This is a genomic window from Candidatus Gracilibacteria bacterium (assembly GCA_028687475.1).
Taxonomy (GTDB): Bacteria; Patescibacteriota; Gracilibacteria; order BD1-5; family UBA2023; genus STC-74.
On record JAQUAB010000005.1, the window covers coordinates 1 to 106,740 of the forward strand.

At 40.0% G+C, this 106,740-nt stretch carries 83 protein-coding genes, 6 tRNA genes, 2 rRNA genes and 1 pseudogene; 69 read left to right on the forward strand and 23 right to left on the reverse strand.

The window, feature by feature from the left end:
- Positions 1-306 precede the first annotated feature (306 nt).
- From PHY14_04790 to PHY14_04805, 4 genes are all read left to right on the forward strand, one after another.
- Positions 307-3,266 (forward strand): 23S ribosomal RNA (locus tag PHY14_04790).
- Between the two features lie 157 nt (positions 3,267-3,423).
- Positions 3,424-3,538, forward strand: a 5S ribosomal RNA gene (rrf, locus tag PHY14_04795).
- Positions 3,539-3,570: 32 nt separating this feature from the next.
- Positions 3,571-3,647, forward strand: a tRNA-Val gene (locus PHY14_04800).
- 11 nt (positions 3,648-3,658) lie between these two features.
- A tRNA-Val gene (locus PHY14_04805) sits at positions 3,659-3,735 on the forward strand.
- Positions 3,736-3,874: 139 nt separating this feature from the next.
- Here the strand turns inward: PHY14_04805 and PHY14_04810 are convergent.
- Complete coding sequence (locus tag PHY14_04810) at positions 3,875-4,561, reverse strand: AfsA-related hotdog domain-containing protein (GenBank protein ID MDD2694207.1); 687 nt, start codon at positions 4,559-4,561, stop codon at positions 3,875-3,877.
- Positions 4,562-4,661: 100 nt separating this feature from the next.
- On the opposite strand from PHY14_04810, the gene PHY14_04815 reads away from it, so the two are divergent.
- The 21 genes from PHY14_04815 (at position 4,662) to PHY14_04915 (ending at position 26,072) form a co-directional block, all read left to right on the forward strand.
- The gene (locus PHY14_04815) at positions 4,662-5,591 is read left to right on the forward strand and encodes a hypothetical protein (GenBank protein ID MDD2694208.1); all 930 of its coding nucleotides are present in this window, start codon (positions 4,662-4,664) and stop codon (positions 5,589-5,591) included.
- Between the two features lie 160 nt (positions 5,592-5,751).
- Positions 5,752-5,828, forward strand: a tRNA-Asp gene (locus tag PHY14_04820).
- Positions 5,829-5,928: 100 nt separating this feature from the next.
- Positions 5,929-6,005, forward strand: a tRNA-Ala gene (locus tag PHY14_04825).
- Positions 6,006-6,099: 94 nt separating this feature from the next.
- Entirely contained in the window at positions 6,100-6,312 is a 213-nt protein-coding gene (locus PHY14_04830; GenBank protein MDD2694209.1) for a hypothetical protein, read from the forward strand.
- Positions 6,313-6,554: 242 nt separating this feature from the next.
- Complete coding sequence (gene tuf, locus PHY14_04835) at positions 6,555-7,748, forward strand: elongation factor Tu (protein ID MDD2694210.1); 1,194 nt, start codon at positions 6,555-6,557, stop codon at positions 7,746-7,748.
- Positions 7,749-7,826: 78 nt separating this feature from the next.
- Positions 7,827-8,159, forward strand: coding sequence for a 30S ribosomal protein S10 (gene rpsJ, locus PHY14_04840; protein ID MDD2694211.1), 333 nt, complete (start codon positions 7,827-7,829; stop codon positions 8,157-8,159).
- Positions 8,160-8,269: 110 nt separating this feature from the next.
- Positions 8,270-8,467, forward strand: coding sequence for a 50S ribosomal protein L28 (gene rpmB, locus PHY14_04845; protein MDD2694212.1), 198 nt, complete (start codon positions 8,270-8,272; stop codon positions 8,465-8,467).
- Positions 8,468-8,535: 68 nt separating this feature from the next.
- The gene (rpsP, locus tag PHY14_04850; protein ID MDD2694213.1) at positions 8,536-8,766 is read left to right on the forward strand and encodes a 30S ribosomal protein S16; all 231 of its coding nucleotides are present in this window, start codon (positions 8,536-8,538) and stop codon (positions 8,764-8,766) included.
- Positions 8,767-8,817: 51 nt separating this feature from the next.
- Positions 8,818-9,069 (forward strand): KH domain-containing protein, encoded by a 252-nt coding sequence (locus PHY14_04855; protein MDD2694214.1) that lies wholly within the window; start codon positions 8,818-8,820, stop codon positions 9,067-9,069.
- Positions 9,070-9,152: 83 nt separating this feature from the next.
- Positions 9,153-9,545: a hypothetical protein gene (locus PHY14_04860; GenBank protein MDD2694215.1), complete on the forward strand. Its 393-nt coding sequence runs from the start codon at positions 9,153-9,155 to the stop codon at positions 9,543-9,545.
- A gap of 9 nt (positions 9,546-9,554) precedes the next feature.
- Positions 9,555-9,998, forward strand: coding sequence for a hypothetical protein (locus tag PHY14_04865; GenBank protein ID MDD2694216.1), 444 nt, complete (start codon positions 9,555-9,557; stop codon positions 9,996-9,998).
- Positions 9,999-10,357: 359 nt separating this feature from the next.
- Positions 10,358-12,934, forward strand: a complete 2,577-nt coding sequence (gene gyrA / locus PHY14_04870; protein MDD2694217.1) for a DNA gyrase subunit A — start codon at positions 10,358-10,360, stop codon at positions 12,932-12,934.
- Positions 12,935-12,980: 46 nt separating this feature from the next.
- Positions 12,981-14,717: a trypsin-like peptidase domain-containing protein gene (locus tag PHY14_04875; GenBank protein MDD2694218.1), complete on the forward strand. Its 1,737-nt coding sequence runs from the start codon at positions 12,981-12,983 to the stop codon at positions 14,715-14,717.
- 9 nt (positions 14,718-14,726) lie between these two features.
- The gene (locus PHY14_04880; protein ID MDD2694219.1) at positions 14,727-16,430 is read left to right on the forward strand and encodes a CAP domain-containing protein; all 1,704 of its coding nucleotides are present in this window, start codon (positions 14,727-14,729) and stop codon (positions 16,428-16,430) included.
- Positions 16,431-16,534: 104 nt separating this feature from the next.
- Positions 16,535-18,760 carry a beta-propeller domain-containing protein gene (locus PHY14_04885; GenBank protein MDD2694220.1) on the forward strand — a complete coding sequence of 742 codons (2,226 nt, stop codon included), beginning with the start codon at positions 16,535-16,537 and terminating at the stop codon, positions 18,758-18,760.
- A 378-nt stretch (positions 18,761-19,138) separates the two neighbouring features.
- Positions 19,139-19,651, forward strand: a complete 513-nt coding sequence (locus PHY14_04890; GenBank protein ID MDD2694221.1) for an HIT family protein — start codon at positions 19,139-19,141, stop codon at positions 19,649-19,651.
- 23 nt (positions 19,652-19,674) lie between these two features.
- Positions 19,675-21,456: an aspartate--tRNA ligase gene (gene aspS / locus PHY14_04895; protein ID MDD2694222.1), complete on the forward strand. Its 1,782-nt coding sequence runs from the start codon at positions 19,675-19,677 to the stop codon at positions 21,454-21,456.
- Positions 21,457-21,640: 184 nt separating this feature from the next.
- Complete coding sequence (locus PHY14_04900; GenBank protein ID MDD2694223.1) at positions 21,641-22,231, forward strand: hypothetical protein; 591 nt, start codon at positions 21,641-21,643, stop codon at positions 22,229-22,231.
- A 114-nt stretch (positions 22,232-22,345) separates the two neighbouring features.
- A complete protein-coding gene (locus PHY14_04905; protein MDD2694224.1) occupies positions 22,346-22,675 on the forward strand; it encodes a hypothetical protein in 330 nt (109 codons plus the stop codon).
- Between the two features lie 282 nt (positions 22,676-22,957).
- Positions 22,958-23,872, forward strand: coding sequence for an EamA family transporter (locus PHY14_04910; GenBank protein ID MDD2694225.1), 915 nt, complete (start codon positions 22,958-22,960; stop codon positions 23,870-23,872).
- An 88-nt stretch (positions 23,873-23,960) separates the two neighbouring features.
- Positions 23,961-26,072: an AAA family ATPase gene (locus tag PHY14_04915; GenBank protein MDD2694226.1), complete on the forward strand. Its 2,112-nt coding sequence runs from the start codon at positions 23,961-23,963 to the stop codon at positions 26,070-26,072.
- On the opposite strand, the gene PHY14_04920 is transcribed toward PHY14_04915, so the two are convergent.
- The 6 genes from PHY14_04920 to PHY14_04945 form a co-directional block, all read right to left on the reverse strand.
- Positions 26,069-26,323, reverse strand: coding sequence for a GIY-YIG nuclease family protein (locus PHY14_04920; protein ID MDD2694227.1), 255 nt, complete (start codon positions 26,321-26,323; stop codon positions 26,069-26,071). The two genes, PHY14_04915 and PHY14_04920, sit on opposite strands and share 4 nt — an antisense overlap.
- Before the next feature lies 1 nt (position 26,324).
- Positions 26,325-27,083 carry a hypothetical protein gene (locus tag PHY14_04925; GenBank protein MDD2694228.1) on the reverse strand — a complete coding sequence of 253 codons (759 nt, stop codon included), beginning with the start codon at positions 27,081-27,083 and terminating at the stop codon, positions 26,325-26,327.
- Between the two features lie 58 nt (positions 27,084-27,141).
- Complete coding sequence (locus tag PHY14_04930) at positions 27,142-28,641, reverse strand: ATP-binding cassette domain-containing protein (protein MDD2694229.1); 1,500 nt, start codon at positions 28,639-28,641, stop codon at positions 27,142-27,144.
- A 96-nt stretch (positions 28,642-28,737) separates the two neighbouring features.
- A tRNA-Arg gene (locus PHY14_04935) sits at positions 28,738-28,812 on the reverse strand.
- A 702-nt stretch (positions 28,813-29,514) separates the two neighbouring features.
- Positions 29,515-30,747, reverse strand: coding sequence for a DUF5906 domain-containing protein (locus tag PHY14_04940; protein ID MDD2694230.1), 1,233 nt, complete (start codon positions 30,745-30,747; stop codon positions 29,515-29,517).
- A 379-nt stretch (positions 30,748-31,126) separates the two neighbouring features.
- Positions 31,127-32,113, reverse strand: coding sequence for a hypothetical protein (locus tag PHY14_04945; protein MDD2694231.1), 987 nt, complete (start codon positions 32,111-32,113; stop codon positions 31,127-31,129).
- A 542-nt stretch (positions 32,114-32,655) separates the two neighbouring features.
- Between PHY14_04945 and PHY14_04950 the strand changes: the two genes are divergently transcribed.
- The 7 genes from PHY14_04950 to PHY14_04980 all read left to right on the forward strand — a co-directional run bounded on the left by PHY14_04950 (position 32,656) and on the right by PHY14_04980 (position 38,491).
- Positions 32,656-33,477, forward strand: a complete 822-nt coding sequence (locus PHY14_04950; protein MDD2694232.1) for a hypothetical protein — start codon at positions 32,656-32,658, stop codon at positions 33,475-33,477.
- Between the two features lie 2 nt (positions 33,478-33,479).
- Entirely contained in the window at positions 33,480-34,016 is a 537-nt protein-coding gene (locus PHY14_04955) for a hypothetical protein (GenBank protein MDD2694233.1), read from the forward strand.
- Positions 34,017-34,036: 20 nt separating this feature from the next.
- Complete coding sequence (locus tag PHY14_04960) at positions 34,037-34,861, forward strand: hypothetical protein (GenBank protein MDD2694234.1); 825 nt, start codon at positions 34,037-34,039, stop codon at positions 34,859-34,861.
- A gap of 206 nt (positions 34,862-35,067) precedes the next feature.
- A complete protein-coding gene (locus PHY14_04965) occupies positions 35,068-35,658 on the forward strand; it encodes a tyrosine-type recombinase/integrase (protein MDD2694235.1) in 591 nt (196 codons plus the stop codon).
- Between the two features lie 15 nt (positions 35,659-35,673).
- On the forward strand, positions 35,674-36,663 hold the full coding sequence (locus PHY14_04970; GenBank protein MDD2694236.1) for a DUF4209 domain-containing protein: 990 nt from the start codon (positions 35,674-35,676) through the stop codon (positions 36,661-36,663).
- Between the two features lie 11 nt (positions 36,664-36,674).
- Positions 36,675-37,856 (forward strand): hypothetical protein, encoded by a 1,182-nt coding sequence (locus PHY14_04975; protein MDD2694237.1) that lies wholly within the window; start codon positions 36,675-36,677, stop codon positions 37,854-37,856.
- Between the two features lie 11 nt (positions 37,857-37,867).
- Positions 37,868-38,491 (forward strand): hypothetical protein, encoded by a 624-nt coding sequence (locus PHY14_04980; GenBank protein ID MDD2694238.1) that lies wholly within the window; start codon positions 37,868-37,870, stop codon positions 38,489-38,491.
- Between the two features lies 1 nt (position 38,492).
- On the opposite strand, the gene PHY14_04985 is transcribed toward PHY14_04980, so the two are convergent.
- Positions 38,493-39,398, reverse strand: coding sequence for a site-specific integrase (locus PHY14_04985; protein MDD2694239.1), 906 nt, complete (start codon positions 39,396-39,398; stop codon positions 38,493-38,495).
- Between the two features lie 457 nt (positions 39,399-39,855).
- Between PHY14_04985 and PHY14_04990 the strand changes: the two genes are divergently transcribed.
- The 3 genes from PHY14_04990 to PHY14_05000 all read left to right on the forward strand — a co-directional run bounded on the left by PHY14_04990 (position 39,856) and on the right by PHY14_05000 (position 42,096).
- Complete coding sequence (locus PHY14_04990) at positions 39,856-40,419, forward strand: sigma-70 family RNA polymerase sigma factor (GenBank protein MDD2694240.1); 564 nt, start codon at positions 39,856-39,858, stop codon at positions 40,417-40,419.
- An 11-nt stretch (positions 40,420-40,430) separates the two neighbouring features.
- A complete protein-coding gene (locus PHY14_04995) occupies positions 40,431-41,141 on the forward strand; it encodes a hypothetical protein (protein MDD2694241.1) in 711 nt (236 codons plus the stop codon).
- A gap of 103 nt (positions 41,142-41,244) precedes the next feature.
- The gene (locus PHY14_05000) at positions 41,245-42,096 is read left to right on the forward strand and encodes a DUF2202 domain-containing protein (GenBank protein ID MDD2694242.1); all 852 of its coding nucleotides are present in this window, start codon (positions 41,245-41,247) and stop codon (positions 42,094-42,096) included.
- Between the two features lie 92 nt (positions 42,097-42,188).
- Here the strand turns inward: PHY14_05000 and PHY14_05005 are convergent, their stop codons facing one another.
- Complete coding sequence (locus PHY14_05005; GenBank protein ID MDD2694243.1) at positions 42,189-42,743, reverse strand: GNAT family protein; 555 nt, start codon at positions 42,741-42,743, stop codon at positions 42,189-42,191.
- Positions 42,744-42,935: 192 nt separating this feature from the next.
- Positions 42,936-43,011: transfer RNA gene (locus PHY14_05010), tRNA-Lys, on the reverse strand.
- A gap of 212 nt (positions 43,012-43,223) precedes the next feature.
- Between PHY14_05010 and PHY14_05015 the strand changes: the two genes are divergently transcribed.
- The 6 genes from PHY14_05015 to PHY14_05040 all read left to right on the forward strand — a co-directional run bounded on the left by PHY14_05015 (position 43,224) and on the right by PHY14_05040 (position 62,204).
- Positions 43,224-55,226 carry a VCBS repeat-containing protein gene (locus PHY14_05015; GenBank protein ID MDD2694244.1) on the forward strand — a complete coding sequence of 4,001 codons (12,003 nt, stop codon included), beginning with the start codon at positions 43,224-43,226 and terminating at the stop codon, positions 55,224-55,226.
- A gap of 90 nt (positions 55,227-55,316) precedes the next feature.
- Positions 55,317-56,780, forward strand: coding sequence for a ribosome biogenesis GTPase Der (gene der, locus PHY14_05020; protein ID MDD2694245.1), 1,464 nt, complete (start codon positions 55,317-55,319; stop codon positions 56,778-56,780).
- 25 nt (positions 56,781-56,805) lie between these two features.
- Complete coding sequence (locus PHY14_05025; GenBank protein ID MDD2694246.1) at positions 56,806-57,777, forward strand: hypothetical protein; 972 nt, start codon at positions 56,806-56,808, stop codon at positions 57,775-57,777.
- 102 nt (positions 57,778-57,879) lie between these two features.
- Entirely contained in the window at positions 57,880-59,853 is a 1,974-nt protein-coding gene (gene ftsH / locus PHY14_05030; protein ID MDD2694247.1) for an ATP-dependent zinc metalloprotease FtsH, read from the forward strand.
- 328 nt (positions 59,854-60,181) lie between these two features.
- The gene (locus PHY14_05035; GenBank protein MDD2694248.1) at positions 60,182-60,976 is read left to right on the forward strand and encodes a site-specific DNA-methyltransferase; all 795 of its coding nucleotides are present in this window, start codon (positions 60,182-60,184) and stop codon (positions 60,974-60,976) included.
- 4 nt (positions 60,977-60,980) lie between these two features.
- The gene (locus tag PHY14_05040; protein MDD2694249.1) at positions 60,981-62,204 is read left to right on the forward strand and encodes a hypothetical protein; all 1,224 of its coding nucleotides are present in this window, start codon (positions 60,981-60,983) and stop codon (positions 62,202-62,204) included.
- 72 nt (positions 62,205-62,276) lie between these two features.
- On the opposite strand, the gene uvrC is transcribed toward PHY14_05040, so the two are convergent.
- A complete protein-coding gene (uvrC, locus tag PHY14_05045; protein ID MDD2694250.1) occupies positions 62,277-64,220 on the reverse strand; it encodes an excinuclease ABC subunit UvrC in 1,944 nt (647 codons plus the stop codon).
- A 219-nt stretch (positions 64,221-64,439) separates the two neighbouring features.
- On the opposite strand from uvrC, the pseudogene PHY14_05050 reads away from it, so the two are divergent.
- The 4 genes and pseudogenes from PHY14_05050 (at position 64,440) to PHY14_05065 (ending at position 67,831) form a co-directional block, all read left to right on the forward strand.
- Positions 64,440-64,748: pseudogene (locus tag PHY14_05050) on the forward strand (DnaJ domain-containing protein).
- A 580-nt stretch (positions 64,749-65,328) separates the two neighbouring features.
- Entirely contained in the window at positions 65,329-65,631 is a 303-nt protein-coding gene (locus PHY14_05055) for a hypothetical protein (protein ID MDD2694251.1), read from the forward strand.
- Positions 65,632-65,722: 91 nt separating this feature from the next.
- Positions 65,723-66,094, forward strand: coding sequence for a hypothetical protein (locus PHY14_05060; protein MDD2694252.1), 372 nt, complete (start codon positions 65,723-65,725; stop codon positions 66,092-66,094).
- A 174-nt stretch (positions 66,095-66,268) separates the two neighbouring features.
- Positions 66,269-67,831 (forward strand): hypothetical protein, encoded by a 1,563-nt coding sequence (locus tag PHY14_05065; GenBank protein ID MDD2694253.1) that lies wholly within the window; start codon positions 66,269-66,271, stop codon positions 67,829-67,831.
- A gap of 9 nt (positions 67,832-67,840) precedes the next feature.
- Here the strand turns inward: PHY14_05065 and PHY14_05070 are convergent, their stop codons facing one another.
- Genes PHY14_05070 through PHY14_05080 form a run of 3 tightly spaced genes read right to left on the reverse strand, consistent with a single transcriptional unit; the run spans position 67,841 to position 75,127 of the window.
- The gene (locus PHY14_05070) at positions 67,841-68,821 is read right to left on the reverse strand and encodes a hypothetical protein (GenBank protein MDD2694254.1); all 981 of its coding nucleotides are present in this window, start codon (positions 68,819-68,821) and stop codon (positions 67,841-67,843) included.
- Positions 68,808-69,254, reverse strand: a complete 447-nt coding sequence (nrdR, locus tag PHY14_05075; protein ID MDD2694255.1) for a transcriptional regulator NrdR — start codon at positions 69,252-69,254, stop codon at positions 68,808-68,810. The genes PHY14_05070 and nrdR overlap by 14 nt, the downstream gene beginning before the upstream one ends.
- 47 nt (positions 69,255-69,301) lie before the next feature.
- On the reverse strand, positions 69,302-75,127 hold the full coding sequence (locus tag PHY14_05080) for an MG2 domain-containing protein (GenBank protein ID MDD2694256.1): 5,826 nt from the start codon (positions 75,125-75,127) through the stop codon (positions 69,302-69,304).
- A gap of 143 nt (positions 75,128-75,270) precedes the next feature.
- On the opposite strand from PHY14_05080, the gene PHY14_05085 reads away from it, so the two are divergent.
- The 4 genes from PHY14_05085 to PHY14_05100 all read left to right on the forward strand — a co-directional run bounded on the left by PHY14_05085 (position 75,271) and on the right by PHY14_05100 (position 79,027).
- Positions 75,271-76,353: a hypothetical protein gene (locus PHY14_05085; protein ID MDD2694257.1), complete on the forward strand. Its 1,083-nt coding sequence runs from the start codon at positions 75,271-75,273 to the stop codon at positions 76,351-76,353.
- A 136-nt stretch (positions 76,354-76,489) separates the two neighbouring features.
- Complete coding sequence (locus tag PHY14_05090; protein MDD2694258.1) at positions 76,490-76,960, forward strand: HIT family protein; 471 nt, start codon at positions 76,490-76,492, stop codon at positions 76,958-76,960.
- Positions 76,961-76,968: 8 nt separating this feature from the next.
- The gene (gene tsaD, locus PHY14_05095) at positions 76,969-77,952 is read left to right on the forward strand and encodes a tRNA (adenosine(37)-N6)-threonylcarbamoyltransferase complex transferase subunit TsaD (GenBank protein ID MDD2694259.1); all 984 of its coding nucleotides are present in this window, start codon (positions 76,969-76,971) and stop codon (positions 77,950-77,952) included.
- Positions 77,953-78,076: 124 nt separating this feature from the next.
- Complete coding sequence (locus PHY14_05100) at positions 78,077-79,027, forward strand: thioredoxin domain-containing protein (GenBank protein MDD2694260.1); 951 nt, start codon at positions 78,077-78,079, stop codon at positions 79,025-79,027.
- Between the two features lie 37 nt (positions 79,028-79,064).
- Here PHY14_05100 and PHY14_05105 read toward each other — a convergent pair whose 3' ends face one another.
- Together PHY14_05105 and smpB are read right to left on the reverse strand one after the other, a co-directional pair.
- Entirely contained in the window at positions 79,065-80,423 is a 1,359-nt protein-coding gene (locus PHY14_05105) for a hypothetical protein (protein ID MDD2694261.1), read from the reverse strand.
- A gap of 355 nt (positions 80,424-80,778) precedes the next feature.
- Entirely contained in the window at positions 80,779-81,231 is a 453-nt protein-coding gene (gene smpB, locus PHY14_05110; GenBank protein MDD2694262.1) for an SsrA-binding protein SmpB, read from the reverse strand.
- Between the two features lie 225 nt (positions 81,232-81,456).
- On the opposite strand from smpB, the gene PHY14_05115 reads away from it, so the two are divergent.
- Positions 81,457-81,675: a hypothetical protein gene (locus PHY14_05115; protein ID MDD2694263.1), complete on the forward strand. Its 219-nt coding sequence runs from the start codon at positions 81,457-81,459 to the stop codon at positions 81,673-81,675.
- Here the strand turns inward: PHY14_05115 and PHY14_05120 are convergent.
- The 4 genes from PHY14_05120 to PHY14_05135 form a co-directional block, all read right to left on the reverse strand.
- Entirely contained in the window at positions 81,672-81,992 is a 321-nt protein-coding gene (locus PHY14_05120; protein ID MDD2694264.1) for a hypothetical protein, read from the reverse strand. The two genes, PHY14_05115 and PHY14_05120, sit on opposite strands and share 4 nt — an antisense overlap.
- 20 nt (positions 81,993-82,012) lie before the next feature.
- Positions 82,013-82,744 carry a UPF0489 family protein gene (locus PHY14_05125; protein ID MDD2694265.1) on the reverse strand — a complete coding sequence of 244 codons (732 nt, stop codon included), beginning with the start codon at positions 82,742-82,744 and terminating at the stop codon, positions 82,013-82,015.
- Positions 82,744-83,310 (reverse strand): guanylate kinase, encoded by a 567-nt coding sequence (gene gmk, locus PHY14_05130; protein ID MDD2694266.1) that lies wholly within the window; start codon positions 83,308-83,310, stop codon positions 82,744-82,746. Before gmk ends, PHY14_05125 begins: the two co-directional genes overlap by 1 nt.
- Positions 83,311-83,373: 63 nt before the next feature.
- Complete coding sequence (locus PHY14_05135; GenBank protein ID MDD2694267.1) at positions 83,374-85,260, reverse strand: transglycosylase domain-containing protein; 1,887 nt, start codon at positions 85,258-85,260, stop codon at positions 83,374-83,376.
- 337 nt (positions 85,261-85,597) lie between these two features.
- On the opposite strand from PHY14_05135, the gene rplJ reads away from it, so the two are divergent.
- Together rplJ and rplL are read left to right on the forward strand one after the other, a co-directional pair.
- Complete coding sequence (gene rplJ, locus PHY14_05140) at positions 85,598-86,260, forward strand: 50S ribosomal protein L10 (protein MDD2694268.1); 663 nt, start codon at positions 85,598-85,600, stop codon at positions 86,258-86,260.
- 193 nt (positions 86,261-86,453) lie between these two features.
- The gene (gene rplL, locus PHY14_05145) at positions 86,454-86,834 is read left to right on the forward strand and encodes a 50S ribosomal protein L7/L12 (protein ID MDD2694269.1); all 381 of its coding nucleotides are present in this window, start codon (positions 86,454-86,456) and stop codon (positions 86,832-86,834) included.
- 125 nt (positions 86,835-86,959) lie between these two features.
- Here rplL and PHY14_05150 read toward each other — a convergent pair whose 3' ends face one another.
- Positions 86,960-87,559 carry a 3'-5' exonuclease gene (locus PHY14_05150; protein ID MDD2694270.1) on the reverse strand — a complete coding sequence of 200 codons (600 nt, stop codon included), beginning with the start codon at positions 87,557-87,559 and terminating at the stop codon, positions 86,960-86,962.
- 133 nt (positions 87,560-87,692) lie between these two features.
- Here PHY14_05150 and PHY14_05155 point away from each other — a divergent pair, with 133 nt between their 5' ends.
- The 12 genes from PHY14_05155 to PHY14_05210 all read left to right on the forward strand — a co-directional run bounded on the left by PHY14_05155 (position 87,693) and on the right by PHY14_05210 (position 99,985).
- Complete coding sequence (locus tag PHY14_05155; protein ID MDD2694271.1) at positions 87,693-88,298, forward strand: RlmE family RNA methyltransferase; 606 nt, start codon at positions 87,693-87,695, stop codon at positions 88,296-88,298.
- Positions 88,299-88,399: 101 nt separating this feature from the next.
- On the forward strand, positions 88,400-89,362 hold the full coding sequence (locus PHY14_05160) for a DUF4105 domain-containing protein (protein ID MDD2694272.1): 963 nt from the start codon (positions 88,400-88,402) through the stop codon (positions 89,360-89,362).
- Positions 89,363-89,484: 122 nt separating this feature from the next.
- On the forward strand, positions 89,485-91,347 hold the full coding sequence (locus PHY14_05165) for an alanine--tRNA ligase (GenBank protein MDD2694273.1): 1,863 nt from the start codon (positions 89,485-89,487) through the stop codon (positions 91,345-91,347).
- A 288-nt stretch (positions 91,348-91,635) separates the two neighbouring features.
- The gene (locus tag PHY14_05170) at positions 91,636-91,902 is read left to right on the forward strand and encodes a DUF1653 domain-containing protein (GenBank protein ID MDD2694274.1); all 267 of its coding nucleotides are present in this window, start codon (positions 91,636-91,638) and stop codon (positions 91,900-91,902) included.
- Between the two features lie 166 nt (positions 91,903-92,068).
- Positions 92,069-92,566 (forward strand): NlpC/P60 family protein, encoded by a 498-nt coding sequence (locus PHY14_05175; GenBank protein ID MDD2694275.1) that lies wholly within the window; start codon positions 92,069-92,071, stop codon positions 92,564-92,566.
- 61 nt (positions 92,567-92,627) lie between these two features.
- A complete protein-coding gene (locus PHY14_05180; protein MDD2694276.1) occupies positions 92,628-93,092 on the forward strand; it encodes an NUDIX hydrolase in 465 nt (154 codons plus the stop codon).
- Between the two features lie 20 nt (positions 93,093-93,112).
- Positions 93,113-95,005 carry a M3 family metallopeptidase gene (locus tag PHY14_05185; protein ID MDD2694277.1) on the forward strand — a complete coding sequence of 631 codons (1,893 nt, stop codon included), beginning with the start codon at positions 93,113-93,115 and terminating at the stop codon, positions 95,003-95,005.
- A 79-nt stretch (positions 95,006-95,084) separates the two neighbouring features.
- The gene (locus tag PHY14_05190; GenBank protein ID MDD2694278.1) at positions 95,085-95,696 is read left to right on the forward strand and encodes a LysE family transporter; all 612 of its coding nucleotides are present in this window, start codon (positions 95,085-95,087) and stop codon (positions 95,694-95,696) included.
- A gap of 86 nt (positions 95,697-95,782) precedes the next feature.
- Positions 95,783-96,688 (forward strand): hypothetical protein, encoded by a 906-nt coding sequence (locus tag PHY14_05195; protein ID MDD2694279.1) that lies wholly within the window; start codon positions 95,783-95,785, stop codon positions 96,686-96,688.
- Positions 96,689-96,694: 6 nt separating this feature from the next.
- Entirely contained in the window at positions 96,695-97,561 is an 867-nt protein-coding gene (locus PHY14_05200; protein MDD2694280.1) for a GNAT family N-acetyltransferase, read from the forward strand.
- A gap of 161 nt (positions 97,562-97,722) precedes the next feature.
- Positions 97,723-99,093, forward strand: coding sequence for a phosphomannomutase/phosphoglucomutase (locus tag PHY14_05205; protein ID MDD2694281.1), 1,371 nt, complete (start codon positions 97,723-97,725; stop codon positions 99,091-99,093).
- 127 nt (positions 99,094-99,220) lie between these two features.
- On the forward strand, positions 99,221-99,985 hold the full coding sequence (locus PHY14_05210) for a hypothetical protein (protein MDD2694282.1): 765 nt from the start codon (positions 99,221-99,223) through the stop codon (positions 99,983-99,985).
- Here PHY14_05210 and PHY14_05215 read toward each other — a convergent pair.
- A complete protein-coding gene (locus PHY14_05215) occupies positions 99,966-100,235 on the reverse strand; it encodes a hypothetical protein (protein ID MDD2694283.1) in 270 nt (89 codons plus the stop codon). The two genes, PHY14_05210 and PHY14_05215, sit on opposite strands and share 20 nt — an antisense overlap.
- Before the next feature lie 254 nt (positions 100,236-100,489).
- Here PHY14_05215 and ruvC point away from each other — a divergent pair, with 254 nt between their 5' ends.
- The 5 genes from ruvC to PHY14_05240 all read left to right on the forward strand — a co-directional run bounded on the left by ruvC (position 100,490) and on the right by PHY14_05240 (position 106,155).
- Complete coding sequence (gene ruvC / locus PHY14_05220; GenBank protein ID MDD2694284.1) at positions 100,490-100,963, forward strand: crossover junction endodeoxyribonuclease RuvC; 474 nt, start codon at positions 100,490-100,492, stop codon at positions 100,961-100,963.
- Positions 100,964-101,026: 63 nt separating this feature from the next.
- Entirely contained in the window at positions 101,027-101,809 is a 783-nt protein-coding gene (locus PHY14_05225) for a hypothetical protein (GenBank protein MDD2694285.1), read from the forward strand.
- A gap of 40 nt (positions 101,810-101,849) precedes the next feature.
- Positions 101,850-102,779: a hypothetical protein gene (locus PHY14_05230; protein MDD2694286.1), complete on the forward strand. Its 930-nt coding sequence runs from the start codon at positions 101,850-101,852 to the stop codon at positions 102,777-102,779.
- Complete coding sequence (locus tag PHY14_05235) at positions 102,733-103,779, forward strand: phospholipase D-like domain-containing protein (protein ID MDD2694287.1); 1,047 nt, start codon at positions 102,733-102,735, stop codon at positions 103,777-103,779. Before PHY14_05230 ends, PHY14_05235 begins: the two co-directional genes overlap by 47 nt.
- A gap of 24 nt (positions 103,780-103,803) precedes the next feature.
- Positions 103,804-106,155, forward strand: coding sequence for a hypothetical protein (locus tag PHY14_05240; protein ID MDD2694288.1), 2,352 nt, complete (start codon positions 103,804-103,806; stop codon positions 106,153-106,155).
- 10 nt (positions 106,156-106,165) lie between these two features.
- Here PHY14_05240 and PHY14_05245 read toward each other — a convergent pair.
- Positions 106,166-106,740, reverse strand: a 575-nt coding sequence (locus PHY14_05245) for a tRNA (guanosine(37)-N1)-methyltransferase TrmD (GenBank protein ID MDD2694289.1), incomplete at its 5' end; no start/stop codon positions are given.

The window sequence follows — 106,740 nt, forward strand, 5'->3', positions numbered from 1 at the left end:
CTATCTCTTTATCAAGAGAATCCTTGAAAGGAATTATGCTTATCTTCTGTTGAGTGAGATGTGGATCAGATATTGATCTTTAACAACTGTGATTCAAAGCAAAGCGCACAATGAGTCGAATGACTTAAAGTGTGTTAGCAAAGAATGTTATCATCTAAAAATCTTTTTTTAAAAAAAATTCTAACCACCGTTTTCAAGCAATTGAAAACAGTGTGTACAAACGGTGAACAATATTCATACCAAAATGAACGAGAACAAAAAGCATCATAAAACGGTTTATTCACATTTATGTGATAAATCTCCACGTATAAATATACGTACGGCACAAAGTGGATGCCTTGACTCATACATCCGAAGAAGGACGTACAAAGCTGCGATAAGCTTGGAGGAGCTGCTACGACGCGTTATTACTCCAAGATTTCCGAATGGGGGAACCCTACGTAGTTATCTACGTAATCCAAAAATGGAAGGACACCAGCCGAATTGAAATATCTTAGTAAGCTGGGAAAAGAAATCAATCGAGATTCCCTGAGTAGTGACGAGCGAAACGGGAACAGTCTAAACTTATAATGTGTCAAGCTGACAGGCGTTGCATTATAGGAGTTACACGATGTATCCACAGATTCTGTCAAGATCTGACACTCCACTACTCTCTACAGGAAAATGTTCTGGAAATGCCATTCATAGAAGGTAATAATCCTGTATCCGAAATAGAAGGTAGGCGGTTGCGATATATTCGTAAGTAGCATCGGACACGTGAAATCCGGTGTGAATTCGGGACGACCACGTTCCAAGACTAAAGAGTGTATGAGATCGATAGTGAACAAGTACTGTGAAGGAAAGGTTAAAAGAACCCCGGGAGGGGAGTGAAATAGAACCTGAAACTTTGTGCCTTCAAAGAGTCGGAGCACCTTCGGGTGTGACGGCGTGCCTTTTGGAGAAGGAACCAACGAGTTAGTTATATGTGGCAAGGTTAAGGAAGTTATATCCGAAGCCGAAGGGAAACCAAGTCTGAATAGGGCGACATAGTCACATATACTAAACCCGAAACCCGTGTGAGCTACTCATGCGCAGGGTGAAGGTGGGGTACAACCTACTGGAGGCCCGAACCAATTAGAGCTGCAAGTCTACTGGATGACGTGTGAGTAGGAGTGAAAAGCTAATCGAACCGGGAGATAGCTGGTTCTCCGCGAAATATATTTAGGTATAGCCCCATATTGTAATACAGAGGGGTAGGGCTCTGATAAGGCTAGCGGGCCTATCCCGGCTTAGCAAACCTTGATAAACTTCGAATACTCTGTATGTAATTTATGGGAGTCGGACAGTGACGGATAAGCGCCATTGTCAAAAGGGAAACAGCCCAGATTCCTGTCTAAGGTCCCCAAGTTATGGCTCAGGGGAAAAGGATGTGAGATTACTGAGACAACCAGGATGTTGGCTTAGAAGCAGCCACTCATTCAAAGAGTGCGTAATAGCTCACTGGTCGAGTGATCTCGCGCCGAAAATTCAGCGGGGCTAAAGCCATACACCGAAGACGGAAGTTCACATTTATTGTGAGCGGTAGCGGAGCGTTCCTTACGCCTGTGAAGCGAAACCGTGAGGTTTCGTGGAGGTATAGGAAGTGCAAATGTTGGTATGAGTAACGTAATGAAGGTGAAAACCCTTCACACCGAATGCCCAAGGTTTCCTGTCCTACGTCAGTCGTGGCAGGGTGAGTCGGTCCTAAGGGGCAGCCGAAAGGCGCTACCCGATGGATATCAGGTTAATATTCCTGAACTATTTATGAAAGGTTATCACCTATGTGGGGACGCATCATAAGTATCGGACGCGGTCATGGATATCCGCGAAGAGTTGATCTTCTGGTTACGGAGGCAAATCCCCGTAACAATACAGGAGAGATTCGATTCATGCATGGAGTGCTACTTCGGTAGTATGAAGTGTATGTCCTACGATACAAGGGTGCCGAGAAAAGCCACTCTGGGACGATCATAAATAACCGTACCGAAATCGAACACTCGTGGGCGGGTGTGAGTACACTAAGGTGGACGGGATAACTAAGCTTAAGGAACTCTGCAAAAAAGCGGTCGTAACTTCGGGATAAGACCTGCCTCACTCGTATTTTACGAGAAGGCCGCAGCTAACGAATCCAGGCGACTGTTTACCAAAAACACAGCTCTCTGCAAACGCGCAAGCGGAAGTATAGGGGGTGATGCCTGTCCGGTGCCAGAAGATTACGGGGAGGGGTGCAAGCTCTGAACTTAAGTCCTGGTGAACGACGGCCGTAACTATAACGGTCCTAAGGTAGCGAAATTCCTTGTCGGGTAAGTTCCGACCCGCACGAACGGCATAACGGTCTGGACACTGTCTCAAGCTTAGGCCCGGTGAAATTGCAATATCGGTAAAAATGCCGATTACTCGCAGCAAGACGGAAAGACCCTATGAAGCTTTACTCTAGCTTGGCACTGAGTCGTACGTATAGTTGTGCAGGATAGGTGGGAGACTGTGATGGTGGGACGCTAGTCCTATCGGAGTCGTTGTTGAGATACCACCCTTCTGTACGTATGCCTCTAACCCACTCAATGTGGGGACCGTGCTTGGTGGGGAGTTTAACTGGGGCGGTTGCCTCCTAAAACGTAACGGAGGCGCACAAAGGTAGGCTAGGTCCGGATGGAAATCGGACTGGTCGTGTATTCGCACAAGCCTGCTTGACTGAGAGACCTACAAGTCGATCAGAGACGAAAGTCGGTGAAAGTGATCCGGCACCAACATGTGGGAGTGGTGTCGCTCAACGGATAAAAGTTACTCTAGGGATAACAGGCTGATTGCGTCCAAGAGTTCACATCGACGACGCAGTTTGGCACCTCGATGTCGGCTCGTCGCATCCTGGGGGTGGAGAAGCTCCCAAGGGTATGGCTGTTCGCCATTTAAAGCGGTACGCGAGCTGGGTTCAAAACGTCGTGAGACAGTTTGGCCCCTATCTGCTGTGAGCGTTTAGATACTTGATGAGATCTGTTCCTAGTACGAGAGGACCGGAATGGACGAATCCCTGGTGGATCGGCTGTCATACAATGGCACCGCCGAGTAGCTAAATTCGGAATGGATAACCACTGAAAGCATCTAAGTGGGAAGCCAACTCAAAGATAAGGTATCTCAGGTCTGTAAGGATCATAAGTGCCCTCGGAGACTACGAGGTTGATAGGATGTAGGTCGAAGCACAGAAATGTGTGTAGCCGAGCATTACTAATAGCACGAACGGTATTTATATATGCTTTTTATTCTTACTCGAGCTTTATGCTTGTTGGTATGAATGGAAGTTTGAAGCAATATTTGTTGGAAATAGTAAAAAATGTCTCAATTTAAAATTATATGTCATATATTATGAGTGGTGAAATTACTTGATTTTCAATAATTTCTCCTCAGAGTCTTGGTGTGTATGGCGTGGAGGGTACACCTGTTCCCATTCCGAACACAGAAGTTAAGCTCCACCGCGTCGATGGTACTTCGTGGCTTCACGTGGGAGAGTAGATACATGCCAAGACCTTGAGGAGAAATTTTTCGAATAATTTCTAAGGATCATTAGCTCAGTTGGTTAGAGCGCTTGCTCGACATGCAAGAGGTCACTAGTTCGAGTCTAGTATGATCCACCAGACTGTTGTCTGGGCGATTAGCTCAGTTGGTTAGAGCATCTGTTTTACACGCAGAGGGTCATAGGTTCGAATCCTATATCGCCCACCATAAAAATCCAAAAATATCTTACGTGAGTAAGGTATTTTTTAATACTTTCTTTCTGGATATAGGATGAGAAGTTTATCCAGCGAGCGAAAGCGAGTCGGAAATCCTATATCGCACCATATAAATATCATAAATCTCTTCCTTACTCGGAGGGATTTTTTAGTTCTTCATATTTCTTTATTCTTTCCAATTGATATAGATTTATTCCTCCTTCATTCCTCCTGGTTATATCTGTTTCATAATCTGCTCGTGTATAATCTTGTATAGAGAAGTTATATGTAATGCATCAAATCACTTCAGTTCAATTTATAATGAGTACTCGATATCTTCATAAAGTCATTCACATCTTCGTTTCATATTCTATATTTCATAGTTCAAGAGATATTTTTTTCTGTCATTTGAGGATACTTTTACTTAACATAAACTTCTCCATTCCAAGTAGTTTACAGACTTTGAATAATGGCATAAACTCATCAAGCACATAGCTTCATAACTGATTACAAGCCTCTATTAGATATGTCCCTTCAATAATTGGTAATGGAGGATCCTCATATAGATTTTCTCATGATTTGTTCGTATTAAGCATTACTCTCCAATTATTTCACTGCCGAAAAGGTATTCATATAATAACATTTTCTGGTCGTGTTTTATGTACTCGAACTGGTTCCAGAGAAGTTCAATGAGTTCTACTATGATGGTCCAAAAAACTTCTATCATCTATACAAGGAATGTTATTGCTTACTCCCTTAAGTGTGCTAGCTACACGTTTAAATACTCATAATGTTGCTGTTAAACTGGGGATATGTTCCAGTGGTTCTTTTTCTGACATATATTTATTATAATACAAATAATTACTTGTCAAATTTTTCCCCTCGCTTTTTCTAGTTTTTCCATATAATCCTTCCATATTGTTCTCTAAGTTTCTTTCCATGCGCATCCTCAAGTACGCCCTCAAAAACATCATACGAAACCCATTTCTCTCGCTTTCGTCGATTTTCGTCATCGGGCTTCTTCTTTTCTTTGTGAATATCTTGATTTTTGTTCTGTTTGTATCAGAGAACTTCATCACGGATGTTCAGTCGAAAATCAAGTTCACCATCAACTATCAGAGTGGTTATGAGCTCGATAGTTTGAAATCTCAGGTTATGATCGATGGACTTCGTTCGACCTTTTCAGGGATTGTGGTGACTCCGATTTCGAAAGATGAAGCCTATGCTCGCAATAAGACACTCTATCCTGATCTTATCAGTATCATCGAGTGATCAGGCGAGAATCCATTTCCTGATTCCCTTTCTATATCGGGAATTCCGCTCGATCGCTATGATGAGTTCAATAACTATATCCTCGAACATCGGGATTTGTTTCACTATGATGAGGATATTCTCGGGAAGAAGCTTCTGGATTACAAAAGCCAATTCAAACGTATCACAACTATAGTGACATCGCTTCGTATTTTTGAATATGGTGTTTTTGCACTCCTTGGCCTTTTTGCCTTCACGGTGGCGACGATCATGTATAACGTAATTAGTAACTCTATTTTCTTCCATAGGGAAGAGATCGAGATTATCGAGCTTGTTGGTGGACGTTCTTCGTTCACGTATGGACAATTCCTACTTCAGGCGATTTTCTATGGAGTTGGAGCAGTGGCTATTGTTGCTGGTGTTTTTCTCGTTTTTCGTTCTTCTCTTGATTTTTCTGCACTGGAAGGTTCACTTTCTGTTTTTGAATCCACCGTTGTATACTTCTTTGATTCACTTTTATTTCTTTTGTCCAGTGAACTCTGAATTATACTTCTGTTGAGTATTTTTTCCGCAGCTATCGCCCTCAAAAAATACACACATAAAACTATGTTTCTTTAGATGAGAAAGCGGAGTGATATTTTTTCGAAAAAATATTTGCATTTTCGGAAAACGTATATATACTCCGCTCGCATTTCGATACAGGTTCTGTACACATTACCTATTCGAATGTGTGACACGGGGTACGAGATTTTCTCACCTCATCCAATAAACACCTTTTGGTGCTGTAGCTCAGTTGGTTAGAGCGCCGCCCTGTCACGGCGGAGGTCGCGAGTTCGAGCCTCGTCAGCACCGCCACTTCGTTTTGCTTTGCAAAACAATTAAAAATTAATAATTCAAAATTAAAGATGTTCCCGAATCATTTTTAATTCTTAATTTTTAACTTTGAATTTCTTTCGGGGCCTTAGCTCAGTTGGCTAGAGCGCCTGTTTTGCACGCAGGAGGTCAAGGGTTCGACTCCCTTAGGCTCCACCATTTCCAAAAATTCAAGATTCAAAATTCAAGATTCATAATTGAATATGATTCTTGTACAAAATTTTGAATTTTTAATTATTAATCTTGAATCACTATGTGACTCCGCAATAAACGTCCACACAACATGGTATACTCTGTTAAACGCAAGGGTGTATATTCTGGTGGAAAACTCGCTCATGCTATCAAGCATTACAAGCACCTCCAGAAGCGTATTGCTGTAGAAGGTGAAACTCTCTGGCTTCAGAATGCTATGAAAATCGTTCTTGCGAAATTCAAAAAGTATTCTATTAATGTTAATAAGATATAAACTATAAGAGATAAGATATGAGATTCCAAAATATCTCATATCTCATAACTCATATCTCATAACTCATATCTCATAACTCATAATTTTTCTCTTATGCCACGTCTCACTACTTATGCTCACAAGAAACTCAAGAAGGCAGTAACTCGTATCAATAAAAAGATGCGAAAAACTAAAAAATAAAATTTGCTTTTCCGCCGTTTTCTATACAATCTTTAGGCTTTTAATTTTTATTCTTTTTTTATATGTCTACATACGACAGATCAAAACCACATATGAATATTGGTACCATTGGTCACGTGGATCATGGTAAAACTACTTCTACTGCTGCGTTTACATTTGTTCTCGCTCAGAAGTTCGGTGGTGAAACTAAGAAATACGACGAAATCGACGGTGCTCCAGAAGAAAAGGCACGTGGTATTACTATTAATACTGCTCACGTTGAGTATCAGACTGCTAGTCGTCACTACGCACACGTTGACTGTCCTGGACATGCTGACTACGTGAAGAACATGATTACTGGTGCTGCTCAGATGGATGCTGCGATTCTCGTAGTAGCTGCTACTGACGGACCTATGGCTCAGACTCGTGAACATATCCTTCTTGCTCGCCAGGTTGGTGTTCCTTACATCGTTGTATGGATGAACAAGTGTGATATGGTTGATGATGCAGAAATGCTTGATCTCGTTGAAATGGAAATCCGCGAACTTCTTTCTAAGTACGAATTTCCTGGAGATGATCTTCCAGTTATCCGTGGTTCTGGTCTCGTTGCTCTCGAAAATCCTACTGATATGGACAAACCATACGGTGCGAAAGCTGTTGTTGAACTTTTTGAAGCTATCGAATCTTACGTTCCAGTTCCTGAGCGTGCACTCGACAAGCCATTCCTTATGCCAGTTGAAGATGTATTCTCAATCAAGGGTCGTGGTACTGTAGTTACTGGAAAAATCGAACAGGGTGTTATCAAGGTTGGTGACAATATCGAAATTCTCGGTATTAGAGATACTCAAACTACTACTGTTACTGGTATCGAAATGTTCCACAAGCTTCTTGATCAAGGTCAAGCTGGTGATAACGCAGGTCTTCTTCTCCGTGGTATCGAACGTACTGATGTTGAACGTGGACAAGTTCTCGCAAAGCCAGGATCTATCAAGCCTCATACCAAATTCGAAGCAGAGGTATACGTACTGACTAAGGATGAAGGTGGACGTCATACTCCATTCTTTCAGGGTTACAAGCCTCAGTTCTACTTCCGTACGACTGATGTAACTGGTTCTATCGAACTTCCTGCAGGAGTTGAGATGGTTATGCCTGGTGATAATATTCAGATGACTATCACTCTCGGTGCTCCAATCGCTATGGATCAAGGTCTTCGCTTCGCGATTCGTGAAGGTGGTCGTACTGTTGGTTCTGGAGTTGTTGCCAAAGTTATTGCTTAATCAAGAATCTTCATGTGCTCATAGGAAAGTAATTTCCTGTGAGTCATGAGCATTTTACTTCCTCATTCCTTAAAATCCATGACTGCCAAAAAGACTTCGAGTGCTCTCGGAAAAATTCGTATTACTGTTAAGGCCTTCGAACACAAGCTCGTTGACGAAGCTGTATCAAAGATTGTTACAACTGCAAAAGATAGCGGTGCAATCGTTGTTGGACCAGTTCCACTCCCAACAAAAATCGAAAAAATTACCCTCAACCGTTCTACATTCGTCAATAAGAATGCTCGTGAACAGTTCGAGATTCGTCGTCACAAACGTCTTATCGATGTCATGGATCCTACTCCAAAAACTCTTGAACTTCTCCAATCAGTGAATATTCCTGCCGGAGTCGGAGTAGAAATCAAGGTAATGTAGTCTTCAATAGATATAAGTTATAAGATATGAACTATAAGATGAATTACCATCAGTATAGACAATATCTCATATCTTATCTCTCATATCTTATCTCTCATAACTAAATTCTTATGTCTCGCGTCTGTCAACTTACTGGAAAAAGAACTGGAGTCGGAAACAATGTTTCTCACTCTTGCCGTCATACTAAGCGTCATTTCTATCCGAATCTCTTTTGGAGAAATATCAAAGATCCTGCAACAGGACTTACTCTTCGATTGAGACTTTCAGCGAAAGCTATCAAGACTCTGAAGAAGAAAGGAATTCTTTAATCCTTATGGAATACTCGGTATTCTTTCTCACCAAATTCTCAACAATTTAAAATTCTAAATTTAAAATTATGCTCAAGATTCGTCTTTCCCGCGTAGGTCGTAAACATGTCGCAAAATTTCGCGTTGTTCTCACAGAACACAAGCAGAGTGCGAAGCATGGATTTATCAAGGTTCTTGGTTCTTACGATCCACATACAAAGGCTCTTGAGATGGATTTTGATACTGCCAATTCTTATATCAAGAATGGTGCACAATACTCTGAGACCCTTGCGAAGATTGTCGCTTCTCAGTCAAAATAATTCTATACATTACCGCTTCGGCGGTTTTTTATTCTTTATATATTTCTTATTATGGAAGCTCAAGCATTTCTTCGTTTGATTGTCGAATCTCTGGTCGAGAAGAAAGAAGCTATCGAGATCACTGAGCAACATGACGAACTCGGAACACTCGTCACACTCAAGGTTGACCAAGCGGATATGGGTTCTATCATTGGTCGCGGAGGGAAAACTATAGATTCTATCCGCACGGTTCTTCGCGTTTTTGGCTCCAAGAAAGGAGAACGAGTGAATCTTCGTATCCTTGAGGACAAGCCAATCGAATAGTTGGCTTTTTTCTTATTTTCTTTCAAAAATACTTTACTTTTTCAGAGTTTTTTATACTATCCCTTTAGTATCCATACGTTCCTATGTTCAATCAACTATTCACATTCGAAGAAATTCTAAAGTATGCAGTAGCAGCCGTTGTAGTTGGTTCTGTTATTCTTGCTGTATTATATAGTATTTGGTGAGGAGTTCTCTTGATTACATCAGGAGGAAAAGAAGAAAAAGTGAAACCAGCCGTGAATCATATTCGTCATGCTGCCATTGGTGTCGTTATTCTTATGTTGGTTCTGTTCGTAGCTCCGCAGATTGCTCGTATTATCGGGTTAGAGTATCCGGATGTTATTCGTCCGAGTAATATTTTTGCAACGATTCAAGAAGTTTCGTCGAATATATTTGGCGGAGGCATTTCGAGTTCGAATAGTTTTGCTGATGATTCATCGAACACGTCAATTGGAAGTGATTTTACCGATTTATAATCTTTTTTTATGGCAGTTTTTTCTTTTGGTATCGAATCTGTGAATGCAGCAAATGGAACACTCGCTGATGTTGGGAGTAACTATTCTGCTGGTGAAATGATCACAACTGGTGTAGCAATCGTTGTTTTTGTAGCTGTTCTCTGTGCGGTTCTCTTTATCGTCTGGTGATGAGTGATGTTGATTCTTTCTGGTGGAAAGGATGAAAAAGTAAAGCCAGCTATTAACAGTATTCGCTATTCTGTCATTGGACTGATTGTTATCGTCATTTCTCTTTTCGTTGCACCAAAAATCGTAGAATTCATGGGACTGAGTGGTATCCAAGATTATCTTGCACCAAATCGAGTTTTTGCCAGTATGAAAAATATTGCCAATACGGTTTTCGGTGGTTCAAGTAATTCAGATTTTAGCGTTTCTTCTGATGCTTCCGTCGGTGCTGATTTTACTGATTTGTAAGCCAAATTTATTCACGAAAATTGATTGCTTTCTCCCCACTTTTTTATATACTGGTGGGGATTTCTTTTAGTTAAAAATTCAAAATTAATAATTCAAAATTATGGCAAAAAATTCAGGAAATAGAGTCCCAGAATGACCAGAAGTTGGAGTGGTAACATGACCATGATGTCCTCCTCGTATTGCTAATAGGAATGCGCATCACGTTTTTGCTACAAATGTACAGAACCTACTTCCGCCCCTAATTCCTAGAAACCAATGAGATGTTCCAGGTCTTCAGGGGTACTTCGGGGTAAAAGTTGGGATGGTGATCAAAAAATAACTTATCTAATCTTAAATACTAATCCTAAAAACTCTTTTCTATGTCAGAAACTCCAGAAAATATTGAGCTTGATTCTTCTTCGGATGAAGGAGAAAAAGTAGTAGCTCCCGCTGTTCTTCAGGGTATGAATTATGATGGAGATTCGAATCGTAATATCGTCGAAGAAATGGAGACGTGCTATCTCGACTATGCGATGAGTGTTATTGTTTCTCGTGCGCTTCCTGATATTCGTGATGGACTCAAGCCAGTGCATCGTCGCGTTCTCTATGCGATGTATGAAGGTGGTGTTCGTGCGACAGGAAAATACCGAAAATCCGCTCGTGTCGTCTGAGATGTTCTCGGTAAATATCATCCACATGGTGATTCTTCTGTGTATGAGGCTATGGTTCGTATGGCTCAGGATTTTTCTCTGCGCTATCCACTCGTAGACGGCCAAGGAAACTTCGGTTCTATGGATGGTGACGGTGCTGCTGCGATGCGTTATACGGAAGTGAAGATGGATAAGCTTGGTGAACTGATGCTTATGGATATCGAGAAAAATACGGTTGATTGGAAAGCGAACTATGATGCAAGTACTGAAGAACCTATGGTGCTTCCTGCGCGTATCCCAAATCTCCTTCTGAATGGAGTTATGGGTATTGCGGTGGGCATGGCAACCAATATTCCTCCACATAATCTCGGGGAGATTATCGATGCTCTGACATATATTCTTGGACATGAGAATCCTGAGAATATCACGATCGAAGATTTGATGAATTTCATTCATGGTCCTGATTTTCCTACTGGTGGAATTATCTACAACAAGAAAGATATTCTCGAAGCATATGCTCGTGGACGTGGTTCTATCGTCCTTCGTGGTCGTGTGAATATCGAGGAAGGGAAGAATGGTCGTGAATCTATCGTAATCACGGAAGTTCCATATCAGCTCAACAAGAAAGAATTCGTCGAAAAGATTGCCGATCTCGTTATGGAGAAGATTATTGTCGGTGTTGCGGATATTCGCGATGAGTCGAACAAGGAGGGAATTCGTGTGGTGATAGAACTCAAGCGCGATGCTTTCCCGAAGAAAATACTGAATCAACTCTACAAGCTCACATCACTTCAGACGAGCTTCTCATTCAATATGATTGCACTCACGAATCGAGGACTTCAGCCACGTCTCTTTAACTTGAAAGAAATGCTCGTGGAATTCATCGCGCATCGTGATGAAGTGGTTGTTCGTCGTACTCGTTATGATCTTGCGGTTGCTGAAGCTCGTGCTCATATTCTCGAAGGTCTCAAGATTGCTCTCGATAATATCGATGCAGTGATTCGCACTATTCGTGGATCCAAAACGAAGGAAGAAGCACATAGTGCTCTCATGGAGAATTTTGGACTCTCAGAGAAACAGGCAACGGCTATCATGGAGATGCAACTTCAGCGTCTCGCTGGTCTGGAACGAAAGAAAATCGAAGATGAACTCGCAGAGAAGATTATTCTCATCGCTGATCTGAAGGATATTCTCGCGAATCCTGTTCGTGTGAAGAAAATTATTGGAGATGAACTTCTCGAACTCAAGGAGAAATATGGAGATGCTCGTCGCACTGAAGTTCATGCTGGTGCTGTTGGGGAATTCAATCCGACTGACACAATTCCGAATGAAGAAGTGGTGGTTGCTTTTTCGAAAAATGGATACATCAAGCGTGTGAAATCATCGAGCTTCCGTGCTCAACGTCGTGGTGGGAAGGGAATTACAACCGCTGTGAAAGATGAAGATGAGATCGCAAGTATCCTCTCGACCAAGAATCATAATACACTTCTGTTCTTTACAAACACTGGTCGAGTCTTCCGTCTTCCTGCCTATGAGATTCCTGAGATGCAGCGTACTGCAAAGGGGCAACCAATTGTACAATTCCTTTCCCTCGCGAAGGATGAAAGTATTTCTGCAATTCTTGATTTCACGAACACTGTGGGGAAACATCTTTTCCTTATCAGTGCGAAATGAGTCGTAAAACGTATCGATATGAGCGAAATTGCAAATATTCGTGCGAGTGGACTTATCGTTATGAAGCCACATGATGATGATATGCTTCGTTGGGTCCGTGTCACAGATGGAACTGATAATATCCTCATGGTATCTCGTGGTGGAAAAGCTATCCAGTTTGCTGAGACTGATGTTCGTGTCATGGGTCGTGCAGCAGCAGGAGTTCGTGGTATGAAGATTGCGAACACCGATTCACTCATCGAAGGATGTGTTGCCGGAAAGGATGCAAAATATGTCTTCACAGTTTCTGAGAATGGTATGGGAAAAATTTCTTCCCTCGAAGATTATCGTGAACAAGGACGAGGAGGAAGTGGTGTGAAAGTTGGTGCAACAACAGAAAAGACAGGACAAATTATCGGAGCATTCACACTCAATGAATCTCAAAAATCAGAAGGAAGTGTAATACTCATATCGAAAGATGGACAGACGGTTCGAGTTCCTCTTGCGGATGTTCGCATTACTGGTCGTACGACTCAGGGAGTGATTCTGGCGAAACTCAAGAACTCTCATGATGCCTTCACGAGTGCTACGGTGGTCGACAAATCTGAGGGAAATGAAGATGAGGATTCCGTGGAAGTCCAAGTTGCTGAATAAATTTTCATGAATCCGAGTACATCGCTCGGATTCCTCTTTTTTTCTTATGTTTGTAAAAATCTGACGATACTTCTTTGCTTTCATTGCACTTTCGGGACTTGCCTTTTTTTCTGCTATTCCATCACTGGATGCTTCGAGTGAGAAATCACTCATGGGGCAAGTCGTAAAGCTTCAAACATATACCTATAATGAACAGTCTCAGAGCTATGTATTGGCGTATTATGGAAGCGCTGTTGTTATAGCGAAGAATCGCATCATCACAAATGCTCATGTGATTCTGGATTCAGACGGGGAAAAACCGACATGACTCTATGAGATATGTACTTCTGATGATTATCAGTCGGCTCCTAAGTGTAATAGAACGGCACGATTGCTTGCCTATGATCCTGTCGCGGATCTTGCTTTGCTTGAACCGAGCGTGGATTTCTCATCTGTGCCTGTCCATCTCGAATCAAATATACAAAAACCCATTTCTATCTGACAAACGGTTGTTATCTACGGATATCCGACTATCGGAGGTGAGACTATTACTCGAACAGAAGGAAAAATAGCAGGCTATCAGAATCCTGTATATAAGATTGATGCAAGTATTGATCATGGAAACTCTTGAGGTGGAGCATTTGACGATGAAGGGAATCTCATAGGTATTCCTTATGCAGTCAGTTCAGATAATGGTGTTATCGGCTACATGATTTCTCGCAAAGTTATCGATGAGTTTCTCACAGAAAAAACTCTTGGATACACGATAGTGCAAAAACAATCGAATTTGAATTTTGAGAGATTCCTTTCCCAAAACCATATACAAATGCAAAGGGCACAATATATCCGATGATGAGGACTCGAAATATTTAATCCCAAGAATTCTGGATTTCATCTTGCGAATACTGTTTCTGATTCAGGAAGTGGTTTATTTTCGTGGTTGTTCAATGATAATTATGGAAGAGTCTCTCTCTATATTGCTTGTACGAAAGATGCAGGAAAGCACTATGGATATGAAATAGATGCTATGACGCTCGATTCAACTCAATTGGATTCTCCTGATTATATTCTCACAGGTGCTACGGTATGAAAAAATAATGAATTCTATCATGTTCATGTGGCTCCAAAAGTACCTAGAAATGATGGTTCCCAAGAATTCACAGATACTTGGTATTACAAGAATTATGATGCGTGTTATGCACAAATATACTCTACTCATACTTCTCAGGATAATGTTCTGGTTCAGAAAGCAGAGAAAATTATACAATCTGCGAAATTCCGAAATGCATATAGCCTTCCAGTAGATCAGAGCAATCCATACTTTAGTGTTTCTGATATTCTGGATTCTGTTCGGTCAACATTCTATATAGATACGGATGGAACCAAGAAAGTAAGTCTCGAATTCTTATTGAATCCGACGCGAAGTATCGAGGCACAGATTCGTTCAGAAAAATACGATTCCCGAAATGATTATTTCACGAAACCTTTTTATACAGTCGATGCATATACAGGTAGTTTGACGTTTGATTCACTATTGCAACAATTCGCAACTAATATAGATAATACAAAAGTACAGACATTGCTTTCGAAAAACAAAAAGAAAATGATTTTTTCGTACAAGATGTCTACTGTTCCGGAAACAAAAAATACAGTGATAAATGTTTTTTATCCATATAAAATAGGTTCATCGTATTATGTGTGGAGTTGGTCAAAAACATTTCGTGACGGATCTCTCGATCATGTACAGATGATTGCTCAATTTTTCTCACAAATGAATCTTCCTGGAGAAGAAGCATTCCCATAACCTCATTTTATGAAAATACTACGAATATTTACTTTTCTCATAGCATTTGCACTTTCTTCCGCAGCTTTTGGTACGACACTTTCGAAGGATACCACATATTATTCTGATGCTTTTGAAGGAGGTTCTACTTCGAATGGAGAAATATTTACTCAATCTGGATTCACAGCAGCTACATGTGATATTCCACTCGGAAAAAGTATTTATGTTTTCTCGACGGGCACTGGTACGGTAGTTCGTGTGAATGATCGTCCGAATTGTACGCGTTACCCGAATATTCTCGATCTTACGAAGAAAGTATTTTCTCTCTTTGCACCCGTGTCTGCGGGACGAGTATCAGGAATTCAGGTAGATACACTTGATTCACTGAATTCATTTCTCTTTCGTTCTCTAGGTATTCAGTTGGATGCAGATACTCCGACTGTGTATTTTGCAGGGGATGGTGTTGAATTTTCTGGTAAGGTTCTGAACGGGAAATCGAATGTTATTGTTTTTCTCCAAAATGAAGATACAAAAGAAGAATTGACGAAACTTTTTTCTGTAGAATCAGGGAAAATATTCCGAGCGCGGCTCACACTCCCAAAAACTCCTGGAAAATATAGTCTCGTTATCGCGAGTGGAAATAGCTTCGAGACACGAAATATTGGATATATTACCCTCATTTCTCGTGATACATTCTACACGTCTGATGTTCTCCCTGAAACAAATGTTCGTCTTTTTCCTCGTGTGGAACAGATTGACGGTATTCCGAGCATCGCTCTTGCGAGCGGACTCTGGGGAAATCTCGAGATGAATCAAGATACAAAAACATACCAAACTTCTGGTACACGTTTTTTGTTTGATTCACTTCCGCAGTACCGTACTGGCAAGGCAACGGTCAAAATAGAAGGATATACAACAAGTTCTGGAGGATCTCTAGATCGAACTGCTTCTATTGCTTCACTCTTTTCTGGCACAGTTCTCCTGGATCGTACACATGAGAAGGAATGACAAAATCTCGCAAGTCTTCGCCAATATAGGCAATTTACGAATCTTCGTTTTCGAGTTCCTGCAACACCAAAAATTCGTAGTACGTATTATTTGACTCTTCCTGATGGAGATGTCCGTGAACTTGAATTTCCTGTTTCCTCGGTTGGAGAGGATGGATATCTTCTTTCTGGAAAAACTATTTCTGTGACACTTCCGACTCTGGATGAGTGAACATATCTTATCGAAACGGTGAAAGAGGATGGAATTGCCTACTTCAATCTGCCGATTACTCGATGATCTGTCTGGAATATTCTCGAACCATATACTCCAGAACGCGCTTCTATGGCACCGAAAGATACACAATCTGTAACGAATTTCATCGTGAATCAGATCAATAAGATCCGTGCAGCACTCGGAAGAAATCTGCTCGTGGTGGATGATGAATATATGCAACTGGCTCAAGCGAAGGCCCAAGATATGGTAACGCGGAATTATTATGGACATCAAGACCCAGATGGGAACTATGTGAATGCTCTTGTGGCGAAACTCGGGCTCAATATTGTCGGAGAATTTCGTGAGAATATTGCCTATGGTGAAGGGAAAATCTGGGATGTTGTTCTTCAGGATGGACTCGAGGAATCAGGCAGTCACCGTTTCGCCATGCTCGTTCCGACATATACGAAAATAGGAATTGGATATGTTCGCAATGGAGATAAGACCTATTTGGTTGAGATTATTGGAGAATAATTTTTGTCACCTTTTCTTATGAGTATCGTCATCTTGTATGGTGGTACTTTTTTCTTGCACTCGTGAGAAAAACAGTATACTTTAAGTATCTTTAAATATTTCTTATGAAACACACATATTTGCTTCTCCCAGTATTGTTGTTTTCTCTTGTTGCCTCGACTCATGCTGCACCAGAACCAAAGTTCGTCGTGCAGAAATTCGAATCTTGTTCTGCACTCGAGGATAGTCTCATAAAAGTAATGGAACGCTATCAAGATCGCTATTGGTATCCGATGTACGCTCGAGGAGGAATTATGTTTGATATAGCTAAATCTATCATTGCTCCGACTGCGAACGTTGTACAGCAGGAAACTGCGAGTGATGCGTGAGCTTCGACTGACCCATTCTCGACCACCAATATCCAAGTCGCGGGAGTCGATGAAGCGGATGTAGTGAAGACTGATGGGCAATATATTTATACCTATTCTCAGACTCGCGCTGATGTCTCTATCGTCCGTGCAAGTGACCTCACTCTCATGAAGACGATTTCTTTGCCTTCATCTTTTGCTTCGGTTGAGATGTATCTCTCGAATAACAAGCTCATACTCGTAGGACAAAAGTATACAGAGAATAGTCCATATTATTATGTGTATCGTTTTTTTGCTCCAGAAACCAAGACAATTGTTGCTGTCTATGATGTGTCATCTCCAGATGCTCCGAAGCTCGAACGATATAATCAGATAGATGGTAATTATACTGATTCTCGTCTCATTGGTTCGACTCTTTATTTTCTCTCGACGACGAATCTCCGCATACCTCCTATCTATATGACCAGTTCTGCATGAAGTTCTGTATTCGACGCAGTGAAATGAGAAATAGAGAAAAATTTTGCCCTCAATAATGTTGTTCCACAAATCAGAGAAGCTCGTGCAAATGGTCCGGTTGGACGTTTTATTCAGAGTATTCGGGCATCAGCCGCTTCGTGTAGTGATGTGACGTTTGTTCTTCCGGATGATGAGACACTTCAGAATATTGATTTCACTCCTGCATTCGTTTCCCTCTCTTCGCTCGATATCATGAGTCCTGCTACGAAGATGAAGAGTGAGATATTGTTCGGTGATGTGAGTCAGATTCATATGAGTCGCACGTCACTCTATATCACTTCCACTATTTCTCAGACGAATTCCTCTGATGCGAAATGTAGCAATAACGCGAAATGTATAGCGCCAGCATATCAATATGAGAGTTCGACACTTATTCATCGCTATGCTCTCGAGAATGGTGGAGTGAAATATGTGTATACTACGAAAGTTCCAGGAAATCCAATGAATCAGTACTCTATGGATGAAGACGCGGCTGGGAATTTCCGTCTCGTGACTCAACTGTACTCTTGGTCGAGTGGAGAAAATAAAAATAGTACTACACTTTCTGTGATAGATCCAACAGGAAAAGTAATTGGTTCACTTTCTGGAATTGCTCCAGGAGAGAACTTCCAGTCTGCTCGATTCATAGGGAATCGTCTCTATCTTGTGACTTTCCAACAGATTGATCCACTCTTTGTCATTGACCTCTCGACTCCAACCGCTCCGAAGATTCTCGGTGAGCTCAAGATGCCCGGATATTCGACCTATCTTCATCCATATGATCAGGATCGCCTCATCGGTCTTGGATATGATACTTTCACGAACAAAAACGGGGGAGTTCAAAATGGTGGGCTCAAGATCGATCTCTACAATGTCGCTGATGTGAAGAATCCGAAAAAAGAGGGTTCACTGGTTCTCGGGGATAATGGATCAAGTTCAGAAGTGCTTACGAATCCTCGAGCATTCGTTTACTACAAAGAAAAAAATCTTCTTCTGCTTCCAGCCCAGATTTCTACTAGCGCACATGATCCTGTCGACACATACCGTATGAAGTCGATATACCAAGGACTTATCGGAGTCTCTATTGTACCAAATAGTATTGTCGAGAAATTTCGCGTGAGTCATATACAAGTTCCTACAGACCTCGAAAGACAATGGAGAGATGATTGTTCGAAGTATTCTGGAAATGGATCTCAGACCTGTCGCAAGCTTCTCGACGGCACTGACTATTGTACAAGTACGTATTCCTATGTTCCTCAGTATTGTTTCGCAGATTCGACGGTTGAGAGTTATCTGGCTGCGAATATCTGGAACTACAGTGATGATTTCGTCACTCGAGCTCTCTATATTGGTGAGCACTTCTATTCACTCGCGAATAGTGGTATCAAGTCTTGGAATTTCGCCAATCCAACAAAACCGACAGCAACAATCACGTTCACTGGAAGTTCGAAGCAAGATTATCGAATTATGCCAGCGATGATGCGATAGATTCAGGAATCCTCACGAGCGTTCGTGGGGATTTTTCTTGACTTCAATGAGTCTTTCTATATTATGCATTCACGAAAAGCGATTGAGCGGCCAACACCCGCGAGCTCATGGAAGAACGAATTTGTCATTCCTGCGAATGCAGGAATCCAGAGACTCTAGATTCCGTAATAAATACGGAATGACAGATACAATTAGAACCATGCGGAGTCGAGAAGCTCCGTCATCAAAATAAAATCAAGTACAGCCTCGGTGGCACCTCTTAGATAAATTAAAAATTCAAAATTAAAAATTCAAAATATCTTGAATCATTAATCTTGAATCTTGCATTTTGAAAAGCCGAAGCACATAGAATCTTTATTTCTGTGTGTTTTTTATTTTATGGAATCAGCCTCTCCAAAATACACATCCTATACTCCTGAATGAGAGTGTATTTTTTGTAAAATTGCATCTGATATTACTCTTCAGTCAAGGGTTGTTTGGGAAGATAATGACTATATAGCATTTCTCTCAATATTTCCAAATACAGAATGATTCACGGTTGTTATCCCAAAGAAGCATTATCCAAGTGATGTCCTTGCTCTTCCTGATAATCTACTGCAAGAGTTTATTCTTGCGGCAAAGAAAGTAGCAAAAATTCTTGAAAGCTATTTTCCAGATGTTGGTAGAGTGGGGCTTATTATGGAGTGAACAGGAATCAATCATGCACATATCAAATTGGTTCCCATGCATGGAACAGAAAACTTGAAGACTTGAGAATGGAGACAATTTCTGAGTAATGAATCGCAATTCTTCGAAAAATATGATGGTCATATTAGTTCCCATGATTGACCACGTGCTAATGATAGTATACTAGATGCTCTTGCAATGGGAATCCGGAATTTCAATAAATAACTATTACTAACCCACTATTACTTATGCACCGCACACATACCGCTGGCGAGCTGAACGCAACACATATCGGACAGACTGTCACTCTCGCAGGTTGGGTAGCCAATCGTCGCGACCACGGAGGACTCATCTTCATCGATCTCCGCGACCGCTACGGTATCACCCAGACCGTCTATGATCCTACTGAGAATTCTGAGGCACATGCTGTTGCAGACACTTTCCGTTCAGAATACGTTGTGAAGCTCACAGGAACCGTACGAGCACGTCCAGAAGGTCAGACGAATGATAAGCTCTCTACGGGTGATATCGAAGTTATCATCACTCATGCTGAGGTGATATCGAAGTCAGAAGTTCCACCGTTCGAAGTCACAGAATATACTGAAGCCAATGAAGATATTCGCCTCAAGTACCGCTATCTCGACCTTCGCCGCAAGAGCACTTTCGACAAGATTGCCTTCCGCGCGGAGATGAACAAGTTCACTCGCGATTGGTTCACAGAAAATGGATTCCTCGAAGTCCAGACTCCGATCTTCACTGTATCATCTCCAGAAGGGGCTCGTGACTATCTCATCCCATCACGTCTCCACCAGGGAAAATTCTATGCACTTCCTCAGGCTCCACAGCAATACAAGCAACTTCTCATGGTCGGTGGTGTGGATAAATACTTCCAGATTGCTCCATGTTTCCGTGATGAAGACCCTCGTGCAGATCGTCACTCATGTGAGTTCTACCAGATAGATTGTGAGATGAGCTTCGTCGAACAAGAAGATATATTCGCGGTTGCTGAGCCTTTTGCGAAAAATCTCATCAACACTCTGACGGATAAAAAAATCATCAATCTTGGTGAAAATGAGAAATTTCGCCGTCTCACTCACAAGGAAGCAATCAATACCTACGGTTCCGACAAACCAGATATCCGATTCGATATGCACTTCGAGGATTTCACTGAGGAGTTTCGTGATTCTGGATTTTCTCTCTTCGCGAAAACCGTTGCTGAAGGTGGAGTCGTGAAAGCGATGAAACTCGAAGGGAAGACTCTCAGTCGTTCGGAGATTGACTCGCTCACTGAAGTAGCGAAATCTCTCGGAGCTGGAGGGCTTGCGTATATCATCTATGAAACTGACGGTCCAAAATCGCCGATCCTGAAGTTCTTCACCGGAAATGAGCTCGAAGCACTCGCGCAAAAACTCGCGCCAAAAGTCGGAGATATGATTTTCTTCGGTGCTGGTGACTACAAGGCAATATGCAAAGTCCTCGGTGGTGTTCGTATCGCTTGTCGCGATCGATTCGACCTCGTCGATGCTGGAGATATTGCCTTCTGTTGGGTGACAGACTTTCCGATGTATGAACAGAAAGATGACGGTTCCTATGACTTCGAACACAATCCGTTCTCGATGCCTCATGGTGGAGCGTCTGCATTCGATGGGAATCCAGATCCGCTCTCTATCTATGGTATGCAGTACGACCTCGCGTGTAACGGCTATGAGATCCTCTCTGGTTCTATCCGTAACCACAATATCGAAGCGCTCGTGAAGGCGTTCAATGTCGTCGGAAAGTGAGAAGCGGAAGTGAAGGAAAAGTTCGGTGCGATGTACAACGCGTTCCAATACGGTGTTCCTCCACATGGTGGATTCGCATTCGGATTCGATCGTCTCCTCATGATCCTCCGCGATGAGACGAATATTCGTGAGATCTATGCATTTCCGAAGTCAGGAAAAGCAGAAGATGCGATGATGAATGCTCCTGCAGAAGTCGATGAGATTCAACTTCGCGAGCTTCATATTAAGGTGAGGGAGGCGAGTAAATAATTTTTCTAAGTTTTTAGATAAAAATGATTAAGAAAGGAATCTTGTTGTATTATAAGGTTCCTTTTTGTCATTCTGAGAAACGAAGAATCTGCTTTGTTGGAAGTACTCCACCATGAGAAAGAAGAAATATTGACAAAGGCACATATTTTATATAATTAATTTTATTATTTATAATAAATATACTATGTCATCACCACAGTTTTCATCTTTCTTCCGAGAGTTTTGAGTCGATTTAGAAAATCCACTTTCAGGTTTTAATTACTCGGAACTCGTTCTGGAAAATCATGTCCAGACTTTCCCTTTCCAGGTAGCGCGTATATTGACTACTCCTCGCGGACCAACAGATGTTCAAGAGTGACTTATTGGGGTCATTGTTCCATATATTGTAGAAGATGATATACAACAGATTGTTTCAGTATTTAGTGATAAACCACTTTCTTCAGGATCTGTGGATATGAAAACAGGGAAACATGTTGAACATACTACTGATACTCTTGTAGTTAATCCAGAATGATTTGTGAACTCTGTTTTATTTGCATGTTATTATTACTTAAATAATGGACAACAAGAGGTTGCTTATAAGATGATGCAGTATATAAATCAAATAATTCCATATGTTGGCAGATCTCTGATTTGGACTATTACTCCTGAAAATCCAGCTAAACCATTTTCTGATATTGGAAATGTAACTACTCGTGAGCAACTTATCAATCCATATTTGTATCAAGAAGAGATATTTCCAAATACACGCCCTCCACATACACAACTTTCTTAGATTTCCTTTAGTATTTTCAATGAATAGTTGTAAAATTCCAATGTATTTCAGTGGGATTTTTCTTGCTTTTATATCATATTGATATACAATTGCCATATATCGTAAATTCAATATATGACTAATCAAATAAAACAGGAACCTGGATTGCTTCGTTCTCGCGAGTGACGGGTACCAAAGTCATCAAAAATAACCACGACTGTCCGTCTTGATTCAGACCTCAAAGCGCGTGCTGAAGAATTTGCACGAGCGAATCATATGGATTTTTCGACATTTCTCACTTTTTCGCTCCATACTACTATCCAGAATGGTGGCAAGATAGAGCCACGAATATCTGACGAAAAGCTGGCATACTATCAGAAGCTCGCGAATCGGGTGGATTCAGGTGCAATCAGTACAGAAAGTTTTGAGTCTATTGATGCCCTGAGGTCATCATATAAGAACTAAGTTATGGGAAAGAATCCAATCGAACAAACTTCTCAGTTTCGAGAATGAATGAATCTCCTTACCTCTTCTCAGCGGGAAGAGGTTTTCTTGACTCTTGAGATGTACATGATGATGCCATTTCATCAGAGCTTGCGGAATCATTCTCTTCGTGAGGAAGATTCACGTATACGATCTATTTCGATCAGTGATGATTTGAGGATTATCTTTCGAGAAAGGTGAGAATGAAACATTCTCCTTCTTGATGTTGGAAACCATGAACGAGTATATTGAAATTATTAAATTATGACTTGGATCACCCTCACCCTTATTGCATCTTTTTTCTTCGCTATCGAGAATCTCTTCGACAAGCGGATATCGGATAAAACAGAGAACACCATTAGTGCCCTGTTTTTTATGAATATCGTGAAAATCCCAGCACTCATATTGCTCGGTGTGTATTGGTTTCCTCTATTTGTCTTTGATGCGAATATTCTCTATTGGTCTCTCTTGGTGGGAATTATCTCGGCAGTGACAGGATTTCTCTATATGCAAGCATTCCAGTACGGTGATGCATCGAGTGTGATGCCAATCTATGAGCTCGGACCTCTTTGGGCTATTTTCTTTGGTTTTATTATTCTCGGAGAGCTTCCGCATTCTTGGCAATATCTTGCTCTTTTTTTGCTCGTGTGTGGAGGATTGATTTTTTCGGTGGAGAAATCTTTCATTCAGTCATTTTCACGAAAGAAGGTTCTGAATATCGCACTCTTCATAGTACTTCTGGCAAGTCTCGGCTACAATCTTCAGTACGTTCTGACCAAGTTCGTCATTATCCGTAGCAATCTGGAGACAGCATTTCTTCTCCAGCAGATTTTTTATATTGGATTTTCTTTGGTTTTTGCATTTCAGAAATCCAGAGGTGCTGTATGGAGAGATACACGCCGTATGTCGAGAAAATTTATCTTCGGATGAATCCTTGCTGAAGGCGTTGGTATCTGGGCATTTGTACTCTATACGATGGCATTTACTCAGGGGAATGTGTCACTCGTGAATGCGCTCGCAAGTACACAGACGTTGTTTGTGATTTTTCTATCCTGGGGAATGAGTGTGTTTGTTCCTTCGTTTTTTCATGAGAAATGGTCTCGGTCGGATGCTGTCCAGAAAATTATTGGCACGATTTTTATTGTTGCCTGAGTAGTGTGTATATATTTCTTTTCCTAGGAAGTGCATAAAATTATAAATTCTCTTGATTTTAGAATTAGCACGTATATAATTTGAGTGCTAATTTATTTTGTAACCAAGAAAAACTATGCAAGCACAATTCCAAGAATCAGATAATAGAAGTCCGCTCGAGAAATACACAATCAATCTCACTGCTCTTGCGAAAGAAGGGAAAATCGATCCTGTAATTGGTCGTGAGGATGAGATTTATCGCACAATTCAGATACTTTCCCGTCGGTCCAAGAATAATCCTGTCCTTGTCGGTGATCCCTGAGTGGGAAAAACTGCTATTGTCGAGGGCATCGCTCGCAAGATTGTCGCGAGAGAAGTTCCAGAGATGCTTTTTGATCGAGAAATCCGAACACTTGATCTCACATCGCTCATCGCGGGAGCGAGTTATCGAGGACAATTCGAGGAGCGACTGAAGTGAGTGATAGACGAGGTAGAGAAATCCGAAGGGAAAATCATTCTCTTCATCGATGAGCTCCATACAATCGTCGGTGCTGGTGGGGGAGAAGGTTCATCTGATGCAGGCAATCTCCTGAAGCCGTCACTCGCTCGTGGTCGAGTCAAGGTCATCGGTGCAACGACACTCGCTGAATATCGGAAGTATATCGAGAAAGATGGGGCGCTCGAACGCCGATTCCAGCCTGTTCCTGTTGAGGAACCGAATCGCGAAGATAGCCTTGCGATTCTCCGCGGACTGAAGGAACGATATGAGACATTTCATGGAATCACGATCAGCGATGATGCTATTGTGTCTGCAGTGGATCTCTCGATTCGCTATATTGGTGATCGCAAGCTTCCAGATAAGGCAATCGATCTGCTCGATGAAGCAACTTCGAGTGTGAAGATGCGTGCATATTCACGTCCAGTCGAACTCGATAAGGTCGAGAAAGAGATTCGATCTCTCGAGATTGAACGAGAAGCTATTCGAAATGAGAAGGAAAAAACGAGTCGACTTCAAGAGCTCGAGAAAGAGTTGACCGCCAAAAAAGAACAATTTTCTCTCCTGGATCAAGAATGGAAAATTGCGACACAAGAACGAGAAAGTATTTCTCACCTGCGTGATGAAATCGCTGAACTCGATAAGAAAGCAGATGATTATACCTATAGTGGAGAATATAATAAAGTAGCAGAGATTCGCTATGGATTATTACCTGTGAAGAAAAAAGAACTCGAAGATCTCGAACAGAATGTGAAAATCGATCAGACGGTTCGTTCGGATGATGTTGCATGAATCGTGGGAAAATGGACAGGAATTCCTGTCGGGAAATTGCTCGAATCGGAGATAAGTATATATACTCGACTAGAAGATATTCTCGGACAATCTGTCATCGGACAAAAGGATGCACTTCGGAAAGTAGCAGAAGCACTTCGTCGATCAAAGGTGTGACTCTCTGACGCTCATCGTCCTATTGGCTCATTTCTCTTCGTTGGGCCGACTGGTGTCGGAAAAACAGAAACCGCAAAAGCGCTCTGTAATACGCTCTGGAATGATCCGAATGCCTATATACGTCTCGATATGAGTGAATATATGGAATCCCACAGTGTCGCGCGACTCATCGGTGCACCTCCGGGTTATGTCGGATATGAAGAGGGTGGTCAGCTCACTGAAGCGGTACGACGTCATCCGTACTCGGTTATCCTACTCGATGAAGTAGAAAAAGCGCATCCTGATGTTTGGAATATTTTTCTCCAGATTCTCGATGAAGGTCAGATTACCGATGGGAAAGGACGAAAGGTGAATATGAAAAATACGATTATCATCATGACTTCAAATATTGGAAGTCAATTTATCACGGATATTCCTGATCTGACAGAGCGTGAGAAAAGAATCAAAGAGGAACTTCGAAAATACTTCCGTATAGAATTTCTCAATCGTATCGATGATATTGTGCTCTATGATTCTCTGAATGAAGAAAATATTCATCAGATTGTTCTTCTCTTGCTCGATCATGTAGCAAAACAACTTGTTCACAAAAATATCAAGGCTGTTTGGGATCAGAGTGTAGTGGATTATATTGCTCGCGTAGGCTATGATACAGAACTCGGTGCTCGTCCTCTCAAGCGTGCTATCACGGAATATATCGTGAATCCGCTTTCTGAGAAAATCCTTGTTGGAGAAATCGGAGAATGAGATGCAATCGTCGTGAAAATCGGAAATGAATGAATATTTGAATTTAACAAAAATCATTAGTCTGAAAGAGAAGTTTCTATCATATGAAGCTTCTCTTTTTTTGTCATCTGTTTGATAGCATATTCCTGTTTCGACGCTTCACTTCTGGAATCATATTGTTCCTGATAAACGAGCTTCACAGGACGTCGTATCTTCGTGTATTTTGCTCACTTGTCTGTATGGTTGTGTTCGAAAACACGCCGTTCGATATCGGTCGTGATTCCAGTATAGAGCGTATCGTCGGCGCAACGGAGAATGTAGGTGAAATACATGCTAATTATATGTCTTATGATTGGGTATATCTTCCGAAGCTGCCAGTACTTGTGGATACATTCCTAATTTTCTCTGAATAAGAGGATTAATTGGTCTCTCATTATATGGAGGGATTCACTTTTTCTCGAGAAAGTCTCTTAGATCAACAAATTTCCCTATTTTTCATTGATTTTCATTCGGTGCTTCCTCCAATGTATCGTAGTGTTGGACGATTTCGAGAAGTGAGTTTGGTTTCTTCATTTCTTGGTTATAGAAAGTCATCTCCGAAAGTATCTCATCTGGGAATAATGCCATGCAAACATAGATAAGATCTATATATTCTTGGTACAATTTTTTCTTGATTGCTGCCTCTCGAAGGAGAAAATCAATAAAAAACTTTCCGCCTTCTTGCTTCCTATTTTTTTCTTTCGACATCATATCTTCAGTGGCCTTTACTATGATACTTTTTCCCTGTTCTGATTGTTCTTCCCAGAAATAAAACAGAAATGTTCACAGAAACATATCTAAATGTGACTGTTTTCCTATGAGGGCAAGACTCTTTTTTATTCGTTCATTGCCATATGCCCATACGAGAAGAGTTCCATGAGAAAAAGGGGAACTATTGTCAGCTAAGCAATGAGTTATGAGTTCCTTCACACTTCATTCAACCCGCATACTTCCGAGACCCATTCTATCTTCCCGTATTTCTTTTATTTGTTCTATGGGGTCAAATCTTGGGAAAGAAGGAGCTCGAGTTACAGATGTTCCTTGTGTAGACATAGTGCTATTCTAGCATATTTTCTGAGATAAAACAAAAAATCCCCAATAGGGGAATTTCTTATTCGAGTTCGAGGTATTCGTCGATGCGTACTTGCCATACGAATTCATCGATATGCGAGACGAGGATCATTGTTCCTTCGTATTCGTCGAGTGCCTTGGCAATCACAGGAAGGTGGCGGAAGTTGATGTGGTTCGTCGGTTCGTCGAGGATGAGGAGTCCTGGTTTTTCGAGCGCGAGCTTGCAGAACATGACGAGACCTTTTTGTCCTTCGGAGAGGGCTCCGATCGGAGTTGCCATGAGTTCTCCTGTGATGAGGAATCCTGATGCGAAAGAACGAAGGTCTTTATCGAGCATTTTTCGATCTGATGCCTCGAAGAGACAATCATACACTTTCTGAGAAAAGTCGAGTGTTGAAAAATCCTGACGATAGTATCCGATTTTTACATTGTCACCAATCTTTGCTCATTTTGCAGTTCACTTCGCGATAGATTCGAGGAGCGTAGATTTCCCGATACCATTCGGTCCTGAGAGGAGGAGGTGACGATTCTTTCCGAGAGAGATGTTCACTTCTTTCTCGATAGGATTGTGATCCTTGATAATCTGCACACTGGTGAGCTGGATGATCTGACCACCGACACCTTCTTGGTTCGGGATTTTGAAGTCGCGAATCGTCTTATCTTCACGGCGGATATCACCTTTCGATGCTTCGAGTTCTTCTGCTTTCTCCACCATTTTCTTCGCTACCGCTCGGAGTTTTCCTCCCTTGTGGGCGAAGACGTTTGCCTGGTCCTTGTTGGCTTGGATTTCTTTCTCGAGACGAGCATTTTCACGATTCTGGCTCTCGATACGACGCTCAACTTGCTCCACCGCATCATGGTAGTTTCCTACGAATTGTTCTACCTTTCGAGTGAAGACATCGAGGTAGAGAATCCCGTCCGTGAACGAGTTCAAGAATTCCGCATCATGGGAAATGACAAGAACCGTCTTGTCGTAGTTCTGGAGAAATGAAGTCATGTGCCAGATGCCAGCAGTATCGAGGTTGTTCGTCGGCTCATCGAGGAGGAGAATATCCGGATCTTGGATGAGTGCTGCAGCGAGAAGAAGACGCGCTTGTTGTCCACCAGAAAAACTCGAAATAGTTCTATCAAGGAATTGTGCAAATACCTGTTCCTTGGTCAACGGAGAGCCTACTGGTACACTCGGAACGAAATCCACAGCATCGAGTACTTCGCGAATATCGCGGTCGATATTGTGTGCATCACTGCGCGAATATTTGCGGAAATATTCCTGAACAGAGAGTTCCTTGTCTTCTTTTGGCATCACTTGTTTCGCGATAGCGATATGCTTGCCAGCCGTGACAAGGATACGCCCTTCATTCACTTTATATTCTCCAGTAATCATCTTGAAAATCGTAGACTTTCCAGCACCATTCTGTCCCATGAGTGTGATCTTGGATCCTTCACGCACAGAGAAACTGACTTCATCGAGGAGCCATTTCGGAGCCATATATCAGAACGTCACTTCATCGAATCGGATGATAACATCTCACTTAGCCATAGAAAAAGAATATTATGAGTAATTTTCGCGCGAATTGTATCGAAAAAAGTCGAAAAATCAAAAAAACTTCCAAATACGGAAGTTTTGTTTTCTAAATGGTGCCCGCGACAGGGATCGAACCTGTGACCTTCAGCTTAGAAGGCTGCTGCTCTTCCACTGAGCTACGCGGGCAAGTGAGTTTTAGGCTTACCAAAGCCAAAAATACGAGTGTGATAACCTGCATTTTGGACCAAAGTGACGAATTATTCCGACACTCAGCCTTCGCAGTACGAGGAGGATATAAATAAATTCTGATATGTCAATATTTCCTTCATAATTGAAATATTTGCCATATTTCTAATGTTTTTATACTCATAATCTTCATGTAAAATCAATATTTTTCCCATATCTTACTGCGGGTTTTTTTTGATTAAAGGATATTCTGATACATACGGCAGACTGTACTTTACCTCTATATCTTGAACTTATCTCAGTATAAAGATAAATAAAAGGATACTCTTCTCTAATTCATAAAGCTATATTATTAATGCAAAAGTTCGCCATTTTATCTACATAATAAAGAAAGCTATATATGATGCTATTTACTGATAGAACTATCCATTCAATATGCCTTTCTATTTTCATAGTAAAAACACGAGAAAACATCTCAAAAAAATCTGGGCTATTCACTCCTGTTTTCAGATACAAAAATATATAAAACAAAATAAAGATAGAGGAGAAATTATAAATGTATATTTCTGAATTTCTATATTTTATCATCTCACTTCTATCTTTATTCTTATTCTATTTTTATTTTTCTGGAAAGGTGGAAAGGAGTATATTTATCCCTATTTAGAGAGCAAAACCCCTTTCCAAAATTTTCCAGTTTTTCCACTACTTTATATCGTAGTAGTTTACGTTCTCACCATGTGTCATTCATTTGGACTTAAAGAATGGTTTTTGTGCCTTGAAGAGTCTCTTGAGAGAAGATGGCTCATAATCATTCATAAATGCAAATGCCTTTAATTCCTCATCAAACTTACTTACTCACAGTCTTTGCCCTGAATATTTCATTCGAAGAAGAGTGATAAACTCATCTATTTCGCTCTCAGAATTCTGAACAAGAAGTTTTTTATCTTCATTTTCGAGAGGATAGATTTCTTTGTAGTTCAGAACATCATCATATTCCTGATGCAACCATGCAAGATAATTTGCCACTGCCTCAGGATTCTCAATAGCCTTATATATCTTTTCTGATTCCTCAGAAGTTAGAGGTCGAGAGCTCTTCATGGCAACAAATCGGCGATTACCACTATCTGCACTATCGAACACAAGTGGTCGCATCGAGTTACTCGTGACGAAATACCACCCAAAATTATCTGCTTGATACTGAGGTCGTCATTTCGGATTCACCGTCAGTGTAGGAGCAAATACGATATTCTTTAGTTTTGTAACCATTTGTCTATCGGTATTTGCATTGTATGAGGTGATTTCAGCGAACTCGTATATGAGTTTATCTCACTGAATCATATCAAAATTTCCTGCAAGCTCGGACTGTCGGAGGTTTCCTGTTACATTTTCCTTTCAAAAGATGCTTTTAAGGAATTCTATGAAAGTGCTTTTCCCACTTCCGCCGACTCAGTAGAATATTACTGCTGGTACTCGGACATCTTCGGGATTCGCCCATTTATAGAAGATAGCCCTATGAAGCCAATCTTTATTTTTATCATTATACCCTGCGATACTTGAGAGAAGTATATCTATTCATTCATCAAGTAGGGGTGTATGAGAAGGGCTTATTAAGCTTCGAGGATTAAATAGGTTGTAATAACCCTCTTTTCCTCTCGGATGATAACACAAATCTTCATACTCCTTAATTAGTCAATCTTTATGGTATCCTCTGAGGGTTTCTTGACTGATTCATCTATTGAGAGCAATACTCAACATTCTGCGTACTTGAGCATCATTATGATATCTTTTGTATTTAGTGTTGTAATACTCTCAGCTCGATTTGAGATAGATTATATCTTCCGTTTCTTTACTCGCATTGTCATGACTTCTTTGAAGTCTAGTAAGTGGGGATTCAGAGTAATCAAAATCATTATTTATTTCTGGAAATGTAGTCATATAGTTTAATTAAAAATTATACATACCAAGAGACTTATAATATGTATTGAAATATATATCTCACATGCATTTCGCATGAGTCTTTTGAGTTTTGTTCTCGACTTCCACGAGAGGGATTTCTACCTTTACCCTGTGAGGCTGTATCCATAAGAACACATGTGATTATTTTCGGTTTCACTCACCGACACTATCTCTTACGATAGGATACTCAGATATTAAGGAACGATTGGCTTAGCTAAGCTTAAAATCATTATATACACGCTAATTTGAACAAAATATCAGCAAAATAAAATCCTCATACTAAGATATGAGAATTCATTTTATTAGAAGGAATAAAAGTTTTTTCAAAAAAGATTTGACAACCTTATTCGTATAAAAGTTAGCAAACTTTCTCTATATAGAATCCTTTACCATTTTTTCTACATATAAAACCTTTAAGATTTAAATTGAGATAGGAGTTTAACCGAGAAAAATAAAAATACTTCAATGTTTTTAAGCTAACATCTCAAGTCTGCATATTGAATTTTGATTTATTAACTTGGTAGAGTCACTGTATTGCTTCAAATGACTCTAGAGGATTCTTCAAGATAGTATAGAGTAAAAGCATTGCCTGTTTATTTTGCGAACCTTTAATATCCTTAAAATCCTTTCTCTCATTATTTAACAGATAAATACAAGGGTTATCTCTCTGAAAACATACCCTATTATCTAAGTATCTATCATATAGTTCTCGCATAAATCTCTCATCGAGGAGAATTTCTAGGTCAGCATATATATCACCATACATCTCTAAGATTCTCCAGAACTGAGTGTAGTATAAAATCAAGCCCTCTAATATTTTTAGATATTGTTCATCAGTTGTCTTTTCAATTTCACGTATAATGATATTTTTAGCCTTCACAATTTCTATGAAATCAACTTCATCTTCATTCTCTCGCTCTGTTGAAATTGAATCAATAGATATTCCTCATATTCTCGAAGCTCTCAGGAGAAATGCATATAATTTCTCTTTATATTCCTCTACTTTTCATATTTCCCCTCTTTCAGCTGAGTAAACAAGATTTTTTAGATTGTTATATTGATACTCGAAAGAGGACCAAGATAGAGAAGACATTTTTCATCATTCTTTATTATCATCATCTTTCATAAATTCCTTAAAACCTTTCTCAATACTAGTATTTATTTTAACATATGATTGTCGTATTCACTCGACAATATCTTTGGAAAATTCCTTAGCCTGAAGCATTCGTATATGGATATTCATCTCATATCATTTGAGCCTAATAAGCATATCTTGCATACTCAGATTTGCCAATACGCGTTTTCTTATCTCTGATGGAATACTGGAACGAATTTCTTTTTTCATAACAACAAGACTATATGAGAATTTATAACTTTGACAATATTTCTGAAAGTATATAATAAACGGGCTACATTTAAACCAATCGACATCTTTTTTTGTCCATTTTTTGGACTGTCTGTTTACTGTTTAGAAAAGGAGGGTATATCCAACTCTCCAACTCAACAGTAGGCAGATGTCAGGTTTAGATGTAGCAATCAATCCGAGGATATACTCTCCTTTTTTGTTTGCTTACTTTTTAACTTATATTTTATATGGAAAAATGTCTATACTGTTGAAATATTAAAGATAACACCTTCAAAAAAAGTTCTCTGCTTGGTTTTAGAAATCTTGAATGTTCAGAGTGTAAGAAGATATCATTACTACCTCTATCAAAAGGTACAAAGAATTTTTACTATTTTCTATGTGCTTTTTTTATCTTAGGATTTATATTTTCTCTTACGAATTGAGAAGTAACTATCCCATGATTATTATTTATAATTCCAATTGTTGCCCTTATTAAGAATAAAAAGTTGGAAGAAAAAATATCAGACACTAACAACTAACATATGAAAAATATTAAAACCATTATCCTAATAGTAGTCATTATATTTATGGCATATACAAGAGAATGTATTGCCAAAGAATATACCTATAAAGATAGTTATTTCTCACTAAGTTTAAGAGAGACTTGGACTGAAGCAACAAAAGAAGAACTCAGTGAAGTAAATAAGACATTGACTGAGATGGCTCAATGAGCAAGGGTTTACCCAATAATAAAAGCCTTTAAACCAATAAATCCAACAGATTCAGGATTACCTTATATTTTAGTTGAAGAACATAAGGCAGGCTCCTCAGGTTATAAGTTTTATAAGAAAATGTTAGACGATGGGCTAGACATGTCTTCTGATAATTGAATGGGGAAACTATATGACAATAAGTTTATCCAAGAGAATATTAAGAATCTAAGTATAAATAGCCCATTGATTTCAAAGAAAGATTGAGTTATACTGATGTCATTCTGATTAGATATATCAGGTCAGTCACAAAAAGGATTTTTAGCAGTTTTTGTGTGAAGTAAAAATGTATTGCTTTTTAAGTTTTATACGGATGCCACTAATTATAAAAAGGATATACTAATATTTCAGGAAATTATAAGGAGTTTCAAATTTTCCAATGCTACAGTTATCCAAAATGAATCTACTGATATAGCACCTAGTAATTCCTCATTAGATAAAGTTGAACTAGATAAAATTAATAATGATAACTTTGCTATTTACCCTATAAAGAAAAAAGATGACAGCATTCAAATATGGTTTTACTTATTATTTGGAATCATAACAGCATGAGTCTGAATTCTAGTTCAGAAAAAATTTAAACTCATCAAATAATCATGCAAATTATAAAGAATATAAAAGCCTTCTTGAATCAACTGCTCGAAATAGCCTGATGAATACTCGTATTTATTATATGAGGTGGCTGGGTGTTATTATTTATCTGATACAGTGTTGTACACGCATTCTTTTGATGAGATGAAAAACAAACGGACAATATGCAAAACACTCGTAATACGTCCAATTATTATGAATCACCTGTAAGTAAAAAAGCCACTCCTACCTATACATATCAAAAGTCATGACATGATACAGGTTATGAGTGGGCAGAAGATAACGATATAGACAATTTTGATGACTGCCAGAGTGAGTTCGGAACTAGCGATGAGGAGGATGGATGTAATCAATACGTAAAGCAAAACTATACAGGATATCAAACATTTGGCGGATATGAATGTACAGAAGATTGTAGTTGACACGAGGCTTGATATGAGTGGGCAGAGGAGCATGATATATCTGATTCTTCTGATTGTGAGAGTATTGGTTCATCTTCATTTGGTGAAGGCTGTCAAACTTATGTGGATGAAAATTACTAATTTTTTTAACACTCTTTATTATGTCAGCAGCAAAAAGCAAAATGGGAACAAAAAATGAAACAAACAAGTTAGAACTCGATAGTAAGAAAGATAAACGGGTTTCTTCCTACATGCAAGAAAGAAGAAGGAGTACAAAATGGAATTTTTTTTGAGTGATTATAGCCCTAGGTATGCTCGCATATATGTGCATGTTAATTTATAGAGGAGACATAACCACTTCATATCTATTTAGTTATCTTCTTAACCCCGTTAAGGAAGTATTAGCTTTTAGTACGGGTCTATTTATAAAACACGTAGCATTGCTGTGAGCCTTACTATTTATAATAGAAGTCATATTTTCATTAACCATGTCAAAGCCCTGAACAATATCAAGGCCCAATACTTTAGATGAGTGGTTAAAAAAAGAGATTTATGAACTGTATGCCATTGAATATTGAGAGAATCTTCCAAGTTGGCACTTTTATAATAATGATATTAATGAGCGCATAAATAAACTTTGAATTAAGTCATATTTTTTTGAGAGATTTTTAACATATAGTACCGTGCCACTCTATTTAAGCATAATTATCTGAGGCTCTATTTTATTAAATTATATCTGAGAGATATTTTTTCAGGGCTCTTGAGTAGCTATTTTTAGATTTATATGATTTACATGAGTAAATGGACTTATCTTAGCTTACATGGTTTATGAATTGATAAACAGTAGCTCTCTTGAAACTACTCGGAAATTACTATTTAATTTTGAAATTGCCACATTTATTCTTTTATTATTATCAATTTTCTCATTATTAACGTTTCAAATAGATTTAACATCTATTTCGTGTGCCAATCCATACCAACACTAGCGATTCTCTACGACTCTGAAATTTTACCACCCACCCCCAGCCCCCCTTCATTTTCCATAAAATCCATACTTGAAAATTATACTAGACTCTTCTATATTGTGTCTAGTATTTTTTAATAAACCAATGCAGATATTGAAATTTTCACTTGCAATAAAATCGAAAATCCATATTATTAGACTCAATATATTTATTCACTTATTAAGTCTATGAACTGCGTCGAACCGATTCGAGATTTGAAAAAAATATCCCAGATTAAAAATCTCCTCAGATGAGAGTGAAATATCCGAGATTTACTCCTATTTGAGCTTGGTATAAATAGTGCTCTGAGAGTGTCAGACTTGCTTGATATACGAGTTTCAGATGTTTTTACTAGTATTGATACTCCTGCTGATTTCTTCGACGTTAAAGAGGAAAAAACAGGGAAATCGAATAGAATTACTATTACCCCGAAAGTAAAAGAAACACTGAGGCTCTATGCAGAGACTTATCCTGAAGTTGTGAAAAATCCAAATTACTATATATTCTTCCATAAAAAACGCTTTCCGAGTGGAAGTGAGCCAATAGGGAGAAAGACGAGTTGGCTTCTTTTATCTAGTCTTTGTGAGAGTGTCGGACTCAAATGAAACTTCTGAAATCATACACTTAGAAAAACATGGGGTTACCAAGCGAGAATCCAAGGTATACCACTTGAGATTATACAACATAAGCTCAATCACTCTTCGCTTGCAGTGACCCAGAAATATCTAGGAATCACAGCGGATGAGATAGCAGAGGCATGCAATAGGCTGGATTTATAATTTTAATCTTATCTTATGACAAATCTTGAAAAAGAACTTTCAAAGCTTGAAACTGAGTTAAGAAAAATGGAAACTGCTAATGAGTTTCTAAAAGCCTCTTTTTATATCAATAAGACTATAATTCCTTTTCTTATAAAGAATAATTCAAATGCAAAACATAAAACAAAATTGCAGTTTTACAAATCTAAACTCCGTGAAGTTAGCAAAAAATCCATTAGTGAGATGCAATCGGTCGAATTTGAAACGCCTGTGGATTGAAAAAGAATAGATGAATATTTGAAATTTTATACTTCATCTAAAGACCTAAATACACTCATGTATCGACTGGGTAGTATGGTACCAAAAAATGAACAAGTATTAGAGACTTCAAAAAAAACAATGCCTCTTACATATTTGTTTGCCAGTAGACAATCAATTGATGATGACTGAAATGTTAACTCGTGAGAAAATGATGAATGGTATTATAATATGTATCGTGTACACCAACAATTGTCAGATACTTTTCTAGAAATGATATTCTTAGAGGTTATAGCAAATAGAATACTCACGGAAGAATGATTAATAAAGTTTATATCTTCAAAGCCTTTATTTCTGAAATATAGTGAATTGTTGAAGTTTGCACATTGAATACATACTTATTTTACAGGGGATTACGTAGCAACTTTGCATATTCTTATTCCGCTTTTTGAGAAAGTTATCTTGAATGTATCAGCTCAAGTCGGTATAGATACTATTGCATTATTGAGATGAAAAGAATGAATTTGAGATAAAACTGTTTGAAAGGATTTTTTGAACTCACCCGAATTTCAGGAAAAATGGTGAGTTAATTTAGGAAAACAGATATCTTTTATTCTCTATGATAATAAGGGATATAATCTTCGGCATAGTTTAGCTCACTGAGAAATAGACTATTCAGAATGTAACTTTCAATCTTGAACATTAATCATATGGCTATATATAGCTATAGCCACAAGACTAAAAGTTCAAATAAAAGAAAATGAATAAGGTTTTACTATATGAATTATAAGAAACATAAATCCTATCATCTTTTAAGAAAAGAGGATAAAGATTACATAGATAAACTTATAAAGAGTGGATATAAGATTGGATTTATAAATAAACTTCTTGTAATTGCCTCAAGATATCATCCGTTTGATACTTTGATTTATATTAGGGATAATATTCTGAAATCTGACCCATTACAACGAGTAGTTGATAACTTTCGACCTGTTATAACAATTAGCATATGAACAACTATTTTTCATATACCAAAAAATCAACTTATCTATCTGTTGGAATGGTTATTTAGACTACAATCTAATATTAATTTCTCATCAAAAAATCTTAACCAAGAAAAAACAAAAAGATTTTTAATCGATATACAAGAATTATTCAATCTTGCCAGTGACCAAATTCATGCCCCAATATTAACTGCTATGAAGGAGGCAATCGATACAAAAACAAAAGATAATATAGTAACAGCACTATCGTTATTTTATATTGCAAATTATCATCAATCTAATGAGGGCTATAATATATTCTCTCGACTAAGACTTTTAATTGAAACAGATTTAAATAAATTAGTTTTTAAGGATGTGGTTTCTATACGGAAACAACTAGTCATGTATACTCTGGTTTTAGTATGAACCGCTTACACATGAGGAAATGTCTTAATAAACATTAAAGCCATAATTGAGCTTACAAAAAAACAACTAAAATATATCATTACAGAAGAAGATATTTTAGAATATATAGAAAATTGAGGTAGAATTTTGGGCTACCAAGCCTATCATGATGAATTAATCAACAATAACTTATCACACTATTTTCCACTAATAAATACTTACGGTATATTCAATTATAAAACAGTATTGAAAGGGGCATTTATAAGAATATCAGATATATTATGAGTAAACAATACGTACTATTTCTTTGATGTTTGACGCTCAGCAGAGGAGTTATATGAGCACATGGTATCAAACGAGAATTTATTGTCTAATGATAGGGCAAAATTTTATGAAACATACTGTTATCTATTCTTAGAAGCATGTTTTTCTCAAGATAAGAATAAACTAAATCCTGCAGATTACCAGTACTGAAAAAGCTATATTATCAAAAAAATTCACGAGAAACTATATGAGATATTGATTTTTATATCTTTAATAAAAAGACCTGAGTATTGATGATATTTGAGTTAAAAGATAGAAGAATGCTCGGTGAGGATTTATATCAACTAGAAAAAGTTGAGCACTTATGTTCAACTTGGGATGAAATACCATGAAGAAAAAAATGAAAAGACTGAGATGTCTACACTGGAGTAAAGCAACTAGAAAAATTTATTAAGATGCCTGATAGAGTATTTTTACAAGAAAAACTCTGACTAGATGTACCAATTAATAATATCCACGGTGTATTTGTTACAACGAAAGCAGCAATATGATGGAATGCTATAATGAAATCCATCCTATCTTGAAAAATTTCTTTGTGAGATAATGAGTATTCCTTTGCCTCCTTATGAGAAATTGAGCATTTGCTTTGAATGGCTTGTGAAAAATGAATACCATTTGATGAAATATTACTAAGAAAACAAAGACCTTCACTAGATATACTAGACCCTCTTCATATCGTAATTTGAAGACTAAGCACAAATGACGCGGTGCTTCATAATAAAAGTTTTTCCTATACTGATAGTATTTACCAAGATTTTGATGTGTTTCTTAATTCAACCTATGGTAAATGAAATTGATTTTTCCCATTATCACCAGAAGATACTAGCTTTGAAGGGCTTTTAAAAGAAATTCTTGAAGAAGATAATACCGATAATATATCTTAACTTATATTCTAAGTTTCTGCATTTCCTCAAAGGTTTCTTTGCTATTCAGATAGAGATATATAGAAGTAGTCTTGAGGCTCGTATGCCCCATTTGTTGCTGGAGAGTATAGAGATTAATGCCTCTTTTTACGCAGATAGAGGCGTATGTATGGCGGAGTAGATGAGGAGATAGATTTATTTTAAGAGCTTCTTTTATTCGTCGAAATAAGCAGGATATAGCACTTACTCAGAGTTGTCTTCACTGGAGGTCACAGAATACATATATGCTATTCTTATCTTGTATTTCTATATATTCCTGAAGCTGTCTGCTGAATTTCTGAGGAATATATATTATCCTATCTTTTTGCCCTTTTCACTGTTCCACGATGATATGTGTTTCATATACTCAATTTCTTTTGAGATTGATTATTTCCGCACGTCTCAGTCCTGTGTGGAGAAAAGTTTCCACAAGGATATAGTTTCTCATCTGTATAAACTTCGTTTGGTGGACTCATGGTCTCAGTATGTATTCACGCATCTTCAATATATCCTCTTCGGTCATGGCTTTTGGTAGGGGATTAGTTGTCTTGATTTTTGGTATCTGGTTTATATGTACTTTGTCTATGAGCTCACTTTCTTTGAGGAAATCAGAATACTTCTTGATGCATTTATAGTGTTTATAAATTGTATTGTTTCCCATGTTCTTTCCTGATAGATTGTAGTATGCCATCTTGAGTTTCACGAAGTTCCCGAAATCGAGATATGATGAGAAACTCGAGTGCCTGATGAAGAGATGAAGCATTCCGATATAATATCAGATTGTATTGTGGGTCAGTCCCTCGATACGGAGTTGTGAGAGGTATTCTTCCAAATAGAAAGACGATACTACCTCTTCAGGAATTGGCATGTAATGATTGACTTTGAGCATATCTAAAAACAGATTAAAAAAATAACCTGCGGTTGAGCATCAGCCCGTTGCAGGTTATTTATGGTATTTTTGAAAGTGTTTTATAAGTATTAAAACTTATATGTCATTAGTCATTGGTAATCTTCCCAATCAGGAAGTCTGATTTTAGTGGGGAAATATTTTGCTCAAACCCTGTGACCTTCAGCTTAGAAGGCTGCTGCTCTTCCACTGAGCTACGCGGGCAAAAATCAGGAAAATGTAGAATTCCGCGACCAACAAGGAATCGAAGTGTGCCTTGCACCGAAGACTTCTTCTCTTCCACTGAGCTACGCGGGTGTTTTATCAAGAGCGAAGAGAGAATATCGAGAAATAGCAGAATGTCAAACGGAATTCCTGCATGAAAAATAAAACAAATTGTCTTCTCTGAATAAAAAATATAATGAATTGCGTATAGACATATGAATCTCATTTTTCGAGTATGAATGATTCGAATCTGGTCCAGAGAATTATAGAAAATCCTGATGTTTTTGCTGAGGTGATTGATGCTTATGAAGAAAAACTCATGAGATATATTTTGCGTATGACCGATATAGATGAGATGGATGCGGAGAATCTTCTGCAGGATATTTTTATCAAAGTATATCGATATATTCATGAATATGATGTTCGGTATAGTTTCTCGAGTTGGATATATCGCATCGCGCACAATATGATCATCGATAACTTTCGCAAGAATCAGAAATTCGCAGGAAATATATCACTCCAAGATGAAGAATATCAGAATATTATCGATTCTCTGACGGATGGGAATTCACCACGATATGATCTCCAGAAAAAGGAAAAAAGAACCTGTGTCCAAAAAGCAATTGCTCTTTTGCGTCGAGAATATCAAGAAATTATCCTCCTCAAATGTATAGAAGGATATTCGTATGAAGAGATTTCTGATATATTGAAAGTCCCTATCTGAACTGCAAGTACGCTCGTCAATCGAGCACGAAAACAACTCCGAGAAAATCTCGAGAAACTCGCTTGTAATCAGTAATTATCATATATATGAAAAATACACTAAAAGAAAAGATATTCTCCAAGATTGAGAAAGAAAAAATCCAACCAATTCCAGAATCATATTTTGTAAAAAAACAAAAATTATTGTGGTGAAGTATTATTATTTTCCTTATTTTTGCGACCATTTTTGTTGGATTTCTTTCAGATGACACTATGGAATTTTTCTCTCTATGATGACATATGTGAGGGAATTGGCATGTTCTCTTTTTCCCGAATATTTTCTGGATTGCGCTCATTCTTTTTCTTCTGTTCATGGCTTTTCGCAAGCTCAGAGATACAGCAGTTGGATATCGGAATTCCTACGCGAAAGATATTCTCATAGGTATTATCGTGATTCTTTTTTGAAGTCTGATTTTTCGATGAATTGGACTCTGACCGATGATTCATTCTTTCGTGGCGACGAATATTCCTGTGGTATCGAATTTTCTCTACAATGAATCATCCTGGAATGATCCAGAAAATGGGAAACTCGCAGGAATAATAATCGGTGTCGAAAAATGAGGAATTCGATTGCAGAGTACGGATGGGGGTATATGGAATATAGATATGAGAAATGCAGTCATATCACCTATGGTTGTTGGAAAAGTAAACGAGAAAATCCGAATAATCTGAAAGAAAACTTCGGATTCAGATTTCGTCGCGGAGAGGATGATACCGTGGTTCGGAAAATGAATGGGAAACGGTTGGTGACGACGTTAGGAAGATTTTCTCATTTTTTGAATAATTCTTCCAGAAGAAAACGTATAAAAGATTGTAAGGTTCTTCAATAAGAATTTTACTTCTATCTTTTTACTTTTTTCTTATGCAAACACGTACAAAAATATATGTGGCAACCGCTACAATCATTCTTATCGGAGCAACTGCTGGATTGACTTATGCCATGGTTGGAACAGGGAATGGATTTACGAACCAATTCTTCTGAAGAAATAGTCAAACATTTTCTCGAAATCATACCGCATGATTCTTATTCCAATCAGGAAATACGATGATGTGAATGTGAAATGGGCAAGGAAGATGAATGGGAAATTCCCAAAACTCCAATCATAATCCATGAGCTCTCGTACAAAATGTGGCTTCCAGTCCACTTTCTGATCAGGAGAAAGCTGACCTTGCTTATCAATACAGTGAAGAAATGGTGGCACGAGATGCGTACAATTATTTCTTCTCACTCTATCATGTTCAGACTTTCCAGAATATAGCACAATCAGAGCAACAACATATGGATGCAGTGAAGGTCTTGCTCGACCGTTATTCTCTGCCAACACCGACCAATTATGGAGAATTGGATTCTACATTTCTCACACTGAAAGCAGAATGAGAAAAATGACTCAAGGAAGCCCTAGAAGTCGGACTCAAGATAGAAATGCTCGATGTGAAAGATATTGTCGATACAATCAAAACGACGGATAATGATGATTTGAGAATCGTATTCTCGAATATTGGCGGCGCGTCATACAATCATATGCGTGGATTTCTCCAGGCACTCCAAGTGAATGGTATGAGCACAACAATCGACTACAGTTCGTATCTCACAGAATCTGATATCAATACTCGTGGAAGTCTAAAGATGAAACTCGTGAACAAACTTCAAGCCGAATGAGTCGTTCTTCCAAATCAGGTGAATACTCTGAATATGCGCTGAGGGAATTATTAGAAACACATTCGAAAAAAAGAATCTCCATATTGTTGGGGATTCTTTTTCGGATTTAGTGGCAGGATAGAAATGACATCCAAAATAAGGAACTACTATATTTTTCAATGAATTCTTTCCCAATCTTCTCGTAATATTCAGTAACTTATTGAGTCATAGTATTTTCCATCAACTATCCTTGCTTTTTTATATACTGCTTCTTTTTCGAGTCATAACTTTTCTGACAGTTTTATCATTCCTATATTTCCCGACCAAGTACTGAGTCAGATTCTTACCAAATTTGGATTTTTCCTGAAGATTTCATGAATCCATTTCGTTAATGCTATATATCATATTCACTTTCACCAGTAACTTTCATTAAAAATCACAATTCAAACCTCCATCCACAAAGTCTCTTGTGATTTCCAATACCAATTCACTTCTCAAATGAGCTCATTATTATCATTAACAATTAATTTCTTATTTTCCAACACATTTTTCTCTTTGTTTCGCAATCTTTTTTCTAATAGTCGGATATAATGTTCCAATTCTTCATGTGTTCTTTGTTTAAAATAAGGTCAATTAAGCGTATGGAATTTTCTATCGGGGTTATTTAAGAATAGGTATTGTTCCAAATCAGGTAACTCGATTTCTCTTAAGTAAAATGCCATAAAAATCATGTTATGTGTATGCAATGCATAATAGTTTAACTAAGAAATACAAAAAATAAAGAAATTCCTCATACTCTGGATAACCAACTATCCAGCTCAGCGTTTTTTATCATAAACACCCTAGCATGTAGCTAGGGTGTTTATGTCATTGTTACTTCGAGACAGTAAAATGATTCATTTGTTTTGCATGTATGGTGGGAATGGCGGGGCTCGAACCCGCGACCTTGGCCTTAAAAGGGCCCTGCTCTACCAACTGAGCTACATTCCCAGAAACGTGTTGGCATAGTCCAAAATAGGACTGACCGGCGTATCATATAAAAAATTCACTTTTTGTCGAATTTTTTTTCATTTTTCCCCGATTTTCCTTTTGCAATAGCGCCAAAAAATCATATATTTATGGGAAAATCCTCGTGAAAATAAAAAATGATATTCGAGTAGTGCCGTAGAGTGACATTCCAATACCTTCAAAACGCCTTTCTTATGCGAAAAAATATATTTCGTTTTTCCTTCAAAGAGCACCTTTCCGTATTTCTGATATTTTGTCTTCTTGTATCTCAGACGATTCAGGTTTCTTTTTTCGATCGTACTGAGGCTGCGGCTGATGATTATCGTGATCTCGTATCGATTGTGGTAGATCGTGATACATATGGGAAGCTCTCATCCAAAATAAAAAGATACAGTGAAGATATTCAGGGATATCTCGGAAATACACGCGTCTCGCTTTTTGTCGTTCAGCAAGATACGCCACCAGAAGCGATCGCTGCTCAGAATGAGAAATTGTATTATGATGGAGATGGAAAAGACGGAATCACGAGTCTTGTCGGAACGGTTCTGATCGGAAATGTTCCTATTCCTGTAGTCCATCGTGATAGTGAATCTTTCCCGAGTTTGTATCCATATGTCGATTTCGATGAGAAACGATTCGTCTATAACCAGCATTCTCATACGTATCAGTATGCTCCAGATGCATCTGAGAGTACTGATGTGGATATCTGGCATGGTGTGATCAATCCGAGTGTTGGACGATCTTGGCAAGGAGATTCTGATATAGAGAAAATCAGCGAATTCCTCGATAAGACACATGATTTCTATACGAAAAGCGGAAAATTTGTTTCTTCCACACTTCCTCCGAGAGTTTTTTATTACGATGGATACAATGAGAGTGCAGCGATTGTTCCGAAAAGCGTTTTCCAATATGATCTCTATATCAAGAATATTGAGAATTTTGTCTATAAACGATTCACGAAATATTTGCTCACGGATATTGGAAATGCTATCTCGAACTACGATGCCACCCATTCTGATAAAGAGCTCGATGAATACATCGCTTCTCTTGGCTATCCGAAGGGAAGCGATACACTCAGTGGAGAGTTGGTGAGTTCACTTCCTGATATTCAGACAGTTCAGCCAACATCAGCCTATATCAAGAAATTTTATGAGATTCTGAATAAGAAGACCCTTTCGGATGAGCAACTTTTCGTTCATAATGCTGGAAGGTATACGAGCGGATCAACGGTTCGTGTCGATCAAGCGACCGTTCAGGGAACATATATGGATGAGGTTGCTGCGAGTATACTCAAGGAAGGGAATACAGCACTAGAGCAAGCAATTGATAATCAGATAAATACTTCCGGCTATCCGAAAAAGGTAGTGATTTTTGATAGTATTAATTACAGGAATAATGGAGCACCCGATGCTTTTGGAACAAACACTTTTTCTGATAAAGTATACAATGGATATTTTTTCGGGAAAAAATCATCTGAAATCACAAATCCAGACCAGTGTACTATTGCACGCTGATACTCTGGCACGACGACTGATTTTGGTCGTTCGGTTCTCGTGGAGGCAAATGTCGGCTATGATGTCAATGCAACACAATCTCATGTTGAGCTTCTTGCGGCTGATACCGAAGAATTGACAAGACTTCATCGAAATGCTTCTTATTCTTGTTTTGATACAAGTAGTGGTTCTCCGAAGATGACTTCATATTGGGGAGGAAATACTATTCTGCGTGTCGCAGATGCTGGTTCTGATGCTGCGAATGTACTCAATACAGACATTGACTCACAGATAAAATGATATTCGCTGCCAATTTTTTCTCTTCAAGGAATGAAAGAAACTCCGCGTTTTGCGAATCCCAGTCTTGCGGATTGTAGTGTCGATTCTTATCAGTACTCACTTCTTGAACCATATACATATACTATTACAGATGAATTTGGGAATTCTCGAACTATAAAATGGCCAACTGAATGGAATGGAACTTCAAAGGATCCTCGCTATAGTTGTCTGACACAACATAATTCTCTCACTTCTATCCCCAATCTTCCAAAAAGCCTTGCGGATTATGAATCGCAAACATGTTTTGTCGGAGGAGTTCATATTGATGGTACAAGTGTAAAATCTCTGGGGAATTATTGTTATTTCGCGGATGATTGAACAATCTATTCTCATATTCCAACATTGATAGAAAGCGCTTCAGGATATACAGATATTACGCACTATGAAGATCGGTATTATCATACGATTCCATCTCTCTGGAAACATATATCACCCACAGATGAAGAAATCGCGGCCGCAACTACCAATGGTGTCACACCATCAACTCCAGTAGATATCAAACGGAGTGTAGAATTTCTCACTGCAAAAGGAAATATCGCTCGATTCGAATATCCAGATTTTTTCCAATCTCCTGGAAAAGATGTCGCAACCGTACGAGCATGGCTCAAGGATCTCTCAGAAAAGCAGTGGAATGCAGTGATTGCGAAAGAAAATGCGACAACACTTTCTGCGTATGAACAAGAAGCGAACGCAAAAGTTGCATCAACTCCTCTTCCGTCCACTCCGATTGATTGGAATTCCCTTATTTCGGACGATGCTATCAATAAAATAATCCAAGCACAGAACTGGCTTCATCCAGATATCACTCAGAAAGCAAAAAATGCGATTGAAACATCTCTCTCATACTCTCACCAGTATGGAAGTGATATCACGAAAAATCCACCATCAATTCCAGAAATGGGTTCTGGGTATGATATTGCTTATCTCGGACTTTCATCACTTGCTCCACTCAATACCAGTTTTTCTGCATCCGATACTCTCGAGACCGATTATGCGACTACGCTTGCAGAGATCCAAGCGTTGAATATGGGTGAAGATGGGGTTGCATCTCCAACGAGTGACTATCAGGCAAGTGCGAAATGTGGACCTCCAGAAGGGGTGATGATTTTCCAATGGCCAAGTGCTATCATGTGTTGGATTGCATCTTTATTTCCGCCGAGAATCAGCGGTGGTTCGTGTGGGGGGAGTACTATAGGTGCAACGGATAATACTCGATCTTCGACATCACCGAGCAAAGAAATACAGAATGATACTGAGAAAATGAAAGCATACTATGATGCAGCGAAACTCGTCTACAATATTCCAAAAACAGCGATCGGAGTGAATGAGTCTTCCACTGTTGAGTATGATTTTATCACCAAAGATAATGCACATATCGAGTTGCCGATAGGTTCCACGGTGAAGCTCGAAATCATCACTCTTGAATCTCAGGGAAAGACTATTTCTCCAACTTCCGCGACAGGATATCTCGAGATTGCACCTGCACAGAGTCCGTACTCGAACCTCGGATGATCATTTGTGATTCTCTCACACGATAAACTCCTCAAATCTACTCTTCGGGCAACTATTTCTATCCCGCTTCCAGATGGGACGACATACACATCTGTTTCTGATAATCTGAATTTCCGTGTCAGTGATGAGTCGATCGATATTTTTCCGACTGTAGAATGATCAGCAATGGGAACCATCGATACGACGCTCGCAAGTCCAGTGAAGCTCAGTTTTGCACCGAAGACTTCAACGGGTCTTGTCCTCAAAGACGAGTTCCCCTATACACTTGATATCTACGACTCTTTCGATGATTCTCTCATCGAGTCTGGGATTACGATTCCGAATAATGATTATACCATCTCATACAACTATACGAAAAAGATTGGGACATATCATTTTGTGATTCGTGATGCTCTCGGTCGTTATGGTGACACGACGTTGTCCGTTCGTTCTGGTCCCATAGCGAAAGCTACTTTTACTCCTGTATCTTCCGCACTTATCGTTGGTTCAGATTCTCTCGGAGTACTTCGTCTCACAGACAAGCTCGGGAATCTCCTCTCTCCAGAGCTGCATAGTATCAACATCACAGCAAAATGAGGATATATCATCGATTCAGAATGAACACATGTCAGTGAACTCAATCTGGATTCGATTGATTCCGAATTGATTCTCTCTTATGGGTCTTCCACTGCAGGAAAGCTCACACTCTCGATCAGTATTGATGGAGTGATTCAGACCGAGACAGCTATCGATATTTTCCCAACAGCGCGAGTAGTATTCGAGCGTTCATCGCAGCCAGTAGTTGCGGGATCACCGATTACTGCACACATCAAGGTGCTTGATGGAAACGGAAATATGATTTCTGGATTCTCGTCAGTGGCCGATATAACTCTTCCAGAAGCGGCTGGATATTTCGCAAGTGGGACAACCGTCGAGATCAAGTCAGGACAAAGCGCTGACTTCACTTTCGTCCCTGGTCGTGTGGCAGGAGAACATATGCTGACACTCGACATTCCTGGAGTTGGAACTATTTCGGACATTTCATTCACGATTGCCGCAGGTGCTCCTATGTATATGAATGCGAGTTATTCGGATACGACATTCTCTTTTGTCCTTCGTGACCGTTATGGGAATCTCTCTCCGAGAAACATGACTGCTACGATGACTCGAGATACTGATGCATCGCAGACGGTTGCATTCTCGGGTGGAGTGTATTCACAGACGCGCAAGACTGGATTCTATAAGATGCAAGCTCCAGATATTGCGAAAAATACGCTCACGTATTCTGATGCAAGCGGTTCTTATACGCTCACTGGTGTGACGTATGCTTCGCTCTATGTTCCACCGACACAGACAGATTTTTCATTTCTTCCTGACTACAATGCACGATATACCGTCCTCGCAGGGAATTCATTCCTTCGCCAAGGAGAACAGATTCTCTACGATGTGACTCCAGGTGCATCGTCGAGTCTCGCGGTGAGTACACTTCTCGATTCTCCATATACCACGAATACACTTCTTTCGGTTATTCCATGATGATGATTTTCTTTCGGACAATCGATCGATACCGCGGTCACAGCAGGAATCTCTCTCGAGAAAAATACACTCGTTCTCACAGCGCGTGACGATGTCTCTCATAAAGAAGTCGGTCGTGTAGGATATCCAGTGTTGAATCCTGACCTTGATATTTGTACAGAGAATCTTGTTTCTGATTCGACGTGTGATTCGTATTTCGAAAAGTCTCATATTCGACTCATAGCGTTCAGTGGTTCTGAATATCAATCTACGGTTACGAAGGGTTCTCTTGCTCTCGGCACCAAGACTGCGAACCTGCTCCAGTATCGAAATGGACAATGATTCACACTCATGGGTGGTGTGACGCTCGTTCCAGAGGCATCTCTGTCATCGAGACATCTCGAAATATCTGTGAAATACGATGATCAAATAATTGCTCGTCTGATTGTTGCAACTGATGTGAATGCGAGTGTCCTTCAATCCAGTGATATCACATCATCTACCGTTTCGACTCCGATTCTCCAGAATCGTGATAGTTCCATGTCTGTGCTAGAGAACTATGTGACAGAATTCACTCCGAATATTCATGGATATAGTGTCGTTGCACCAGATTCGACACAGACACTCGATGAGAAAAAAATCGGGCCGAATCATATCGATTCACTCGGGTCACTCTCAGAATTGCCAGGAGTCGGATGGAGAGATCAGAATCGTCTTCTTCTTTCCTATAGTGCTGGTGATACCGTCGGAGAAGCATCTCGTTGGTTCCATACGTATACCTATGTGAATCTCGGAGATCCAGTGGCTCATGTCGACCATGGTGCTGTAGGAACCGAACAAGAGGGAATCGATCGTACGATTGGTACGCAGATTGCATCGAGTGCACATGGTGCTATTCGGTCATACTATCACAAGGACATGAATCATGATGGAAATGAAGATATCGTGATTGTGTATACTGATGGATATATAGAACTACTCTTGAATATCAATGGCAAATTCCGTTCGAAGAAAATGATTGCGTCGGTTCCTGATGTGGGCAATCGTTGAATATCAATTGGGGATTTCACAGGAGATGGATATGGTGATATCGTCGTACTCACTGCTGGATGATCATTCGTTCTGGTCGACAATGATTCACGGAAACTGACCCGCACTTCGATCTCTCTCAGTGATACAATGTCTGTCGTAGGGCCGACTGGAATTACTCAGTTCCAAGTCTATGATATGGATGCAGACAATCGTGATGACATCGTGTATCTGACAGAAATGGGAGAACTCGGTGTGCTCTATGGTACAGTAGAGAAGTGAAAATTCGTCCAAAATATTCTCGATAAAACCCTGACCGTCTCGCTTTCGAGTGATCCAGTGATTTCTGGCGGTGCTATCACAGCGAATGTTGTGCCACAGCTTGAGACCCTCAATATGCCAACGACGAACACGGGAACCGATGATACGATGCTGAAATGAGAAGTGTATTTCCAGAGAACTGTCTATGATACAACAGCGACAAATATTCTCCCATGATCCGATATTCTTGTGACAGATGTATCGTCTATGACAGGCACGATAGCTTCCATGTTGACTGATCCGAATATCACTCCGAATCCAACAAAACTCATTACGTATGTGAAAAGTGAATATGCGAGTGCCTATGGAATGGAAATCTCAAAAACCTATAAAAATATTTCTGCAAAAAGTCTCGTCGCAGGAAGCAAGGTTCAAGTAGATGTCACTATCAAAAATACCTCAACATCTTCTATCAAGGATGCGGAATATCTCGATACAATTCCATCAAATCTTACCACAGAAAATACGACCAAATATACTCTTTCTCTCAGTGGACAGAGTGAGGAAAGAGTATTCAGAACGGCAGATGACACCTATGATGCTTCATTCGTATTGAAGGATATTCCCGCATGAGCGACACTCCATATCATCTATGAAGTGGAAGCGTTGGCAACCAGTTATGGGAAAATGATTGTTGGGAAACTCGAGTGAGGAGAAGTGGGGGATGATATCTATGGAGATGTTGGATTCGAATCATCGACAACGTGTGGGGCGAATATGGTACTCTGGCGTTCAGATAGCGCTCGAGTGTATACTCGTGGTACACGCTCATACACCGCGGCTACTATTCCAGATTCTATCGCATCACAACTCACTGATGCAGATAACAACGGAACTCCAGACAGTGTCGAAAATATGTCACTCTCAGATCGTCAGGCTGCTTATACACAGATGACAAGTGATTCGAGTGTTACTCCGAATACGAGTAGTCTTGCCCATGCAAATATGAATAGCGAAGGCAATGTCATAGATATCGGACTCTCATCGAGTTCGGCGAATGAGATAAATACAATTGCCAAGAATCTTGCTGATGGATTATCGTGCGGGTTCGGTGGTGGTTCTTGTATGAGTTTCCCAGTGAACTGGGCACCACTGGCTCCTGGATCTGATCCGTCAATTTTTGGTATGCCGGTAGGGGATGGACTCAATGTCTGAGAAGGAGTGCCGATATTTAGTTCCCTGACAGGAAAACAAACAATGTGTTGAGATACTCCATGTTGTCTCCCTATCGTTTATCCACAATCAAGTCTCGCATATGTACCATGACCATTCTGCTGATCCCCATCAGCGTGATGAGACCTATGAACATGGGCTCCTACCAACCAAATTCGTATCTTTGTCACTCCAACTTTGACTCTTGGTATGGGGGTAGCAATCTGTATGGGCGGACCTGCGTCAGCTATTTGAAGACTTCCATTCCCTGGCTTATATCCGCTTGTTTCATGAGGAAATTGTATTGTACTCGCTCAGCCGATGCCAATCTGTAGAGGTGATGGATCTGCAGATGATGGGAATATTATCGGTGTTTCATGACTCGGAAGCACAACCGATACATGGAATGGTGAAAGTTGTTCGCTTCAGTCCACGGCAACTTCCGAGAAAGACGACAAAGATTTCTATGATTCTGTGGTGAGTTATCTCAAGAGTAAGGATACCACGAAGCTCAATAATATCTATACAGCACTCTCAAAACGTGGTTCACGAAATTTGTCTGGAGGTCCTATGATTCGAATCGGTAATGGATGATGAACAGAAATTGCTGTTGATTTTGATTCGAGCAAACCATTCACAGTTGGCGAAATCGTAAAAGTAAAAAATAAAAGAGTGTCTGATTTTCCAGATTTTATCATGGATTGGGTGACTCGTCAGGTTGCAGAAATCTCGAACAATCTCTTCTCACTCCCGAATCTCGTAATCATTCCTCCAACAACACTTTGACCAAATGCTCAGACGGACGGATCTGTCGATTCTTATGGAAAACTCTTTTCGACTCTCGCAGATCGTGTTTCTCTCACAGAACTCCAATCTCAGATGAAGGGAGCATTTGATACTACCGACGTTACCAGTTCTTTTACCAATAAAACTCGTTCAAATAGTTCACTTTCTGCTGGGTATGAGAATTGGCTCGACAATACAGTACAGGAAAATTCTTCGACAATCAATACAGTTGTATGATCTGCGAATGCTCTCAGAGCAGCATATAAGTTCATATGACAGATTCCATTCCTCCGTATTCGCCAATCTGCAGTGACGGTGAATGTACCATGGCCACTTCCACAGGAACTCGACAAATATGCTCGTTCTCTGAATCAATATAATGATGAAATCGATAGAATGGAGAAAAATTGGTGTAATGGAACACCTGATGCCCAGTGTCTCGATCAGAAAACACATGCAAATGTTTCTGCATTTCGTGCGAGTGTCGAGAATGGACTCAGAATGATCGATGAGTATAGGAAATTCCCTGATAAAATGCAGAATTATATCACTTGGCGTCAGCGTTATACGGCTTGGGCTATGTGTAATATTGATGCCATTCAACAATTCACTGGAAAATGGATCAAAGAAAATGGTGTCCGATTCCAGAAGTGGGCAGAGTTCTATGTACTCATGAAGGCAATAGCAAAATCATGGCAGCCAGTTATCGATGTGTTCCGTACGGGAAATGCACAATGTGCCGTCTGTCAGAATCAACGATACACATTGGATTATTTTAAATTCAAACTTATTAGTGCATTTATCCCAAGTGTTCCTGTTATCCAATTCTCGAAATGGCCAGATGTTGTTCTGGATCTCTCTGATGTTCGTCTCGGAATCACAATAGATGTTCCTGATTTCAAGTTCAATGTCACACCGCTTCGTCTTCCGAACTTGCCAGCACTGACACTTCCATCTCTTCCATCACTCTCACTGACACTTCCATCTCTCCCACGTCTTCCTCATCTTCCAGAACTTCCATCTCTCCCAGAACTTCCATCTCTCCCGAAGATGAGTTTTCCACCACTTCCTCCACCACCAAAACTTCCAAAAATGTTTGGTTCAGTTTCGATTGTAACGAATCTTGTGAAATTATATCAGACTATCAAGTGTTATTATCAGAAATCCATGCTCGTTCCAGAATGGCAAGTGGGAGATGTGATTGCTCAACGTACTGCTCGTCAGGGAACTCTTCCGATTGACTTCTTGAATTTACAGTTTCCACAGTTTTCTATACCTACTCTCAGAGAAATTCGCGTTCAGTCACATGTGAATTTCGAACTACGGTCAGATTTTATCACTGAGTTTGCTCGGAATGCCGTGAAGCCACTGAATCAATTCAATACGGATTTGGGTCATTCCATTCCTTCGAGAGTAGTAGAAGATGTGAGTATTCAGACTCCATGAAATGTGAATGTGTCAGTTCCAGCCATCCAGTCCTATCTCGATTCCTCTGAATCTTCGGGTGCAACTATTGGTCAGATGATAGCAAAACTTGATACATATGCAGATGTCATGATGGATGTCTCAGATTTTATTCCGTATTTCCAGAGTGAACTGCTCAAGAGTGGACAATCAACGGATGAACTCAATAAGGCACTCCAGAAGTCACATATTGAATCTGAGAAAGTCATGAATGAACTCCAAGAAAGTACCGATACGCAAGTGAAACTCCTGAAACAATATATCGAGGCAGAAGAGGCGAAAACGAAAGATATCGAGAAACTCATCGATACAATGAAACATCCGAATACACTTCTTTCAGAAAATGATATTGGAACCGCGTCATTCGTCAGTGAAGCCAATGATGCAGGAACAACAGCACTCAGTCGATACAATGAATTCATGAATGCTTCCGTTCAAGATTCTTCCACTTCATCCAATGTTGATACAAGTATGGAGACAGAACGTACTTCTCTCCAGAATCGTACGAAACGTCTGATTGCTGCCGTCACTACAACTACTGTGACTCCAGAAAGTGGATGAATCATAGCAGATGGATATTCTCCGAAGTTCGAGGGAATCTATATTCTGACACCGAGCGGTGTTCAGACCCGACTTTTCGACTACATAGAGCCACTTCTCGGAGATGAGACGGTCGATGTTCTCGATATCGACAAAGACGGAGACAAAGACTATCTGTATCTCATGGATGGTGTCCTCTATCTGAAGTCGAGTCATGCACATGAACCAAGTCAGCAGAAGGATACGACTATTACTATTTCTGACCTTGATCCAACACTTGTACCAGAAGCTCCGAATTTTTTCCAAGAATTCTCAGCGAGTCCTGGACAGATTGAACTCAATTTCTCTGCGGCACAGAACCAAGACCGACAATTCCGCCTCGAATTCTTCGATCGCTATACGGAATGGGATCTCCTCCATATTGATGCACATGATGAAGAGAAAATTCCTCGAAGTGTGGTCGATATTATTACAGAAGATACTTCACATGATACGAGCGCTGATGGTATAACGGTTCATCCACTCGAACGTTCTCTCGATAAGATTTCTGGAACGGATGGATTTATCCTCGAATGACCGAAAGTCACTCCAGTTGCCGCGGGTACGAATTTCTCACTCACCTATGGACGTCCACTCTATACGGGTGAATCCAATGCCCGAATCACATTCACTCTCGGTGATGGAGTAGTGCAGAATCTCACGCTCAAACCATATTCACAGTATATATTCGATGATACACTTTCAGGTTCTCTCACGAGCGGTCGCGTCTATTTCTTCGATACGATGGTGACTGAGAAAACTTCATATGATGATGCTCTCGTTGGTATGCCACTTCTTCCAGGTATGAAAATCTCGAATCTCGGTGGTACGTTCACGATTCGTGATGTGACGCATGATACGAAGACGACTCTCGAATCAGGAGGACAATACCGCATTATGTCTTTGCCGACACTCAGTACTTCGAATATTATTTCTGTGCCGTATGAGAATGGATTCTATAATGCTCGACTTTCGTCTCTCGATTCGAGTGTTCATGCGGGAATCACTCTCTTCACACCGCAGGCATCGCTCGATCACGGTGCTCCAGTGGTTGATATTGCCGATACTATCCGCATCCCAGTCTATCAGACGAAATCCTATATACTCACAGATATCATCACAGAAATCAGTCCATACATGGTCACAGTGGATCCAGATACCACTCAGGATACCAATGATGATGGTATTTATGCGAATGATTACATGACTTCCGCTTCATGAGTCAGTATTACAGACAAAAATCTCACATTTGGTCCATATGATGAGCTCGGAGAATATACGATGAATCTGAAAGTCCAAGATGAATATGGAAATACAACAACCACTCCGATTCACATCGAAGTCTATGCTCCAGTACCACAGATCCAGTCCGTGTCCGCGACAGGAATGCTCTACGGATCGCTTGTGGATGGTCAGAAAAATGAACCAATTCATTTCTTGCGCGTTCGTTCTGGAACGCCAGTGAGTATCATAGCTCCAGAGAGAACCATTTCTCTCGATGACGGTTCATTCGCGACGGGAAGTCTCTTCACGGGAAGTGGTGCTCGATTCTCCTATTCTGGCGGAACATTCGTGATCAATGAACAAAATGGATTGCCGACAGGAAGTGCGAAACTGGATATACAAGTTCTCACGGCAACAGTGGATTCACCGATGAAGTTCCAGTACAAGAGCACGAATGGAAAAACTCTATTTGAGGAATTTCTCTCACTTCCATCGTCTACCAGTATTTCTCTTTCTGCTTCAGAAAAAACAATTCCGAGTGTTATCGTGACAGCCGAGAGTGGATATCGTGCAGAACTTGCGACCCTGAAGGATCCGAATATTCCTGGCGGAGCATATGTTACTGATGATCAGAAACAAGCAATTGCCGCTCTGGCAAATGATGGAAATATCTATCTACTCACTTCTGGACTATCTCTTGTGGCGACGAACAAGAATGGGTATCTCGCCGTCGAAATCCAGAAAAATGGAAAGTCGATTGCAACCGTTCTCTATCAGGTGAATTTCTTCTACATGACGAAATAGTTTCCTTTTTGCTTTTTCTGGACTTCTCCCTATAATCCCGTCAAAATCAGACACATTTGTTGAACAAAAAACCATATAATCCCTTTTTTCATGCTTCCACGAGTTACTATAGTTGGCCGACCAAATGTCGGAAAATCGAGTCTTTTTAATGCTCTTTCTGGTCATCGTATCGCGATTGTCTCTGATATTGAGAACACGACACGCGACATTATCGAATTCAAGATTCATGACAATGAACAAGATTTTTCCTATATCCTTGCGGATTCTGGAGGTATTGTTCAGGCAGATGATGAGACACTCCTTTCTGATGTTCGCGGACGTGTGGATGATGCTATCGAGAGCTCCGATCTCATTCTTTTTGTCCTCGAGTTCGATCGTATCACAGAGTTCGATGAGCATATTGCGAAGAAGCTTCGTCGTTCCAATAAACCGATTCTCGTGGTGGCGAATAAGGCAGATAATCCAAAACGTGCGGTAGAATCGTATGCGCTTCTCGAGCTCGGTCTTGGTGATGTGATCCCAACGAGTCCGATGCAGACACGCGGTATGGAAGAACTCCGTATTGCTATCGCGAAAACCCTTCGTGAACATGGATTCGAGTCCAAGGCAGATACAGAGCTCGAAGATGAGAATATATTGAAGCTCGCGATTATTGGTCGTCCGAATGTCGGGAAATCCTCTCTCGTGAATGCAATTTCTGGAGAGATGCGCTCTATCGTGAAGGATATGCCCGGAACGACTCGAGATGCTATCGATACGATTATCGAATTCCAAGGTGAAGAAATCTGTCTCATCGATACTGCTGGTATCCGTCGAGCGGGAAAAATCGGGAATGCGAATATCGAACAGTGGAGTGTGATGCGCGCAGAGCGCTCTATCGAGCGTGCTGATGTGGTTGCGGTGGTTCTGGATGCATTCGAAGGTATTGCTCATCAGGATGAGCATATCGTCGGCGAAGCGATGAAAGCGAAAAAGGGAATTATCCTTGTGCTGAACAAGTGGGATAAGGTGCTCAATAAGCCAAATGTTGGAAGAGAAACCATTCTCGAGCGATATATGCAGTACCTCGCGAAGAAGTTCGATTTTCTCTCCTATGCTCCAGTGGTGTTTACTCAGGCGATTGAAGGGAAACGCATCGATCTCGTTCTCGAGCATGCGATCAAGATTCGTGCTGAGCGTCAGAAGCGTGTGAAGACGGGTGTCTTCAATAAGTTTCTCGATCAGATTACCTACGATCATGCTCCAACAGGAAACAAGAAATCCCACAAGCCAAAAATCTATTACGGTTCTCAGGTAGATATCAATCCTCCACGATTTGTGATTTCTGTGAACAATGCTGGGCACTTTCATTTCTCGTATGTTCGTTATATCGAGAACAAGATTCGTGAGATTTTCGGATTCGAGGGAACGCCTATCGATATTGAACTTCATTCACGCAAGAGTATCTACAAGGACAAGAGTCCTGAACGTGATGAAGAGGAAGGGGAGAATATGATTCGTCGTGACGATCATGTAGACAAGAAGTTCGCTACCAAGAAGAAGAAAAGAAGATAAATATTTGTCTAAAAACAATATCAAAATGTCTCGCAAGTTTCTCATCATTACTGGTTTTTTCTCATTTCTCGCACTTTTCGTGCAGTGGGGATTTACAGGGTTTTCTGGACTTATTGGAGGTATTTTTCAGATTCTTTCTTGTGGACTCATTGCATCGTTGATTGTCCGAATGCTTCGGGGAAAAGATATTTCTTTTCGTGCCAACTTTATCCGATCGACGCTTGTTTTTGCTTCCGTCATCGGGTTTTTCTCAGGGATTCTACTCCTATTTATCGCATATCAGAACACTTTCCCTGCCGCAGTAGGAAAAGTCATACTGACCAATGGTGACAAAAATATTGTCGTCTATCAGATGTCACATATCGCCACACCAGCATTTTATGCTCAAGTAAAAAATGGAATCACAGAACTTGCTGCATCGGGATATACGATCTATGCTGAGTGAGTCAGACCAGGAACTCCTGAGAATCAGGAACGTTTCGATAAGCTCCTCGGTATCAAGATGACCAAGACACTGTATGAGAATTTTTCGTCTCTTTTCGGACTCATATCCCAAGATGACTCGATCTATGCTGAAGTGGCTACAGGAAGCCTCCAGAATGTGGATATTTCTCTCGATGATATCATGAATCTCATCGGAACAGGTGCTGTAGTTCCTGAATCCAGTCCTATCGACCTCGAAGCAGAAATCGCTCAGCTCGATGCCTCAGAACGAGGCGTTCTGCTGGCTCCATTCATGCGTTCCATGTTGAATTTCTTTCTCAGGAATAATAGTTCCCTTGATTCGCTTGCATCAGGTTTTTCGCCTGAAGTGTTCGATGTGATTCTTCATGATCGCAATGCATTCATCGTCAAGACACTCGAAGCTGATACCCAGAAGAATATTGTCCTCGTCTATGGGGCAATGCACTTCCAGGGAATCTATGATCTCCTCAAAACTCACGATCCAAAATGGAAGATTCTCTCTGTAGAATCTCTCTATCCTTATTCATTCTAGGACGTCAAATCTATCCTCGACTTCCTTTTGATTTCTGAGCAGGTTTTCATATACTAAATTGACCTATTTCAGGCTCTTATTTTCCTATTGATTTTATTTTTCATGGCACCAAAAGATCAAAAACCACAAAAAAAACCAACTCCCAAAGTTCCAAAGATTCCAAAACTTCCAAAATGAGCGAATGTGAAAGTCTATGAGATTACTCTTCGTACCTTTCTCTATCCGATTATTGTTGGGTTTGGTATTTTTGCTATCATCTACGGAATTCGTAACTACTCTACAGAGAAAATCACCTACAATGATGATATCGGACTCAATCAGATTACTCAGAACTATAGTTCTGGAGTCTATGAGGAAGTAGTGATTCAAGGCGCGAATATCCAGGCAAAGAAGAAGGCGACAGAAAATGTCGTGAATGGAAAGGTGGTTACGAGTCGCGAAGTAGATCGAACGATACTTCCGGTAAATCTCGAGATTACTGATATTGGTCTCTCGAATCCAGCCAATCCCACCAAGGTGACTATCAAAGAAGAAGGATGGGGTACTGTTCTGGCAGATCTTCTTCCATCACTTCTCGGAACTCTTCTCTTTATCGTATTTCTCTTCTTCATCATGGGTCGTATGGGTGGTGGAGGCATGGGAAGTCCGATGGCGTTCATCAAGAGTCGTGCTCGTATGTATGATCCTGAGATGGATGAGAAAGTGACATTCGAGAATGTTGCTGGTGCAGAAGAAGAGAAAGCAGATCTCGTAGAGATTGTCGACTTCCTCAAGAGTCCACAGAAATACAAAGACCTCGGTGCGAAAATCCCTCGTGGTATCCTGCTCCAGGGGCCTCCAGGAACGGGGAAGACGCTTCTTGCTCGTGCTGTTGCAGGTGAATCTGATGTTCCATTTTTCTCTATCTCTGGTTCTGAGTTCGTCGAGATGTTCGTCGGTGTCGGTGCTGCTCGTGTACGTGACCTCTTCAAGGATGCTCGTGACAATGCTCCATCGATCATCTTCATCGATGAGATCGATGCTATCGGGAAAAAGCGTTCTCCTGGTATCGGTGGTGGACACGATGAACGTGAACAGACATTGAACCAGATCCTCACGGAGATGGACGGATTCGATAACGAGACCAATGTCATCGTCATGGCAGCAACCAATCGTGCTGATGTCCTCGATAAGGCTCTTCTTCGTCCAGGACGATTCGATCGCAAGGTGACCATCAATCTCCCAACTCTCGAAGACCGTCGCAAGATCCTCGACGTCCATGCGAAATGAAAACCATTCGCTGATGATGTGAATCTCGATAAGATCGCAGCTATCACCGTCGGATTCTCTGGTGCTGAGCTCGGGAATCTCCTGAATGAGTCTGCTATCCTCGCTGGTAAGAATAGTGCGAAAAGTATCACTCAAGAGATGATCCAGAAATCTATCGAGAAAGTCGTGATGGGAAATGAGAAAAAATCGCTCCGCATGACCGAACACGAGAAGAAGCTCACTGCTATCCATGAGATCGGACATGCGATCGTCGGCAAGATGCTCGCACACACAGATCCAGTGCACAAGATATCTATCCTTCCTCGTGGTGGCGCTGGTGGCGTCACTTGGTTCCTCCCTGAGAAAGATAGAACCTATACTTCGAAGGCGAAATATCTAGATGAACTCGCGACTCTCTATGGTGGTCGTGTAGCAGAAGAAGTATTCTTCGGTCCTGACTATATCACGACGGGTGCGAGCTCAGATATCGAGCGTGCGACCGAGATTGCTCGTGCGATGGTGATGCGATTCGGTTTCGATAGTGATATCGGGCCAGAGAATCTCGCTCCGGATATGAGTGAAGGCAACTTCCTCGGTGGTCAGACGAATGCGAAGGTCATCTCTGATAAGACACAGGATCTCATCGATTCGAAGGTGCGCAAGCTCCTTCTCGATGCCTATGCTCTCGCGAAGAAGATCATCACTACGAACAAGGCTCTCCACGAGAATCTCGCGAATGCTCTCCTCGAACGTGAAGAGATGCTTCAGGAAGAGTTCGATGCATTCTTCGAAGGAGTGGAAGGTGTTCCACAGAAAGTCGCAATGTAGTCTATTCCCTCACGAAAGTGGGGGATTTTTTGTATTTTCCGTTCAATAGATCTTTTTCTTGATCTATTAGATAAAATTCATACTATAAAAAAGCCAAAATTACATCTTCTATTCTTTTTATATTTAAAGGTAAGTAGGAGGATTTGCAAAATCCTTTCCTCTCTTTCTGTCTTTAAATATAGGAAGAAGTTGTAGTTTTGGCGAACATTAAGGTGAGCGAGTCCTCCTTTTTGTTTGCCAAAACTCACGTATCCCACTCAAAAAGTGGGATCGATCCATTTTTATAGACTGTATGTTTTGGCGTGTTTATACTGTAGCACGCCTTTTTATGTGACAATATTTCAAAGATAACAATTTCGCACTGTATCATGGAGATAGTATTGAAATAATGTCGAAATTTTCAGAAAATACTGTTGATATGATATTTGCTGATCCTCCGTATTTTCTCTCTAATTGATGAATGACGGTTCATGCAGGACGAATGGTAAAAGTTGATAAATGAGATTGGGATAAATCTACTGGAACAGAAGATGATTTCGCTTTCCATATTCGTTGGTTAGAGGAAGCAAAAAGAATATTAAAACCAGATTGAACGATCTGGATATCTTGAACATATCATAGTATATATCAGTGTGGATATGCACTTCAGATTCTTGGTTTTCATATACTTAATGATATATCTTGGTTCAAGCCTAATGCTTCACCAAATCTTTCTTGTAGGTTCTTTACTGCTTCTCATGAGACAATAATATGGGCGAGAAAGAGTAAAAAATGAAAACATTACTTTGATTATAACTCCATGAAAAATGGTGATTGGTCTGGGGATAGCATCAAAAAACCTGGGCTTCAGATGCGATCTGTCTGGTCTGTTCATCCACCGAAGAACTGGGAAAAAGTACACGGTAAGCATCCAACACAAAAGCCAATCGATCTTCTCAAAAGGATCATCATAGCGTCTACAAAGGATCAAGATATTATTCTTGATCCTTTTTCTTGATCTTGAACTACGGGCATTGCTTCAGAGATTATATGAGAAAGGAAATATATATGAATCGATCAAAATAAAGAATATCTCGATCTCACAATTAAACGGTACAAAGATATTAAATCCAACTCCAAATAATTCTATGACTACCCTCAATCATGATGCCTGGGATATTATATTCAATAAACTTCAGATACTTGGATCTGTGGATAAATGTTGATATTATGACATTACTGCAGATGATATAAAAAGAATCTCAAATAGAGAGCCGAGACTCATGACAAAAATTGATTATGAAGAAGTCTTACCTCAGATTATGAAAGAAAATCAACTCTCTATACTTGCTATATCAAATTGAGTATATAGAATCGCTCGTACTAATCCATTTATCAAAATTGCACCGATATCAAGTGTTGAAAATATAAAAAAGATGATGGTCCGTGATGATATATATACTATCGATCCATTTTCTATTAAAACTGAATCACAAATACTTGACCTATGTGGCGTAAACTGAATATTGGATGAGGTATTTTGAGAAAAATCATATTTGACTATCAGATGAAGAATAAGAATTGATTCTGAAATCGGATTCACTCTTAATTCTACAAAGTATAATATCTCATGAGTACAGATAGAAGTTGATGGTGGTTATGAATGAGACTCATCCATTAACCTTGTGGAAGCAAAGATGTGAGGAAGGGGAAATCTTAGCATAAGGCAACTTCTTTATCCTGAATTATTTTGGAAATCTCATGTTGCAAATAAAGAAATACGATCTCATGTATTACTCTATGAACGCAATATTATTAGATTTATACCATTTTATATAGTCTCAAACTGAGAATATATACTTGATAGCAATAATGAAAAGCAGTTTCAATTTATTCGTCCTGATATTGAAGTATTTGAGATATCAAAAGTCCCAATCAAGGAATGATTTCTGAATTATGATGCTCCATTTCCTCAGGCAGATGATTTTGATAAGGTGGTATCTATGTTTATATACATATCCAGTGGATATAATTCAAAAGATGAGCTCTCAAGGGAGTTTGATATTGTGAGTCGTCAGATAGATTACTATTATTCTGTATTGAGTTTTCTTGGTCTCTGTAAGAATGAACGAGGAGATAGCATAACTCTCACTGAAAGATGAGAACAATTGTCTTGATTATCAAAAGATGAACTTCTCATTGAGCTTGCGAAGATTATATTTTCCTCAAAAATATTTCATGATGCCTACAAATATGGAGTTGATTTAGTTGATGAGAAAGATTTTGATAAATGGAGAATTAGTGGAAGTACGATAAAACGAAGACTTCAAACTGTAAATGCATGGATAAGATACTTTAAGGAGATTTTATAGTATTTTGCTAAATTCTGAGAAGTATAACTTTCTTCTCATCATGCACGAACATATGTTTATATTCAAGAAAGTTTAGTCTCCCCATATCCCATGATCTCGGAGAATATCTCTCTGCTTCTGGGTACAGAGGGTTTCCATGACTTCGAGAGGGATAGTCCTGATCTCATCGATAGTTCCTGCTATTTTTAGGAGTTTCTTACGAGTGACCGGTCAGATTCCTGGTATTTCTTCGAGGATATTCTTCTTCATACTTTTCATACGAGCAGATTTATTCGCTCCGATGGAGAATCGATGAGATTCATCTCGTGCCTTCTGGAGCACCATGAGTTCTCCGGTTCATTTCTCGAAGAGGATAGGGTCACGATGTCCAGGGAGGAATATCTCTTCCTCACGCTTTGCTATGGAACAGAGGGGAATAGAGCGATAATCTATGAGTGATGAACGATGAGATATTCAGTTTTCATCCTCTACTTTCTTATCGTTTATCGTTCATAATTTATAGTTGGATATTCCCGCATCTATTCCTGCTATCGCGCTTGAGAGCTGTCACTTGCCTCCGTCGATGATGATGAGGTGTGGGAAGTTATTCATCTCGAGTCACTCGAGAGTTCGTCGCTTCATGACTTCCCGGTGAGATGCGAAGTCGTCGATATCTCCATCCTTCAGGGATTGGATCTTGTATTTCTTGTATCGAGAAGTCTCTGCCTTCCCATTCACGATGACGACACGAGAAGCATAGGTGAAGTGTCCATCGGTATGAGAGATATCATAACATTCGAATATGATTTCTCACTTCTTCGGTGCTGGATATCCGAGTCTTTCAAGTACGTTGACCATATGTTCTCGAGTGAGCGTCTTGTTCTCGAGTGATGAGAGTTCTTTCTTATATGCATACTCTCTCACTTGGTTGAGTGTGAAAAGTATGATTTCATTCTTTGGTCAGATTTTTGGAGCTTCGACCGTGACTTTCTGTGATTTCAGGAATTCTATGAGTGCTTCATCTTCTATCTCATTCTGGCAGAGGAGGAGTTCAGGTGTATCGTCATTATTCCCATCGGTAGTATATTGTCGCAGGAGGAATTGGGTCATGATATCTGACTTCTCGTCAGCTCAGAGTATGACTTCATGTCTGAGAACTCCGATTATCTGACTATTGCGAATTTGAGTGATTCCTATATATGTTTTATCATACTTTTCATACTGCACAAAAACATCCACATTTCATTCGAGAATATCTCGGACTTTCTGTCGTTCGTGGAGTCACTTCAGGGCTTCAAGTGTTTCCTTGATTTTCTGCGCATCTTCGAATTGGAGATTTCGAGATTTCTCTATCATTTCTCATTCGAGTTCTCGGTAGAGTTCATCAGAATCACCACGCAAGAAACTCCGAGCCCGTGCGAGATTGCCGTCATGTTCCTTCATCTTCCCAGATTCGAGGACACAGGGTGCTGGGCAGAGCCCGATATAGTAATCCATACAAGGAATAGTTCTTCCAGCCTTATCTGTTATAAGTATTTTTTCTCCTCTATCACGTGCGAACTTCATCTTGCAATTGCGAATACGAAATATCCGACGGATTGCACGAACAGATTGCTCTACAGCGCTCACATATGGTCCATAATATTCTCCTCCATCGCGGAACTTCTGTCGGGTCTTGATGAGTTCTGGGACAGGAGAGTTCGTGATCTTGATATATGCGAGATTCTTGTCATCCTTCATGAGGATATTGTACTTCGGCGAGAGGTGCTTGATGATATTGGTCTCGAGTACGAGTGCTTCCACTTCCGTCTCACAGATGATGAGCTCGATATCTTCGATTTTTGCGACCATCTGTTTCTTCGCAGCGCTGAGTTCTGTCGTTCGTTCGAAGTAGGATTTTACACGATTCTTCAGATTCTTCGCCTTGCCGACGTACATGACTTTTCCATCCTTGTCCTTCATCTGATAGACTCCTGGTGCAGTCGGCAGACGAGTGAGGATTCATGCGAGATGTTCTGAGAGTGTCTTTTTTGGCATGGGAGACATTTTATTGGAATAGGGAAAATAGGCAAATTTCTCAATATAAGCACCTCATTTTGACAGGTGCTATTTTTTCTATAAAATGTTTCTGTCATTCTCGGAACGAGAATCTCTTTCCATTCTGCTTATATGAGAAATATGAAGTAAATCTTCAAAAGGTGATTTTGAAAGGGATTCCTACGGAGTGACAAAGGAAATAACTCATAAACTCAACCCATGGCTACAAAAGATTACTATGCACTTCTTGGACTCAAAAAGTGAGCTTCTGATGCAGATATCAAGAAAGCATACAAAAAAATGGCGATGCAGTATCATCCTGATCGCAATAAGGGTGACAAAAAAGCAGAAGCCAAATTCAAGGAAATCAATGAGGCGTATCAGGTGCTCGGAGATGCTACGAAGAAAAAGAACTATGATCAGTTCGGGAATGCGGATTTCTCAGGATTCTGATGAGGTGCTGGTGGGAATCCGTTTGGTGGATGATTCTCTTCTGGTGGTGCCCAGGGTTTTGATTTCTGAGATATATTCTCTCAGTTCGGAGGTGCTGGCGGTCGTCGTGGGCAATCTCAGGATCTCGAATTCGATATCTGAGATCTCTTCGGAGGTATGGGTGGTGCCCAGAGCAGATCTCGCAGGAATCCTGAACCAGAGTATCGTGAAGAAGCAAAGAAACCAGATAATCTCGATGTGACCGAGACGGTGGAGATTCCTTTTCTCAATTTTCTTTTCGATACGAGCATCGATGTGAAGACTGTCTATGGGAAACATCTCTCACTCAAGGTAAAAGCGGGCACGAAGCCCTGAACCAAGTTCAAGATATCAGGGAAGTGACGCACGATGGAAGGCAAAATAGGGGATATGTACGTCATCGTCGATGCGAAGATGCCGAAAATGCCACTCGATACTCAGACAGAGAAGATGATTGAGGCGATTCGCTATCAGATATAATCCTTTACTACTCTGGAAAATATGGGAAAGTAAAAATTTCTCTTGATTTTTCGAGAGAAAAGATGATAATCCCAAGCAATCAGAAGAACTATTGCATATTTTTATTTATTTCGTATAAATATTTGCAATAAGTAAAATATTCTGATAGAATACTGCTATGAATAATGTTGTAAAACTTCATTCTCGTCCAGACTCTCCAGAAGGAAGATTTGAGACCGTGATCGATGTACTTCTCAAGAATGGGAATACTCGATTGGTAGAGGTTCTCAAAAAAGAAAAGAAAGAAACGTCTCCTGATATTTTCTCTGAGATTCTGAAAGTTATTGAGCATTATCTCCAGATAATGCGTGGGAATAATTTTCCACGAGCGGTTCGCTCTATTCTTGGTGAAAATCAGATTTCTTCCAAATTGAGTGCTAATGATGACACATTTGGGCAACCAGACGAGAAAGTAGCCTAAATCAAAAATATTTGCAAAACTCCAAAAACTGATACAATAAAAAGGTATCAGTTTTTTTGACTCCGTTCTATCTCTTCATTGTACCAGAGTCATGACCAATGCTCGTCTTCTCACGCTTCTCGAACGTTGTCCATTGTCACAAGAAGATTGTCACAATATTGCAGTGATTTTTGATGCATTGACCCCAGAGCGTCAGTATCATATCCTCGAGAATTGGGACAAATATCTCATCGAGATGATTATGGTGCGCAAGGAGATCGATGCAGCGAATAAAATGCTTCTCGATGAGGCACTTGAGATGATTGATACACTGAAAGATGCTCAGACAGCACATGAAGCAGAAGCTCGCCTTGCGAAATTCAAGAAACAAAAACAGACGCGTATCGAACTCGAATCTGTACAGAAATACCATCAGGCTCAGAAATTCAATCTCATTCGAAGTATCGCACAAATCGAAGACTAAAGTAACTAAAACATATCCATACAAGGACGCAAGAAAAAATTCTTGTGTCTTTTTGCGTCTTGAGTAATACCATGATATACTCGTTTTATATTCCTTGGTCAGAAGGAATGCTTTAACCTCTTGCAAGAGAACCGCTCAAATAATACGGTTTATTTTGCATTGCAATCATTATCTATGACTGAAAATAGTGTGGAAACATCATGAACATGAGCTGTCCCAGAAAAAAAGCAGATATCTGGTAATACTGTCATGATTTCTGCGAACACACCTCTGGATGGATACAAACTCAAGAATTTCTATATCAACAATGCATTCCAGGGTTTTGTATGGATGATATTTCATTTTTCGGTTGTGTTTTTCTTCACATTCCAATTAAAGAGCATCGCCCTCGTTGGTATATTTCTCGGTATTGCAAATGCCTTTGCTTTTTTCATCGATATTCCAGTGGGGATTCTCCAACGATATTTTTCTACGAAACGTCTTTTTATTATAGCGACTATCTCTCAGCTTATAGCAACAGCAATATTTTTTAGTTTTATCTATAATTTCTTCAGTGTTGTGGGAGATATATCGAAGATTGTCGTTCCTGAAGGTTTTGAGTCGGTTATTGCTTGGTTTTTTGGAAATATATTGAACTGGATATTGATTCTTATTGCATCGATTTGTTATGGTCTCACCAAAGAGATCAATGATATCGCGACATATGGATACATTCTCTCACATGCGAGCCCGAGTGAATACGGAAAAATCCTTGCGCGAAATAATATCACATTTGGTATTGGTACTCTCTCAGGATTGATTGTTTCCTGAGCGATTTTGTCGATTAATCCGACTTTCGCTGTCCTGTCTCTGGGGGTGGTTATCATTGCACTGTTCTTTTTTACGTCTCATTTTTTCGATAATGCGAATGAGACTATCGAACTCAGTGATATTAGTTCTTTCACTATTGCTGTATCGAAACTCAATAAGGAAAATATTCGAGAATACGTCAGTGAGAAGATTTCTGCGGTTGATCTTCCGAAGGTACTTCAGAACACGAAATATATTTTTCTGAAACCGAGAGAAAAACAAATATCGTCTTTTAGTTGGTCGCAATTATTTATAGATACACGAAATTCAGCACAGATTATTCGCAAAATCATGTTCCATGTTCCGATGTATATGGTTATATATTGGACTATGACTTTGGTGTTGATTTTTGGATTCTGGGATACATTTGCTTCTACGTTTCTCATCGACTTTCTCAATAATGTGAAGCCTGGTTGGAGTTATATTTTGCTCGCATGTATTGCAGTTCCAGCTCTCGCACTACAAGAAACGATGGTGAGAATCGCAGAGAAAGTCGGGATAAAGACCGTCGCAATGGTAGGACTCGGACTCTCTGGAATATCACTTATCGTCATGGGGATAATTGGCAATGCTGGTCCAGTTGCAGTGCTTTCTTGTGCCTTTGTGAATAGTCTCTGATATGCTTGTGGTATGGCACTCGGACAGAATGGATTTCTTGATCATTATAACAAGGTATATGCAGAAACTATGGGACTGCAAGAAATAGATTCCAATGCTTCGGCATGACCAATGAAAATCCTCCAGAATGCCGCCAATGTTATCGGACTAGTTTTCGGATGATTTATTCTCGAAGTGCTCGGTTATCAAGGATTCTTTATTCTTTTTGGTATTGGTATTCTAGCGATACTTGGATGGAGTATCCAGAAAAAAGATGAGATCGATATCTAGTACAGAGTTCTAATTCCATTCAAGCGTTACAGATCGATTTCTAATAATCTCCACCTCGAGTTCGCGGAGGAGATTCATGATGTTTTTTCCTTTCAGGATGATTTTTTGTGACCAGACATCATGCGTCTTGTTCCAGATATCTTTGTCGAATGCGAGAAATACAGAATCATCTTTCATAATCTCAATTTTGTTCACGAGTTTTGCGACAATATCTTGTACTTTCGTTTTCGATGGATCATGAATACGGAGCGTGACGAAGTTGGTGTATGGTGGGTAATTGAAGTTCTTGCGTTCCGTACTCATATAGGAGAGAAAATCTTTATAATTTCCTTCCATACAAATATCGAGCAGAGTATGTTTCTCGAGTTCCGTTTGGATGATGATATTTTTTCCTGATTTTTTCGCATAATCGAAAACATGGAACAGTTTTTCTTCCATCTGGTATTCGGGTATGGTGAGGTCAGATTCAAAAAGTGCAAATACGACGTATTCTATTTCGGGATTCTGAATAATACCAATCGCAGAATAGGTCGAGAGGATAATATTGCTTTCCTCGATGAGGGAGAAAATATTTTTCCGTTCTTTCTTGTTATCCGAATCAATACGTGAAAGAGTGATATCTGGAAAGAGTTTCTGAATATCCGTCTCAAGACGTTGGATACCAATACCAATCGCATCGAATCCATATCATGAACATTTCGGACATTCGTGCGGAATGACGGATACATAGTTGCACTGATGACATATGAGTCTCTTCGTTGGTGATGTGTGATATGCGAGGGCAATATCACAATAAGGACACATGATGATGTGTGAGCAATCACGACAAATCCAGGCTCTTCCAGAACCGCGTCGATTATGGAAAATAAGTATCTTTTTCCCGCGTTCATTCACATCTCGGATTATCTCATGAAGTTCGTGAGATATCAGTGGAGCCTGGAGAAAGGTATTTCTCAGAGAAACTCGTGTGATGATATTATCAGAGCTCATCTTCTATAAATTTTACAAATCCTCGAACGTTCTCATGATTGTGGTAGATAGAAGCATATCGGAGAAATGCGACTTCATCGAGGTCACGGAGCTTGCGGAGTATATCACGTCCAATTCGTTTCGAAGTGATTCATTGCTTGTTCTGTGCCCACTCATTCTCGAGTGCATTGATGACATTATCGATTTTCTCAGGATTGTATTCTCGTTTTACGAGTGCTTTCATCATAGAATTCACGACTTTTGCGCGGTCGTATGGTTCACTCTCTCCTGATGATTTTGTCACCATGAATGAGACGAATTCGAGACGTTCGAAAGTGGTGAATCGGGCACCACACTTCTCACATTCTCGACGTCTACGGATTGCCTTTCCATCTTCGGTTGTACGTGAGTCGATCACCTTTGTATCAAGATTCTTACATTTCGGACATTTCATACTGAGAGAAAATAAGGGATAAGATAGGGAAACTGATGCAGGGAAAATTATTCTGTAATCTGAACTTTTTCGTACTTCGTATATGCATGGACTTCTGGACGATACATGAAGTAGGAAGTTGCAGGAGGAAGGAGGTAATTTCATACTGTATTCGGACGAACATAGTATGTGTATATCCGCTCATTACCATATCCATAATCAACATGCGTAAGCATGCGGTCATCTCGTGATTCGGTATAGTTCCACCAGTCACTCGAATTCGAATGTGTCATGGCACTTTCCGTTTTGAAGTTCGAATTGATCGGTCTCCAACCAGCAGGATAAAAATCTTCTATCGTGAGATTGTACCAAGAATTGTACTGATTCGTATTTCCAGGAATAGTCGATTTGAGAGTAACTCGATAGAGTTTTCATTTCTGGAATGTTCCATTTTTCACTGGAGTTGCCGAGACAAATGTTCCATCTTTTTCTATACCTTTCGATTCATCAATAAGTTCGAACGTTCGAGAAATACTCATACCGAGAGCGCTTTTTGCTGGCATATCGAGAATACTCTTGGTTCGATCACGAGTCGTGATAGTGATATAGAGAGGAAGTTTACTCTCATCTCGTTTCAGTGTCAGTGTAGAACCAATTTTCTCACGAGTGGTATCGATTTGCATTATTGGATGTTCAGGGGTGAGAGTTGCATCAGCGATAATAGCATCACCACGAAGTGCCATAGCATGTTTCTTCGAGATAGCATTAGAAGCCTTATTCGCTTGTTTCACGAGCGCTCGGAATATCTGGATTTTCGCTTGCGTCGAGACATAGTATGATGTGAGATCAGCATCACGCACAATCCTGTCGATGAGTGCTAATGCTTTCACATCATCACCACGGTCGATAAGAAGTTGTGCATAGATTCACTCGTCAGCGTTTTTATCCCAATACCAATAATCATTCGTCGATCCTGTTGCGAACATGAGATTATCGAGCTTCATCGCTATCTCTGGGGAATAAATAGTGAGAACATGGGCGGCATAGGCATATGCGAGATATCCATGTCGAGAAAGCTTACTCGTATTGATAGTTTTCCAGTTTTCGAGTGCTTCTGGTGTACGACCAAGAAGTGCAAGAGTCCACACGGCTTCCGCAAAACTATTCTCATCTTCTCGATAGGTAGAGAGATTGTTGATGATATAGTTGGCGCCATTTTCGAGCGTTTCATCAGGAACTTTTTGTCCGAGATTTTTGAATGTCACGAGAGATCTCAGAACATATGGTGTAATATGACTTTCTGCTTCATTCTCTCACTCCCAGTATACCCAACCGCCACTATAGTGTTGCATGCGAAGGATTTTCGCAAGTCCGTTTTTGACGTTCTCTGTGGCCTGTGCACGATCGATATTGATACCCAGAGAATCAGAAAATGCGAGAGCAAGGGCATTTGGCAGAGTAGAACCAATCGTTTGCTCGATGCAACCGTATGGATATTGTACGAGAGACTTTATGGCTTCAGAGAGCTGGGTGGCATAGGATGGAGAAATACTGATGGAGACCTTGGAACTTGCGAAATCAGTGCCAGAATCCGTTTTCGGTAAGCTGTATGAGAGGGAAGTTCCTGTAAAGAGAAGAATAGCGCGAGACGTGCTTTCTATCTCAGGAATTGGTGCAAATCGAAATGAGCTGGTATAGCTATCAAGAAGTGTCTCTTTTTCTCGGAGTTCTATCGTATATGGAACATCTCCTGACCATCATCCTTGTGCTGAGAAGGGGAAATCTCGAGAAATGGATGTATTTGGATTCAGTGTTACTTCGAGATTTTTCCGGATAACACTTGATCCAGTTCCGATGATAGCAGTGAGAGTGGCTCCAGTGATTTTCTTCGTAGAATTGAAGACGCTGGCGGTGATGGTACTCGAATCACTCGGACGAAGAATCATCGGTGCATGTGTCTCGATCACATAGTCTTTGCGAACCTGAATGGTTTTCTCACTCACCGCAAAATGTGCATCCTTGGTATTGGCGATGGCGATGATACGATAATCGGTCACATTATCTGGAAGCTCGAATCGGACACTGGCTTTTCCAGAAGCATTCGTACGAACACTTGGATTATAGTAGGCAGTATTTTTAAAGAGGGAACGCGATGCTATCTCATTTCCTGCTCCACCCTTATCTCCACTTCCTCCGTTGGATCATTTTCTCGAGAGCCAATGATTGCGCTCAATACCAATAAATGAAAGCGCTGTCTTCATGGTGAATGGGTATTTCTGATAGAATTTCGGGAGAATATCGAGATCGATATTTCCGAGAAGGCGAATAAGGCTCTCGTCGACGACCATGACGGCGACTTCTCATTGGAGTGGATTTCCAGAACGATCAGTGAGTGTCATATCGAGATTGACCGTCTCGCGATTCTTATAGGTTTCTTTATCAGGATTGAGTGTGAGATTTCCTTTTTTCTCGGTATAATCTGATACGATTTCTCCATAACCAACAGCGTAGCTGCGGTTCGATTCTGGAGAAGATGGATTCAATGCGACAACTCCAATGTATGCATTCGGAATCATGGTATCATCGACTCTGTATTCTCGTGTGAAAGTGTTGCCTGAGAGAGTGAAATATTCATGGTTGATAACCCCTCACTTTTCTACGGTCATAAGAATATGTGAACCTGTGAAGGGAACTGTTACAAGGACTCGCGCGGTTTCTCCTGGTTTGTAGACGGTTTTTTCTGGAATGACTCGCAGTGCTGAACCCTTCATGTTCGTCATATCTCCAGCTACATAGAATGTTGTCTCTGAAACGGCAGAATCAGGAACTGTGGCTCATGAGAGCGCTATCGGTGAGACGCGGAAAAGATATTCTCATGATGGATATGCGATGAGTTTTTTCGTGAATGTATCACTGCTCACTGCACCACTGGCGATGACTCGGTCAGCACTGGTGGTGACATTGATTTTTCCAGCACGGATATCGTCAACAGGAGTTTCCCTATACTCACGATAGACGATTTCATATGTATATTTTCCTGTGAGACTCGCATCCCAAGAACCATATTCTGGCTTCAGGTTTCACTGAAGTTCTTCTCCATTTTGGAGGATTTTTTTCTTCGGTGTGAATGTGAGGGGATTATTGGGAGAAAATGATTTGTATTCTGCAGGAAGTTTGACAACCAGTGTACTTGGTGTGGTAACTTCTTCTCCAGAAAGAGGATCTTTGACGATGATTTCTGCTGTGTACTGATAGTCACTATAGAATGAAGTATAATCAACTGGCACACTGAATACACCATATCCATCCTGATCTATCATGCCCGTTCATTCGGTGTAGTATTCGAGAGAAGGTTCATAATAACATCCCCAGAAACAGTCCGTCCAATAATCATCCGCGTAGTATTCACTTCGATAGATTCGATATGTGAATGGTGTGTTCTTCATTTCAGTACCATTGTAGTATTTTGCTTTCACTACGCCTTCGAGTGCGAATTTCCCTTCATACATATCAGTATACCAAGGATTGTTCGGATCAGTATTTACTTTCTTACGAAGATTTTTGATGCTTCCATTTTCGATATCAGGACTTCTGAGTTCTACGTTTGCGGTGAAGGTTGGATTCTTGAAGACTTCCACTTGGAAGTTTGCCCAACCATTTTGTACGTATTCTGTCTGATCGAGAGTCGCAAGGGAAATAGTATACATTCCGAGCGTTGCATCTTTTCCGAGATTGAGATCGGCACTGATGGTACCGAATTCATTTGGCTTCAGGGCAAGTCTACTTATTTCTTTTCCCATACTATCTGAGACTATAACATTGAATGAGACGTCTCCAGGAACCTTGAGTGCAGTGCTATTTTCTCGGATAATTCCATGGATATGTACGGTCTCGCCAGGAAGATAGAGTTTTCTTTCAGTATGGAGATATGCAGTGTATTTTGATCGAGTCTCATAGGAGTAGTCGGATTCTTTCATTCCGAAATTGTAGCCAGTGATTCCATCATTCCACGTACTGACGAGGTATCAGAGATGATTGTTACTATCTTTCGATTGCACCAGAAAGCTCTCATATCGTCCCTCGTATTCCCACCAACTCTCGAATGAGAGACTATATGGACTCGATTCATATCTATCGAGTCAAGAGAGACTACTCAGAGACACATCGAGAAAACCTTCACTATTCGTGCGTCCGAGCACAACCCCCGTCGCGAATGCCTGGGAAGTGAGAGGAATATATTCGCGAGTTGTCTCATTGGTATTCTGATTCCACTGTTCATGATATGTGCGAGTTACATTTCTCATGACGGTTATTTCTTGATTGGCAACTGGCTCTCCCGTCTTGATATCTGTCACGAGAAACATCATCTTGCCACTCGCATCAACCTTCATCGTGATATGGCTATCCATAACGGTAAAAACAAGTGGTTTTACCGGCTTCTGGAATCCATTGATATCGTCTCGATTGGTGAATGCAAGAATATACATACCCGGATCGAATTTTCCTCAGGCGACTATTTCTCTGACATCAAATGTTGACATGTATCCTGTAGACGTGAGGTTGACATCTTTCTTGACACAACCATATGCATCACTTCCATGAAGCGTGCTATATACCGCATCGAGTGAAGAACCAGTTAAACTATCGGCAAGTATGCGTTCCATACGAGCGTATGATTCGAGTGGAAGATGACACAGTTTGACACTGTAGGCATTCTTTGGAGCCTTGAGAGCATAGAGCTTCGTTGGTATTGCTTCATTCGGACTATAGTAGGTGCGATTGTCAGGGAATTTCAGAGAAAGAAATGGTTCTTGTTTCGGAGTGATGGTGTATTGTAGATCTATACTTCTTCCATAGATATCTGTGAGATTTGTGAGAGAGAAAGTCACTTCTTTTCCCTCTGCAAGCGGAAGTGTGAGAATTGCATGATCTGGAGTGAGAACAAGATTATCTGGAGTGACAGCAATATCAGGACTGATATTGAGACTTTTGAGAAATGCGATTTTCGCATTGGAACGATTCGCGATATATGCAGGACTGTAGAGTGATCCAGTATCTTCATAGATTGGATAGGAGAAATCGAATTCTATCCGACTCTGCATATCGTATTCTGGCGAGAGAACTTCCAGGGTTGATCCTGTTGCTACGAAAGCATCGAGATTTCTGTCTTCGAGCACACGATATACCCCATTCACTCCACCGATAAGACAGACATGAGATTTTGAGGTATCATAATCAAACTGCACATTCATGTTCATGATCTGCCCGTTCTTGGTCAGAGGTTTTGTTGTCGTCGGGAATATCGGAGAAAATTCTTGCCAAGAAGATGAGAGATTACAGGCAACATTTTTGTCGTAGTTCACGAAGTAGCGAATATGCTCTGGAGTGTACTTGTCGAATCCGAACATAGAAATCGCATAGGTACGGTCGCGCGGTGTACCAACAGGTGTGATATTGAGTGATCTTGGATATTCGAGTGGAGTGAGTGTGATATCTCGCGGGAGTCGATAACGAGTTGTTTTCTTCTCATTATATGTATCCGAATTGAGTGTGATGGATTGTCATTTCTCGAGACCAGGATAAAAAACCTGTATATGTTCACCAGAAATAGTCACAGAATATTCTCCCGAAATTGATGGATTATCTATGAGAGCAGATGTACCAAATTGAAGTGATTCTCGGATCGCTTTCTCATCGATGATTGGTCCTCCCGTGAGATTGACGATGAACTTTGGTCGCGCAACAACGAGATCGAGCGTGTCACCTTTTTGCTCATCTGATCCGAGAAATGGATAGGTGAGCGTCTCGGCACCAAGGACGTAAGCATAATAACCGAGCGCGACGACTCAGATAAGTGCGAGAAGAAGGAGGAAAATACGACTCAGTGTGCGCATAGGTGAAAAGATGATTGAAATACGCTTAAACTTTCCTGATTATAGTGTTTTGGTACGCCTTTGCAACACAAAATAGTGGATTTCTCTAGACTTTTCCGAGCGCTTTGGATTGCAGAAAATCGAAAAATAACTAATATCCATCTATGTCTGAAAATATTGATTTTTCATTCCCTTGGGAAACCCTCATTTCTTGGTACGAAAAAAATGGTCGTCATCATCTTCCTTGGCGGGATTATTCTGTTGCATGAAATATATGAGGAATATCTTCCGAACATCTGCTCTATAGGGTTTGGCTCTCAGAGATATTTCTCCAGCAGACACAAGTGGATCGAGTGATTGGGTATTTTCAGAGAGTTCTCGAACGGTATCCGGATATGGAGTCTCTTGCTCATTCTGATTATGATGAATTCTTTCCGTATTATCAGGGAATGGGATACTATTCTCGTGCGAGAAATATTCTCAAAACCGCGAAAAAAATTGTAGATGAAAATGCAGGTATTTTTCCAAGAGATATAGCTCATCTCAAAAAACTCCCAGGAATCGGAGAATATACAGCACGCGCGATTCTCGCATTTGGGCTGGGTGAACCGTATCTTGCATGGGATACGAATCTGGAGAAAGTATTTTCTCGGTATTACCATGGGAGAAAGGATCAGAAGCTCTCACTCGAAGAGAAAGAAAAAATAGAAGAGAATTTTCGAGATTTTATCGCAAAGAAAAACGGAATAGCTGATCGAATACAGACAGTCCGTGCTCTCAATAATGCACTTATGGATTTCTCTTCTGGGATGGATCTGAAGAATCCCCAGAATATAGATTGGGAGAATTATCCGATACGGTCAGGGGTATTCTATAATACTCAGTGATCACTAGAACCACAGGAAATAAAAGCTACAAAAACATTTCCTATTCCTGATGCTCGTGTGGTATTGATTCTTCATCGGGATCACCAGGTATATTTCTCAGAGAAATGAGGTGAAAAATATACTCCATTTTTTCTCCCACCCGCACTTCATCGTGATATTCGTCAGTATGTCCAAGAACAATTCCGAGAACGTTATAGTGTCGAACTTTCCGTCCGTCCGATTCATCGGAAATGGCTTTCAGATGAGGGAATTCCTTATATCATGATGAATGCTCAGATTCAAGTATGATTTCATTCCCAATTCCAAGAGTTCTCTAAAATAGAAGCAAAAAAAGTGCTTCATGAACTCGGATTCGTATAGCTCTTTTCAAAATTCAATTATGTATATTCTTGCTTTCGAAACATCCTGTGACGATACTTCTCCGCAGATTGAGACACTTCGAGTTTATGAAATACTATAATTTTACTTTTTTGATTATTTAGTTAAATTAGAGATTATGAAATACCATGAAAATACATTTAATAGAAGTATCTTTACTCAGATATTATCATGAGAAGTAGTAGGTGTTATCTTATTAACTACAGAACGTTTCTTTGTAATACTGACAAATAAACCTGCAAGACCTGGACATACTCTCATTATTCCAAGACGATGTTGAGTTCAATATAGTCAATTTAGTAGAGAGGAGCTATCTGAATTTGGATTAGTAAAACAATTGGTGATTCGAGCATTAGAAGAAGCATATAAAATTGATGATACACTCAAGATCGGTGAACACGTGTCATGATTTGAAATACGAAATCATTATCATATGCATCTCATTCCTGCTGAGAAATGAGAACAAGTAAGCTTGCAATGAACCAGAGAAGTTTCTCTGGATGAAAGAATGAGTGAATGATCTAAGATTATTCCTATTCTTAAAAGAATATCTTGAGAGTATCCTGAATTACAATGTTCTTTTAAATAATTCCTATTTTGTATATTCTTGCTTTCGAAACATCCTGTGACGATACTTCTGTCGCGATTCTCCGGGATCGTGAATGTATTGCCATGTCGACTCGAACCCAACTCGAACATGATGTCACTGGTGGTGTTGTTCCGGAGGTTGCTGCTCGTAGTCATGCGAATGCGATTTTTCCTTGCATTGAGGATGTTCTGACTGAGACAGGACTCCATCTCGAAGATATGGATTATATCGCTTGTACTCGCGAACCATGACTTCTTCCATCGCTTCTGACAGGAATGACGGTTGCCAAAACACTCGCATTGTCACTCGAGAAACCACTTATCTGGGTGAATCATATCGAAGCACATATGTTCGCGAATTTTCTCGAGCGCGAAACGGATGATATTCATTTCCCGAACGTGACTTTGACCGTTTCCGGATGACATACAGAGATTTACCTCTGGAGAAGTATAGATGAATTCGAACTGATTGGTCAGACTCGTGATGATGCAGCGGGGGAATGTTTCGATAAGATTGCAAAAATGATGGGGCTTGGTTTTCCTGGCGGTGCAAAAATCGCGAAACTTTCCGAAGCATTCGATATTCGTGCGTCAGAATCGGAGAAAAATCAGGCAAAGACTCTTTTTCCACGTTCCTATCTGGAGAAAGATTCTTTTGACTTTTCTTTCTCTGGAATGAAATCCGCCGTGAAACGATATATTGACACCCTTGGAAAAATTACGGAAAGTGATATGGAGATGATTGCGTATGCATCCGAGCAAGCGATAACCATGATTCTTTCAGATAAAATTATTGCTGCAGCAGAAAAATATAATATTTCATTTCTCTGCCTTGCTGGTGGAGTGAGTGCGAATACAAGATTGCGAGATATGATTTCCCGAAAGGCCCAGGAGAAATGATATGCCTTCATTGCACCGAAGAAAAATCTCTATTCCATGGATAATGCGGCCATGGTCTGAATTCGAGCATATTACACCATAAAAAATACTTAGAAATCCAAAATAGCACTTTTCTAATACTGAAGCTCTTTGTTTGTCAAAGAGATTTCTTTTTTTTCGTTGATTTTATCAGCATTTCTCCTAAAATTCTTTCGTATTTATTCTTTATATTTTTCTTATGACACCAGCAAAAAAAGTTCATACAGATGAAGTTTCTCGAATATCCAATTCTCAAAATGGATGAATCAGTAATGTTCTCATACTCAGTGTTCTCGTTATTTCTATTGCGCTCAATGCTATAGCAGTATATCTTCTTATGGGATATACATTTTCATTTTCTTCGACGAGTGATACTCTCGGCATGAAACGCGCGGTTCTCGAAGTAGAATACGACAAAGTAGGAGGAAAAGAGAACTATGATATGCTCACTCAAGCACAACTTATCCAGTTCAAACAAACACTTCCTCAGCTCAAGGAATATCTCAAATCACAGGGTGGAGATATCGGCGGCTCTACAGGAACGAATACTACTACCACTGTTGATCTATCAAAAACTCTTGATGCTACAAAGATAGCAAAAATCGCAGAAAATGCTGCTATCGAAGGAGATGTGAATGCGGATATTACAGTCATCGAATATTCTGATATGGAATGTCCGTACTGTCTCAAACAATATCATACTACAAAACTCAAAGAAAAACTTCTTGCTCAATATGGTTCAGGAGTGAATTTCGTCTTCAAAAATAGTCGTGGGGTGAATCATCCAGGTACTGAAGCGAAGGCTATTGGTGCCCTCTGTGCTCAGAAAGTTGGTGGCGATCTCGCGTATATCCAGTACTACAATGCTATTCTCGCAGGATCTCCAGATGGGAATAATGTCTATGCAGTATCGAAGCTCGCAGACCTTGCAAAATCACTCAAGATTGATACAAAAAAATGGCAAACATGTTATGATAATAAAGAAACTCAAGATATATTCGCGGCTCAGACAGCTGAAGCAAGCTCATTCTCTCTCGATGGTACACCTGGAACTCTCATCATCAACAGAAAAACAGGGAAATATGACACTGTTGCTGGAGCGTATCCATATGAGACGTTTACACAGAAGATTGATGAACTGATGAAGTAATTTTTCTTCCCAAATAAAAACCTCCAATTGGAGGTTTTTATTTTCTCTGCCAGTCTTTCGGAAACCGATTCGAGATCATATCTTCTTTTCTCTTCTCGAGTCCGATGGGGACTCCTTCGTATTCGATGAGAACATAGTCATCTTCTCCATCACTTTCGAGAGGATTTCCTCGGAGATACATATCGAGTTCGACCTCATCTTGGAGTGTATATTTCTCAGTGTTTGAAGTGTCGAGAAATGGAAATGCCCAGATATTCGGTTCATATTTCCCATTCACGATATTCCCGATATATTCCCCGTAGCGCATAGGGAATATCTTCTCACGGAGTGGTTCTCCGACTTTTGCATTCGCGACAGCGAGGACTTTCCCTTCATGTTCATAAAGAGTGATTCATTCTATTTCTTTCCATTCACCGAGTCGTCCATGGAATCGTCCGAGCGCAGTGTTTGAGGTTTTGAATGAGGATTTCTTTTCAGTTTTCCATGAGTTATCTACTTCGCTTTCTTTTCTCTCAAGGGAAGCGATTTTTTGTATCTTGGTTACGAAGAATCCGCCAGTTTTATCGATGTGTGGCCAGTATTTTTTCTGAAAGAGTATTTCGAAGGCTCCTGGATATTTCTCCATCATGGCATTCACGACTCATTCGTTCTCTAGGAGATTGAGTGCACAGGTGGAATATATCATCTCACCACCCACCTTCAGTGCATGGAGTGCCGCATCAAGGAGTCGTTCCTGAAGTCTTGCAATTTGCTTGATATTCTTCAGATGCCAGTGTTTTACAGCATCAGTACACTTGTAGAGGGTTCATTCGCCGCTACATGGTGCATCGAGAAGAATTCGGTCGAAAGTCTCAGGGAAATTTTTCCAGTATTGTCCAGGATAGAGGGTAATGGCTACATTCGGCGTGTGCATGCGCTCAAGGTTCTGGAGCAGTTGAGGAATACGTTCGCGCGTCGGTTCGTTTGCGATAATGAATGAGTTCGGGAAATATTCTGCAAGTTGAGTGGTTTTTCCACCAGGACTGGAGGCCAAATCTAAGATGAGGAAATTCTTTTCTTGAATTGTATGATCCGCAAGAATATCAACGGGTTGGGCAGCTGCAAGTTCCTGGATATAGAAATTCCCGACCAAGTGATCGAGAGAAAAACCGATACGTCGCTCGAGCGGGTCGAAGTCTTCTCTGCGATCCAGAGAAAATACATTGAAAACATTCGTCGGATGAAGAATCCAACCATCTTTTTCGAGACGAATTTTCACTTCCTCTATCATATCGGGCTTGATACGAATCGTTCGAGGAATCGAGAGTTCGATGGATGCGAGGAATTCCTGGAGTTCTTCAGGTTTCTCTGAGAAAAAGTTCTCACGGAAGTAGTCGACGAAGCGGGGATTGATCATAAGAATAGAAATTATTGTCATTTCGACTGGAGTGTAGTGGAATGGAGAAATCTTGTTCCTGTCATTCCTGACTTGTTCAGGAATCTAGTATTTCTTATACAGAACGTACTTTTGTAACCAAAAGTACCAAAAGTTCTTGAGCTTCTATGTCTCATTTCCGTATGTGTATTCCACTCGATTTCCTAAATCACAAAAACTCGGTTTCACCTCAAACAGTTTGTGATTTTTTACGGAAATCTTCATGGACACATACAAGAAATTCGCATAACGAAGCTTATGAGCGGGAAACTTCGTCGACAGAAAACTAAAACTCACAAAAGAAAGAAGCAAAATTGGGAACGAATAGATTTTAAATTTACCCCCACACTTTTTTTGTTTCTCTTTCGAGGTCGCGTTCTTTGAGTACTTGTTTCTTTTCCCATTTCTTTCGTCATTTTGCGAGGGCGATACGCACCTTGAAGAGATTTCCTTTGCTATATATTTCGATGGGTACTACCGTTGCACCCATTTCTTTGACTTTCTGCGAGAGTCTCAGGATTTCTTTCTGCGAGAGGAGGAGGAGTCGTTCGCGTTTTGGGTCAAGTTTTGTTGTGGAATTATTCTTGTATTCGGATATGTGACACCCGACGAGAATCGGTCGTCCAGAATGGGTGTTGATATAGGAACCCTTGAGATTGACTTGTCCGAGGCGTATACTTTTTGCTTCTGCTCCAGCGAGCACAATCCCTGCTTCAAATTCCTCGATGATCTCATAATCAAAAAGGGCTTTTCGGTTTTCAGCAATGGTAGTGTTTGTTTGCTTTCACATGGGCGGGATTATATGGAATTGCGTGAAAATGTCTATATTTTACAGAAAAATAAAAAATGTACTTGTCAATATAATAATATGTGGTAAAATAGACTCATCAAAGTTTGGAAAAACGAAAGCATACTTTCGTCCTCTTCACTGTATTGCATACAGATTTTCCAAACTTAGGAAGTCATCATTCATTCTGATAAGAGAATAAATTCTCTTTCCTCATTCTATTCGACTATGAAAAAAATATACATATACATAACATTTCCCGTTTTTGCATTTCTCTCGAGCGCATTTCTCCCTGTATATGCTGATTGATCCGAGAAATCAGACAATCGTGAGAATGCTGGATTCAATAGCACTCATTCTGAACATCCACCGCATGACCATCATGATCCTGATCATCTGAAGTACATCCGTACCAGAGATGAGAAGAAAAAAAAGAAACTCCATTAATTTGATGGAGTTTTTTCTAATGTAGAAACTGTTGTTCTAATCTCATGTGTTAATCTTGAAGATTTAGTTTTTCCCAGTAGGTTCTCTTGAACTAATTGTAAAAATATATTTAATAGTTTTGGATCTTTTCATGTTTTGTCATATATAGATAAAAAAGCATCAATTGTTCCGTCCCATTTCTGTTGTATGTCTTTTCATGAATCGAGTTTTGCATTGAATTTCAGACTTTTCACTTTGTTTATATTGGGTGAATCTCCAAAGGAAAATATCGTGATATTAAGGCAAGCTAATAGATAAGCTATTTCCTCATTATTCATATGAGATATGAGTTCTTTGATTATTTCTTCACGATGTTCTGTAATTTCCTTATGGCTATTCATTGGTCGATAAAATAAGGGCTTGTGGCTATTGTAACGCAATCTACTTTCTGAAGCAAATTTCGAATCAATTGCATCTTTTTTTCTTCTCTGATGAAGTCGAGTTCAGGAGCGAAGATATCGAGATCCAGATTGAGAACAGTATTTCCACTTGGAGAATAGTCCATGTATTCCTCGATTTCTGTCTCGTTCTCGATGCGAATCATTTTTCCGATGAGCCCACTTCTGAGCGCGGGTTGGATATAGTTACCAACATTACAAAAAAGATTGGTAAATTCCCAAGAATATTCTTCATTTTCCAGAGCTTTTTCGAGATCGAAATCATTCTCATTTTCCCAGAGATCTGAATGTTCATCGATGTGTATGAGTTCGAATCATGGTTGTATGATTCATCTTCTCACGGCATCAATCCAGAAGTAGAGAGCGTGATTGTGATTGTCGAAGATGGTGATTGGTGGGATAGATGAGTATATTTGCACAAAATTCTTGAGTCCTACACAAGATCTCAGTTTTCCATTCTCTATTTCTTCGAAAACAATATTTTCCCCGATTTGCACGAGAGAAATATCTCACTCAATAAGACTTGGAATAGTGAGAATCGGGGATTTTCCATATTTCTGTGTCCGTTCCTCCCAAACAAAGGCATTATTTCCAACTCTTTCCATGATGATATTCTCTTTTTCGTACAGCATTACATATTGAGGATAGCAATCAGTTCTTCTTTGGCTTTTTCGAAATCGTCATTCACCAGACGAATATCATAAAAATCCTGTTGTTCGAGCTCAGTCATGGCAGTTGCAAGTCGAATCTCGAATTGTTCTGTTGTCTCTGTTCCACGACCATGGAGTCGGCGTTTGAGTTCATCGATGGAAGGAGGCAACAGAAAAATAGTAATTACTTTATATCATTCTTCTTCCATGAGTGGCTTGAGGTGAGTCATGCCTTGAGGTTCAATAATATATATTGGTGTCTTTCATATTTTTGTAATACGTTCGAGTTCACTTTTTAGTGAACCATAGTAGTTCGTATGTACAATTGCATATTCAAGAAATTCATGATTATGTATTTTTTCTTCAAACTCCTTTTGAGTTACAAAGTAATAGTCAACTCCATTTGTTTCTCCGGGGCGAGGAAGTCGTGATGTCATACTAATACTTTCTTGTATATATTCTTCACAGATTGGACGTACTGTATCCCAGAGTGTATTTTTCCCGACACCAGCAGGACCTGAGAGAATGAATACTTTATTTTTTTTCATGTTTGGATTATAGAGAAAAATAGGTTTTTGCAAGAGTACACGAAAGAGTCAGAGTTATAAGGTTTATCGTATTTTCCATTTCTCGATTTCTTCATCTGTCAGTGGAGTGATAAATTCTGATTTGTAGAATCTTTTTTCGAGAATCCGTGAGAGATTCGTCATATTTTTCCATCGGAATCATTCCTCCTTTCTCATACAGGAGTTATCGAGACAAATAGTAGTTTTTTCGATTCATTCTGGGATAGTGAGCTCTCTGTTTTCTATCATTCCATTTGCTATCATATATTCGGCAATGTGATGAAAAATCGGTCCTGCACCGCTCACTCATGAGACGTCTTGCATGGGACTCTGGTCTGCATTCCCGACCCATACACCGATGATTGCATCTGGATGATATCAGATAGTCCAATTATCATGGAAGTCAGTACTCGTTCCTGTTTTTACGGCTATTGGGATTGAGGTATTCAGGATACTCGATATACCGAATGTTTTTGCGCGATTCTTTCCATCTGATAGGATGTTATAGAGGAGAAAATGAGAACCATCATTGAGAGAAAGAAGGGAAGTATATCACTCTACAACATTCTCGAGTGTGAGTTCGACACTTCCGAGCGCAATTCCATAGCCATAATATCCAGCATCATGATCGAGTTTGAGCCCACTTTTTTTATAGGTATCATATATCTTCCCGATTCCGATTGATTCAGAAAGGCGAACACTAGCACTATTGAGTGAATTTCCAAGGGCTTCCTTGAGACGCACGGGGCCATATGATTTTGGTACGTAGTTTTCTGGAACGAAACTTTTATCTTCCTGTTCGGTATTGTAGACTTTCGTATCATCCATAATGAGTGATTCTCCATCAGCGCCACCTGCGATTGCGAGATTATAGATGAAAGGTTTGAGAACTGATCATACGGATCGGCGTTCCTGGATCATATCTATAGCATTTTCTTTCGAGAGATTGGTTCTGTTTCCGATATATGTCAGGATAATGTTGTCTTTTGGATTGAGAATATAGATTGCTCCATTGTGTACATTTTCATGATCGAGAGATTGAACGATGCCTTCGAGCGTGTTGCGTGTGAAGAGAGAAAGGTTTTTATCAATCGTTGTCTGTATATCAAGAGAATTTGCGAGGCATATTTTTTCTGGTATCTGTTGCACGAACATTTTCAGATTATTCTCTCTTCATTGGCAGTATGATGCGATTTCTTTTTGTATTCTTGTGGTGAGATGGGAAAATGTATTGATTCCGATTTTTCTCTCTGTTCGCGTCAGTTCTCCAGAAAAACTCTTTCCATAGAGTTTCTGACTCACTTTTTCTGCATAGTTTTTGCCATCGGTTCCGATGTTTGGACTATGAATTCGTGTGATGATTTCTACGATTTCGGTTTCTGTGAGCGTATCTGGATTTTCTCATCAGAAATAGACATCAATCGCGCTCTGGATTCCATAGAGTCCATTTCCCATATAGACGGAATCGAGGTATTTTCTGAGAATTTGCTCTTTGTTATACTTGAAGCCGAGAATAGTAGCAGAAAATGCTTCTCGGATTTTTTGCTGAATCGTTCGTTTTTCTCCTGGGAAATATATATTCTTGATATATTGTTCCGTGAGAGTTGATCCTCATCGTACAATCGTTCCAGCATTGTAGTTTTCTCTGATAGCTCCGATTTTTCCGATGATATCTATTCATGAATGTTCATAATATCTTCCATCTTCGATACTGATGATTCATCGCACCAGAGCATTATCGAGCGAGCCAGTATAGTGAGTACTATATCATCATGGAAGACTCATATCCGTGAGGATTTCTCCCTTTTTATCGAGGATTCGTATATTTCCGACATTTTTCAGATATTGCTCTGGAGCGAAATAAAAAAGAAGTCCCGTATAGGAAATATACACAAAAACAATGGCAAAAATGAGAGCAAGAAATTTCTTCATAGAATCGATTATTCGATGATTCAAAGTATATCGAGAAATAGAAGAACGGGAAATTTTTGTTTGACAATAAATATTTTTCTATATAATCGCCACACTTCTATCGCAGACAGTAGGTTCCTTTTGGATAAAAATAGCCTACCGAGATGGACGGTTCCGTAGATATAAGATATAAGATATAAGATATAAGATTTCCCAAAATCTCATCTCTCATCTCTCATCTCTCATCTCTCCTGATTCTCCGTTCGTGCGATAAGCGCGATTTTTTTTCGCTTTTCGTCAGAAGTTTATGAAATTCATAATTCATAATTCATAATTCATAATTCATAATTTTTCATTTATGGCCGTTTCTCGCGCTCGAAAAAGTGAACAACTTGCTGCTCTTGAGGCTCACCTCAAGGAGGCAAAATCAGTTGCATTCACATCAAATCAAAAGGTAACTGTTCTCGAAATTTCTTCTCTCAAGAAGGATCTTCGAGCTGTTGACGCTATCGTTCTTATTGCCAAGAAAACTCTTATTCGTATCGCATTCCAGAATGTCTACGGTGTTGCTCTCGATCTCGAGACTCTTCCTGGTCAAGTTGCTCTTATCATCGGTAAGGGTGATGCTATCGCTCCATTCGGAATCACGAATAAATATGCAACAGAGTGGAGAAAGGAGGAAAAGATGGTATTCGTTGCTGGCTATATCGAAGGTCGTCTTATGGACGCAACTGAGACAAAGAAGCTCGCAACACTTCCTTCTCGTGAAGTTCTTCTCGCGAAACTCCTTGGTTCTATGATGTCTCCACTTTCTGGTCTTGCTCGATTCTTCGATGCTGCTGGAAAGGATCTCACGACAAAGGGTCTCACAAAGGTGAGTGATCTCACTGCCTCTCTTCCTGCCAAGGAAGAAACTCCAGCTCCAGTTGCTGAAGCTCCAAAAGTTGAAGAAGTTGCTGTTGCTCCTGCTGAAGAAACTCCAGCTCCAGAAGTTGCTGCTGAAGAACCAAAAGCTGAATAATTTTCGTTTCACATCCTGTCCCGGTTTTTCGGGATAGGTGCGAGGTGAAAATCTCGGGTGGTTGAACATCTCGTTGTTCCCGCACCTTCCGTCATTCCCGCGAAGGCGGGAATCTAGGATTCATTTACTGGATTCCTGTATTCACAGGAATGACAGAAACAATCACATTATTTATTTTTTTATTTTTTCTATTATGGCTGACCTTTCAAAGAATGCTGAGAAAATCCTCGAACTCGTTGAGGCTCTCACAATCGTAGAACTCGCTGATCTCGTTTCCGCTATGGAAGAGAAGTTCGGAGTTTCTGCTGCTGCTCCTGTTGCTGTTGTTGCTGGTGGTGCTGCTGCCGCAGGTGGTGATGACGAAAAGACATCATTCGATGTTGTTATGACTTCTGCTGGTGCTCAGAAAATCGCTGTGATCAAGGTTATTCGCGAAATCACTGGTCTTGGTCTTGCTGAGGCAAAGGCTCTCGCTGACAACGGTGGTGAAATCAAGAAGGGTGTCAAGAAGGATGAGGCTGAGAAAATCAAGACTCAACTTTCTGAAGCTGGTGCTACAGTTGAGATCAAGTAATATTTTTCTCCAAGAGCACTTTGTGCGATTGGTGAAGAAAAATATTATCCTGAACAGAAGTGAAGGATCTCTCATTCTAAAAATCCCAATCAGAAATGGTTGGGATTTTTTGTATAGTCGAAATTCTATCTCTTGAATTTCAGGAACTTCATGAGTGCTTCGCGAGTTGCCATAATATCTCATTTTGCCGTATGCGCGCTATATCCGCTAATATGAAGCACTTCTGAGATTCCTCCAGGTTTCGAGAGACTGGTACTCTGGAACGGAAGTGTTATTTTGTTGTATCGAGCAATGGCATTTGCCTGATTCGCTATAGATTTTGTATCGATAATATCATTTCCGAGTTTCTCATAGAGGTTACTCTGTCGCGCATGATAGAACACACTTCCGAGAAATGCAATATCTGCAACGATAAATTGTCCGACCATGATTGGTTTTTTCTCATCACCAAAATAACTACTCAAAAATGCATCCCAATGGTCACAAAATTCTTCATAGGATTTTCCTGCTGCGATTCGGTCGAGGGTGAATCCATTGTATTCGAGCGATTTCGGATCGATGATAATATTCTCAGGCGGACACAAATCCATATAGAACTCTCCAATAATATCGAAAGTGTCATTCAATACTATTGCGCCAACTTCGATAACTCCATGTTCGAATGGATTGAGTCCTGTCATTTCCAGATCGAGTACGAGATATGTTCCAGTATGTGATTCTGCCATAGATAAAGAGAGATTGTGAATTGAAGAGAAAAATTTGCTTTTTTGGCAGGCATTACTAAGCTTCTTCAGGAAGAAATTGATAAGTTACTTTAACAGTTTTCATCGAGAAGTCAAAAATTTTCACTTTACAACTATGCCAAAACCTTTTGTCATCCATGATCCATACTTCGAAAAAGCAAAGAAACTCTGATATCGTGCAAGAAGTGCCTTCAAGCTTATCGAAATACAACAGAAATATAATCTCATAAAACCTGCGATGAATGTCCTCGATGTTGCGAGTGCACCAGGAAGTTTTCTCCAAGTAATCGCGAAAATCATCGGACAAAAAGGAAAAGTGGTAGGAATTGATATCCAAAAAATCGATCCCAATTTTGGATTTCCGAATATTCATCTGCTTCAGGAGAGTATATTTGAATTCGAAAAGATTCGCGTATATCTTGATTCTCTCGAAATTGGTCAGTTCGATCTCATCACTTCTGATATTGCTCCAGCAACTACTGGGATGACTGGTGTGGATCAATATCGTTCTATCGAGCTCAATCTGGCGATTCTCGAAGTGGCAAAAATTTTCCTGAAAAAATGATGAAGTCTTGTTTTGAAGGTCTTTGTAGGTGAGGATATTGAGGATCTCATGGCGCCACTCAAAGAAAACTTCAAGAAGGTTTCTCGATTCAAGCCGAAGGCATGCCGCGATCGAAGCTTCGAGGAATATTTCGTTTGTATCGGAAAAATAAACTAATATTGATAGAATTTCTCATGGAGTCAAGGAATTTTCTTTTATCATTTCTTGCCTTTTCCATGCAGAAGATTATCCTTCTAAAAATTTCTTAAACTTTGTCTATGGCACGTCGTGTTGTCCGAACGGATTCAGGAGAATCTTCAACCAAAAAAGGAGTAACAGAACGCGTACCAAATGTATTCATAAAATACATTTCTCAACTCTTCTGCATTTTCTGGAAAATCATCAAGTTTCTCTGGTATTGGTTCGAACGTGCTTTTCTCCTCGTATTTCTCCTGGGATTGACCGTTTGACTTGCATGGTGGACGAGTCAGAAGCCGTCACTTTATCGTGATTGGGAGGATATGGATGCAGTATTGCCGACAATTTCTTGGTCAGGGAATAGTGTAACCATCGAGAATATCCGCAATCACACCTGGAAAACAGATACAGAATTCACACCATGATATTATAATGATATCTTCAATCTCGATGAGATTGAAAAAGTGTATTATAGTATTACACCATTTTCTGATAAAGATGGGCCGGCACATACGATGCTCTCTTTCTCTTTTTCTGGAGGGAAAAATGTGGTCATCTCTGCTGAGCTTCGCAAGGAGCGTGGTGAGTCTTTCGATGCACTTAAAGGGATTCTGAATCAGTTCGAGATTCAGTATGTCATCGCGAGTGAGAATGATATCGTAAAATTACGAACGAACTATCGAAAGAATGAAGTCTATATGTATCCAATCAATACTCCAAAGGAAAAGGTACAAGCACTCTTCCGTTCTATGATTATTCGTGCCGATAAGCTCAATCGTGAGCCAGAGTTCTATAATACTCTCTGGAACAACTGTACTACCAGTGTGCTCATGCATGCGAACGCCCTTCGAAAAGATAAGCTCGAATGAGGAACATATACGCTTCTTCCAGCCCATTCTGATGAAGTACTCTATCAGGCAGGACTCATAGATACCCAGCTCTCTCTTCCTGATGCGAGAAATTATTATCGTGTCGATGAGCTGGCTCGGAGTGCAACGGGTGAAGTGGATTTCTCTGCGCTTATTCGCAAACCAATTCAGTAGTTTTCATCTGCAAATACAGATTTCCACTTGCCAAATTTCGAGTGGATTTTTTTGATATTTCTTCTATAATCAGCCAATCTTCTGATAACTTTTCATTTTTAATTGTTCATTATTCATCGCATATGATCCTCGCCAGTGAAATCCGCGCAAAATATCTTGAATTCTTCAAATCCAAGAATCACGCTATCATCCCATCTGCACCACTCGTGCCGGAGAATGATCCGTCTGTTCTCTTCAATACTGCTGGGATGCAACCACTCGTGCCATACCTTCTCGGTGAGAAACATCCGCTCGGAACTCGTCTTGCTGATGTACAGAAATGTGTCCGAACTGGGGATATCGACGATGTTGGGGATGATACACATCTCACATTCTTCGAAATGCTCGGGAACTGGTCGCTCGGTGATTATTTCAAGCGCGAATCTATCGCGATGAGTTGGGAATTCCTCACATCACCAGAATGGCTCGGGCTTGATCCTGAGATGATTTCTGTGACTGTTTTCGAGTGAGATACAAATGCTCCTCGCGATGAAGAATCAGCAGATATCTGGGAGTCTATCGGAATGCCTACAGATCGTATTGCGTATCTGCCTGCGGAGGATAACTGGTGGGCAGCAGGTCCAACTGGGCCATGTGGTCCAGATACGGAGATTTTCTACTGGATGGGAGAAGGGAAACCACCAGCAGGATCGAATAAGGGAACTGACTCGAAGATGTGGATGGAAATCTGGAACAATGTATTTATGCAGTACAATCGTGTCGATGCTGCGACTCTCGAGACACTTCCTGCACAGTGTGTCGATACTGGTATGGGTATAGAGCGTTGTACCGTGACACTCAATAAGATGAAGAGTGTCTATGAGACAGATCTCTTTGCTCCAGTGCTCGCGAAGATTCGAGAAATCGTTGAGTGGTGAGGTTTATTTGAATGAGCAATGCAGTCGAGTTGATTTGTAGGAGTACCTGGAAAATCTCGTTATAATGAACGAAGTGCTCGTATCATTGCTGACCATCTCCGCGCTGCGACTCATATGATTGCTGATGGTGTGGTACCAAAAAATATCGATCAAGGATATATCCTCCGTCGTCTCATCCGTCGCGCTATCCGTGAGGCGTACAAGATGGGATATGAACAAGCATTCACGGCTACTATTGCTGATATCTATATTGAGCAGTTTTCTGGTATTTATGAGAGCGTTCGCAACAATGCTGAGAAAATCCGAACAGAACTCTCACAGGAAGAAGGACGATTCTCAAAAACACTCAAGGATGGAGTTCGTGAATTCGAAAAGATTGTGAATGGATTCAAGATTGCATTCGAACGCAGTGGGCAGAAGGTGACTCAGATTTCTGGAGGGAAAGCATTCACGCTTTTTGATACCTATGGATTCCCACTCGAGATGACGATCGAGCTCGCTCGTGAACAAGAGCTTACAGTCGATATCGAAGGGTTCAACAAGGCATTCGAAGAGCATCAGGAGAAATCACGAACTGCTGCAGCCGGGAAGTTCAAGTGAGGCCTTGCGGATGATGGTACGGAGACGACAGAACTTCACTCAGCATGTCATCTCATGCTCGCTGGTCTTCGGAAAGTACTCGGAGCACATGTGCATCAGGCTGGATCGAATATCACCGCTGAACGTCTCCGATTCGACTTCACTCATCCAGAGAAGATGACTCCAGAACAAATAAAAGCGGTCGAGGACTATGTGAATGAGGCTATCAACTCTGGACTCACGGTCACGATGACGAATATGGACAAGAACGAAGCAAAAGCCTCTGGCGTCGAGTGAGCATTCTGGGAGAAATATCCAGATATCGTGAAGGTCTATTCTATGGTAGGAGCCAATGGTATCACATATTCTCGTGAGCTCTGTGGTGGGCCTCATGTCGAGAACTCAAAAGAAATGGGTCACTTCAAAATCCAAAAAGAAGAATCCAGTTCGAGTGGAGTGAGACGTATTAAAGCAGTGCTCGAGAAATAATCCTTAAAAACAAGGTTATGTGACTTCAATGATTGGAAATTCTACGAGAATCCGTAAAACAAAGTGGTATACGTCTTCATTGACCTAGTCATGCCTTTTGTGGTGATGAGGTAGTTGCTGTAAATAATATCACAAGGAATTGAGATATTATTATTCCTCAAGGTACTAAGTGTCTGATTCATGAAATCTTGGTTGAAAGTCAGGAAGGAAATGGGGTCTGATTTCTAAAAAGATTAATATTATCATGATACGAATGAGTATTTTCACCTCAGAAATTTAAAAAAACAAATGAATAATAATCTTCTTCTTCCTCATTCCCGCTGGCGCCACTATAAATCCTCTGGATGAGAGGATTATACATATGAAGTTCTCGGAATTGCGATTCACTCAGAAACTCAGGAAGAAATAGTGATTTATAAGACACTCTATGAATCCAAGTGAGAAAATGGGAAACTCCCATTTCCAAAAGGCACTATTTTCGTCCGTCCGCTCTCGATGTGGTTCGATATCGTCGAGTGGAACGGGCAGAAGATTCAGAGGTTTATAGAAATGTAATTGCAATTTCCAATTCTTCACTATAATTCCCTCATGCTCATCTCAAAACGTCTCATCACTTGGTCAGGATTTATCCGTTCTTCACTCGCATAACGGGTTGTTTTTTTAGACTTTTCTAGAATGCCCGTTTTCGGGTGTTTTTTTATTTGTCTAAAAATCTTAATCCATGGAAACTTTTTGACTCCTCCGTATTTGCTACCCGAACTTTTCTGAAGAGAAATTCCGAGAAACTATTCCAGAACTTCTCTCTACTCAGTATTCTCGTTCTGCACAATATTGTGATTCTCCATGAGTGACTCATTGTGTGAGTGCAGTTCGTTATCTCATCGAGAAATCAACATGATGGCAACTACCATATTATTATGTGTGAGATATGTGTCGGAAGATTCTCGAGAATCATAGTATCGATGCTCATCTGGTTCCCATCGAGGAAGGAAAAATAGGAGATCTCATATTCTTCCATAGAAAATCGGTAGCTCACAAAGCCTATATGATAACGCATGTTGGGATTCTTGTTGATGAAGATTCATTTTTTCATTCATCATGGAGCAAGGATGGGAGTATCGAGAAGATTCAATCCAGAATGCATACTGGAACTATTGCTACTTGCAGGCAATTATCGAGCCTGACTGATCCGAGGTCAAAAAAGCGTAAGACTTTATAAAAACTCCTTCCAAAAAAGGAGATTTTTCATATACTTCAGTCATTACTTCATAATAGTATATATGGCATATAACCCGTATCTCACGGAAGAAACTTTTTTCGTTGCCACGAAGGTTTGTTTGAAATATCAGGACAAAATCCTGGTTCTCGAAGAGGATAGACCGTGAAAAGCTCTCTGGATGGAACTTCCTGGGTGAAAAATCAGTAAAAATGATAGAGAACTCAATCCTTTCCAGTGTCTGAATCGTGAAGTTCGTGAAGAACTGGGTTTTGAGATAGATTTTGATGAAACTAATACGAAACTTTTTATGGCGTATAAGAACTATGAAGATGTCACTTTTTCTGATGTTCCTGTACCATTTGTGTTTCTTTGTTATATCTATGAATGTGATATGATGCCACAAATCACATTAAGTCATGAACATACATCATTTCGTTGGATCACAGAAAATGAAATAGGGAATATCCATCATTGGCGACAATGATTCGATAAAATAGTGAAGAAAGCCTTTTGAGAAAATATATAATTTATAACTTTTAACTTTTTATGACTTATCCAACCAGCTGGAATCTTGCTCGATATTTCTATACAGGACTTGACGATCCAAAACTCGCTACCGATATTGCTACTATCATGCCACGTACGGAGGAATTCGCTCGAAAATATGCGACGACTTTCGGCAAGTTCACGACTCCAGGTGAGATTCTTGGATTCTATGATGATTTTACTCGGCTCTCTCACGAGATGGCGACACCGAGTTATTACCTCTTCTACCGTTCGACGCTCGATACGCAAGACCTCGAAGTGACGAAGAAAATGGGAGAAGTGGACTATATCTACACCGAGGCTTCGAATCTCCTGCTCTTCATCGCACAAGGATGGAAAGTGATCGGATATGACCGTATCATGGAGTGGTCACGTGCGCCAGAACTCGCGAAATACAAGAACGATCTCATCTCGACGGCTGATGGTATCAAGTATATCCTCAGTGAGAAAGAAGAATATGTTCTGAATCTGAAGTCTCGTCCACTCGGTCTCGCAGGAACGCTTCATGATGAGCTCACGGGTTCGTATGAGTTCACGATGAATATCCACGGTGAAGAGAAAATAATGACCGAAGAAGAAGTTCGTTCGTATCGTCAGCATACTGACAGGAGTATACGAGAAGAAGCATATCATTCACTTCGTCGCGTGTACAATTCGAAACAAAACCAGATCGCGCTCGGGAATATCTATACTTCGATCGTGAAGGATTGGAGTAGTGAAATTCGTATGCGTAAATATAGTGACAATGTCATGGCACAGCGCAATCTCAGTGAAGAGATGGATGATGAAGTGGTAGATATGCTTCTCGCAGAAGTGGAGAAGGCATATCCGCTCTATGTCCGATTTCTGAAGGCGAAGGCGAAAATGCTCTGATTGGAAATTCAAAATTCAAAATGAAAGATTCAAAATAATGGAGTAGATTCTTCAGGGGCTCAGAATAATGGAAATCATAATCTTGAATCTTGAATTAATAATCTTGAATTATTTAGCGTCTGGGATGTCGGAGCTCCGCTCGGGACAACCGATAAGGATTTCTCATTCGAGGAAGCGTTCGATCTCCATCTTTCTGTCATGAAGGATTTCGATAATGATTTCTATGAATATTCGAAGAAAATGATCGAGGAAGAGCGTATCGATGCTTTCCCACGTGCGGGGAAACGCGGTGGTGCGTTTGCGAGTTATCGGAAATGAGATGAGAGTTTCGTGCTTCTGAACTTCACAGGGAAGCTTCGTGATGTTTCGACGATTTCCCATGAGCTCTGACATGCGATCCACGGTCACCTCTCTCAAGTCCAAGAAGCTCCAGTCTATGATTCACCACTTTCTCTTGCGGAGACGGCTTCAATCTTTTCTGAGATGCTTCTTGGTGAGAAGGTGAAGTCACTTGTTTCTGTAGAAGAATACAAGGAATATCTCAATGAGCGTCTCGGTGATATTTTTGCAACCATATTCCGTCAGGTGCAGTATGTCATCTTCGAACGCCGAGTACACAATCTCATCCATACAGGACAAGAGCTCACGTACAAGGAACTCAATAGTATGTGGAGAGAGTCCCAAGAGTCACTCTATGGAGGTATTGTGAAGCATGATGTTGCAGCAGAAGAGGAATCTGGATGGTCGATGATTCCACATATTTTTCACTCACCGTTCTATTGTTATGCGTATGCGTTCGGGAACTTGCTCACATTCGCGCTTTACAACAAGGTACATACCGAAAAATCTCTCTCTGTCGAGGATTACAAGGATATTCTCCGTGCGGGTGGTAGCGAGCGTCCACGTGATCTCCTCGGTCGCTATGGTATCGATATAGCTTCTCCTGAGTTCTATCAGGCGGGAATCGCGGAAGTGGAGAGAATGGTGGAGGAATTTGAACAGCTAATAGATAAAAACTAAAAGTTAATAATTCTTCTATGTATCACGCTTTTTTCTAGTTTTTCAGGCATCTCGATTTTACTTCTTTACCTATTTTCGTATGTCTGAAATTATCATCCTTGCATCCATCACACTCCTTGCTTCAATATCCCCTGGTCCGGATTTTATTGTCGTCATGAAAAATGCTCTGAAATCAAGAAAACTCGGCTATCTAACGGCGCTTGGAGTTGGGAGTGCGATATTTGTCCACGTTGCGTATTGTATCGCTGGCATCTGATTGGTCATCTCACAATCCATTATCCTATTTTCGATTATCAAAACTCTCGGGGCTATATATCTTCTCTATATTTCCTATCAGCTTTTTCGTTCAAAAAAAGAGAAAATAAAAGATATAGAAGTTACTAAAAATCAAAGCTGATTTCTCGCGTTTCGAGAAGGATTTCTCACGAATGTAATGAATCCAAAAGCAACGATATTTTTTCTTTCAGTATTTACTCAAGTTATCAATCCAAATACATTGATTATCACACAGTTTTTATATGGTGTTATGATGGCAAGTATAGTGTGAGGATGGTTTCTCGTATTGACTACTGTTGTGAATCTTTCTCCAATGAGGTCTCATATTTCATGAGTTCAGTACTATCTAAATAAAGTTATGTGAGCACTTTTAGCGTTTCTTGGTATTAAGATTCTTTTATCTTCAAGTAAGTAATGTTTATCTTTTCTCAATCTCCCTCCATAGAGGCTTCTTTAGAAGGCTTTAGAAATCCACTTGATATCTTGAATCGGTATTTTTCTTTGCTTGTTCATAGAAATAAACAAAAATATGCTTCCTATGTTCGTGCGATGAAAATGCAAGTATGGATTCTCATGTTGGCTTCATGACGAGTGAGTCAGGCAATAAATTATCAATATGCATGATTGCGTATTGTGGATGATCGAATTGATGGAGATATGGACTTGATAGATACAGATATTTTATGATATGCAGAAAAGCGTTTCCATATTTTGAATGCGCTTGCTCGTCCAGATTTTTCTCCAGAAACTCCTGAGGATACACTTCTCCAAGAAACATTACGTATTGCTCGTGAAAACGGAAAAGAAATGGAAATTAAACAATCAATACAGATGATTCTCGAATCAATGATATTTGACGCGAAACGCATAAAGAGATTCCGTGAAACAGGAAGATTGGAATTTCTCCCGCGTGAGGAATTGGAACAACATTTTTATAATCTTGATATAGTTGGAACGGGTATTGGGATGCTCGTGTATCTTGGTTCAAAAAATATTGCAGAAGACTTAAAAAAACTGCATAATATTGGGCGTGCTTGCAGGATAGAATACAATCTTAATGACTTTGTAGAGGATATTGAGCATGGAATTCTTAATATTTCTCATGAGGATGCAGAAAAATATAGGATTACAGAGTCAGATTTGGTTGCTGTTCGAGATGCTCCAATCGTACGTGATATTGATCCAAGAGATCCTGCAAAAGTATGGTATCAAGATATTTCAGAGTATCCAACGAGTATCATTGCATTTCTTCAAGATCAAGTAGAACAGTATGATAATCATATTAAAATATTTCTGCAAGAGGAGTATATGGATTTTCCGCTTATGACACGAGTTGTATTTCGACAATTTTATCTGAATCCTACAGGAAAAAATATTTGAAAATTCCGAATGTTACTGCCTTCATAATTCATCATGAAAACCCTCTCACGCAACCTCATCCCTGAAGATTTTTCTTACTATCGGACTGCTTCGAAGGTATTTCGTGATTACTATGAGAAATATACAGGACTAATTATCGGAACACTGGGGAAATATAATGGATTTTTTATCGCGTTTCATGTGTTGCCGTATTTCTGGAGCATTACTTCTGAGAAACACGATGAAGAAATCACCAGAGAAAAATTGCGGAGTGTCGGCATCCCTCATGGGATAGTTTTCTGGACACCGCACCGTCGCATCGAGAAGCCGAAGTGATGGTGGCGAGTGCCAACTTGGTTCACGAAATGGAACATCCATTCTTCTCGTTCCGCTTTTTCTATATTGGATCGTGCTGATTATTGGAATAAATGGTCATCGTCCGCTCGTGCTCATCGTCGTCATATGCTTGAGAATATCGGAAATGGAACCATCCGTATCGAGAAAAATGCTTCAATCCGAGATTTCCTCAGTCTCTATAGAAACACTAAAATCCATGATCCGAATAAAGGATTTGTCTCTCGAATGACAGAAAAACTATTTCAGGAAAATATCGAGAATTATCGGGTATATATCATCTCAGTGAATGGTCATCCACTTGCAGGTGCCGTCTTCATCGACGAATGAGTGACGAGCGAATATTGGGCATCGTTTTATCATGATGATTCTCGTCCATATCATCTCGGAATCGCTATGATGGATGCATGGTTCCTTGACTCGTATGAAAAATGAATAAAATACTGTGACCTCGACCACATGCGAGATCGTGGACAATCATTCAGCTATGCTGGATATACGAAATTCAAGGAATCTATCGCAGATTATGATGTTTATTTTCACGACATGTGGGTAAAAATCTTCTAGGATTTCTGAAAAACTACGAACTTCTTCGTTAGAAAAATTTATTTCTCAGTCACTTACAAATTAGCAAGCTCCTTTCGAAAAAATTTTTCTGCCTCGAATTTCTCGTTTTTGAGAAATCCTAAGTATCATCTAATATTCTAAATAACTTAAACATTTCCCTTATGAACTACTCACTTCTCTCCCGTTCCTACGATCTTCGCGGTATCTACGGAGTCGATATCGATGAAGATTTCTACTTTCGACTCGGATATGCTTTTGCCAAAGTAACTAGGAAAAATAGGATTGCTCTCGGATATGATGCACGACTGTCATCTCCTACTCTGAAGTCTGCATTCACTCGCGGAGCTTCTCTGGCTGGTGCGACCATCATCGACCTGGGGCTTGTATCATCCGATATGCTCTCATTCGCGACGTGTCACTATGATGATATCGAAGCGGGAGGGATGATCACGGCGAGTCATAATCCGAAGGACTACAATGGATTCAAATCACTCGCACATTCTGCAGAACCATACAACCTCAAGAAATACGGTCCAGCAATGGTGGAGATCATGGAGTCTCTCGATATTCCTGACGAGAATATCGTAGAAAATGTGGAATATCGCGATGTGAGCGATGATTGGGTGAATCATATCCAGAATTTTGTGGGGAATGATGTTGATTTTTCTGCACTCACGATTGTAGCTGATGGTTGAAATGGAAGCGCTGGAGCTTTTATGGAGAAACTTGCGGAGAAGTTCTGATTCAAGCTCGTTCCACTCTATCTCCAACCAGATGGGAACTTCCCGAATCATCATCCGAATCCGATGCTCGAGAAGAACCGTCAGGATGCGAAGGATGCACTCATAGAAAATCAGGCTGATGCGGCATTTATTTTCGATGGCGACGCAGATCGTATCATGATCCTCGATGATGTAGCGAACATGATAACCTCTGGAATCATGTCTTCCGTGATTGCTGAGGAGGTTGCGAAGAAATATCCAAAAGCAGGATTTATCGGGAATGCGACAATTTCTCATATCTTCCGTGATACGGTCGAGAGAATCGGCGGATTCTACGAACGTGAGATGGTCGGTCATGTCTATATTCGAGAACATATGATGAAGAATCCCGCAATTGTCTATGCTGGAGAACATTCTGCACACTATTTCTTCCGAGATAATTATTATATGGATTCAGGTATCATGGCAGGAATGGTATTCCTTGCGGCGATTGCTCGTCGTGGGAAGAAGATTTCCGAAGTCGTTCCCGAATACCAGAAATATGTGACACTCGAAGAGACGAATTTCGAAGTGAAGGATCCGAAGGGTTCTATCGCGATTCTCGCTGAGAAATACAAAAATGAAGATCACGATCTGTTCGACGGTATCACTGTTCGTTATGCTGATGGAAGTTGGTGGAACTTTCGCCCATCGTCCAATGAGCCACTTCTTCGTCTGAATATGGAAGCAAAAACACAAGAGAGATTCGATGTGCTCTATACGGAAATCATGGAACATATCAGAAAATTCGGAGAATCGAGTGAGAATTAGTTTCTTTTTGTCATTCTCGAAGAGAATCCCTCTCATGAAATTATGAAAGAGATCCTCCTTCGGAGGATGACAAAGTTTTGGTTGCTACATCCACTAAAATATGCTACAATGGTGGCATATTTTTCTTATGCAGACAAAAGACGACCTCATCCGTGAAAATTCCGAACTCCGTGCTCGTCTCGAACTCGCGGAGCAATGGATGCAGCGCGAAGTTCAGATTGCGATGCGTCATATCCAGAAAAAAGAAGTGCAATCTGTGACTCGCAAACATTTCTCGAATCTTCTCGAAGAAGAGGGAATCGATATTATTGCTCGACGTATTCACGATACTTTTGGTGATGGTCTTGCAAATGCTCCAGAATATACACTTGAGCGTCTCATCGATGCAGAAATATATTGGCAAACCCTTCAGAAATATCCGACTATGGATGGACTTCCGATCATTCTTGCGTATCAGAAAATACTTGACGCTTGGGTGGAAGAGAAACTGATTGCTACATGGAGGAAGAATAGAAAATGAAATACAAAAGGTGGAATGTTCATGTCTCCAATAGAAAGAGATATCCAGAATATTCTCACGAAAGATTATACGCTCTCTATCGGACGGCTCTATCAGATTCTCAAAATGGTTCGTGACAATGAAAAACTTCCTCTTTTTGTGGTAGAACTGGTAAATTTCTGGAAGAAAGAAATTCCAGAGATTTTTTCTATGCTTGTTTCTGATGTATTTTTCCTTCCATTTTCTGAGCTCATGGAACGGGAAATATTCACAAAAAAACGTCACGAGAAGAAAGTGACGTTTGGGGATGTGAAGAAGACGAGGGAAATATTTCTAGGAAGTTCTAAGACACGAGGTTTATTGCAATGAATTCTTATTTTTCAGAAGGAATAGTATTTTTATACTCACGAGGTTTGAGGAGATATGGATCACTACAGCTGTTATCGTCGATATTACAATGAATTACGGATTCTTCACCATTGTCGCGGTTCCGTATGGCGAAATCAAGCTTATGTCAACCTCACATTATCTTTATTGTTTCAGGGATTACTTCGGAATTTTGTGTTCCTGATATATGTTTTAGCATCTTTTCGACTCGTTCTTTTGTCCACTTTGCAGTAAGTTCTGAAATACGATCACTCATAGTCTGCTGCTTAGAATAACCAGTATATGCCAACGTACCTCAAAAAGCTAAGGAACAAGCAATTATTAATGCTGCCGTTCTTTTTCGTCTAGAAGTGTCTTTTTCATCATTTTCATTGGTAGATGTAAAATCCTCAGCATTCATAAGTATATAAATTTATAGAATAATTAGTTAAATAATATCATTATATTACATTTGTCAAATGATTTTTATAAATAAGCATATTTTTCCAGATTTTTCCCTATAATCACTCCATGATTATCCTCTGACTTGATCCATGAACTGCGACGGTGGGATTTGCTCTTCTCGAGAAAGAAGATCGGATTCTGCGTGTTATTGAGTATGGGGTGATCGAGACGAAGGCTGGACTTTCTCTCTCTGAGCGATTGGTGCAGATAGGGAATGACCTCAAGGAAGTCATCAATACATATCATCCCACGATTTGTGGCATCGAGAAGCTTTTCTTCCTTCGCAATGTGACGAATGGTATCGATGTGGCTCATGCTCGTGGCGTGATGCTCCATACGCTTGCAACTTCAGGGATTCCTATTGTGGAGTTCACACCACTGCAGGTGAAGCAGGGAATCGCAGGGAATGGGTTCGCGAAAAAACCACAGGTTCAGAAAGCGCTCCAAATGGTGCTCAAGCTCTCTGAAATCCCGAAACCTGATGATGCCGCGGATGCACTTGCTATCGCATATCTCACTTCACTCAAGGTGAGAGTATAAAATTCCCTTGCTTTCGGCTCTACATTCGATACAATTCAATGAAAAGTTAACCGTTCACTGCTCATGCCAATTCTCACGGCTCTCGCGATGACATTCCAGGTGACAGAGTTTGATATTTTGATTCTCTGAGGCATATTGTTTGCTATCATGATTTTGTATTATTTTGTGACATTGCATCGCATATTTGAAGCAGCATTTGGGGCAATCGTCGGTATGGGAATCTATATTCTTCTCATGGTGCTTCTTGTTGGGAATCCTCCGCTTGGGACGACAGGAACTCTTTTTCCATTCGGATTTTCTGTATTTCTGGTGAGTATCGCAGTCTATCTTGTTTTTATACTGGCAGTTCTTTTTCCACTTCATGGTGGATTGGTCGTGAGTGAACCGACGCAGCCAACACTCTATACACTTGTATATATGTTTGTTTCCGCCTATTTGCTTTTTACAGCTGGTGCGATTTGTATTTATTTTATCGAACAGGCATATATATTTCGCGTATCGACGATTTTCACATGGATTCGTGATACACAATATTATGTCGAGACGGTGCGAAATTCCTGGTTCTACAGTTATGTCATGGCACATCAAAATACGATTATTCCTCTGGGGGTTGTATTGATGCTCTATAAGCTTCTTCTCTCGAATCTCGTGAATGCAGCGTTGCTTTCTATCTGGTACAACCTCTCCCATGTTGGATTCTATCGCTCAAAAGACGATGCGCACTATCGAGTAGAATTCCATGAAGTTGGATGATCAGCACATGCAGCAGAATCAGATGATCATGGTGCGGGTCATGATGATCATGGACAGAGTGGATGACACGATGACCATGGTGGACACCATTAGGTTCCTGATACATTTATCCCGAAATTTCAATATAAAATCTATGGCATCTGATAATCGATTCGAAGAAAAAATCCTCTACAAGACCCATCAACACTGGATTGTTGCGGTTTCTCATTCTCTGAAAATACTCCTTATTGGAGTTCTTCCACTGACACTTTTGACGTATGTTCTCGTGGATTATTCCATGGTATATACTTTGGTATGATTTTTCATACTTGCAGGAATTCTTCTTGGATATGAACATTATCTTTGGCATCATTCCTGGCTTCTTATTGGAAATCAGAAAATAACACTTTCTGTACGAAATAAACTTTTTTCTCAATATGCGATGAATATCCGCTATCGCAATATTCGCGATTCTGCTGTGAGTAAGAATAGTTTTCTCGGTTTTTTCTTGAAATACGGAACTCTTTTTGTTCGTTCATCGACGAATGAAGGGGACTTTCAGGCGCATTTCGTACCAAAAGTTGGAAAGGTATATGCTCTCGTGAATGCACTTTCTCGCTATAGTGATGATGAACGTGCGGAGATCGATACGATCGAGAAGCTTCATAACTATCATACTCGGAAGGAATTCTCTGGAACTATAGCTCAGAAATCTCTTCTCGAAGAAAATATCGAAATTCTGAAGGATATTCCTGGAATTACGGAAGTGATAGAGTTGGATGCTACAACTCGTGAGTATATCCAATGACATGAAGAGATTCGGAATCACGGTGTTCATGAGGTTCTTCGAAGGAATCGTGTACTTTGTTTCGTTCATGATAGTGAATTTCGTAGCGCTTCTGCTGACATCACTGCAAAAACGAATTCTGGAGAAGTATACTTTCCTGGAGTTCCATTTCCAGAAGTACATGGAAAAGATGTAATTTCTGCTTCTCCGGGAAGCCAGGTTCATACGTATTTGCGAAACTATTTTCCCTATGCGACTGATACAGATGCGACAGTACTGGTTGGATGGAATGAATAAGGTTTTTCTTTTTCTTCTTCCTCTATTGATATTGGCTTCTTGTAGTGAATATCGAGATTATTATAGAGGAGAACATACACAATACACTACAGGAGATTATATTTCTGCGTCAGGTTCGGATCCAGAGATGTATGTTCTTCCAGATGTGAAAGTGAAAGATGCACTTGTTTCTCAGTTTGATTCGGCGAAATCCCGCATCTGGGTAGAAATATATACATGGACAGAACGAGATACTGTGGATGCGCTGATTCGTGCTCATAATCGGTGAGTCGATACTCGCGTGGTTCTCGAAGGAAATGTCTATGGAACGCCTCGCATCAATAATGATACTTTCGAAAAACTCGAATGAGCAGGAATCTTGGTGACTTATGCGGACAATGATCGATACAACTTCACTCATGCGAAATTCTGGATCGTTGATGATATGTATTGTGTCAGTACGGGGAATCTGACGTATAGCTCTTTCCAGAAAAATCGTGATATTATCGTGTGTGATACTCAGAGAGAAGTTCTTTCTATTTTGGAGAATACTTATACTGCTGATCAGAAAAGAATTCAGCCAGTTTTTTCTGGAGCAATTCCTGCGAATATTGCGATGAGTCCGATCAATATGCGTTCTGGAATTGAGCAATTTATTCAAGATGCACAGAAAACTCTTTTCGTATATGTACAATCAGTCACTGATGATGCGATGCTCGAGCTCCTAGAACAGAAATCCACATCGTGAGTAGACGTGCGTCTGTGTGTAGCTGACAATGATTCTCTGTGAAGTCTTTCTGGATACACTTTCCCTATTTCAAGAGTGAAGAAGCCATATCTGCATGCGAAAGCAATTCTCAGAGATGGAAAATATCTTATGATTGGAAGTATCAATCTCACTCAAAATGCTCTCGACCATAATCGCGAAGTTTCTCTTTTTTACCAAAATGTACCAAAAATATACAATAGTGCTGAGGCGGTATTTTTCAATGATTGTTTTCCTCAGAAATTTGCAAAATAAACGGTTATATGGTAGATTAGTTTCATGAATCGCATCCTCTATTACATTCTTCTTGTTATTTTTTCGACACTTGGAGCATCTTTTATGGTTTTTTCGTCCATGAATTTTGCTGACCCAGATACAATGGTAGTCGAGAGTACGAAAGAAAATTATTGGTATAAAGTAGTTCTTTCGGATTCAAACTCTATTGTGAAATATATTCCTATTGCAGGAACTGGTCAAAATGTAACACCAGATACCGTTCTTTTTGGTGATATTTGACGCCTATCCTCATTTCTCTATTTATTTGAGACTGGTTCTACAGTTCCGCCACTTTCATTTAGTGGAAAAAAGAACATTATTCTCTCCAATGTGCAGGGAATTATTTCATTTTATGATTTGTTCTCAAAATACACGATTTCTTCACAGGAGAATGACTTCCGATTGGAGCAAATTACCAATGGAAGTTTCTATATTGGGAGATCAGAAAATGGAAAACTCGTCATCTATTCTATCGATGGAGTTGCTCGTCTGGTATTTCTCGACAAAGGTGTAGAGATGACTAATATGATTCTTTTTCCTGGTTCATATATTCGATTCGATCCTTCGAAGAATGCATCGTTGAAATGAGCCGATCTTTTCCGTATTATTACAACCCTTGCCAAGAAAGATAGTTGATCCGAAGAAAATTTTGACAACGATGAGAGCTTTGAATTTATGGATCCAAGAGCTGATACTATGGATGGTTCTGATATCTTTTTTAATTCACGACTTCCATTCAAGACTATTAAACTCTTTCGAGTTCTCTCAGCACGATTTCATAATCAAGTCGCATGAATTAACCTCGCAAATTCATATGATGCCAGTATCGCGAATCAACAAACAGCAGAATTTTCTTCTTGGCTCATGAATCCAAGCAAAAAAAATCATCTCATGTTCTTGGAGCTACGATGACTTCTATCCAAAGTGGTGAAGTCAAACGGAAATACAGATGAGCTCGTTGCACGTATAGCCAAACTCTATGAAATAGCAAAATCGCTCGATACAGAGACATCTTCTGCAGGGAAAATTATCGAACAATTTCTGCTCGATGGGCATTTTGCTCTCTATGGCGATATGGATAACGTAGGTGCCTCTTATCAGGATACATACGAGAAAATCGCAAGAATGATCGGAATCGAGCCAACCGAATGAAAGTCAAAGCTCCTTCAAAACTTAGCAGATATCTATTCTGGGAATCTCTTTCTTCAATCCAGCAAGGTGACGAGTTTTCGTATCAATACCTACAATCCAACAGCTGAAGCATTGTATGCGACACTCAATGAAACAACTATTGAACAGAAAGATTTCTTCGATATTGCTATCTATGTATATAATATTCTCGATAAAGTACACGATAAATGAATACTTCCCGCTGAATTTCTCGAAAATGAGTCAACCTATAAATATCTAACAATATTCTTTCGTGCCGGTGAGAAATATATGAACTCTATCGATGATCAAAATAAGAAAATCGATACTATTGTTAGTTTTTCTTCTCAATTCTACGCAAAGATACTATCTATTGTCGTTGCTTCATTGTATGATGATCTTATGTATGAGAATGAAGGTGTATTGTATTTGCGAGATAATCTTGTAAGAGGATCTGATATTTCCATGGATAAGACGAGAATCTGATTTATATCCAATCTTGAGTCCAACGTTTCTCGTATTACAGAAATGGTTGATACTGCATATACTCAGGCTCATTTGAAATCAAATTCTGATACTTATATTAGGATCCAGAAAGCAACACTTAGATTAAAAGCACTGAAGGATATTTTAGATCCATCGAATAGTAAAATGAATTATAAGATGTATCTGAGTACCCCTTATATAAGTGAAAAAGAATTCAATGATGCTAATCTCGAGGTGATTCTTCCAAAAGTAAGTGCAGATATGCAAAGTATTGAACGAATTGGAATACAACAGAAAATAGATATTGTACCACTTTCTCCCTCAGAGAGTTCTATCGGAGAAAAATTTCCAGTTATAAATTCTATTTTCCCTGATGCTGATGTTTCTGCTTTTGTACTGGAGTGATGAAATCTCAGAACAAATAAAGCCAAAGGATATATTCGACGAATAGACGATAGTATTGTAGAGTGATATTGGACACTTCTCATTTCTAGTACGAATCAGATTTCCCAAGTATTTCTACAATATGGTGGACGAAATATCGAAGTAAAATTTCCAACGAATTCTATAGATGTTGCAACATTTCTTGATTTCCAAAAAAGCAATCTTCCGAAATATCTTGATATTATTGAGGCGAATTCTGACATTCCAGGGAATGCTCGAATACTTCTTGCATTCCAGAGAATTGATATTGGAGAAACATCGTTTAGCCTAGAATAATTCTCTCATATTAGTTCTTTGTATGTCCGTGATTCCATTCACGGATTTTTTTCTGGTCTCAAGATAAAAGTACCTCTGGAACTTTTAGTCACTCAAACTCTGCAGGTCGAGAATAGTGTGGATATTCTTTCTTTCAGCCAAGCTCTACAGAAAAAGATTCTTCCATAAGGGAATCCTCACTGATAACTCCAGGAATAAGACGCACAACACTATCTATCCAAACAAGACTCGCGAGTTCACCACTGGATAATACATATTCACCGATAGAAATCTCCGTGATATCAAAGAGTTCAAATATTCGCTCATCAATCCCTTCATAGTGTCAGCAGATGATACAGTATTGACCATCAACTTTTCCATATTTCTCAGCTGATTCTTGTGTATGGAGATTTCCACGAGGAGAAAAATAGATAATGTCCATTTTTCCATACTTTTCTTGGATTTCTCGAAGAGCGTTCACGAGAGGTTCTATAGTAATAATAGTACCAGCTCATCCGCCATAAGGATGATCGTCGACACGTCGTGTATTTCGTACTGTCCAATCTGTGAGATTATGCACAAAATAATGAAAGAGCCCCTTGTCTT